This window comes from Pseudomonas sp. LBUM1676 (assembly GCF_059695605.1).
Genome location: NZ_CP166777.1, coordinates 2,526,046 through 2,640,440, shown reverse-complemented (window position 1 = coordinate 2,640,440; position 114,395 = coordinate 2,526,046). Strand labels below are relative to the sequence as shown.

Genomic DNA, 114,395 nt, shown 5'->3' with positions numbered 1-114,395 from the left:
AGCAATTTGGCCATGTGGCTGACGATGGCATGGCTGAAGTCCTTGACCTCATCCCAGCCGAGCTTGCGGGTCAGCGGCACCACCAGGTGAATGCCCTTGCCGCCGCTGGTCTTGAGGAATGCCTTGAGCCCCAGTTCATCGAGCACCGACAGGGTCAGTTGAGTCGCTTCGACCATGCTTTTCCAGGGCAGCGCCGGGTCCGGGTCGAGGTCGAGGACGAAGCGGTCGGGTTTGTCGAGGTTGTCGGACGTAGCGTTCCAGGTGTGCAGTTCGACGGTGCTCATCTGCACGGCGCCGATCAGGGCTTCGGCGTTGTTGATGATCATCACCGGTTGGCCGGTGAGGGCCTTGTCCAGGGTGGTGATACCCGGAATGGCCAGGCGCTCGGCGTTTTTCTGGAAGAACAGTTCGCCGGCAATCCCGTCCGGAGCGCGCACCAGTGCCACCGGGCGGTCCTTGAGCTCGGGCAAAATCCATTCGGCGACGCTGGCGTAATACTCGGCCAGTTGCACTTTGGTGGTGCCGCTGCTGGCGTCGATCACCCGGTCCGGGTGGGTGATGCGCACCTTGCCCTTGCCCAGGCCGATTTGCGACGGTGCAGGTTCGGCGGTTTTGCTTTTGCCGGTGGCTGGCTTTTCAGCGGCGTTTTTCTTGGGCGCGGGCGTTTTCGCAGCAGCAGTTTTCGAGGTTGAAGTCTTCACGGCTTTCGGACGCTCCTCGGTGATTTCTTCGGCAGGTTTGTCATCGCGCAGGCCATGGAACACCGCATGGCGCACCGAGCCGTCCTTGGTCATTTCGGCAAAGGCCACTTCCGCCAGCAACGTGGGTTTGAGCCAATGCACACCCTTGGCGTCAAAGCCGGTCGGTGGATTGACCACTGACGTCTTTTTCGTCTGCAAGGGTTTGAGCTGTTCGTGGATGTGCTTGAGCGTGGTCTCGTTGAACCCGGTGCCGACCTTGCCGGCGTAGCGCAGTTCACCGCTGTCACGGTCATGCAGCCCCAACAGCAAGGCGCCGAAGGCGTTGCGCGAGCCTTTTGGATCGGTGAAGCCGACGACCACGAATTCCTGGCGGTGCTTGCACTTGAGCTTGATCCAGTCGCTGCTGCGCCGGGACACGTAGGGCGACCCCAGACGCTTGCCGATCAGCCCTTCCATGCGCATCTGGCAGGCGCTGTTGAGCAAGGCTTCCGGTTCTTCGCCGAACGCGTCGGAGAACCGCAGCAGCGGGTCTTCATTGGGTTTGAGCACCGTCGCCAGCGCCGCACGGCGTTCCTCGACAGGCACCTCGCGCAAGTCCACGCCGTTGAGGTAGGGCATATCGAACAGGTAGTAAAGAATATTGCCGCTGCGGCCCGAAACGAACGCGTTCTGCAGGGCCTGGAAGTCCGGAACCCCCTGATCGTTGGCCACCACCATTTCGCCGTCGAGCCAGGCCGATTCGAGGCCCAGCGCTACCAACGCCTCGGCCTGTTTCGGTAATTTGTGGGTCCAGTCGTGGCCGTTGCGAGTAAAGAGCCTGACCTCGCCGTGGTCGATGCGCGCCATGATCCGATAGCCGTCGAACTTGATCTCGTAGCTCCACTCGCCGCCCGGCGCCTTCTCGACCAGGGTGGCCAGTTCCGGCTTAAGCAGTTCCGGCAGCTTGGCCTTGTGCGCACCGGTCAAGGGCGTCGGCTGTTCCTTACGCGCCGCAACGGCCGGTTTCTTGACGGGCTTGGGTTCGCTTGCGGTCTTCGATTTCTTGGGGAGAATGGTGCGGTCACTGAGCACGCTGTCAGGTTCGGCGGCGACCACGTCGTAATCGCTCTCGGGTTTGGCCGCGCTGTCCTGATGCTTGATCAGAAACCATTGCTCCTGCTTGCCCGGCATGTGCGTGCGCACCAGGTTCCACAGGCCGCCGAGCTTCTCGCCTTGCAGCTCGAACTTGAGCTTGCCCTTGGCGTAGGCCTGGGCCGGATCTTCCTGGGGAATCCACACCCCGCGGTCCCAGACGATCACGTCACCGGCGCCGTAATGCCCTTCGGGAATGCTGCCCTCGAAGGTGGCGTAGTCCAGCGGATGGTCTTCAACGTGCACGGCCAGGCGCTTGACCTTGGGGTCCAGTGAAGGCCCCTTGGGCACCGCCCAGCTTTTCAGCGCGCCATCGAGCTCAAGGCGAAAGTCATAATGCAGGCGCGAGGCGTCATGCTTCTGGATGCAGAACTGCAGGGCATGGTCTTGCGCTTTCTTTTTCCTCGAACGCTTGGCGGCCGGTTCAGAGGTCGCCGAAAAGTCGCGCATGCGGTTGTAGTCATCCAGGTTTTTGTTCATGACGCACCTGCAGGCGAGCTGACGATTCCCCCGATGCCGGGGCCGATACGCGAGACGGTCAACGCGACCACGGCAATCCGTTCCACGCGCTGATAGCCGGGGGTCAACAACTCTTCGCCAAAAACGTCGGGATCGAGTTCGCGGTAGGTCCAGGCGAACAGCGGCGATTCCAGGCGCGGGGTCAATGCGGCCAGAAACGGGTCGCAGCCATCGATCATCGCCACCCCGGTGTACAGCACCAGCGAGCCGCCGGGAGCCAGTCGATACAGGGCCTGCTCGACGATGCGCAGCGACAACTGTTCACCGTGCGCCCCGCCGCCATGACGATAAGCGCGCTCGGCGGGATCGGCCATGTAGGGCGGATTGGCAACGATCAGGTCGAAGTGGCCGTCGACATCCTGCAGCACATCGCTGGCTTCGACGCTGACGTTGGCCACCTCGGCGAGCGCGGCGTTAACCGCCGTCAGGCGCAGCGCCGCCGGATTGATATCGACGGCCAGCACCTCGGCCTCGCGGCGGGCGCGGGCGATCACAATCGCGCCGACGCCCGCACCGCAGCCGATGTCCACGGCGCGTCTGATGGGCGCGAAGTTCTGTTGCAGGTGAGCATGGATCAATTGGGCAAAGCGGTAGGTGTCGGGGCCGAAGAACACCGCATCAGCCGCTTCGGTGGGGAATCCCGAGTGCACGAACAACAGATCATCCAGGCTCGACCAGCGCACGTGACTTTTCAGCCGCCCGTTGCTTTCCTCGAGCACGCCTGCCTGTTGCAACTGCCGCTGCTCGTCCACTGATAACAGGCCGGGTTCGAACGACCGCGACCAGCCGAACACTTCGCGCAGGGTCCGGGCGCTCTGGCCGAAGGCGCGATCATTGACCCGCTGGTGGGTCAGCGGCGTCGGCGTGATAAAACGATAGCCGTCGGCCTGCAAGCGGCGTCCGAGTTGCAGCAGGGCCAGATCGGCAGCGCCCAGTTGCTCTTCCAGATTCATCAAAGGCTCCCTATCGAAGGCTGGATTTGAGTTCGATGAAGCGTCGGGTGGCCAGCAGGCCGGCAGGATGGGAATGTCGGTGGGCTGACAACCACGGGATCAGGACTTGCATCTGATCGTGGGCGCATACCCCCTCCAGCGCGCTTTGCAGGCTCTGAATGTCCGGGTCGTTGACCGGCACCGACGGTTCGGCCGCGACACTGGCGCCACGCCGCACTGGCGCGGTTGAACGCTCAGGCGTCCAGTCGCCGGCGATCCAGTCATGCAGCAACTGTTTTTCATAGGGGCTGAACACGCCGAACATCGCCGCGCCGTCCCCCTCGATCAACTGCCAGAAGCGGCTGGCTTGCGGGTCCTGCTGACGCTTGATCCAGCCCTTGGTTTCCAGGGCCGTGAGGAAGCCTGGCAACTGCTCTGGCGTCGACAACCATTGATTGACGGTCTTGCCTTCGAAGCGGCAGTAGTCCGAATGCATGTGCTGGCCGAACGGACGCTTGCGCTCGAGCATCTTCAGCACTTCTGTGTACAGGTCGAACGACTCGATGATCGCGCGACTGCCCTGCCCCAGATCGTTGAGCCGATAACCCAGCGCGACCCTACGCAGAAACGCCTCGCGATCGCCCTCCACCGGCAACAGCTGCAACACCGACTGCACCGCCTTGTGGGCGTGGCCGGTACTGGCGTTGTCGATGGTCACGTGCAGGGTGAAGTAGTACGGATCGATGCCCAACTCGCTGAGTTCATAGGCACTGATCAGCAAATGCAGCGGCAGTTGCTCATAACCGAGGTTGTAGCCGATGACCTCCGGCAAAAACTCATCGGCGCTTTCACCCAGTGCCAGTTGCACCGCGCCTTGCAGGTAATGCTCGTCGTCGATCACGCCGCTGTCCTGCAACCCATGTTCGGCCAGCAATTTGCGGTAGATCACCACGTGGTTCTGCGCCGGATTGCCATCGCCCAGTTCTTCCAGATAGGTGCAAATCAGGCCTTCGAAACGCGGGTCGCGCCAGTGCCGCAGCAGGCCATAAAGCCAGGCGCCGTCCACCAGTTTGGTCGGGGCAACGGCCTGCAGGAAAAACAGCGCGTGCGCCTTGTTGCTGAAGAACTGCCGCGACCCGCCAGCCTTGCGCTGTTGCAGGTAGTCGGCATATTGCCGAGCGACCTCGACGCTGTGTTGTTCGACAAAACCTTGCAGTGCCGACAGGTCTTGCGGCAACTCCTGCGGCAAGTCCGCGGCGCGCTGCAGCTGGGTCTGCAGAAAGCTTTGCGCGAGTGCATGCCGGTGCTGTGCATCGTCGCTCAGCAGCAACTGCTGATAGATCTGTTTGATACTGCCGACGCCGCAAATCGGATATTCGTGGGCAGGCCTGGATTCAAGTCGTGTCAGGGCAGTCATGGATGCATCTCTCGGGCTGAGGCCAGTGGCAGGACGCTGGATCAGTACGTCTCTACATCAGCAGAGCGACATCGACGGATAAAAATTCCATTGGTGTTTAAAGGGCCCGGACAGACGGCTGCCGACGCGGCACTTGGCTTGCACTGAAGTGAATATAATTAACCGGTGTGGGGACACTCCCCGGAGAACAATCATGCGCACGGTTCATGTCATCGAGTCGGATAAAGTTCCCAGGCCGGTGAAGGTCGTGGGTGAGGCGATCACCATCCTCGCCGGCGGGGATCTGTCCAAGCCTTTTGAAGTGCATATCCAGCAAGGCGTGCAAGGCGGAGGGCCACCGCCGCACTTTCATCCCTGGGACGAGGCCTTCTATGTCATCGACGGGGAGGTGGAGGTGACGGTCGAGGGCCAATCCAACAGGGTCTCGAGCGGTGGCTACGTGCATATCCCTGCCGGGACCGTGCATGCCTACAAGAACCTCAGCACCACGGCGAAAATCATTGGGGTGGTGTCCGATCCGCGGGGCGGGCAGTTCTTTGCGGCGATGGATCAACTCAAGGTGCCGGAGGATTTGCCGCGGATCTTTGAAGTTGCCAAGAGGTATGGCGTTACGTTTCTGGTGCCGAAAATGCCCGCAGCTGTTTAACAGGGCAGACCGCGTTATCGTTCTTCGCGAGCAGGCTCGCTCCCACATAAGACCAAACGCCGTTCAATGTGGGAGCGAGCCTGCTCGCGAAGGCGGTCTGACAGCCAACTTGAATTCAAGGATGTCAGGACACACCCCCCTTGGCCTTTTGCTCCAGCTGCACCTGCAAGTCCGGATCAATGCCCAGCGCCGCAGCCAGTTCATCCAGATAACTGCGCTCGGCGTCCTGCTGATCGTCCACCAGCATCACACTGGCCAGGTACATCTCCGCCGCCATGCCAGGATCGGTGGCCGACTGCGCCACATCGGCGGCGTCCAGCGGCCGCGCGACTTCATCGTCCAGCCATTGCTGCAACTGCGGATCGTCGGTGTGACGGCCGATCTCGGTGCTGATCATCTGCTTCTCGGACGCATCGATCCGGCCGTCGGCCTTGGCCGCCGCAATCAATGCCCGAAGGATCGCATTACTGTGGTCCTCGACTTCCGGGCCGGACAACAGGTCGACCGTGCGCGGCGCCTGTTGCGGTGCCGTCGCCTGGCTGCGCTGCCAAGCCTGATACGCCTGGAACGCCATCATCCCCAGCGAAGCCAGCGCCGCATAGTTGGCACCACCGCCAGACCGCCCCCGGGTCGCACCGCCCAAGGGTGAGCCGCCGCCCAACAGGCCACCGAGCAAGCCACCCAGCCCACCGCCGCCGGCGCTGGAACCGGCGCCACCGCCCAACAGGCCGCCAAGCAATCCGCCGAGGTCGCCAAGCCCGCCCTGGGCCGAAGCACCACGGCCGCCCTGTTGCGGCATCGAGCCCTGGCCGGCGCCGCGCAGAAGTTGTTCGAGCAGATCGCTGGTGTTCATGACGGCATCCTCTTGGAGTGGAGTGATCCAGTCAGGCAACGATAGTCCTCGCAGTCAAATGTGCCACCACCGTTTGGCTGACGTGGAAACCATTCTGTGCACCCGGCTTTCTGTGGGGCGCACTGAAATGGCGGTCCATCGGTGCTCTCGATTTATCCGGGGTATTTTCTGTGCGGCGCAGCTAAGATTCATGAGTGGTGAACCTTATTCCCGGATTTCCGGTCGATACCTGCAACCCGACGAGGTTTGCCGCCGCCCCCGACAGTGAGGGTGATGACCGGCTTGCTTCACTTTCTGGAGAACGCCCCCGTGATTTCAACTCTACACATCGCCAGGCTCAAAGCATGGGGCGCCCATGGTTTTACCGCCACTGGCGTGGTCACTGCTTTCCTCGCGACCCTTGCCCTGCTGGAAAACCAGCCCACCAATTGCCTGCTGTGGCTGGGCGTCGCGCTGATCGTCGACGGGCTGGACGGCGCGCTGGCGCGCAAGGTCAATGTGCAGTCGGTGCTGCCGAGTTTCGATGGCTCGGTGCTCGACCTGGTGATCGATTACCTGACGTATGTGTTTATCCCGGCGCTGTTCATCTATCGCTACATTCCGTTGCCGGACTACACGCTGCTCCTGACCGTGTCGCTGATTCTGGTTTCGTCGCTGTTCTGCTTCTGCAACGTCAACATGAAAAGCAAGGACAACTACTTCCAGGGCTTTCCCGCCGCCTGGAACGTGGTCGCCCTGTGTTTGTACATCATCGCGCCATCGCCGTGGATCACCCTGCTCACCGTCATCGGCCTTGCGCTGTTGACCGTGACGCGGATGAAATTCCTGCACCCGTTCCGCGTGCGCAAGTTCATGCCGATCAACATCGCCGTGACGGCCATCTGGCTGTTGTGCAGCTTGTCGCTGGTGGTCAATCATCCGGTGATCAACCCGCTGGTCATGGGCCTTTGGCTGCTGATGTCGGCTTATTTCCTGGGGATCTGCATCTGGCGCACGGCGCTGGAGTGGTTTGACACGTCGCGGCACAAGTAGGCCGCCATGCCCATTCATATCGTCCGGCTCGGCTCCCCGCGCCTGCCCGATGAAGGGCTGCGCATAGGCACGGTACGCCGCCCGCCCCGGGGCGTACCGAAGGCCGAGTTTGCCCGTCGTGATTTTTACGACGTGTGGCAGCCGCTGCTTTCGCCCAGTGCGGAACTGGTTGCGCAAGCCAAGGCCGCTGAGGATGAGAAAGCCTGGGATGCTTTCCGGCACAAATTCAAGGCCGAAATGAACCATCCCGCACCGAGCCAGTTGCTGGACCTGTTGGCCGCCCTCTCCCATCAAACGTCGCTGGCTGTGGGTTGTTACTGCGAGGAAGAGGCGCACTGTCATCGTTCGGTGTTGCGCGAATTGCTGAAGGCGCGTGGCGCGAAGATTATATAGGTAGCACGAACACTAAAATCCCCTGTGGGAGCGAGCCTGCTCGCTCCCACACTTGACCCAGTCAACCGCAACTTCAGGGCGTGATCGCCACCTTCATCACCCCATCCCGCTGATGCGCAAACAGCTCATACGCCGCTTCAATGTCCTCAAGCTTGAACCTGTGGGTCACCAACGGCGACAGATCGACCCCGCCGCTTTCCACCACCGCCATCAGCCGTCGCATCCGTTCCTTGCCACCGGGGCACAGGGTACTGACGATGCTCAAATCCCCCAGGCCCGCGGCAAAGGCATCCAGCGGGATACGCAGGTCGGTGGAGTAAACCCCCAGGCTGGATAAACGGCCACCGGGGCGCAGCACCCGCAGCGCGGACTCGAAAGTGCCCTGGGTGCCCAGCGCTTCGATGGACACGTCCACCCCGCGGCCATCGGTCAGGGCCATGATCTGCGCGACCACGTCGCCGTCCTTGAAGTTGATGACATGGGTCGCGCCCAACTGTCGCGCAACGCTCATCCGCTCAGGCACGGCGTCGACGCCAATGATGGTGGTCGCCCCTTTGAGGCGCGCGCCGGCCACGGCACAGAGGCCGATTGGCCCGAGGGCGAAGACCGCGACGGTATCGCCGATGTTGACCTCGCCCCGCTCCGCCCCGGAAAACCCGGTGGACATGATGTCCGGGCACATCAGCACCTGTTCGTCGCTCAGGCCGTCGGGAATCGGGCAAAGGTTGGCCAGCGCATCCGGCACCAGCACGTATTCGGCCTGGCAGCCGTCGATGGTATTGCCGAACTTCCAGCCGCCGGCAGCCTTGAAACCGTGACGGGTGTCCGCGCCATCCTGTGAGCCGCAGCCACAGAGGCACGCGTAGCTTTGTCCGCTGGGGGTGATGGCGCCGGCAATCACCCTTTGCCCTTCGACAAAGCCGTGCACCTGCGAACCGAGCCGCTCGATGATGCCCACCGGTTCGTGACCGATGGTCAGCCCCTTGTCCACGGGGTACTCGCCGCGCAGGATGTGCACGTCGGTGCCGCAGATCGTGGTGGTGGTGATGCGGATCAGCGCGTCCAGCGGCCCGACTTCGGGGATGGGTTTGTCGTCGAGCACGATGCGGTTTTTCTCGACGAATATCGCGGCTTTCATGGTTGCCATGGCAGTTCTCCGGGGGGTGCGTGCACATGAGTTCAGCACGAACCGCAGCCTGCGCCGGACTGACGGACGGAAGGTTGATCATGGTCAATACTTAGGGGATTGAATGGCTATGGAATGACCGCACGTCGGGCGGCGAAGTCGGTGCCTTCTGGCTGTTGCAGCGCTGCCGCCACCTGCTCGTTAACCCACGGGAGGTTCGTCATGTCTGAGCAATCACGATTCATGCTGGTCGCCTCGCCCCTGATGGAGCACAGCCCCGCCTTCGACAGGGCCGCGGCGTTGGCCAAGGCCGAAGACGCGGCGTTGCACATCGTTGCCTTCGATTACCTGGAGGGCCTGGCGACGGCCAGCCTGGTCAACGAAAAAGCCCTGGAGCAGATGCGCCTGGGCTACGTCGAGCGCCATCGCCAGTGGCTGGAGGAGCAGGCCCGTCCCTTGCGCAAGATCGGTGTGCACGTCACCACCGAGGTGGCCTGGGTCGAACAGCCGCTGGAGGAAATCCTGCTGCACCTCAAGGAACAGCCCATGGATGTGCTGATCAAGGCGCTGGAGCACGAATCACTGTGGTCACGGCTGATGTTCACCCCGCTCGATGTGCATTTGCTGCGCGAATGCCCGGTGCCACTGCACTTCGTCAGCCACGCGGTGCATGCCTTGCCGCGCAAGATCGTCGCCGCGGTCGACCCTTTCCATCGCGACGATCACTACAAGACTTTCAACGACCGGATCCTTCACGAAGCGGCGAAACTGGCCAGCGCCTGCAATGCCGAGCTCGATGTGGTGTATGCCTACGACCTGTCCTCCATCAGCGCGGACGAGTTCGGCTTCGATAACGGTTCGGCGTTTTTCTCCTCGGGCAAGGCCAAGACCCTGTTCGACTATCAGGAAGACGCCTTCCATGAACTGGCCGAGCGCAACGGCATCGCGCCGGAACAGCGGCACATGATCATGGGCCATCCGTCCAAGGTCCTGACTCGCTATGTCGAAGCCTGCAACGTCGATGTGATTGTCATGGGCCGGGTCGGCCATCGCGGCCTGGGGCGGCTGATCGGCAGCACGGTGGAGCATCTGCTGTACAAGATGCCGTGCAGCGTGTGGGTGGTGTATACCGAGCGGCTGGATGAGTGATGGTCGCGTTTACACACTTAGCCCCTGTGGGAGCGAGCCTGCTCGCGAAGACGGTCGTTCAGTCGAAAGAGATGCCGTCTGACGAATTGCTTTCGCGAGCAGGCTCGCTCCCACAGGGAGAGTGTGAGTTGCTTCAACGCCTTGTGATGACTACCTCGAGGTATTCACTCGGCACCACCAGCGACTTGTCTCCCGCCCGGTTCAAGCTATTGAGCAGCTCGGTCAGGTCATCTTCAAAGGCCTTGGCACCTTCGGCAGGCAACGCCGCGAACGCCTTGTGCACCGGGCCGTACCAGGTGCGGAAGGTGTCGATGAAATGCGCGGCCGAGCGGTAGCGGAAGTTGAAGTTCTTGCGCGTCACCTGCAGCAGGAAGTCGCGCTCATCGAAGTGCGAGTGCAGCCAGGCCTCGGTGCCCCAGTTCGAAGGCGGTTGGGCGCCCGGCGGTGGTGGCAGATGCCGGCCCAGGGTCTTGAACATCTGCCCGACAAAGCCTTCGGGTGTCCAGTTGGCCAGGCCTATCCGGCCTCCGGGACGACAGACTCGCGCAAGCTCCGCGGCGGCCTTGGGCTGGTCCGGGGTAAACATCACACCGAAGGTCGAAAGCACAGCATCGAAGCTGGCATCCTCGAAAGGCAGCGCCTCGGCGTCGGCCACCTGGAACGTCACTTCCAGGCGTTCTGCCCTGGATCGGTCTTCGCCACGCTCCAGCAGCGCAGCCACGTAATCGGTGGAGGTGACAAGGCATCCGCGGCGTGCGGCGGCCAGCGTCGCATTGCCGTTGCCGGCCGCCACGTCGAGCACGCGCTCATCGCAGAGCAGGTCGCAGGCTTCGGCAAGCTCCTCGCCGACGATCTGCAACCTGGTACCGATCACGGCATAGTCGCCACTGGCCCAGGCGGCCATCTGGCGGTTTTTCAGGGCAGTAAGATCAATGGGTGTACTCATGGATTCTGTCTCTGGCGGGTTGGAACACGGACCATTGTTGTTATTGATGACAGGGCCGGCAGACCCTGTGTGCCACACTATCGCGCCAGGAAACGTTGGCGTCCTGCCCGATCGTCGGCCAACCCTGTCCGATCGTCCGGAGGTTTCACTTAATCGGTTTACGCAGCAGGAGCGGCTTGGGTATCTGCCTTGGCTTCTTCCAGCAACTGCTGGATCATTTTCTCCTGGGTCTCATAGCGACCTTCACCGAAGTGGGTGAAACGCACCTGGCCCTTGGCGTCGATCAGGTAGTGAGCGGGCCAGTACTGGTTGTCGAAGTTGCGCCAGATCGCATAGTTGTTGTCGATGGCCACCGGGTAGGTGATGCCGAGCTTTTTCACCTGATCCTTGACGTTGGCGATGATGCGTTCGAAGCCGTACTCAGGGGTGTGGACGCCGATCACGACCAGGCCATCCTTCTCGTACTTCTGCGCCCAGTCCTTCACATACGGCAGGGTGCGCTGGCAGTTGATGCAGTCGTAGGTCCAGAAGTCCACCAGCACCACTTTGCCTTTCAAGGATTCGTTGCTCAGTGCTGGCGAGTTGATCCACTCGACCGCGCCGGAGATGGAAGGCATGGGGCCTGTGGCATTGTCCAGGGTCGAGTCCGCCTTGACCTTGCTGACGAAGTAATCGACGACTTTCGGTACGGTTTCCAACACACCTTTCTCAATGCTGCTGACACCTTCGGACGAAGCGCCGGCGAGCAGTGTCTTGTCGGCACCGGTGGAGATCACCGCGGCGGCAGCCAGCACTGCCACGCCGGTACCACGACGCAGCCATCCGGTGACCGGGATCGACGCTTTCAAGCGATTGACCAGGCCGCGACCGGCGAAGATCAGGGTGCCCAGGGACAAGGCACTGCCCAGGCCGTACGCCACCAGCAACAGACTGGTCTGGGCGTTCGCGCCATTCAGCATGGCACTGGTAAGAATGACGCCGAGGATTGGCCCCGCGCACGGCGCCCACAACAGGCCGGTGGCGACGCCGACCATGACCGAACCCAGCGGGCCGGACATTTTGCGGGTGTCGGGGTCGAGGCGGTTGCCGAGCTGGACGAATGGACGCGCCAGCCAGCCACCGACCCGGGCGGAAATCAGCGACAGGGCGAACAGCACCATCACGATCAGGGCCACGTGCCGCCCGGTGTTGTTGGCTTGTACCACCCACTCGCTGCTGACCACGGCCAGGCTGGAGATCAGGGCAAAAGTCAGGACCATGCCGCCGAGGGTGAGCAGGATCGAGGACCGGGTGCGGTCGACACCGGCGAACAGGAACGGTACGACCGGGAGGATGCAGGGGCTGAGGACGGTCAATATGCCGCCCAGGAACGCGATTAATAGCATGGGGATCACCTTGAAAAAATTAAGGGGGTGATACACCGCCGCCCCCACATTGAAACGGTGGTGTTTACAAAACTGTGTCCTGGCTTCAGGCCGTCTGGTTATCCAGCAACTGGCCCTGCGGAGTCCGGCTGCCGCCGTTCTCTGCAATCATCTGCCCCTGCGGCGTACGGCCGGAACCGTCCTGCGCCAGTAAGGCATCGGCGCCCTGCTTGGCCACCGGGGTCAGCTGGAAGCAGGTGCTGCTGCCACAGCTGCCCTGTTCCAGGGCGGCATTGGCGTGGGCGGCGGCGCCGGCCAGGGAGAAGGCAGCGGCGGTCAGAAAGCGCGATAGGTTGTTCATGATGTTCTTCCTGTTTCAAAGGGGATCGGCAATCGGTCAGCGAAGGACTCAGTTGTCGTCGTTGCAGCCGTCAGCAAACTTGCGGTAGTCCAGGACCTGGGTCTTGTCATGGGAATCCAGGTAGGTCAGCTGGGCGTCCACGATCCCGCAGGAAGGCGTAGCGTCCTGTTTCATCGAGATCACCTTCTTGATGTCCAGGTGCGTGCCGTAGGTGTAGCTTTCAGGGGTAAGATCGGCTTCGGCGCGGGCCGACAGGGTGCAGATGTTCAGTGCGGCAAACAGGCAGGCGGCGACGACGGCTTTGGTGTTCATGGTGGTTTCCTCAAGGCTTCAATGGATCAATCGTTGATTGGGCCGAGGCGTCTTGGCTTGCCCCGATGGAACCCATTAGAAGCTCGCGAGGTATCTCGTCTGTGTCAAAAACAGGCGCGTGTAAATCGGTACGTATCAGAGCGCGCCCCTGATACACAGCGATACAAAACCGCAGGAAAAGAATGTTTTTGCGTCTGCATGTATCCACCGATACGCCGGATACACTGCAATACAAAGGGCTGCGGGCAGGCGCGCCCAGGCTCGATAGACTGCGCGACATTCCCCATCTGCAGAGGCTTGGCCCAATGGAACACGTCGATCACATTCTCATCGTGGACGATGACCGCGAGATTCGAGAGCTGGTAGGCAACTACTTGAAAAAGAACGGCCTGCGCACCACGGTCGTGGCGGACGGGCGGCAAATGCGCACGTTCCTCGAGTCCACGCCGGTGGACCTGATCGTGCTCGACATCATGATGCCCGGCGACGATGGCTTGATGCTCTGCCGCGAGTTGCGCGCCGGCAAACACAAGGCCACCCCGGTATTGATGCTCACCGCCCGCAACGATGAAACCGACCGCATCATCGGTCTGGAGATGGGCGCCGACGATTACCTGGTCAAGCCGTTCGCCGCCCGTGAGCTGCTCGCCCGGATCAACGCCGTACTGCGCCGCACGCGGATGCTGCCGCCGAACCTGGTGGTCACCGAAAGCGGGCGTTTACTGGCCTTCGGCCGCTGGCGCCTGGACACCTCCGCCCGGCACCTGCTCGATGACGATGGCACCATGGTCGCGCTCAGTGGCGCCGAATATCGGCTGCTGCGGGTGTTCCTCGATCATCCGCAGCGGGTGCTCAACCGCGATCAGTTGCTGAACCTGACCCAGGGCCGCGACGCCGACCTGTTCGACCGTTCCATCGACTTGCTGGTCAGTCGCCTGCGCCAGCGCTTGCTCGACGACGCCCGCGAGCCGGCGTACATCAAGACCGTACGCAGTGAAGGCTATGTGTTTTCCCTGCCGGTGGAAGTGCTGGGGGCGCCATCATGAACTTCGCGATACGTTGGCCCCGCACCCTCGCCTCGCGCCTGTCGCTGATTTTCCTGATCGGCCTGATCCTGGCGCAGGCCTTGTCCTTTGGCGCGCAGTATTACGAGCGTTACGAAAGCGCGAAAAACACCATGCTGGGCAATCTGGAAACCGACGTATCGACCTCCATCGCCATCCTCGACCGCTTGCCCGCCGAAGAACGTGCAAGCTGGCTCAAACAACTGGATCGGCGCAATTACCGCTACCTGCTGGACGAGGGCTCACCGGGCATGCCCATGAGCGACACCCCCATCGCGGTCACCTCGATCAAGGACGCCATCGGCATGGACTACCCGATGACCGTTACCGACATTCCCGGCCCGACAAAACACTTCCAGGTCCACCTGAAACTGACCGACGGCAGTCCGGTGACCATCGATGTGCGACCGTCGATGCTGCCGTTGTCGCCGTGGTTGCCCGTGGTATTGCTGGGCCAATTGGCGCTGATGATCGCCTGCACCTGGCTGGCCGTGAGAATTGCTATCCGTCCCCTCACCCGCCTCGCCCAGGCGGTGGATACCCTGGACCCGAATGTCCACGCGGTGCACCTGGACGAGAAAGGTCCGACTGAAGTCGCCCATGCCGCCAGGGCGTTCAATGCCATGCAGGCGCGCATCGCGGCCTACCTCAAGGAGCGCATGCAGCTGCTGGCGGCGATTTCCCACGACCTGCAAACCCCGATCACCCGCATGAAACTGCGCGCCGAATTCATGGACGATTCCAGCGAAAAAGACAAACTGTGGAACGACCTCGGCGAAATGGAACACCTGGTGCGCGAAGGCGTGGCCTACGCCCGCAGCGTTCACGGTTCCACCGAGGAGAGTCGCCGCACCGATCTGGATTCGTTCCTCGACAGCTTGGTGTTCGACTATCAGGACATGGGCAAGGACGTGCAGCTGGGCGGTAAAAGCGCATCGGTGATCAACACCCGGCCCCATGCCCTGCGCCGGGTGTTGGTGAACCTGACGGACAACGCGCTGAAGTTCGCCGGCGCCGCCGAGTTGTGGGTGGAATCGAAGGCAGACGGCAGTTTGTCGGTGAAGGTGATGGACCGTGGCCCAGGCATTGCCGAAGAGGAACTGGTCCATGTGATGGAGCCGTTCTACCGCGTGGAAAACTCGCGCAACCGCAGCACTGGCGGCACCGGGCTGGGCTTGGCGATTGCCCAGCAATTGGCGTTGGCGCTCGGGGGGTCGTTGACGTTGAGTCATCGCGAAGGCGGTGGTTTGTGTGCGGAGCTCAGGTTGCCGGGCAGTAAAGCCGGCCGGTGAAGGGCCGGCAGTTCGCTGGCTCCTGAGTGGAATAAACTGTGGGAGCGAGCCTGCTCGCGAATGCGGAGTGTCAGTCGACATAGTCTTTGACTGTTACTCCGCATTCGCGAGCAGGCTCGCTCCCACATTGGTCTTGTCCCACATTAGTCTTGTGGTGCTTTGGCGATTGCGCCCTATGCGACGACGCCCACCACCCCTTCCCCATGCATCTGCCGCAACAGCGCCAGCCCGCTGTCGATGAACTCCGGCGACCCGCTGGTCCCCGCTTCCACCGCCAGCCCTTCCAGCTGCTCACGCCCGTCCAGTTCAGGAAACTCCCCGATCCGCTGCAACAACCGCCACGCCAACGGGCTCAGTTCGGAAAACTTCACACTCCAGTCTTCAGCGCGTCGCACCAACAGCAACGTCGGCTGAGCCGGTGGCGCTTCAGGTCGATAATCCGGGCCGACCCGTTGCACGGGCCAGGCATAGGCAAGGGGCCAGGCCAAAGGCGATACCTGCAACGCTCGCTGCAGCAGCAACCCGCTATCGCTGGCCGGCAACGGCTCGGCCTCGGACTGTTGCAGCGCCATCTCGATCCACTCGTAATGCGCCAGTTCGACCATGAACGGCGGCCACGGCCCTTCGTTCAAGGCTGGCGGCGCAGAGGCCAGGTACTCGACGAACTCCTGGGCGATTTCGCCGAATTTCGGCGTACGCGCGCGGTAGTCCCGCAGGAAGATCCGCACCAGGGAACGCCAATGTTCATCGCCAAGCACCTTGATCAGGACGGGAAAGGTGCCGCCAAGCAACGATGACAGGTTGGCGAAAACCAGGTCGCGGTACACCTGGGCCCGCGCCACGTCCATCCCGGCGGGCGGTGCGCAATGCTCGGGATCGCGCAGGTACAGACCCATTGTCGTTTGCTGCTGATGCAGCGAAAGCTTATCCACGGTTCACCCCCTCGGCTTGCAGGCGGCGGATCGTCTGCAATTCGGCGACCAGCTCGGAGAACGCCGGAAAATTGAAATCCCGTTCCAGCAAGGTCGGCTGCGCGCCGAACCGGGCGTAAGCCTGGGCCAACAACGACCAGACCACCGGTTTCACCGAAGCGCCGTGGGTGTCGATTTTCAAGGTGTCGGACTCATCGAAGTGCCCTGCCACATGCATCGCCACTACCCGGTCCGAGTCGAGACAGGCAAGAAAGGCCTGCGGATCGAAATCGTGATTGATCGAGTTGACGTACACATTGTTGACGTCCAGCAACAGGTCGCAGTCGGCTTCGCGCAGCACTGCGTTGGTGAAGGTCAACTCGTCCATGTCCTGCTGTGGCGCGGCGTAATAAGAGACGTTTTCCACCGCCAGGCGCCGACCGAGAATGTCCTGGGCCTGGCGGATTCGCGCCGCGACGTGACGCACCGCTTCTTCGGTAAACGGTAGCGGCAGCAGGTCGTAAAGGTGACCGTCGTCGCTGCAGTAGCTGAGGTGTTCGCTGTACAGCGGCACCTTGTACTGATCGAGAAAAACCCGGACCTCCTGCAAAAACCCGACGTCCAGCGGGGCCGGCCCACCGAGGGACAGGGACAAGCCGTGACAGGACAGAGGATAACGTTCAGCCAACGACCGCAATGCCGCGCCATGGGCGCCGCCGATGCCGATCCAGTTCTCCGGCGCGACTTCCAGAAAGTCGAAATCGCCCACCGGGGCGGCCTGGAGGTCTTTCATTAAACCGCGACGCAGGCCAAGCCCGACGCTGGCCTTCACGGATGTGAGGGGAGTCTGCATGGTGTCGATCTCAAGGGTTGCCAGAACGGAATCACAGTTGATCGCGGGGGTGTATCGGGCCTGTGTTCCGTTGTGGCAGAAAAACGCAAGACGTGTATCGCCAACGGGTCTGTACACAGTTCGATACAGACCCGCCGGTGGGCATTACGACAAGTCGTACTTCTCGCGCACCAAATGGCCGAGACCGATGCGATCGAGCACGGGCATCGGGCACAGGAACGTCACGCGGACGGTGCCCGGCAAACGGCTGATGTCGATCGAGCCGGTGATGGTGGCGCGGTTGAGCACTTCGTCGTATGGCAGGCCGGTGACCGAAGCGGCGCGTTTCAAGCCGTTCTCCACCGCCAGGTTGAGGTTCTCGCCGCTGCCGATAAAGGTGATCGGGCCGCTCTGTTCGATCTCGACCTGGCCCCAGCGCTCACCCAGCTCGCGAACCTTCTGCCGTTGTTCGGCATTCATCGGCCGGGCCATCGGCGGCAAATCGTCGAGGTTTTGCAGGAGGATCGGGCCTTCCAGGGTCAGGTTCTTGATGACTTCCACCACCACTTCGGTTTCCCCGGAGCAATCGGTGGCATGCCCGGCGATCTCGCCGTTGCCCTGTTGGGCGTGCATGTCGCCCATGTACACCCCGGCGCCGGGGACCTTGACCGGGCAGATCAGGACACAGCCTTCGCGGATCGAGTTGGTGTCCATGTGCCCGTCGGTCTTGGCCGCATGCAGTTCTTCGCGGCTCATGCCGAAGCGATGGGGAGCATTGATCAGGTACTGGCCGAAATCGGCGCAGTTGTGCGAGTCGGGCAAATCACGGGACGGCGTGGTGCCGATGTTGCCAAGGAACGGCCGCATGTGTGCCGCGACACCGGGCATGTCGGCGCGGGCCAGGGACAGGATCGAATGCTGGGCCGCGAGCTCCGGCAGCGCCGACATTTCGGGTGCCTTGCCGGCCAGCTGATTGGCGATGTCCTGATTGACGGTCAGGCTGACCTGGTTCTGCGCATCGAACACGATCACATAACCGTGGCTGAAGCGGAACGCGCTGACTTCGGCGCCGCAATTGTTGCAGCGAATCGAATCCTCGCCGATGCCTTCGACATGGCTGGCCGGGTGCTCGGTGCCGCACTTGGCGCAGAACTTGGAGACGAACGGATCGCCGTGATAGCGCCCTTCCACGAAGCTCATCACCCCTGACGAAGTGGCCAGCGAGGTGACGCGTATGCTTTTGATCTTGATCGCAACGGCGTCGCCGATCTCGGCACCGGCAATCGCGACCGGTTGCGTCACTTCATGGCCTCCTTCGAAGGCCGGCGTGATCATCGGCCCCCAGCAACCCGGCGGCGTGCCGGTGATCAGGGTGCCGCCGTCGGCCAGCGGGCCCAGCATCGGCTGGCTCGGACCGATGAGGCCGCTGGTGTATTGGTCGACGCGCAACCGGTTCACGGGAGAGGGTTTCAGGGCTGGGCCTGACAGGAGCGTGGTCATTGTGTCCCCTTGTCCGCAGAGGGTGCGGAACGGTACCAGGAGCGAAACGGCCGCCTGCTGCGACGACCATGGAGTTCGTCGGCGGCCCCGGTTTCGGGGCGCCTGACGGTTTCACAGTTCATCGCAGGTTTGTATCTGGTGTGTGTTCGGCAGTACCGGAAATAGGCGGTACTGTATCGAGAACGGGGTTGGATACAGTGGGATACATGCGGAGCCACGGGGATGCAGCGCCGGTTGCTACCGGTCCTTGTGGGAGCGAGCCTGCTCGCTCCCACAGTAGGGTGGGTGTGGGTCAGGGAGATCTGGATCGCAGGCGCTTTCGTCGCTCCAGCCAGCGCTGCCCTGCCCCCGGACTAAACTTACTGCACGCAGGACGTACTCGACGTCCTGATCATTCCCACGACCACCGCCCAGGGCTGATCACCTCGAAAAACCGCGCCTCTGGACCGTGATCCTGCCAAAGGAGCACACGTGATGGACGAGGCCAGACTCAATGACTTCATGGGTAAACTGGTGAGCGACATGGGCGGCGCGGCGATGCTGGCCAATGTCATCCTCGGCGAAGAGCTCGGGCTGTACCGGGCCATGGCCGACAGTCAGCCGATCACCCCTGAAACACTCGCCGAAAAGACCGGCTGCAACACCCGCCTGCTGCGCGAATGGCTCAGCGCCCACGCCGCCTCCGGTTACATGGAACACCGTGATGGCCAGTTCCGCCTGCCCGAAGAGCAGGCCATGGCGCTGGCGAACGAAGACTCGCCGGTCTACGTGGCGGGCGGCATCGGGGTGGTCGCGTCGTTTTTCCATGACAAGGACAAACTGGTCAACGCCATGCGCGGCAACGGTGCCCTCGCCTGGGGCGATCACCATCCGTGCATGTTTAACGGCACGGAGCGGTTCTTCCGACCAGGCTATAAAGCGCATCTGATCGCCGAATGGCTGCCGGCACTCGAAGGCGTGGTCGCCAAACTGGAGGCTGGCGCCAAGGTGGCGGACATCGGCTGCGGTCATGGCGCATCGACAGTGATCATGGCCCAGGCGTTCCCGGATTCGCGGTTCGTCGGTTTCGACTACCACGCGCCCTCTGTCACCGTGGCCACCCAGCGCGCCGAAGAAGGTGGCGTGTCCGCACGCGCGCGATTCTTCCAGGGCACGGCAAAAAGCTACCCCGGCAATGACTATGACCTGGTCTGCTATTTCGACTGCCTGCATGACATGGGCGACCCGGTGGGCGCAGCACGGCACGCCTATGAATCGCTGAAACCGGACGGCACGGTGCTGCTGGTGGAACCCTTCGCCAACGACTCCCTCGACGACAACATCACCCCGGTTGGCCGCCTGTTCTACGCCGCTTCAACCTTCATTTGCACCCCGAACTCGCTGTCCCAGGAAGTCGGCCTCGGGCTCGGCGCCCAGGCGGGCGAGGCGCGGTTGCGCAAGGTCTTCACCGAAGCGGGCTTCAAGACGTTCCGGCGGGCGACGGAAACGCCGTTCAACCTGATTCTGGAGGCGCGTAAATAAATCCGGTCGTTTCCCTGTAGGAGCGAGATTGCTCGCGAAAAACCTGAGAACGCCGCGGGGTGTCATGCTTGCATGCGTTATCGTTGACCACCCTCGTCGCAACGCCGCCCGGAGCAAGCTTGCTCCTACAGGTCCTCAGGAGTGCTGAACATGTTCGAAAGCCGCATCCGCGAACAACTCGACCGGCTCCAGCAGTTGATGGCCGATCAACCGTACGTGGTCCTGACCGGTGCCGGCATCAGCACCCCGTCGGGCATTCCGGACTACCGCGACAACCAGGGCGTGCGGCGGGGCCGGCAACCGATGATGTATCAGGAGTTCCTCTCGGCCCCCGAATCCCGGCGCCGCTATTGGGCGCGGGCGATGCTTGGCTGGCCGCGGGTGCGCCAGGCTCGACCGAATGTGGCCCACGAAGCCCTGGCCGGTTTGCAGAGTTCCCGACGGATCAGCGGGCTGATCACACAAAACGTCGACACCTTGCACGACCAGGCCGGCAGCCATGACGTGATCGAACTCCACGGCAGCCTGCATCGGGTGCTATGCCTGGATTGCGGCCAGCGCAGCGAGCGGGATTCGATCCAGCGCCTGATGGAATCGCAGAACCCCTACCTGGCCGGGGTTGACGCGGTGCAGGCCCCCGATGGCGATACCTTGCTCGACGCGGCATTCGAAGCACGCTTTCAGGTGCCACATTGCCCTCACTGCGCAGGCGAGCGGATGAAGCCGGACGTTGTGTTTTTTGGCGAGAACGTGGCGCAGCAGACGGCAGCCAGGGCCATGGCAGCGGTCGAAAAGGCCGCGGGATTGCTGGTGGTCGGGTCGTCGTTGATGGCGTATTCGGCGTTTCGGCTGTGCCGGGCGGTGGCGGATCAGGGCAAGCCGTTGATTGCGATCAACCTGGGCAAGACCCGGGCCGATGACCTGCTTGATTTGAAGATAGAAGCGTCGTGCGAGCGGTTGCTGCCCTTGCTGGCTCAACAACTGACCACTTAACAACTGAAGAAACCCAACCCATGTGGGAGCGAGCCTGCTCGCGAAAGCTCGGTATCAGGCGATAAAGATGTCGGATGTGCCGGCCTCTTCGCGAGCAGGCTCGCTCCCACAGGTGACTGTGATCAGTTCATGGAAACCTGCTGGCCCAAGTTTTCCTCTTTAAGAATATCAAACAACGCCTGCGCCGCTGCCGACAACTCCACCCCCGGCTTCGTCAGCACCCCGATCGCCCGCTCCACCACCGGGTCGCGCAAGGTAACGCAGCGTGCGCCCAGTTCCCGCATCTGCCCGGCGCACAACGCCGGCACTGCACTGACGCCCAACCCGCTGGCGACCATCCTGCCGACCGTCGCCAACTGATGGCTTTCAAACTCCACTGGCAATTTCATGCCCCGGGCCTGCAAATGTTCTTCGAGCATCACCCGTACTGTCGAGGGTCGCTGCAAAGTAATGAACGGCTCCTTGAGCAAGCTCTGCCAGTCGACATCGGCCAGTTCCGCTAACGCGGAATCATGCGGCACCACCGCCACAAACCGGTCGATGTACAGTGGGGTAAAGGCCAGCGACGAACTCTGGCTCGGTTCGAACGCCACGCCCAGTTCAACCTGCCGGTCGCGCACCATTTCCAGCACTTGCTCGTTGATCACGTCATTCACTGTGACGTTGACCTTTGGGTATCGGGCACGGAAAGTCTTGAGAATCGGCGGCAGCAGGTTGCCGGCAAACGACGGCATCGCCGCCAGGGTCACGCGGCCGCGCTGCAGGGTGAAGCGCTGGCGCAGTTCATCCTCGGCATTGTCCCAATCGGCGATCAGTCGACGCGCCAATGGCACCAGCGACTCGCCCTCGGCCGTCAATGCCACGTTACGCGTGTTGCGGGTGAACAATCGCCCGCCCAGGCCCTCCTCCAGCGCCTTGATGGTCAGGCTCAGCGCCGACTGGGACAGGTGCAACCGCTCACAGGCCACGGCGAAACTCAGGCTCTGGGCCACGGCCAGGAATGCGCGGATCTGCTTGACTGTCATGACCGGTGTCTCCAACGTTACCCGCATTCATTGTAGGAGCTGGCTTGTCGGATCGCCGCACCGCAGCGAAGGCGGTCTTGAGCCTTGCTCGGCCCATGTCGCCGCGTTCGCCCCCCAGCCGACTCCTGCTCATTGGTGAGTTTTATCTATCAATCAACCTTAAAAATCAACTTAACAAATTAATCTTGCAGCGAGACACTCAACCCCATACGGCTAGCCAGCCGCCCACAAAGAATAAAAGAGGTGCATATGGCAGGTTTCGACAAGCGCGTGAGTTCCTACGAGGAAGCTCTGGCAGGTCTTGAAGACGGCATGACCGTGATCGCCGGCGGTTTCGGCCTGTGCGGGATTCCGGAAAACCTCATCGCCGAAATCAAGCGCAAGGGTACACGCGACCTCACCGTGGTCTCCAACAACTGCGGCGTCGACGGTTTTGGCCTCGGCGTGCTGCTGACCGACCGCCAGATCAGCAAAGTGGTCGCCTCCTACGTCGGCGAAAACAAGCTGTTCGAAGAGCAACTGCTCAAAGGCGAAATCGAAGTCATCCTGACCCCGCAAGGCACCCTCGCTGAAAAAATGCGCGCAGGCGGCGCCGGCATCCCGGCCTTCTTCACCGCCACCGGCGTCGGCACACCGGTCGCCGAAGGCAAGGAAGTGCGCGAATTCCACGGTCGCAAGTACCTGATGGAAGAGTCCATCACCGGCGACTTCGCCATCGTCAAAGGCTGGAAAGCCGACCATTTCGGCAACGTGATCTACCGCCACACCGCTCAGAACTTCAACCCGCTGGCCGCCACCGCCGGCAAGATCACCGTGGTCGAAGTCGAAGAAATCGTCGAACCCGGCGAGCTGGACCCGGCGCAGATACACACCCCTGGCATCTACGTCGACCGGGTCATCTGCGGCACGTTCGAGAAGCGCATCGAACAGCGCACCGTGCGTAAGTGATCCCCTGCCCCCGGACCGAATGAAGGAATAACAACAATGGCACTTTCCCGCGAACAAATGGCTCAACGCGTCGCCCGTGAAATGCAGGACGGCTTCTACGTGAACCTGGGCATCGGCATTCCGACCCTGGTCGCCAACTACATCCCTGAAGGCATGGAAGTGATGCTGCAGTCGGAAAACGGCCTGCTTGGCATGGGTCCCTTCCCGACTGAAGAAACCATCGATGCCGACATGATCAACGCCGGCAAACAAACCGTCACCGCGCGTATCGGCGCTTCGATCTTTTCCTCGGCCGAGTCCTTCGCGATGATTCGCGGGGGTCATGTCGACCTGACCGTGCTGGGCGCCTTTGAAGTCGACGTGCAAGGCAACATCGCCTCGTGGATGATCCCCGGCAAGCTGGTCAAGGGCATGGGCGGCGCCATGGACCTGGTGGCCGGCGCAGACAACATCATCGTCATCATGACCCACGCGTCCAAGGACGGTGAGTCCAAGCTCTTGTCCCAATGCAGCCTGCCGCTGACCGGCGCCGGTTGCATCAAGCGTGTCCTGACCGACCTGGCCTATCTCGAAATTGAAAACGGTGCGTTCATTCTCAAGGAACGTGCACCGGGCGTCAGCGTCGAGGAAATCGTCGCCAAGACCGCTGGTAAACTGATCGTGCCTGATCACGTACCGGAAATGCAGTTCGCTGCCCAGTGAGGAATCATTCCATGCAAGAAGTCGTCATTGTCGCCGCCACCCGCACCGCCATCGGCAGCTTCCAGGGGGCCCTGGCCAATGTGTCCGCGGTTGACCTCGGGGCTGCGGTGATCCGTCAGTTGCTGGCGCAAACCGGCCTGGATGTGGCTGAAGTCGATGAAGTAATCATGGGCCAGGTGTTGACCGCCGGTGCCGGGCAGAACCCGGCGCGCCAGTCAGCGATCAAGGCCGGCCTGCCGTTTACCGTGCCGGCGATGACGCTGAACAAAGTCTGCGGCTCGGGCCTCAAAGCCCTGCACCTGGCCACCCAGGCCATTCGCTGCGGCGATGCCGAGGTGATCATTGCCGGCGGCCAGGAAAACATGAGCCTGTCCAACTACGTCATGCCCGGTGCCCGCACCGGTCTGCGCATGGGTCACGCACAAGTCGTCGACACCATGATCAGCGACGGCCTGTGGGATGCGTTCAATGATTACCACATGGGCATCACCGCCGAGAACCTGGCGCAAAAATACAACCTGACCCGCGAGCAGCAGGACGCCTTCGCCGCGGCCTCGCAGCAGAAAGCCACGGCCGCCATCGAAGCCGGGCGTTTTGCCGATGAGATCACGCCGATCCTGATTCCTCAGCGCAAAGGCGATCCGTTGTCCTTCGCCACCGATGAACAGCCACGGGCCGGCACCACTGCCGAATCCCTGGGCAAGCTCAAGGCCGCCTTCAAGAAGGACGGTTCGGTGACCGCCGGCAATGCATCCTCCCTCAACGACGGCGCCGCCGCCGTGATCCTGATGAGCGCGGCAAAAGCCAAGGCCCTGGGCCTGCCGGTGCTGGCGAAAATCGCCGCCTACGCCAACGCCGGCGTCGACCCGGCCATCATGGGCATCGGCCCGGTCTCGGCTACCCGCCGTTGCCTGGACAAGGCGGGTTGGTCGATCGATCAACTGGACCTGATCGAAGCCAACGAAGCCTTCGCCGCGCAGTCCCTGGCGGTGGCCAAGGACCTGGAATGGGACCTGGACAAAGTCAACGTCAACGGTGGCGCCATCGCCCTGGGTCACCCGATCGGTGCCTCGGGTTGCCGGGTGCTGGTGACCCTGCTGCATGAAATGATCAAGCGAGACGCCAAAAAAGGCCTCGCCACCCTGTGTATCGGTGGTGGTCAGGGCGTGGCATTGGCGATCGAACGGGCATAAAGCGTTCAACAGACTGCGCGGGGAACCACGAAGAACCGCCGCAGCCTGGCAATACCCCGGTGCGACTCACGTCGCACCGGGCCATACAGTGATTGAAACATTAAGCCGCACCGTGGCGAGTTCATCGGCATCGAATCTCCAGCCTTGTATACAATTTATCCTCATATATAGAGCAATCCTTCCCCCGCAATGCTAACGTTGCCTCCCACTCAGGTCGGAGACATGTGCGTGTTGATGCTCAAACTGCTGGTGATTCCAGGATTTCTACTGCTGATATCGCTGGCCGGTAAACGCTGGGGGCCTAGCGTCGCCGGTTGGCTGTCGGGGTTGCCGGTGGTGGTCGGGCCGATTCTATTCTTCCTCGCCATCGAACAAGGTGAGGTATTTGCCGCCCAGTCCGCGACCGCGGCGTTATCGGCCATGTTCGCGATGATTGCCTTCTGCGTGACCTATGCCCAAGTCGCACAACGGACAGGATGGCCGTGGGCACTGGTGATCTCGCTGCTGGTCTGGGCCAGCGCGGCCGTGGTGCTGTCATGGATCCCGCCGTCGTTGACGTTCTCGGTGATCGCCGCCGCAAGCGCTTTACTGGCGGCGCCTTATCTATTCCCCAAGGTGCAGCCTATCGTTGCAGGCCCGGCGCCAAAGTCCGACAAATTGCTGTTGCGCATGATTGCCGGGGCCCTGCTCACCCTCGCCGTCACCTTGCTGGCCAGCACCGTCGGCGAACGCTGGAGCGGCCTGCTCGCGGTGTTCCCGGTATTGGGCAGCGTGATGGCGGTGTTCTCCCAGCAAACCCGCGGACCGGCATTCACGGCAGCCTTGCTGCGGGCCACCGCGACCGGGATGTATTCCTTTGCCGCGTTCTGCCTGGTCCTGGCATTGACCTTGCCCGGCATGGGCCTGAGCGCGTTCGGCCTCGGCGTCGCGGTGTCCGTGGCCATGCTGGGGGTGACCAAACGCCTGATGGCAAAACCGGCGGACGCAGTGCCCGAGGCTGGAGGACCGGCGCTTAATGCCGAACGCAGGGTGCAACGATGAAACCCGCTGTAATCGGCTTGCGCAGAACCAGTGGTCGTAATCCATTCCCGACAACGCACAGCAACGTGTGAGTGCACCGGACTCTATGGGATGATCGCCCGCCAAAGCGCGACCATCCCTGGAGATTCGAATGTCATTGTTGAGTAGAAAAGCCGTTGTCCTGATGCTGATGGCGGTTGCCGGTCTCGGAGCGTTGAATGCACAGGCCGCCAAGGCGACCGCCAGCGACAAGACGCCGGTCCAGAAGGTGTCGATGCTGGGCGGCAAGTTCACGTTCACCTTGCCCAAGGGCTTTATCGCCACCCCGTTGCCCGCCGGCGACGCGGCAACCGGGACCGCCGGGGCGACCGGCACCATGTACACCAACCAGACCACCAAAACCGTGGTGATCGCCGCTGAAAACACCATTCCTGGCGGCGTCAACGTCAAGGACAACGACGGCCAGTTCCTTGACTCCGCCGTGTCCAACTTCGCCACCGAACAAGCCGCCGCGCTGCCGGACTTCACCAAACTCAGCGAGAAAAGCCTGACCCAGAAAGGCACGGGCCTGGGGTTGCGGCAGATCGACAGCACCGCCACCCAGGGCGGCGGAAAAACCCTCGACACCACGCTGATGGCCGCGTCCAGCAAGCGCATGGCGATCGTTCAGGTGATTTCCCGCCTCAGCGACAATGCCGGCCACGAGGCGCTGGTCAAACAGATCGTCACCGGCAAGTAGGGTCAGGGATTGAGGCGCTGCAACCAGGCGCTCAAGTCCTGCATCTCGTTGGCGCTGATGCTGTGCCCGACGCCCGGGTAAGCATGAAACTCAGGCTTGAGTGACAGCTTCTGCAACAGGCTGTTCGCGTCCGTGCCGTCGTTGTACGGCAGGCGTTTGTCCGCCGTGCCATGGCCGATGAAAATCGCCAGCGCCTGGCGTTTTTCATCCGGCTTGAGTTCGGATTCGAGCACCGGCAGAATCCGCCCGCTCAACGCCGCGATGCCGCCCACCGCCGCGGGCCGGCGCAGCGCCACCTCGTACGACATGATCGCGCCCTGGCTGAAGCCCACCAGGAACACCTTGTTCGGTTGGGTGTGATACTTCTTTGCCGCCTGTGCGACGAAATCCAGCAGCACCTGGCCGCTGGCTTTCAGGTCATCCGTTTCGCCGTTGTAGGCTGCGCTGCCCTTCTCGCGAAACCATTTGTAGCTACCCTCCTCCATCACCATCGGTGCCCGCACCGACAGGTAGTTGTACTGCGCGGGCAACTCGTCCTTGATGTCGAACAGGTCATGCTCGTTACTGCCATAACCGTGGAGGAAGATCACCAGGGGTTGATCGCGGGATTCGGCGTGGGTCTGCTCCAGATACTTGAGCGGCAGATCGGTTTGCAGCGGGGTTTGAGCGTGGACGGTGGCAGACGCCAGCAGCGTCAACAGAGCGAAAAACTTCAACATAAACCTTCCTTCACACGTGCAGGATTCGGGGGAGAGCCTAACACTGTGAAACGGGATGTCGATGCTGGCCTGGGTATCGGCATCGCGGCGAAGACCGTATTCGCGAGCAGGCTCGCTCCCACAGTTGACCGCGATCCAATGTGGGAGCGAGACCGGCTTGCCGGCGAAGAGGCCCTGAAGTTCGCTAAATATTGTGCAGTAAAAAGCTTCAACAAAGGGCACTGAGATCCCTTGTGGGATTCAGGCCTGATTGGAGGCATAAAAAAAGTGGCCACCGCGTCAACATTGGCCACTTTTCAACGGCGTGATTAATGGCCGTAAACGTCGAAGTCAAAGTACTTGTCCTGCACTTGCTTGTACTTGCCGTTGGCGCGGATTTCGCTGATGGCTGTGTTGAACTTGTCCGCCAGCTCTTTATCGCCCTTGCGCACCGCGATACCGGCGCCGCCGCCGAAGTACTTGGCGTCTTCGTAGGTCGGGCCGACGAAAGCGAAGCCCTTGCCCGCGTCGGTTTTCAGGAAACCGTCGTCGAGGTTGACCGAGTCGGCCAGCATCGCGTCGAGGCGGCCGGAGACCATGTCCAGGTTGGCTTCCTGCTGGGAGGCGTAACGTACCAGGACGATGCCGGCTGGTTGCAGCACTTCAGTGGCGAAGCGGTCGTGGGTACTGGCACGCAGCACGCCGACTTTCTTGCCCTTGAGCTCGGTCAGCGGGTCCTTGACGTCGGTGCCTTCCTTCATCACGAAGCGCGCCGGGGTGTGATAGTACTTGATGGTGAAATCGACGTTCTTCTTACGGTCGTCGGTGATGGTCATGGACGACAGGATGGCGTCGATTTTCTTGACCTTCAGGGCCGGGATCAGGCCGTCAAACTCTTGCTCGACCCAGGTGCATTTCATTTTCATCTGTTCGCACAACGCGTCGCCGATGTCCACGTCGAAACCGGTGAGTTTGCCGTCAGAGGTTTTCATCGAGAATGGCGGGTACCCGGCTTCGATACCGATGCGGATCGGCTTGGCGTCAGCGGCCACGGCGGTCAGGGACAACATCGACAGTGCCAGGGCACCGAACATCACTAGCTTCTTCATTTATAACTCCTGTGTGCGGAGGTTTTTATTGGCAGCTTTCGATTGGCGTTCGGTTGCTGCTTCCGGTTGGAGAGCCACCGAAGTGGCCGGCAGTCTAGAGGGGGTTTCGCAGGGCAAATTGTGTTAAAGCGACAAATACTTATAAAAAAGTGGAGACAGGATTAGAGACACTTGAAGCGTGCGCCAAGGCGGTGCAACGACTGCAGGACAAGTCTTGTTTCGGAAAAAACCTACAAGGTTTGTGTGCTTATCCGATTGAATGATCCGACTGGCGACAGGTTATTTTTTGCGGCACATTGAGCGTCCGTCGTTCAATCCGAGAAGCGTGATGCCCACGTTGAACCTGATCCAGCATCACCCCGCCGAAGGTCCCGGCGCCATTGCCGAATGGGCCGCCTCCCGAGGCTTGACCCTGAATATCTTTCGCGCGGACCTCGGCCAGTTGCCGCCGGTGGGTGCGGCGCCGGTAATCCTGTTGGGCGGGCCCTATGAATCAAACGCCGGACCGGCGTGGCTGAAAGCCGAACGCCAATGGCTGGCGGGCAGTCTGGATCAGGGTGCGGCGGTGTTTGCGATTTGTCTTGGGGCGCAGTTGCTGGTACTGGGTCTGGGCGGGAATGTTCGGCGGATGGCCCGCAGCGAAACCGGCTGGACCCCTGTGACTTTTGCCAATGGCCAGACGCTGAAGGTGCTGGAGTGGCATGAAGACGCGATTGAGCTGCCGCCTGACGCGCAGTTGCTGGCCAGCAGCGAGCAGTGTCGCCAGCAGATGTATCGGGTGGGGCCGACGCGGGTGGGACTGCAGTTTCATCCGGAGTGGAATGCCGAATCGGTGGCGTCCCTCAATGCGCATTTTGCCGAAGAGTCGCCGTTGCCTCGGGCACCGCAAGACAACGCCGCCCACGCAGCCGTGTTTGACTGGTTGCAGGTGACGCTGGATGGGTGGTGGTCAGCGTCGTCGTGAGACACACAGGGATCCTGTGGTGAGGGAGCTTGTTCCCTCACCAAAATTGTTCCGCAATGTCTGAACGTCGTGTGGTGGGGGTGCCGCCGTCGGTGTATCGAGAGCGATTTGGGCGGGTGGTCAAGGCTGCTTTTTGAGGTGTGTTTGAGGGCCCCTTCGCGAGCAGGCTCGCTCCCACAGTAGATCTCCAATGTTCACAAGATCCCTGTGGGAGCGAGCCTGCTCGCGAAGAGGCCAGACCTGTCATTCAAATCCTCAAGGCTTACGCAGTAAATAGGTATCCATGATCCACCCATTGCTCAATCGGGCCGCCTTGCGCACCCGTTCGATCTCGTCCGCCACATCCTCGAGCTTGCCGCTGATGAGGATCTCATCCGGCGTCCCCAGGTAGGCTCCCCAGTAAATCTGCGTCTCCCGATCCGCCACCTGATGGTAGGAATCTTCTGCATCGAGCATCACCACCAGGCTGTCGGCATCGCTCACCTGCCCCGCCGCCAGCCGCCGGCCGGTGGTGATTTCAATCGAGCGGCCGATGCGATTCAACGGCACCTTGTGCTGTGCCGCGAGGGCCTGGATGCTGGTGATGCCGGGAATGACTTCAAACTCGAACACACAGCGACCCGAAGCCAGAATCGCCTGCAGGATCCTGATGGTGCTGTCGTACAACGCCGGATCGCCCCACACCAGGAAACCGGCGCACTGCTCGTCAGACATTTGCTCATTGATCAGCCGTTCGAAGGTCATTTGCTTGGCCAGGTTCAGCTCTTCGACACTGGTCTTGTAGTCCACCTCTCCCCGCTCGCGCTCCGGGCTGTGGGCTTCGACGAAGCGGTACGTGCGATCGGTGATGTAGCGTTCGCAGATTTCCCGGCGCAGGTCGATCAATTTGTCTTTGCTCTGGCCCTTGTCCATGAGGAAAAACACGTCGACCCGGTTCAGCGCTTTCACCGCCTGCATCGTGATGTAGTCAGGGTTGCCGGCACCGATGCCGATGACCAGAAGTTTTTTCATCACTGTGTTTCCTCAAGGTCAGTACCCATTAGACGCAAGCGCCAGCAGCCATTGAACCGTAACTCGATGGCGGACAGCGGCTCGACGTCGATCAGATTGAACGCCGTGGCACTCAGGGCCCGAGTCAGCGCGGCGCGAATGACAAAGGGATGGGTGATGGCAACGATGTGTCCCGGCGTCGCCTCCAGCGTCGTCAACCAGGCGGCTACCCGTTCACCGAGTTGCACCACCGACTCGCCGCCATGGGGCGCCGAATTCGGGTCATCGAGCCAGGCCTTGAGCGTTTGCGGTTCGGATTTTTGCAAATCGTCGATCCGCACACCCTTCCAGCGCCCGAAATCGCAGTCCCTCAACGCCGGGACCACCTCCACCTCGCTGCCGAACAACCCTGCGGTCTGCCGGGTCCGCAGTTCGGGGCCGCAGAGCAGGCGCGGGGTTCCCTTGAACCCGGTGCGTCGGGAATCCAGCGTCGATTGCCCAACCCTCTCCAGTGGCTCGTCTGTAGGAAAACGCGCAAGTTTCTGTGCGACGGTTCGAGCGTGGCACATCAGCGTCAAACGGGTCGACTGCACGAAGGATCACTCTGTTTAAAGGATGAAAGACGGCTTGCACCGCCATTAACCGGGTAATTGTGCCGCAAGTGGCGCGATCGGTGGCGTTTCGTTTCAGCCAATCGCACAGGTCTGCAGGCCTGTGCCGGCTTGAAAATCGGCTATCTCCGATACCTTTATAGGCGATGGCCTACAGGATCAGTCGATATCCCCGTAGCCCCCGGCATACGGGCATTTGGCCCCGTTTCCGGGGCTGCAAACACCGCGAAAAAATTAACTAGACAGGGAGCAGGTGATAAATAAATACTGCTTTCTCGGATCAGGAATTCAAACCGTCCACCCATCCAGCAGGAGCCCGGATGCCCTCTTTCAGCGATCAGCGCCACCGCCTCGGTTCTCCCTGTACTCATTTGCAACCTCGACCGGCATTTCAACAAAAAATAGTCGCCAGCACGCTGCTGCGCCTCCCGGTTAACGGCTGAAAACAATAAGAGCGGCGTCTGACACGTATCAGGCGATCGCCCGTTCAATGCGTGGAAACCGACAGTGATAGTCAGGTTCGGTAACGATCACCGAACCCATTGATACAGGAGTGCATCCATGCTGGTCTTACGCCCAGTGGAGTTAACTGACCTGCCCCAGTTACAGCGACTCGCTCGCGAAAGCCTGGTGGGCGTCACGTCCTTGCCGGACGACACGGACCGTTTGCGCGAGAAGATCCTCGACTCGAATGCCTCATTCGAAAAAGACGTTCAGGGCAATGGCCCGGAGAATTACTTCTTCGTGCTGGAGGACCTGACGACCCGACACCTGGCGGGCTGTTCGGAAATCCTCGCCACCGCGGGCTTCAGCGAACCGTTCTACAGCCTGCGCAACCGGCACTTCACCAGCGCCTCGCGGGAGCTGAACATCGAACACGGCGTGCCAGCACTGTCGCTGTGTCACGACCTCAGTGGCCACACCTTGCTGCGTGGTTTTCATATCGATGCAGCCTGGGTGGGTACCTCGGCTTCCGAGTTGCTGTCGCGGGCGCGGTTGCTGTTCATTGCGGCCCATTCGCGACGTTTCGCCGAAGCGGTGATTACCGAAATCGTCGGTTTCAGCGACGATGAGGGCGGGTCGCCATTCTGGGATGCGCTGGGCAAGCATTTCTTCGACCTGTCCTACGCCGAGGCCGAGCGTCTGTGCGGCCTGGAGAGCCGGACCTTCCTCGCCGACCTGATGCCGCAATACCCGATCTACGTGCCGATGCTGCCTCAGGCCGCGCAGGATTGCATCGGCCGCATCCACCCCGATGGCCAGGAGGCCTTCGATATCCTCGAGCGCGAAGGATTCGAGACCAACAGCTACATCGATCTGTTCGATGGCGGCCCGACGCTCTATGCACGGACCGCGAACATCCGCTCCATCGCACAGAGCCGGACCGAGGTGACGACACCGGGTGGGCCCATCGATGCCCGTGGCCGCTACCTGGTGAGCAACGATTCACTGCACGACTATCGCGCGATCGTTGCCGAACTGGACTACAGGCCCGGACACCCCGTGACCTTGAGTGCCGAGATATACGCGGCCCTGAACGTGACGCCAGGCAGCCCGATCCGGCTGATCGCCCTGTGAGCCGCTTGCGGCACAGTGCCCAACGACAACGCCCGATCAGGCGCGAACAAGGAACCGCATCATGATTGTCCGTCCGGTCAGTGTCACCGACCTGCCCGCCTTGCTGGCGCTGGTGCGGCAGGCCGGCCCCGGGTTCACCACCCTGCCGGCCAGCGAAGAACGCCTGGCCCACCGGGTGCGCTGGGCCCAACGCACCTTCGCCGAACAGGTCGAGCGCGCCGATGCCGATTACCTGTTCGTGCTCGAGGATGACGATCAGCAAGTGTTGGGGGTCAGCGCCCTGACGGGGGCCGTCGGCCTGCGTGAGCCCTGGTACAACTATCGGGTCGGGCTCACGGTCAGTTCATCACCGAACCTGGGTATCCAGCGGCAGATCCCGACCTTGTTCCTCAACAACGAAATGACCGGGCAATCGGAAATCTGCTCGCTGTTCCTGCGCCCCGACCAACGCCAGGGCACCAATGGTCGATTGCTGTCATTGGCGCGTCTGTTATTCGTTGCCGAGTTTGCCCACCTGTTCGGCGACAAACTCATCGCCGAACTGCGTGGCAGCGCTGACGAGCAAGGCTGCTCGCCGTTCTGGGACAGCCTGGGCCGGCACTTTTTCAAGATGGATTTCAGCCATGCCGATCACTTGTCCGGGCTGGGCAACAAATCATTCATCGCCGAACTGATGCCACGCCAGCCGCTCTACACCTGCCTGCTGACCGAACAGGCCCGGGCGGTCATCGGCAAAGCCCATCCAAACACTGAGCCGGCGCTGAAAATCCTCACCGCCGAAGGCTTTGCCCACAAGGGCTATATCGACATCTTCGACGCCGGTCCGGTCATCGAAGCACCGGTGTCGAAAATCCGCACCGTGCGCGACAGCCAATCACTGCTCCTGGCCATTGGCACGCCGGACGACGACGCACCCGTATGGCTCATTCACAACCGCCGCCTGGAAAACTGTCGCATCACCACCGCCCGCGCACGGCTGGTGGGCAACAGCCTGTTCGTCGACCGCCTCACCGCCAAACGCCTGCAACTGCAACCTGGCAACTCGGTGCGCGCGGTGCCGCTGCTCAATCAACAACCGCAGGCGGTGGCCGCGTGATCACGCGCCTTGCGAATTCGTCATCATTACACCCCCTCGCACGTGATAGCCTTTTCTTTCTTCGGCGTTGACACTTTTGCTCAAGCCCTTCCATTCCATTGGTGGAACTCATATGTCCAGGCTTTCTCATCAAGATTTGCGCCGTAACTTTCGCCAGCTGTTCGCTTCCAATGCCTGTTATCACACGGCGTCGGTCTTCGACCCGATGTCGGCACGCATTGCCGCTGACCTGGGTTTTGAAGTGGGGATCCTCGGCGGTTCGGTGGCGTCGTTGCAAGTGCTGGGCGCCCCCGATTTTGCCTTGATCACCCTCAGCGAGTTCGCCGAGCAGGCCACCCGCATCGGCCGCGTGGCCCAATTGCCGGTGATCGCCGACGCCGACCACGGCTACGGCAACGCGCTTAATGTGATGCGCACCATCGTCGAACTGGAGCGCGCCGGCGTGGCCGCCCTGACCATTGAAGATACTCTGCTGCCGGCGCAATTCGGCCGCAAATCCACCGACCTGATCACGGTGGCCGAAGGTGTCGGCAAGATCCGCGCGGCACTTGAAGCGCGGGTCGACGCGGAGATGGCGATCATCGCCCGCACCAATGCGGGGATCCTGCCGATCCAGGAAATCATCAGCCGCACCCAGCATTACCAGCAGGCCGGCGCGGACGGGATTTGCATGGTGGGGGTGAAGGATTTCGACCAACTGGAGCAGATCGCCGAGCACCTGCGCGTGCCGCTGATGCTGGTCACCTACGGCAACCCGTTGCTGCGTGACGACAAACGCCTGGCCGAACTGGGGGTGCGGGTGACCATCGACGGGCATGGCGCGTACTTCGCCGCAATCAAGGCCACCTACGACAGTTTGCGCGAGCAACGGCAGATCTTCACCCAGGCCTCGGACCTGAGCGCGACCGAACTGACGCACACCTATACGCAACCTGAGGAATATATCCGTTGGGCGCAGGAGTTCATGAGCGTCAAGGAGTGACAGTGCGGCAGGTGTAGTTGTGTCGCCTGACAGGCCGCCTTCGCCGGCAAGCCGGTCTCGCTCCCACATTGAATCTCCTGCGTATACACATGTTGTGTACGACAAAGATCCAATGTGGGAGCGAGCTTGCTCGCGAAGGCGTCAGTCGCTACATCACTAAACCGCGGCCTTGCCCCACACCTCGCTTACTTCCTGGCCAACTCCATGATCATCCGCGACAACAGATAAATCCGCGGCGCCACGCTCTCCACTTCCGCGTATTCCTCCGGCGTATGAATATTGCCGCCAACAATCCCGAACCCATCCAAAGTCGGCGTTCCCACACCGGCCGACAGACTCGCATCCGCCGCCCCGCCGCTGCCTTCCTCCGTCAACTTGCGCCCGATTTCGCCGTAGATGCCTTGGGCCATGGCCATCAACCGATCCGATTCCGCCGTCTGCGGCATCGGCGGCAACCCGCGCTGGAGCGTGGTCGTGACTTCGGTCTCTGCAATCAGTTTGTCCTTGGACACCCGCGCCAGGTCCTTCTCGATGCGGTCGAACTCCTCCGGCACGGCCGCCCGCACATCGGCCTTGGCCGTGGCCTGGTCCGGGATCACGTTGGTGCGGTCGCCGGCCTTGATCACGGTGAAGTTGATCGTGGTTTTCTTCTCTGCATCCCCCAGTTTGCCCAGTTGCAGGATCTGGTGCGCCGCTTCCATCGCGGCGTTGCGACCCAGTTCCGGCGCGACCCCGGCGTGGGCAGCCTTGCCCTTGACCTCGACCACGGCGGTGGCACTGCCTTTGCGCCACACCACCAGGCCATCCGCCGGACGACCCGGCTCAAGGTTGAGGGTCACGTCGTGGGCCTTGGCGGTTTTCTTGATCAGGTCTGTGGCGATGTCCGAGCCGGTCTCTTCGCTGGCATCGAGCAGGAAGGTGATCTGGGCGTAGTCCTTGAAGTCCAGGTTTTTCAGGACTTTCAGCGCATAGATGCCGGCGACGATGCCACCCTTGTCGTCCATCACGCCCGGCCCGTAGGCGCGCCCGTCCTTGATGTGGAAAGGCCGCGCGGCCGCGGAGCCTTCCTTGAAGACGGTGTCCATGTGCGCCATCAACAGGATTTTTGCCTTGCCGGTGCCCTTCAGGGTCGCGAGCACATGGTTGCTCTTGTCCGGGGTATTCGGCACGAGCTCGATGGTGGCGCCGAGTTTTTTCAGCTCGTCGATGGCGATGTCGCTGACCTGGGTCAGGCCCGGTTCATAACCGGAACCGGAGTCGATGTTCACCAGCCGTTCCAGCAGTTTCAAGGCTTCGCCCTTGTACTGTTCGGAATCGGCGAGGATCTGTTTGTGCGGTTCGGCGAACGCCACCGGGGCACAAGCGCCAAAGGCGAGGGTCAAGCCGAGACTGGTGGCGAGCAGGGAGCGAGAGAGATTGAGCGTCATGAATCGATCCTTGTTTCGTGTCGGGGGGAACTCAAACCCTACCTGACTACGCTGCACGGCTCTACACCGAATGCGACGTCTACAGAACTGATCCACTGAAAATCCCTGTGGGAGCAAGCTTGCTCCTACAGAAAAAATCCAGCTCAGTACCTATCGAAGTTCGCCCCTGAGCGGAACGGACCTACACTGAAATGGTTGATTCCTGCCGATCACATCCTGTTCTGATCAGATAGAAGGAAGACGCTGATGCTTTTGTTGGTTGTCGCAATCGCGGTTTTCGTGGCCTGGAGCTGGTTGAGCTACCCGGCCATCGGGCATTGGCTGTATGACCTGAACATGGCGGCGGAAGCCAAACTGTATCGCCTGCACAAGATCGTCGTGCCGATTACGGAGATGACCGTCTCGACCTGGCAAGGCGGGCCGTACGAAGCGTCCAGCAGCGTGCTGATGCTCCACGGTTTCAGCGCCGACAAGAACATCTGGCTGCGCTTTGCCCGGCACTTCGTCGGCAGCTATCGGGTGATCATTCCCGACATCGCCGGCCATGGCGAAACCGGCTTCAAGGCGGGCGGCGGTTACGACATTGCGTTGCAGGCCAAGCGGATGATCCAGTTGCTCGACGTTTGCGGCGTCGAAAAGGTCCATGTGATCGGCAACTCCATGGGCGGCTACATGGCGGCGTGGCTGGCAGCCACTTATCCGGATCGCATTGTCTCGGTCGCCCTGATCGACCCGTCCGGTGTCACCGCCCCCGAAGTCAGCGACCTGGAGCGGCATCTGGCCAAGGGGCACAACCCGTTCCTGATCCACTCGAAGGAAGAATTCCAGCGTTTCCATGCCATGACCATGACCCAGCCGCCGTGGGTTCCCGGCGTGGTGTTGGACGCCATTGCCCAGCGCTACCAACAGGCGTGCGATGAACTGGAAGAAATCTTCCGGGATATTCGCGCCAGTGCGCCGATGGAACCGCGGCTCCCCGACATCAAGTGCCCGGCGCTGTTGGTGTGGGGGCGCAAGGACCGCTTGATCGATGTCAGCAGCGTGGCCATCTGGAGCAAAGGCATCGACGATCTGCGGGTGGAGATCCTGGAAGGCATCGGCCATCTGCCGATGGTCGAAGACCCTTCGGGCACGGCTCAGGTGTATCGGGAGTTTTTGGCATCCCAGCGCTCGGAAAGCCCTCAGGACCAGCGGCTGCACTGAACAAGCAGTCCTTTGCAGAATGAAGTCCGTAAGATTCTTCGTTTGTCGGCGCCGCTGAAGGCTGCGATCTTTTGCCTCATCCTTCACGTCACCGCGCCAGGAATACTTTTGCATGAGCCACCTGAACTTCGTCAGTCCTGACCTGATCCGCCAACGCTTCTCCAAAGCGATGTCCGACATGTACCGCGAAGAGGTGCCGTTGTATGGCGCGCTAATGGAATTGGTGGAACAGACCAACCGCCAGGTGCTGGACAGCGATCCGCAGATCGTCCGCCAGCTGAACGGCACAGGCGAAATTGAACGGCTGGATCTGGAGCGCCATGGCGCGATCCGTGTCGGCACCGCCGATGAACTGGCTACCCTCGCCCGCCTGTTCGCGGTCATGGGCATGCAGCCGGTGGGTTATTACGACCTGACCCCGGCTGGCGTACCGGTCCATTCCACGGCGTTCCGTGCCGTGCATGAAGCGGCCTTGCAGATCAGCCCGTTTCGCGTGTTCACTTCGTTGCTGCGCCTGGAACTGATCGAAGACCCGCAACTGCGAGCTTTCGCCCAGTCGGTCCTGGACCAGCGCTCGATTTTCACCCCGGCGGCGTTGATTCTGATCGAACGCGCCGAAAGCCAGGGCGGCCTGACCGAACAGGAAGCCCAGGACTTCGTCGAGCAGGCCCTGGAAACCTTCCGCTGGCACCACAGCGCCACCGTCACCGCCGAACAGTACCGCCAACTCAGCGCCCAGCATCGCCTGATCGCCGACGTGGTGGCCTTCAAGGGGCCGCACATCAATCACCTGACACCGCGGACCCTGGACATCGACATCGTCCAGGCGCAAATGCCCGTCCACGGCATCACACCCAAAGCAGTGATCGAAGGTCCGCCCCGTCGCCGCTGCCCGATCCTGTTGCGCCAGACCAGTTTCAAGGCCCTGGACGAACCCGTCGCCTTCACCGATCAAGCCGCACCTGGCGGCAGCCATAGCGCCCGCTTCGGTGAAATCGAACAGCGCGGCGCCGCGCTCACCCCCAAGGGCCGGGCGCTTTACGATCGTTTGCTCAATGCCGCCCGGGACGAACTCGGGGACTTCCCCAACGAGGCTAATGCTGCCCGCTACAACCAGTTGATGGCGCAGCACTTCGGCGAATTCCCGGACACCCATGAAGGATTGCGCCAACAGGAACTGGCGTACTTTCGTTACTTCGTCACCGAAAAAGGCCTGGGGGCGGACGAACTGAAATCCGCGACCCTGGAGGATCTGCTGAGCGGGGGTTATCTGCGGGTGGAACCGCTGGTGTACGAAGATTTCCTGCCGGTCAGCGCGGCGGGGATTTTTCAGTCGAATCTGGGAGATGCGGCGCAAACCCACTACGGCGAGCATTCGAACCGGCAGGCGTTTGAAAAGGCGCTGGGGCGATCGACCATCGATGAGTTGGGGTTGTACGCCGAAACGCAGCGGCGTTCGATCGAGCAGTGCTTTGCAACACTGACCGAGCGCTGATCAACACCGAACTGCAGGAGCACGGCTTGCCGGCGATGACGTATTTGAAATCGCCTTCGCCGGCAAGCGGTGTTCCTGCAAGGGCCGTGTTTATTTCAGCTTCGCCAGCAGCGCTTCGGCCACCGCCTCGGATGACGCCGGATTCTGCCCCGTCAGCAACAGGCCATCGGTGACCACGTAACTGGCCCAATCAGCGCCCTTGGAATAAACACCACCCTTTTCCTTGAGCATATCCTCCACCAGAAACGGCACGACATCCGTCAGTTGCACCGCCTCTTCCTCGGAGTTGGTGAATCCCGTCACCCGCTTGCCCTTGACCAGTGGCTGGCCGTCCGCACCTTTGACGTGACGTAGAACTCCCGGCGCGTGGCAGACTGCCGCCACCGGTTTACCGGCCTGGTGCAACGTCTCGATCAGCGCGATCGAATTCTGGTCTTCGGCCAGATCCCACAGTGGACCGTGGCCTCCCGGATAGAAAACCGCGTCGTAATCATCGGCCCTGACACTGCTCAACAACGCAGTAGACGCCAAGGCGGACTGGGCGGCTGAGTCTTTGCGAAAGCGCTCGGTGGCCGCGGTTTGCGCATCCGGTTCGTCGCTTTTCGGGTCCAGAGGGGGCTGACCACCCCTGGGCGAGGCCAACGTCAACTGCGCGCCAGCATCCTTGAACACGTAATACGGTGCGGCGAACTCTTCCAGCCAGAAGCCGGTTTTCTTGCCGGTGTCACCCAATTGATCGTGGGACGTCAGCACCATCAGGATTTTCATGTCGTTTTCACTCCATTCCAGGGTTTTTTCGCAAGCGCAACCGCGCAGAGGGACCTGTGTGATGGACCCTTCGCCATGGCAGTTTGTTTCACCGGTTATCCCGAAGATCTGAATGATGGCGCATGGCCTTGATGCGCACCCGGTGGCGTCATTGCCTGGCTGAAAAAGAACGTCTCTGCTGCTACGCAATAAGGTCTCTCGTCGAGTGCTGCCGATTGCGCAATACCGCGCAACTTCTAGCGTACTTGCGCAAAACCCTTCGGAGTAAACTTTGAATACAGTTGAATTTCAGCTGTATATTTTGCAGTGCATTATTCATCTGGATTTGCATGCCTGACAGCGGCAATCTTCTATATAACCAGAAGAATCGATCTATTCAAATAAAAATGGGCAACTCTACGGTCGCCCATTTTTTATGCCTGGCACTTTGAACATTGCGTCAGGGAAGGTGTTCGCCCAGTGTAATGGCCTCGGCAATCCATGCACTGGTAAAGAACCCTGACACTGGGCGAACGGGAAACATTTTAATGCAACTTTTCAAATATGTCCGGTAAATAAACATGAAATTTAACTGACACCTTTTAAATGTTGGTTTAAATATCATTTACCTGCGCAGCTTAAACTCACCGGTTCGATCATAAAACCGTTTTTTTTATACAGAAAACTTGTACCTGAACAATCCGCGTAAAGCCCTACTTCCAAGTCCTTCAGCTACTTCTGAAGTTCAAGTCTTTGCGGGTTGCGTCTTCGCCGTTTCCTGTGCGGTGGATTCGCCGCTGGCGGTGCCTTTACCGCTGTCTTTGCGTCGAGTCGGATCGGTGGGGCGCAGGGCGTCGTTGTCGCGTTCGACCTCACCGGGTGGCCGCGGTTCGTCGGGGTGTTCCGGGGTGGCTGGTGGTTTGCGATTCATGATGGTCTCCTCAGGCTTCAGGATCGTCGACTTCGTGGGCGACGTTCACGGCTGGCGAGTCTTGGTGGGATTGATCGGCTTTGGCCTTCAGCACTTGCCACTGTTCAAGGTCGATAGCGCCCTGCCCCAGCAAATCGTCGGCCACCCGCAGCAGGTCGGCGTAATGGGCATCGGGTGATTGCTGCCAGTAAGCCTTGTCTTCGTACAGGCGCTGCCATGACGCGAGGTCCGGTGGTTTGAGGTCGTCGCTCATGAGGGGCTCCAGTTAACGGGACTTGTTAACTTAGGAGGCTGCGTCTTCGCCGAGAGTTCCGACTCAATACCCGGTCATTTCCAGATACCCCTGCCCCCCGTGACTGCCACTCAACTGCACCGGCCCCTCCCAATAGGGAATGCGCAAATCCATCCAGGCATTGCGGTTGAGGGCATTGAGGGTGATGTCGAGTTGCTTGCCGGGAATCCTGATCGCCCAGCGGATGGGCATTGCCCGGCCGGCGACTTGCGCGGTGTCCTGCGGCGTGAGGCGGATGTCGGCAGCGTGCAGCAGCTGCGTCCGTCCCTGGGCGTCGATCCAGGTGCCGGTGAGGTACGGCTCGCCGTCCTTGTGCCGCATGCGGTACAGCATGACCTGTTCGCCGCTGTCCAGGTGCAGGGAAAACCAGTCCCAGCCGGTTTGATTGGCGGTCAACGGCTGGCTGCTCCACTCGCGATCGAGCCAGGCCGGGCCGCTGACCTGATACACCTGGCCATCGATTTCGAGAGTGCCACTGGCCTGGAAAAACGGCTGGCTGTAATAGTAAGACGCCTGACCCTGTTCGGATTTCTGGCTGAAACCCTGGTCGCCCTGCAGCACCAACGGACGGGAAGACGTCAACCGCAGTTGATAGTTGAACGCCTTGTCCCGGGCGCTGAGTTGCAGCTCGGCCAAAGGATTGTCAGCGCTGGCCTGGCTGCTGAAATGCCAGTCATCGATCCACGCGGTGAACGGCGTCAGACTCACCCCGGCTTGCCCGACGCCGCCCCGGGCGTAACGTTCGGCGGCGTGATGCACGGTTGCCGACGTCACCGCGGCATGCCCCAGCCAAATGACCTGGTTACCCCAGCCGGCTTGCTCGGGCGCCGCGTTCAAGGCACTGCGAAACAGCGTCCATTGCGCGCCGAATTCGTTGCCCTGTGCATCCTTGAGGTTGGCGGTGACGTACCACCATTCGATGCGAAAACCATCGTGGGGCCCGTGATCCGCCGGGAAACTGAAGGCTCTGCCCGGCACCACCGGCGTGAACCCGGTCGCTTGATTGCCCATTCCCGCAAAGCCTTGCTCGACAGGCTCCGGGTGATCGCACCCGGCAAGCAACGCCAGTAACAACACACCGACCTTAATCCTCATGGGCAAAGGTCCTCAGCAGATCCGCCGGTTGCGTGCGATACAGCGAGTACAGCGGCCACGCCGACGCCAGCAAGGTGGCCAGCAGCGCCAACCCCATCAACTGCAACAGCTGCAGCGGAAACACCCGTAGCGGCAGACGCCAGCCGAAGGCCTGGACGTTGATCACCGCGTCCAGGCACCAGGCCAGCGCGATGCCCAACGGCAACGCCAGCACCAGCGTCAGGACAGCCAGCAACCAGGTTTGCCCGAGGTTGAGCAGCATCAATTGCCGCCGCGTAACCCCCAGCGCCCACAGCGGCGCCAGTTGCCCCAAGCGACTCTGGCTCTGGGTCAACAGGCTGATGAACAACGCCACACCCGCGACGCAGAGGGTCAGGCTGTTGAGCGCGGCGGTCGCGGCGAAGGTGCGTTCGAAAACCTGTGTGGACCAGCCCTTGAGCCGCGCCTGATCGACGATGCGGCTGTCGTCCAGGTTGAAGCGCGCTTGCAGCGTCGTCAGGAACGCCGGGATCGCCGGCGGATCGATGCGCAGGTTGAAGCGGTTGGGAGTCAGTTGCGGCCAGCCGCGCAACAGGTGGTCGGCGTTGACCAGAAGATGCCCCTTGGGGTTGCCGTAGTCGGCGTAGATCCCGGTGATTTGTGGCGACCAGGGGCCGGCCGGTGTCGCAATCGTCAGGTGATCGCCCAGGCGCACCTTCAAGCGCCGGGCCAGTTGCTCGCTGAGCATCAGCGCTTCGTCGCTGGCGAGGCGATCCCAAGGCTTGTCGCCCAAGGCCTCCAGCAGCGGCCAGTGCTGGCGATAGGTCGGGTGATCGATCACGCCAAAGACCTCCGCCGGCCAACCTTGCAACTGCACGGACACCTGCCAGTTGGGCAGCACCGCGGTCAGCTGCGGTTGCTGTTTGAGCCAGCTGTGCAGTTCCCTGGCCTGGGCCGGGTTTTGCGGGGTCAGGTAGAGCTCGGCGGTCAGCCGTTGCTCGAGCCAGTCGTTGAAGGTCTGGCGGAAACCGGCGGTCATGCTGCCGGCACCGATGTTGGCCGCCAGGGCCAACAGCAGCGCCATCAACGCCAGGCTCAGGGCCGGCAATTGCTGTCGGCAATCGGCGAGAAACCATTGGCCGAGCACCGAACGACTGCGCTGCAACACCAGGTTCAGCACCGTGTTGAGCACCACCGGCAGCGCCAGCGCGGCGCCGAGCAACAGCGCGGCCATCAGCACGAACCCGCTGGCCAGGCTATCGCCCCGCAGCAACGCCAGCAGCGCAATCACCGCGGCAATCGCGGCCACCCAAGCCTGACGGCGCAGCCAGCGCGCGTGGGCCTGGTGCCAGGCCTGGGGGTCGGCCAGGGCCAGCAACGGCAGACGCGCCGCCCGCCACAGACTGTTGACGCCGGCCAGCAAGGCGCCGAGCAGGCTGAGGCCGACGCCGCTGAGCCACCACCACGGACTGAGACTCAACTGCCCGGCCACTTCAGCGCCGTACAATCCGCGCAGACTGGCGGCGACATCCGGCAACAGCACGCTGGCCAACAGATAACCACTGGCCACTCCGGCGAGGCCGCCGAGCAGTGCCAGAGCACCGAGTTCAACGGTGAGGCAGGCAATCAACATCCGCGCGCTGACCCCACAGGCGCGCAGGGTTCGCAACAGTCCCCGGCGTTGCTCCAACGCCAGGCCGATGGCGGCGTGCACGATGAACAGGCCAACCACGAACGACAGAAACCCCAGGGCATCGAGGTTCAGATGAAAGCTCTCGGTCAGGCGCGCGAGATTGTTCTCTTCGCCGCTGCGCTTGAGCTGCAGCTGACCCTTGAATTGATCCGGCAGCGTCGCACTGAAGTCCTTGGGCAACAGCAGGCGCGACAGTTGATCAGGCAGACCCAGGACCTGCTGGGCGAAGCCGATGTCCACCAGCAACAGACCGGGGGCCATATCGGGTTCAGCACGCAGTGGCGGCAATGCCACGCCGCTCAGGCTCGACGGCTGCTCGCCCTCGTGCAGACCCAGGGCCTGCAGGGTCTGCGGCGAAATCCAGGTCCTGCCCGGCGGACTGAAGAATTCGACGATCTGCTCGATTGCCAAGGCCTGCCCTGCCACCGCGGAACCGGCCGGCAGCGACACCGGCTCGATGCCCATCAGCTGCAGGCGCTGGTTTTCATGGCCCTCGAGTGTCAACCGGCCCTGCAGCACCGGCGACACCGGCCAGCCCGCGCGCCGCAGATCGATAAACACTTGCTGGGGAAAGGTCGCACCACTGGGGGTACCGAGGCTGGCCTGGGGTTCGCCGCCGATCAACTGGCTGGCCCGGGCGTAACTGTCCCGCGCCTGGCTGTTCAGGGCCTGCACCCCGGACAGCAGGCTGGTGGCGAGCCAGAGCCCGGTCAACACGCTGAAAAATTGCACCGGATGCTGCCGCCAATGGCTGAGCAGCGCCCGCAAGGTTTCGCCGAAGACCCGCACTTCAGCGCTCGTCCGCGCCGGCCAGACGGCCACCCTGCAGCAGCACTTTTTCCGCCAGTCGCGCCGCGACCCGTGGGCTGTGGGTGACCATCAACAAAGTCGTCGAACTGTCGTCGAGCAGTTCGAGCAACAACTTCAACACCTCGTCACTGGTGGCTTCATCGAGGCTGCCGGTGGGCTCGTCGGCCAGCAGCAGTTTCGGTTGCGACGCCAGCGCCCGGCCCAACGCAACCCGCTGCTGCTGCCCGCCGGACAACTGCTCCGGATAACGTCGCAGCACATCAGCCAACCCAAGCCGCTGCACCAGATGCGCCTGCCAACGCGGATCATGGCGCCCCGCCAGCCGCGCCTGGAACGCCAGGTTATCCTCCACGCGCAAGCTGCCAATCAGGTTGAACTGCTGGAACACCAGGCCGATCTCGGTCCGCCGCCAGTTCGCCAGCTGCCCTTCGCTCATCTGTTCCAGCCGATGCGCGCCGCTGATGATGCTGCCACGATCGACCTTGTCCAGCCCGGCGATCAAGTGCAGCAAGGTGCTTTTGCCACTGCCCGACTCGCCCATCAGCGCCAGGCTGCTGCCGGGTTTCAAAGTCAGGTCGACACCCTGCAGCACCGGTAAGGGACCCTGGGGAGTGGCGTAGCTTTTGAAGACGCCTTGAACCGAAAGCATGGGGGCGGGCTCGTTGAAGTCAGTGAGCCTAGGATAGCGGACGGCCACGGCACCGCGTTATCGTTCTTCGCGGGCACATTCAACATCAATGCCAGGCTGAACCATCGCTTTCGCGAGCAAGCTCGCTCCCCCACTGAATCTGCAGCGCACACAGAGTTTGTGTTCGACGAAGATCAAATGTGGGAGCGAGCCTGCTCGCGAAGGCGTCAGCAGGAGCAACACACTTCTCAGCTCAGCTCAGAAACTCAACTGTGAATTTCTCCTTATCCAGGCAACACAAACGCGTGCCCGTATGACAGCTATAGTTAATGGCCTTGGGGAAATGCGGGAATACCGATTTCGCAGGTGCTGCCATGAACAAAACCGATCTGACGCTAGCGTTTGCCCTCTGCCTGACCACCACCGCCACTGCCCACGCGGATGACCTGACCCCCACCACCGACTACAGCAGCGACTTCAACTATTACGGCGAAAACCAACCCTTCGCCCACCCCGCTCCGCCGTCCCTGAGCACAGTGCCGCCGCGGTCGTACATCCCGACAGCCCCCAGGGAGTTCATTCCGATTGCGAGCCAGCACGTGTTCTACGACTCAAGATTGCCGACAGTCGCGGACGCCACCGTAAGGGTGTTCATCCGCTCCTACGACGCCGAACGCGGCGTCTACATCAACGAAGAAGTACTCGACCCGACCTGCCTGCTCGCCTGTCTCAGCCGCCCGGAACAGGCAACCGAGGTCTACCATTGACGTTTGTCCGGGCGTGCGAGGCCGAGTTTTTCGATCCGGTAACGCAGCATGTCGCGGCTCAGGCCCAGCAGTCGTGCCGACTTGGTGACGTTCCAGTCGGTCTTGTCTAGCATCTTGCGCACCATGTCGCGTTCCACCTCCGGCAGGTTCATCGACTCGGTGCCGTTGTAGGCCGGACGCGGTTCGCTGTGTTGGGGTTCCTGCTGGAACGCGAGTGGCTCATCCACCAGGCTCAGGCACACGTTCAACTGGTGGGTGGCAATGGTGTCGCTCTGGGCCAGCAGCACCGTTTGCTCGAGCATGTTGCGTAACTCGCGCACGTTGCCCGGCCAACTGTAGTTGAGCAGCAATTCTTCGGCCTGGTCGCTGAAATGCAGGTTCGGCTTGCCATAGCGTTTGCCATGGGCTGCCAGGAAATGCCGGGCCAGCAACAGGATGTCTTCGCCACGGGCGAACAGGCGCGGCACCTTGATCGAGATGATGCGCAGGCGGAAGAACAGGTCGCGGCGGAACTTGCCCTGCTGGACCATTTGTTCGAGGTTGCAGTTGGTGGCGCTGATCACTCGCAAATCGACTTTACGCTCCTTCACCGAACCGACCCGGCGAATGGTCCGGTCTTCCAGCAACTTCAGCAATTTGGCTTGCAGCAGCAGGTCCATTTCCCCGACTTCATCGAGAAACAGCGTGCCGCCATCGGCCGCTTCCACCAGCCCGACGCGACGGTCCTTGGCGTCGGTGAAGGCGCCCTTCTCGTGACCGAACAGTTCCGACTCCACCAGGTTGGAAGGAATCGACGCGCAGTTGAACTCAATGAACGGTCCCTTGCTGCGCGGACCGTCGAAGTGCAGCGCCCGGGCCACCAGTTCCTTGCCGGTACCGGTCTCGCCTTCGACCAGTACCGGCGGCAAATCAGTGTTGGCCATGCGCCGCTCGGCGTCGAGCAACTGGCCGATGGTGTTTTTCAGATACTGCATGGGCGCCGAGTCGCCGATCAATGCCTGCACCCCGGACTTCTGCGCTTCGCGCTCTTGATAGAACGACAGCGTGCGCTCCAACCGCTCAGTGGCCAGGGCCTTGTCCAGCAGCAGCTTGAGCTCTGGCAGGGCCACCGGTTTGGTGACGTAATGGAAGGCGCCCTCTTTCATCGCCGTCACGGCATCTTCGACGTTGCCGTAGCCGGTCATCATGATCACTTTCAGGTCCGGCGCGCTGATGCGCAGCTTCTGGATCAGGTCGTGACCGCTCATGCCCGGCAGCGAGTTATCCGTCAGCACCACGTCAGGAACGAAAGTGCTCAATTGCTCCAGTGCATCCTCAGCCGAGTGGCAGACTGTCACCTCGAAGTCTTTGCGCTCCAGGTAGGTCTGAATATTCTCGGCGAGGAGTTCATCATCCTCGACCAGCAATATGCTGCGCTCCATATTCCCCTCCCGTTGCCACTTTGAAATTTAGACGTACGCGAGTTCCTTCCTGCTCTTGGCTGGTCAGTTCGACCGAGCCTTCGAAACGCTCCATGATTCTTTTGACCAGGGCCAGGCCTACGCCCAACCCGCCTTGTTTGGTGGTGAAAAACGGCTTGAACACCAATTGTTGCTGCTGCTGGCTCATGCCCTTGCCGGTGTCGCCCAGGATCATGCAAACCTGCCCGGGCTGCGGCGATTCGATATCGATACTGAGCACGCCGCCCTTGGGCATGGCTTCCAGGGCATTGGCGAACAGGCTGTTGAGAATCTGCGTGAGCAAGACCTGTTGGCTGACCACCGGCGGACAGCCCTGTGGCGCGAAACGCACCTGGACATCGCAACGTTTGATCAGCGCGTCGAAGGCACTCAGGGTGTCGTCGATCACCAGCACCAGTTCCACTGCTTCACCCTCGTCATTCACCGGCCGCAATGACACCAGCAACTCGCGCACCCAGCGCGACATGCGATCGACCTGGTTGATAATGTCGCCGATGTTTTTCTGCGCGGACTGGCTGGCAATTTCCTGGGCCAGTTCGGCGCTGGAGCGAATGTTGGCCAGCGGATTGCGCAAGCTGTGGGCCACCGCCGAGGACATTTCCCCCAGGGCAACAAAGGTCTCGTTGGTGACCAACTGTTGCTGCTGGCTCTGCAGCTGCTTGGCCGCACGCCGCACAATCCAGAACAGCGCCAGGTAAATCGCCGCGCCACCGAGCACGGTCGCCAACCAGATGGCCTTGAAACCACGCTGGATGCGTGCCACCAGATCCACCGGTTCCTTGTAGATCTCCACCATGGCGATCACTTTGCTTTTATCGGCATTGAACATCGGGATGTAATTCTCGATGAACAGATATTCGGGCTCGCGCAACATTCGCTGCTCGGGTCGTTCTTCGACAATTTCGTGGTAGCTGGTGGACACCGATTCCTTCATGGCAAAGGACTCGTCCAGCTCGGCATCGTCTTCGATGCGCACCCCGATCAACTCCGGGTTGGTCGACCAGACGATGGTACGGTCCAGGGCATACACGGTGGCCAGCAGAAGGTCCGGCAGGTGCTCCACATGATCGAGAAACTCGACGCGGGCGGCGGCTCGGGTCGCCGGGTCGACGTCGGGATAAGCATGGTCTTCGCGCGGGTCGAGCATTTCGCCCATGGTTCGGTTCGGGTTGATCGCAGCATGGCGGATCTCGGCCTCACCCATGGCCTGGATGAACTGCGCGGTCAGCATGGAATCGCGTTCGATGCTCTCGGTGACCACGAATCGCGTGGAGATATAGCCCAGTCCCAGCGCCACGGCAGCGATGATGAAAAAGCTGCCGAAGGAGAACCAGCGCAGCAAATTGAACGGCCCGCGCCGGCCCTTGCGTTCGGCTGCCGGCGTCTGCAGCGTTGCCGCTGTTTTTTGTTGTTCCAGTGTCTGCATGGGTGGGTCCTGGGTGCTTGCATCAAGCCTTTTCAGCCATGTTTCGAATCAGTGTAGGTGGCATTGTTCGAGACTGATGGCCCCTTTGATAGTATTTAGCCGCTATTGCGATTGCACCGCCAGCAACGGGCGTGGGCGGTTTTTTCAGCGGGTTCGTCGTCATGGGAAGGGGCGGTGGGTTTGGGCTGTCGTTCGTCATCGATGGGGCTGGCATGAAGACTCGCTGTTCCCAGCGTCATCGTCACAAGGACACTCAAAGGCGTCAGGAAGCCGAACCGTCTGAGGGGAAACCGCTTTTTACTGTCCATCACCCGCCGCCTCGAAGTTTGAAGAGGTAGTGGTGATGTGCAAGTAGCTCGCCAGATCTGTAACAGGTTTTTACAAAGTCTTAACAGCTGACAAAACAGTGGCTTATCAACATCAATGTGCCATGATCGGGAAACGATTGGGGAATGGCACCCGCTAACGGGGAAAGTTCACACCCGTTTTCAGGTGAGCCGTTTGAATGAAAGACGGACAGTGGTGCCCTCGCCCTCGAGGCTTTCCAACGTTACCGCGCCGCCGAAACGATCCATGATCCGCTTGACCAGCACCAGTCCAACACCCAGGCCACCGCGCTTGGTGGTAAAAAACGGCCGGAAGGCCATGTTGCGTTGTTCTTCATTCATGCCTTTGCCCGTGTCGCTCACTACCACGCAAACGCCCTGGGAATCGGTCGACTCCAGGGTGATGGTGAGCGTGCCGCCCTTCTCCATCGCCTCCAGGGCATTGGCCAGCAAACTGTTGAGGATCTGCGTCAACTGCACCTGCTGGCTCAGGACCATGGGCGTTTCCCTGGGCTCGAACACTACCTCAACCTTGGCCTTGGCGATCTGCTGCTCGAAGGCCATGAGGCTGTCATGCAACGCCGCCACCAGATTGACCGCCTCCGCCTCGTCGTTGAGCGGGCGCAAGGATTGCAACAGCTCCCTGACCCATTTCGACATGCGATCGACCTGGCCGATGATGTCGTTGATGTTCTTGTGGGCTGCGCCGCTGTCGAATTCCAGCGCCAGTTCAGCGCTGGAGCGAATGGTCGCCAATGGATTGCGCAGACTGTGGGCGACCGCCGACGACATCTCGCCCAGGGCGACAAAAGTTTCATTGGTGATCAGTTGCTTTTGTTGCGCCGCCAGCAGAATCGCCGCCCGACGCACGATCCAGTACAGCCCCAGGTAAATCAGCCCGCCACCCAGCGCGGTGGCCAGCCAGATCAAGACCAGGCCGCGCTTGATGCGGCTGATCAGGTCCTTGGGCTCCTTGTAGATCTCGACCATCGCGGTGACTTTGTCGCCCTCGGCATCGAACAGCGGAATGTAATTCTCGATGAAGATGTATTCCGGGGGGGTGACAAACTTTTGCTCCATGCGATTGTGGTCGACGTCGTGATAGCTGGCCGACACCGGGGTCTTGGTGGCAAAGGCTCGATCCAGATCGCCATCGGCATGGATCGTGGTGCCCATCAATGCCGGATTGGTCGACCAGATCACCATGCGGTCGGGGGCGTAGATATTGGCGAGGATCACATCCGGCAAGTGTTCGATATGGTCGAGGAATTCGCCCCGGGCGTTGGCCCGGGCCATGGGGTCGACGTCTGGAAAGTCCCGGTCGTTGCGGGGGTCGAGCAACTCGCCCATGGTACGAACGTTGGGAATCGACACATGGCGCACCTCGGCGGAGGCAATCGCCTGAATGAACTGCGACGTCAACAAGGCATCGCGCTGCACGCTCTCGGTAATCACGAACCGCGTGGACACCGCACCCAGCGCCACGGCGACCGTGCCGATCACCGCCAGGCTGATCAGCGAAAACCAGCGCAACAGATTGAACGGCTGCTTGCGCGAACTCAGGCGCGTATCGCCCTCCTCCGACTGGAGCGCTTTAGTTGACATGTTCATGGACCTTTCCCGACGTTTCCCCTATAGGGTTATAGCCCACTAATGGCCGTTTGCCCGGCGGCGGGTTTTACACCCTGCAGAGGCTGTAGCGGCGATCACCCAGGTCCGTGCTTACGATGATCGTTCACACGCTCTGGCATCATGGTGCTGATTTTTCGCGCCTGGCATCACCCGCCCCTTATTCCCGACACTCCCACCCCTCCCCTCTATCCCCACCTGCCCCCAATCCTGGGGACAATGGCCCGCCCACTCGAGCGAAGGCCTGACGTCGTTTGTCCGCCGCATGCCCGTGTCCCGGACCTCTCAGGAACGTTTTCGCCGGTTGGTATGGAAGTTGCCGCAACCCTCTCAACTGACCCATTCCCACGGGACAGGTACTCTGATAGAGGGATTAACTCATGCACCCTTTACTGTCCAAAACTGCGACCGCCCTGGTCGTGAGTGCTCTGGCCCAAGGCATCGCTCAAGCGGCGCTGTATGCCGTCGACCCCGGACCTTATCTGCCCGCCAACGGCTCGTTTGCCGCCTGGTATCAGGACACCCACGGTCGAACCCTCGACCTGTGCCTGTCCAAGGCGACCAGTTCCAGGTCTCCCGGAGCACCCGGCGCGCCGTCGTACATGTGTACGTTGCTGCCGACCCCGGGCGTATTCGACGACGCTCAACCGATCGTCTTCCCGACCAACTTCCCTGACGAAGCCTTCTGGTTCACCGCCGACGCGGAAATCGTCGACGCCGCCCGGGGCATCGACCTGTCGTTTGGTACCGCCATCGAAGCCGCCTTCGCCGCCGAAGAACCGGTCGAAGGTGACCAGATGAGTTTTGCCCGGGTCCGTATCCGCGTCGATGTCCCCACCGCCGGCACGTACACCATCACCCACCCTTACGGGGTCGACATATTCGACGTGCCTGCCGGGGGCACCCGGGCGATCAACATGACCCGGGACATCGGCATCGGCTCGCCGAAAACCTACGACGGCGCCCTGCGCGGTGACGTCGGACCCTTCCTGCGCAGCGTCAATGGTCCCTACACCGAGACCAATCCGCTGACCGGTGCGGCCGAGCAATTCATCGGCGACCCGAACCTCGAAGAGGCCATCACCGGCAGCCCGTTCAACACCAACTTCCTTCGCATCGAGGGGCCTAATGGCCTGGATCTGCGTACCACGCTGTTTTCCATCTCCGGCAAATTGTCGACCGTGATGCGGCCGACGCCGATGATCGCCCAGCGCAGCACTTACTCGCGTAAAGCCGGTGAAAGCGCGCCAATCGCTCAGCAGGACGTGTTCGTCATGGCGCCCCCACCACCGGCGACTGTCGGCGTCACCAGCAGCACCCCGGTGCTGAACATGAGCGAAGCCAACACCACCGGCAACTGGTACGCGCAGTCCGCGGCCAACCCGACCTTGCCCAGCACGGTGCAGGTGACCGCCGACAACCACCTGGCGATTCCCACCAGCACACCGACCACCTTGTCCATGGCGCTGACCGACCTGGTGGTGATCCAGCGTGCGGAATACAGCCTCAGCACCGGACAACTGACCCTCGTGGCCTCGACCAGCGACGAAACCTCGCCGCCGGTGCTCACCGCCACCTCCGCCAGCGGTGCCGCCATCGGCGCCCTCAGTGGCGAAGGCGCGGTGAAAACCCTGGCCACCGGGATCTCGCCGATTCCACCGGCTAGGGTTCGCGTGACGTCATCCAATGGCGGCAGCGACACCGAAGAAGTGGTCATCGTGCAATGAACGCTCACATGCCCAGATCCTCATCAGGAGGCATCATGAACAATTGGCCACGCCTGGCGCTCAACGCCCTGGGACTGACTCTATCGCTGTCCGGCAGCGCGTTCGCGCAACTCGCCGCCGTCGACCCCGGCCCCTACACCTATGCCACGGGGAAATTCCCCATGTGGTATCAGGACAACAATCAATTGAAGCTGGAGCTGTGCCAGTCCCGGGCCGCGAGCTCGCGGGTGCCGGTTACCAACCCACCGTCGTACATGTGCATCCTCGCGGCGGAACCGGGGGTCTACGACGACGCCCAGCCGATGATCTTCCCTGACAACTGGCCTGGAGAAGCCTTCTGGTTCGCAGCGGAGACCGCTATCCCGCAAGTCGGCAACAGCGGGTATGAACTGGAAGTGTACGTGGCCGCGATCGAGGCGGCATTCGGCGCCGAAACTCCGGTGGATGGCGATCAGGTCTCCTTCGCGCGGATTCGCCTGCGCGCCTCGGTGCCGACGCCCGGGGTCTATACCATCACCCACCCTTACGGGGTGGAAACGATCAACGTCACCACCACGGGTCGGCGCGCCATCAACATGACCCGGGACATCGGCATCGGTGCGCCGGGGAATTTCAGCGGTGTGCTCAATGGCAACGTCGGCCCGTTCCTGCGCAGCGTCAATGGCCCTTACACCGAGGTCAACCCGGACACCGGCACCGTCGAAACCTTCGTCGGCGACCCGAACCTCACCGAGCAGGTCACCGGCAGCCCCAACAACACCAACTTCGTGCGCATCCAGGGACCGGCCGGGATCATCCAGACCAACCTGTTCACGGTGTCCGGCAAAGTCCTCGACAACCGCGCGCAAACCCCGGTGGAGATTGACCGCGCCACCTACCGCCGCACCCCGTCGGGTCCAGGCACCAGCAGCACCCGGGTCGAAGTCTTTGGCAAATCGGGCAACAGCTCGAGCCTGTGCTTCCGCGAAACCCTCGCCCTGGTGCCCGGCCCACCGCTGTCGCCATGCCTGATCAACATGACGGGCGACAACAATGGCCTGTTCTTCGCTCAGCATCTGGTCACCGGCAATGTGCCTCCGGTCGTGGTGGTCACGGCCAGCAGCCCGACGGGCACCACCCGGCCGACGGCGGTGTCGAGCAAGGTCACGGACGTGGTGAAAATCCAGACCGCTCGCTACAACTGGAGCAATCACAGCCTGCTGATCGAGGCCACCTCCACTGACGAAGTGGCGGTACCGGACATGGTTGCCCAGGGCTTTGGACGTCTGTCGAAGTCCGGCACCCTGCAACGCCTGACCGTCGCCGACCTGCAACAGCCACCCGCCACCATCACGGTCAAATCTGCCGCGGGCGGCAGCGATACCGAGCCGGTCGTGGTGGTCGGTTCGGCACCGGATACCGGTGAGAACCAGGCGCCGCTGGCCGTGGCCGACACCGGCAGCACCAGCTTCGGGGTGCCGATCACCCTCAACCTGCTGGGCAACGACAGCGACCCGGACGGCAACACGCCTCTGAGCATCACCGCACTGACCCAACCGGCAGCAGGCCAGGGCACCGTAGCCTTGAGCGGTACGGCAGCGGTGGTCTACACCCCGCCGGCCGTCGTCAATGCGCCGCTGACCACGACCTTCACCTACAAGGCTCAAGACGTCAAAGGCCTGGCCTCGACCGCTGCGGCGACCGTGACCATCACCGTGGCGCCTAACCAGTCTCCGGTGGCCGTCGTCGACAGCATCGCGACCCAGGGCGTGGCAGTACCGATCAACGTGCTGGCCAACGACACCGATCCGGAAGGCAACGTGCCGCTAGCCGTCGCCAGCCTGACCCAACCAGCGGCCGGTCGCGGCACCGTCAGCACTGACGGCACCGTGATCACCTACACCCCACCGGCTACGGTCACCACGGCCTTCACCACGACCTTCACCTACATCGCCAGGGACAGCTTCGGCGCCCAGTCGGCGCCGGCCACGGTCACGGTGCAAGTCTCGCCAAGACCCGCAGCGGAAACCTTCGCGGTGACCGCGGCCACGGTGACGGCCCGTTCCAACAACCGCTTCAACTGGGACTTCACGGGCACCTCGTCGGTGACCGCCGGCAACACCATCACCGTCCAGGTGACCACCCCGACCGGGCTGGTGACCTTGGGTACCACCACGGTACCGGTGACCGGACGCTGGCGGCTGACGGTGAGCAACAGCACCACGGTGATCCCGTCGGCCAACCCGACAGCGACCATCCGCTCCTCCCAAGGCACCGTGCGCACGGTCACCGTCGCCGTGCAATAAGCCCTCGCCCCACCGATCTGGCCGATCGGTGGGGCAGGCCTCTTCCCAAAGGACACCGCCATGAAAAAGTCGACCGCCACCCTGCTCTGCCTGCTTCTGCTTTGCAGCAGCGCGGGCGTGCGCGCCGATGATTTGATGGAGAACGACGACCTGGCCCAAGGCGCCGACCTCGGCGAGATGCCAGCGCCGATTGGCCAGCAAGCGCTGATCGACCAGAACGGCCAGGCCAACGTCGCGCTGCTGCAACAGAACGGCCAGTCGCTGCTCGGTCGCATCGTCCAGTCGGGCAGCAATCAGGAAGCGTACATCCTGCAACAAGGCAGCGACCTGATGGCGCTGATCACCCAGCAAGGTTCTGGCAACAACGCCCAGATCACGCAAAACGGCAGCCACAACCGCGCGCAGATTTCCCAGAACGGCAACAACAACGACGCCAGCATCGACCAGGCCGGCACGGGGCTCTCGAGCGCCGTGACCCAGTCGGGGAATGGCATGAGCGTTTCGGTCAAACAGTATCGCTAAAGCACTGCACCACTTGGAGGTTTCATCATGTTCAAACTGACGCCACTCACCGCCGCCATCCTGGTCATTGTCAGTGCCCAGGCGATGGCGGATGACAGCCTTTCCACCCAGAACCAGGTCGGGACATCGAACGTCGCCGACGTGAAACAGATGTCGGCCCCTTTAAGTACCGCCACCCAGACACAGCTCGGCGAAGGCAACGACGCGGCCGCCAAGCAAGAAGCCGCCACCGGCACCATTACCCAGGATCAAGTCGGGGACTTCAACGCCGGCTACGCCGAGCAGCTGTTCGAAAACGGCAGCACCATTACCCAGCAACAGGTCGGCGCCTTGAACACTAGCCATGCCAGCCAGTCGGTGGGTACTCTGGGCGGCAACCAGGCGCTGCAACAACAGCAAGGTACCGGCAACTTCTCCCTCATCTACCAGGAATACCAGGACGGCAATACCGCCACCACCTTCCAGCTCGGTGATGGCAACGAAGCCAACATCGAGCAACTGCAGTTCGGTACCGCCAACAACGCGACCGTCATCCAGTACGGCACCACCAACTACGGCACCGCCGAACACGTCGGGCACCTGGCCGGTCAGATCAATATCAACCAGGCCGGCGAAAGCAACTACGCCTACGGCCACCAGACCAATGGTGACGGTGGCACCGTGACTATCAACCAGCTGGGCGCCATGAACGGCTCCGAAGTCTGGCAGGATTCCCAGCTCGCCAGCCAGGCCACCGTCGACCAGATCGGTTCGGCCAACGAAACCATCGTCGACCAGAGCTTCGGCGACAACAACGTCGCCCAGGTCCTGCAAGTTGGCGACGCCAACGCGATCTACGCCGACCAGTTCGAGTCCTTCGGCTCGACCCTGGCGCTGTACCAGCAGGGCACCGGCAACATGCACCTCACCTACCAGAGCGGCACCAACCAAGTGCTGACCGCCAACTCGGTGGGTAACGACAACAAGGTCTACGCCAGCAACTGGAAAGGCCCGCAAGCCGGTGGCCAGTTCGGCAGCAACCAGCGTGCAACCATCAACCAGACCGGCAGCGGCAACATCGCCAACTTCACCCAGGCTGGCGTCGGCCAAATCATGACCACCAACCAGACCGGCACCGGCAACCAGACCAGCGTCAGCCAGGCCGACACCTACAACGAGCTGTACTTCGACCAGAACGGCAGCGACAACATCCTCATCGCCTCGCAACGCGGCCTCACCAACCTGGCCCAGGGCACCAGCACCGGTACCGGCAACAGCACCGAGTACGACCAGTCGGGCACGAGCAACCAGGCGTTCACTACCCAATATGGGGATGATAACCAGATCGTTGTGAAACAGACCGACAGCATGAACGTGGCGTATGTGACCCAGGGCGGGACGGGGAACATTGCCAATGTTGATCAGAGTGGGGTGACGCAGATGGCGACTGTTCAGCAGTATGGGACGGGGAACCAGGCGACTGTTTTGCAGCAGTAATTTCGCTGAAAAAAGAACCGCGACCCCTTTGGGGTCGCGGTTTTTTCTCGCCTGACGCATCCCGTAGGACCGAGCTTGTTCGAGATGACGATAACGCGGTCCACCTGACGATCTCTTGTGGTTGAGGATTTAACCTTGGGGATCGAGGTTATCCAGTGCCCGGTTTACTGCCAGATCAGCCAGCATGATGACCTGCTGGATACCCAACACCATGCTGCGCTGCGGCCCATCCACAAATGTCGCGAAATCACTGGCCATGACACTGGCGGAAGCCAACGACTCACATTCGTGGGCCAGCAGGCTTTCGGTGTCGATGTCCGGGGCGATGACGAACATTGTGCTGGGTTTGTGGGGTGAGAAGACTTTGAGTATGGCGGGTTTGAGGTGAAGGTTGGAGGCGCGGCTGGTGCTAGTGCATTCGGCTTGCGATTCTGGGGGATTCGGTGTCGGTTTGGGCATGGTGAAGATCCTGTAGAAAATGAAACCACCATGACCTGTCGCTAAACAAGTAAGGGTGGCGGCTGTACGAAGGTTAGCGAACCGGGGGTACAGGAGAACCCGGCAGACCCGAAAGTCTCCGACGCACAGCCGCCATGATCAAATTGCAGTCATAAAAAACCTGCAATGAAGATTGGAGTGCTGTTGCTCCCTGTACCTGTTCGGATCGCTAAACCCGATCGCTGAATTTGCAGCGATCCGGCAACGATAGAGTCAGGGTCCAAGGTGCACAAGCCGGCGGATTCTGGCGTAGTTGTGGGCAATGGCGCAAGGCGATGTAGCCCTCAAGTCAGTCCTACAGAAACTTCAGACACCCATAAAAAAATCTGGTTGGCTGTCAGCCGCCTTTGCGGGCAAGCCAGCTCCCACAAGGTCCGGGTAGATCCGCAGAATCAGGTCGGCTTTCAGGCCGCCTTCGCGAGCAGGCTCGCTCCCACATTTTGATCCGGGTACATCCGTAGAATCAGGTCGGCTTTCAGGCCGCCTTCGCGAGCAGGCTCGCTCCCACATTTTGATCCGGGTACAGCCGCAGAATCAGGTCGGCTGTCAGGCCGCCTTCGCGAGCAGGCTCGCTCCCACATTTTGATCCGGGTACAGCCGCAGAATCAGGTCGGCTGGCAGGCCGCCTTCGCGAGCAGGCTCGCTCCCACATTTTGATCCGGGTACAGCCACAGAATCAGGTCGGCTGGCAGGCCGCCTTCGCGAGCAACCTCGCTCCCACATTTTGATCCGGGTACAGCCACAGAATCAGGTCGGCTGGCAGGCCGCCTTCGCGAGCAAGCTCGCTCCCACAGAAGAGCAGATCGGCGCACACTCGCTCGTCACCACTCAACAGGCCGAGCGTTAGCTCGCCTGCAGCTCTTGATCTTGATCCACCCGCCCCTTCGGGAGGCTGAGTGGAGGTGTGCATCCGGGGAGTGGCGCGCAGCGCCGTTCGACGCAGTCGAACACGCTGCATGTAGGTCGTCGCGAAGCAGACCGGAGGGCAGTGTCCCCGGATGGATACCGGAGCGAAGGAACGCCGAGCCTTAGCGAGGGGCCGGACGCCGGGGCGAGCCTTTTTGGGTACTTTTTTGGCGTTTGAAAAAAGTGCCTCGCCGTAAGGGCGAAACCATAAGCGGCCGTTACCGCAACAATGGATATGTCCCCGGCCGCCAAGAACCTGGTCGGCCCGAAGGCCGCCACGTTCACTCATCCTCACCCTCAGGCACCACCTTGGCCTGAGTCAAATACCGATCCAGCGTCTCATCCTGCACCGGCGCAGTCTTGTCCCCCGCCACCTGCCACATCTTGCGATCAATCCCCTGAGCCAGAAGATGCCCCACCGCCGCCTCGATCGCCGACAACACACATAACTGCGCCGGTTCGTTCGTGGTGTAGCCCACCTCAGCCTCAAGCAACTTCTTGAACTCGATAAACTTGAACACCCCGGCGCTACGGGCCACGGAGTAGATGGTCTTGCTGGTCATCACGTTGGCCAGGATCTGCCCGCTGCGCACATCCACCGCCCGCAGGTTCACCGTGACCTGATCCACCCGGTACTCGCGGGAAATGTCGATGCCCAGGTAACGCGCCCCTTCCCCGCCGCTGCGCACGTTGGTGTCGTAGGCGATGATCCCGCCTTCGAGCATCATGTTCGCGGCTTGCAGCGGTGGCAGCTCACCCTGGATATTCATCGGCGTATTAGGCTTTTTCTGCGAGGCGCGGATGATCTTGCGTTCGGTCAGCAGGTTCTGCAGCCCCTCACGCTCCAGCACCACGAACCAGCCACTGGCCTGCATCGCATCCATCAACATGCTCGCCGCACCCTGGGTCACGCTGGTGGAAAAGGAGCTGGCCGGGGTCGGTTTGTACTGCCCGGTCTGATCCCGGAAGCCGTACACCACCGCCATCAACCGGCCCTTGGGTCGTGGCATCTTCAGTAAATCGTAATACGTCGACGCCCGAGGTGTCAGGGTCGGGGTTTCGGTGTCCTGCTCCGCCGACATCGGCTCGCGCAGACTGCACCCTTGTAATGCCGCCAACATCAGCCCTAGCGCAATTATTTTTTTCATGTCCTTAACTCCCCATCGACCGAATCCCCTCAAGGGGCCAGTCCATTCACCAGGATTTCCGAAACTTCACCGGTCACTCGGTCAGTCACTTCAATAGTCAGTGCGCCGGAGTCGTCGATGACGTTGACGATAAAAGCGTCGGTGGACAGGCTCCCCGCGTTGCCGGTGGAGATGTTGTCCAGCAACTGCCCCAGCAACCGCGACTGCAATTGACTGCTGAAGCGTTCGAGGGCTGAAGTACCGGCCAGCGAGGCCCGGTCTTTCAAGTCCGGATCGTCGTAGTCGTTTTGCGCCTGGGCATTGTTGAGCAGCCAGGTCCCGTTCAACGGGTTGCCGCCGAACGACGGGTTGATCGGCGTGTAGACCAGCTCCGTGGCCTGGACCAGGCCGCCACTGGCCAACCCGAGCAAGCAGATGGCGGCCAGTGAAAGTCCGGGGCGGCGCAACAAGATTTTCGTTTTCATAGTTCGTCCCTCTCAAGGTCCGTGGTGTCCTGCAACAAGGCTTCCAGCTTGCGTTTGACGATCTGCCCGCGCACCCAGTCGGCGGCGTCGGACGCCTCCTCCTTGAGCTCCACGGTGTTCGGCGGCAGGAAGCGCCGATAAACCAAACGCTGTTGAAACTCCACCGTCACCAGGCTGCCCCAGCGTGCGGAAGGTCGTTCGCGTACCACCAGGTTGAAATCCATCGGGCTGGTGGCACGCAGGCGTTCGCTGAACGCGTAATAAAATTCGTGGCCGATGTGCGAGATGGTGTCATCGACGATAAAACCCATCATTTCGTCCTCTTCGGTGGCCGCGGCAAAAGGCGTCACCAGCAGCAGGATCAAGGCCAGGCAGAGCTTGTTCATGGCATCACCCCTTGCGGCGTCCGTGACGGACTTTTTGGCCCGGACGCGCCCTCGATGAACGCCTTCTCGGCGACGAACTGCCAGTCCTTGTAGCTGGCCATCCCGGTGAAGTCCGACCATTGACTGGGGAAATCCGCCTGTTTGAGCGGCGTCTCCGTGGCGGCGCTGAACAGGCCGGTGATGCGCCCGTCGAAACCGCGCATCAGGGTCCATTCGCCGCCCCCCATCGGGTCCGGGTACAGCTGGCGGATATGGTGCCTGGCGTTGGGAAAACGTTCGTCCTGCAACAGGTCCGCCAGCTCTTTGGGGTACTGCGCCAGGCCTGGCGAACTGCGGTAATAGCTGCGCAAGGCCTGGGCATACTGGGTACCGACCCAGAGCAACTGGCGTTCACGATCACGGCGCGAGGCGGTCGACCATAATTCGCCGGCACTGGCCAGGCCCATGCCCATCACCATGATCAGGAACAGCACCCCCAGGTAGGTGAAACCCGCCTGGTTCGAAGGCCTACCACTCGGCATAAAGGCTGCCATCACGCGCCCTCCCTGTTGCACCGCTCTTGATATCGGCAACCCCGCCCGCTACACCGTCCGGCGGCGCCACCAGAACCCACAGGTCCTTGCGCTCGGCGATCGGGTCCATCGGCGCGTTGCGCAAGTAGCGTTGTTCCACCAGCTGTTCGAGGGAATCGGGGTAGCGCCCGGTGTCGCCGTAGTAATGGTCCAGTGCCTCGCGCATCGCCGACAGGCTCTGGCGCAGGGTGGTCTCCTTCGAGGCCTCGAGGCTGTTGAAGTAGCGTGGCAAGGCGATGGTCATCAGGGTCGCGATGATTGCCATGACCACCATCAGTTCCAGCAGGGTAAAACCCTTTTCCCGACGCATGATTCACCACTCCCGGTAGGCGATGCCGTTAAGACCCTTGCCGCGCGCCTGGGAGTAAACGTCAAACACGTCTTCGCCCTCCCGCGGGTTTTGAGCCGTACTGTCATAGGAACGCAAGCCCCAGCCGCCTTCGTCGTCACGCTTGACCGGTGCCAGCGGATCACGGGGCACGCGGCGCAGGAAATAGAACTTGGCGCCCTTGGCGCTGCGCACATCGCGCACGCCCTCCACCAGCACTTGCAGGTTCGGTGGATAGCCGCTGTTGTTCAGCGACTTCTCGATGTACCCGGCGTCGAAGGCGCGTTTGTAGGCGTCGATGGCGTCGCGAATCTGGTACAGGGCGGTGCGCAGTTCCTGCTCCTTGCCCCGGCGTACCACCGTCTCGGTCAGGGGCGCGGCCATGCCGGCCAGCAGGCCGATCAGGGCCAGCGTCACCACGACTTCGATCAGGGTAAAACCGCGTTGGGAGGCGTTCATGATCAAGGCTTCTCGATAACGACTTGGGTGGTGGCCGCCATCGGCCGATCCATCGCCTGAGGCACCGCGGAAGTCTCCAGCCGACGGTCCGGCGCCTGGATGTGCATGCTGGTTTCGGTGCCGGTGGGGAATTCCATGTCCGACGGGCTCTGGTACGGCAGGTTGCGCACGATCCGCGGGGTGATCGACAGCACCAGTTCCGACTTGCCGACGGTGTCCTTGTTGCTGCCGAACAAGCGGCCCAGGCCCGGAATGTCGCCAAGGCCCGGAATCTTGTTGCCGGTTGCGCCATGGTCGTTGCGCATCAGGCCGGCGAGGATCTGGGTCTCGCCGTCATGCAGACGCAAGGTGGTCTGGGCGTTGCGGGTGTCGACCTGGACCGGAATCGTGCCTTGGCGAGTCGGCTCCAGCGGGGTGGCGTTACTCACTTCCAGGGCGATCTTGATCGCCACTTCGTTGTTCAAATGCACCGTGGGCTGTACTTCAAGTTTAAGACCGACATCAAGGTAGGTGACGCTTTCGGTGATCACCGGGCCCTGGGTCGACGGCACCGAGGTAGCGCTGATGATCGGCACGCGCTGCCCGATGTGGATGCGTGCCTGTTCGCGGTTGCTGACGCGAATCACCGGGCTGGCCAGGGTGTTGATGTCGTTGTCCTGGGCGTTGATCTTGGCCTGGGGCGATGGCGAAATGCTGATCCGGCTGGAGTTGATGCCTTTGAGCTGATCGAGCAAGGTCACTGCCGAACCGTCGCTGTTGACCACGCCGAAGGTGTTCGGCCACTGCAGGCCGAGGTCGAGAATGCGCTGGGTGGCGACTTCCATCACCTCCACTTCCAGCACCACTTCGGGGTTGGACTGGTCCTGGGATTGCAGCAGCTTTTCCGCCATGCGCACCGCGTCTTCGCTGTCGCGCATGGTCAGGGTGTTGAGGCGTTCATCGACGAACACGTCGCGGGTCTTGAGCATGGTCTTGATCATGTTCAGCGCGGTGTTGGCATCGATGCTGGTCAGGTAGAAGGTGCGCATCACCAGCTCTTGGTAGTCCTTGACCTTCTGCGGCGAGTCCGGGTAGATCAGCAGGGTGTTTTCGTTCACCACTTTCTGGTGCAGCTGGTTCTGTTGCAGCAGCAGTTCCACGGCGTCTTCGATGCGCACGTCGCGCACGAAAATGGTGGCTTTCATGTCCGGGCGCAGGTCTTTGTCGAAGATGAAATTCAACCCGGCGACCTGGGACAGCACTTCGAAAATCACCTTCAGGTTGGCATCGCGAAATTCCAGGGTTACCGGCCGGTCCAGGCGAGTACGCAGCTGTGGATACGCGATCACGTTGCGGCTCTGCACCAGGCGGATGTTGCCTTGCAGTTCCAGCGCGCCTTCATTCTTCGGGTCGAGTTCGAGGATCTGTTTCACCTGGCGGTCGGCGCCGTAGATGTCGCCGCGGCGCAGGTCGCCGCGGGCCAGTTCGAGCTTGTCATCCATGCTGCGCAGGTAGTCGAGCTGGCGTATGCCGTCCTGGGCGCGGCGGTTGTTGGGCTCAATGGTCAGCACCCGGCTGTAGGCCATGCGTGCCGAGCTGAAATCCCGGCGGGCGCGATCGGTGTCGGCCTGGGTCAACAGCGCCGTGATCGCCTTGGCGCGGCCGCTGTTGAGCAGCAGGTGCAGCTCGGTGTCGCGAGGGTTCTCCCGCAGCCCTTCCTCGACCCGGGCCAGGCCCGCTTCGTACTGGCCCTGTTCGATCAGCTCGGACGCTTCCTTGTTGGCCACTTGCGCCGAACTGCACGCGGCCAGCGCTGCGCACAGGCAAAGGCTCATCAGTGCTCCTTTGGTATTACGGCATGATCTGTTCATTGCGCGCTCCCCACAGACAAGGTCTGGGACAAATGCAGAGGCAGGTAGACAAAGCTCAGTTCCACATCGGAAATGCCCTCGATCCGCCAGGTTTCGTCGATCACATCCCCTTTGCGCACGACGTATATTTTTTCGCCGTTCTGCAAAAACACTTGCAGGTCGGAACGGTCATCCAGCTTGCCGATGAACTGGAATGGCATCGGCGGTGCGCTGGGGGCTGGCACCACCGGGGTGACGTTGACGGGTTGTTCGGTGACCGTGGCAAGGGTCGGTGCCGCCTTCCAGCTGCGGGCGGCGAACAGGTCGCCAGCCGGGGTCAGGTCCTTGACCACCGCCGGTTTTTTAGCGACCGACGCTGCAGGCAGTGCACCTCGGGTTTTGCTTGTGCCCGGGGTGGCCACGGTGGCGACCTCCTCCGACGGCATGAAATAGTCGGGCAACCAGGTCAGCGCCGCCGCCACGCCGAAGAACGCCACCCAACCCACTACGCGCTTGGTATTCATCATGACCTCGACAGGTAAAGGGTCATGCGGATCCGCCCGGTCAGGTCGGTGTCGGCGATTTTCTTGCGCTGGAACTCCACGTCCTCCACCACCACCGCCGGCAACTGGCCGAGCAAGGCATGCAGGAAGCGCCGCAGTTGCGGGTAGCTGCCGCGCACCGGCAACAGGATCTGGTAACGGGCCAGGTGGGTCTTGGGGTCGATGCCCAGGGAATATTCACCGCGGGCCAGGGTGATGTGTTCCTGGGCCGCCAACGCGTAGATCTTGTCGATGGCGACGGTGGCCTGCGGCTGGGACGGCAACTTGCTGCGGAAGTCGTCGAGCTGACGCTGCGGCACCACCGGAGCGGCGACACTGCCGTCTTCGACCCGGGCCAGGTACTCGCCGGCTTCGCGGGTCTGCTGGCTGAGGGATTGCAGCGCCTGCCAGTCCGGCATCATCCCGCCCAGGCCATACAGCAGCGCCAGCACCAGCATTGCCAACCCGGCCAGACCGGGCACGCCCAGGCCTTGTAAGTATTCGTGGACGATCAATCTAGGGATTTGCATCACCGATCTCCCAGCTGGCCGACAGGTTGAATTGCACCGGTTGCTCCGGCGATTTGACGACGATTTCGTGGCTGAGCAGCGACACGTCGGACAGCTCGTCGCTGGCCTCGAGGCGCTGGTGGAACTTGAGCATGGCTTCCAGATCCCGTGCCTCGGCGCTGATCCGCACCTGGCCCTTGCGCGCATCCGGGGTCAGGGTCAGCAAGGCGATGTCATCGCGGGGCATGGCTTCGAGCATGGCGAACAGACGTTCCCAGGGCCGACGCAGTTGCTGCGAGACCTTGCGCATCTCGGCCAGGTTCTGCGCCTGTTCGCGGGTCTCGGCCGGCGTCAGGCTGGTCTTGCTGCCGGCGTCGCCGGTGAGGACGCGCTGGGCGGTCTGCAAGTGGCCTTGTTGTTGCGCGGCCTGTTCACTGAGGTGCTGCTGGATGAACACGCAGCTCAGCGTCAGCACCAGGCCACCGGCCAGCAGGCTCCAGCCCAAGGGGCCCGAGCGGCGGCGCGGCTGGAAGTCGAGCATCAGGGCACGCATGTCAGGCCACCGCCCGGGACATGACGTACAAGGCATCGCGTACGCCGGTCCGGTCTTCTTCAAGGGTGCGCAGGTGCACACCGGGTACGTCGGGCTGTGCCTCGATACGCGCTGGCGCATGCAGGTAGACGCTCAATGGCCGTTCGCTGGTGGAAGCCTGCAAGTGGCTTTCGCGACCGATCAGTGCGGTCAGTGCGGCGTCGCTGTCGCCGGTGCCGACCGAGCGCACCGCCGCCCAGCGCCCTTCCCGGGCCAGCAGCAACACACTGCGCACCGGCTCGGCGACCACGAACAGGAAGTCGCCGGCATCGAAGCTTTTATCGAAGTGGTTGAACGCGGCCATCAGGTACGGCTGCACCGAGCGCAACCGCAGGCCGCGCTCGCTGACCAGGCTGCGCAGGCGCAACAGCAGGTCGTGCGGCAGGGCGCTGGCGATGCGGTCGTAGCCAGCGGGTTCGGCCGACAGCACCAGGCTCCAGGGTTGAGTCGGTACGCCGAAGAGGTCTTCGAAGCACAGTTGGGCGAACCCCTGCAGTTCATCCGGGCTACTGATCTGGTCGCTCCAGGGCACCAGGCAAAAACGACTGAAGTGCCCGGAAATCACCACGCTCAATTCGGCACCGGCACGGGTATGTTCAGCCAGCAGGCAGTCGAGGGTGTCCAGGGCCACGGCCCAGGCATGGAAACCTTCGTCGATAAAACCGACGCTGCCCAGCCACAGGGTTTCGTTGCCCTTGCGCTGACCCAGGCCGACACTGCTGGCGCCGAGCACGGCGACATAACGATCACGAGACAAAAGTGACACGATTGATCTCCTCGAGCGTGGTCCGCCCATCTGCAACCAGTTCCAGAGCCGACTCGCGCAACAGGCGCAAGCCACGTTTGCAAGCGTGTGCCTTGATTTTCGAAACAGGTTGGCGCTCCACGATCATCTGCCGCAGTTCGTCATCGAGGTGCAGCAGCTCGGCGATCGCGGTACGCCCGCGGTAACCGGTGCCCCGGCAATGGCCGCAGCCTTTGCCGTGGACGAAGTGATAATGATCGACCTGCTGTGGGTCGAGCCCGCTGAGGCGCAGTTCTTCATCGGTCGGATTGCTCGGCGCGCTGCAACTGGCGCAGACCAGGCGGATCAGCCGTTGGGCCAGCACCGCGTTGAGCGCCGAGACCAGGCTGTAAGGGTCGATTTCCATCTGGGTGAACCGGCCGATCACGTCGAATACGTTGTTGGCGTGGATGGTGGTGAACACCAGGTGCCCGGTGAGTGCCGACTGGACGGCGATCTGCGCGGTGTCGGGGTCGCGGATCTCACCGACCATGATCTTGTCCGGGTCATGGCGCAGGATCGAGCGCAGGCCGCGGGCGAAGGTCAGGCCCTTCTTTTCGTTGACCGGGATCTGCAGCACGCCAGGCAGTTGGTATTCCACCGGGTCTTCGATGGTGATGATCTTGTCCACGCCGTGGTTGATCTCGGTGATCATCGCGTAGAGGGTGGTGGTCTTGCCGCTGCCGGTGGGGCCGGTGACCAGCACCATGCCGTAGGGTTCGGCGGCCAGCCGGCGCAGTTGGCGCAGGGTGTGTTCTTCAAAACCCAGCGCCTGCAACTGCACACCGCTGACCTTGTCCGCCAAGTCCTGTTTGTCCAGCACCCGCAGCACCGCGTCCTCGCCGAAAATGCTTGGCATGATCGACACCCGGAAGTCGATCTGCCGGCCGCTGATGCCGATCTTGAAGCGACCGTCCTGGGGCACGCGTTTTTCGCCGATGTCCAGTTCGGCCATGACCTTGACCCGGGAAATCACCTGCTCGGCGAACTCGCTGCCCTGGATCTTGCTGATGTTGTTCAGCACGCCGTCGATGCGGTACTTGATCACCAGGCCGCTGCCCGTGGTGCCCAGGTGGATGTCGCTGGCGTGCATTTTCAATGCGTCGTACAGGGTCGAGTTGACCAGCTTGACCACCACGCTGGCGTCTTCGCTGATGCTGGTCAGGGACAGGCTTTGCAGGGTGTCGATTTCGATGTTGGCATCGGCCTGGGCGTTGAGCGATTCCACCGCGTGGAAGCTCTCTTCGTGGCGCGCCAGGTAGGCTTTGAGGTCGTCGGCGTGCACCAGGTACAGCGGCGCGCCGTGCAGGCAGTCGTCGATCCAGGCCAGCCGTGCGGAATCGAAGGGGTCGGCAAACACACCGATGACCGCGTCCTCGTGACGCAGCAGGATGAATTCGCGCTTGAGGCATTGGGCCAGGGTGACCCGGTCGAACACTGGAGTGGATTGAAACAGGCTGTCGGTGTCGAGCACCGGATAATGCAGGGTCGCGCCGAGGCAGTGGATGAAGGGCATCGGGGCCAGTTCGCACAGCACCCCGAGGGCTTCCAGTACCCGTTCGCCGGAACTGGTGGCCCGGGCCCGGGCCTGGGCCAGTTGCTCACTGGAAAAACGTGGCGGTACACAGTCCAACAGCGCCGGTTCGACGGCAAGGGATAGACGGTCCATGGCATGCTCTCCAACGCCGGGGGCTTTGAGCCCTGTCGACGCGGCGAGCCGCTACGGCTTGTCGCGCCACTAATCCCCGGTGAGCAATTGTTCGTCGTCCGGTGCCTTGGAGGTCGATGAGGTTCTTCGACGATCTGCCAGCACCCAACTGCCGTCGTACAACTGCAGCGGGAAACTTTCGGTCCTGCTCTGGCGTCGTTCGACAAAACCTTCGGAAGTGCTCATGCCTGTTTTGGGTTCGCGCTCCATGCCCAGAAGATCGCAGACTGCTCGGGCCAATTCCGCCAATGGAAAGGGTTTGAACAGGATATGACTGACTCCAAGTTGCCGGGCCCGCTCACAGACTTCAGCGGTCGGGTGTCCAGTGATCAGTACAAAATGACAATTCCTGTTCCGGCGGACAGCATCGAGCACCTCAAAGCCTTCCATATCGGGCAAGCGATAATCGAACACCATCACATCGGGTGCAAACTGTTCGGCTTCACCGATACCCGTCGCACCGTCATGTGCAATCCGGACGTCCAGCGCTTGCGCCTGAAGGTAATCCTTGAGGTTTTCGGCAAGGAGCTGTTCGTCTTCGACAACCAGTACTTTGTTTAACAAGGTCGACTCCTTGAAACCGCAGGTCCGATGTTCCAGCCCTGGGAGTGCGTGCCTTGAGAGGACTAACGCACACTTCATGCCAGGCCGGGCGCCGGTATTTTTATCTCTTCATGTCCTTGAATTTGAAGACAATGCCATATCGTCCAATTGCCCTTCCCCCCAAAACCGGGGAAGCGCATGGATTGGCACTGAAGCTTTTACCCACTATTGGGGGGGAACCTTCAATCATCGTCAATCCGCTCGATTTTATTACTGGAACGCAGCTGCGCCAGAACGTCTCGACGAGCCTGAGCCTGTTGTTGTCGGGCAAGGTACACCCGGACCATCTCAAGCCCTTGCTCCTCTGAGACATCGGTCGCCTCCCGGTGGTTCTGCAAATAGATCAAATGCCAGCCGACCGCGGTCCGCACAGGCGTACTGACAGCCCCCGGTGCCAGGGCGAACGCCGCCGCCTCGAACTCCGGCAACATGCGCCCCCGTGGAAAATAGCCCAGATCCCCGCCTTCGCTGGCGGACGTATCTTCAGAACCGGCCCGGGCCACGCTGGCAAAGTCCTCGCCCTGAGTGATTTTCAGGCGCATCTGCTCCAAGCGTAGCCGCGCGGCTTCAACTGTGGAAGCGTCGGCATCCTGCGCCACCTTGATCAGGATATGCCGGGCCTGGATTTCCTCCGGCCGGCTCATACGGTCGCGATGCTCGTCATAGAAGGCGCGGACCTGCTTTTCGTCCGGCCCGGCCACCCTGGTCAGGTCAGCGTAGACCTGACGGGCGGCGAGTTCACGGCGGGTGTACTCCAGATAACCGGCTTCGTCGAAGCCGGCGTCTTCCAGGCGCCGGGCGAACTTGTCGGCATCACCCATGGCCTGCCGGGTCTGGTCGACCTGGCTTTGCACCATGGCGTCGCTGATCACCACCCCGCGCTTGAGCGCTTCCTGCCACAGCAACTCACGGTCGATCAGCGCGTCGAGGGCGGCCTGACGCAATTGCTTGTAGGCCTTGGGATTGCGAATATTGCCCACCGCTCGGCCCTGATCCTCCAGGTATTCGGCGAAATAACGCTCCAGGCGCCATTCGGAAATTTCCTCGCCGTTGACCCGGGCGGCGGCCGGTCCGTTGCCGCAATAGGCCGCGGGCACCCACATCGCCAGCAATATCAGCACAGTGTTGAGTTTCATGATCGACCTCCGGTCAGGGTATGGCGGCAATGGGTTTGTAGGGGGCTACCAGGTAGAAGCGCTGGTCGGGCAGTTCCACGGTGACGATGTGCGCACCGCTCAAGCCCAGGCGACGACCCGGACCGAAGCTGATCCGCGGGGTCAGCCCGGTATCGAAGTCATGCAGGCCTTCCAGGGCATTGACCAGCTTCTCGCGGCTGGCGTCGCGCCCGGCCTGCTTCATGCCCTCGCTGAACAGCAGCATCGAACTGAACGCGCCGACTTGCAGCACCGCATGTTGCCCGCCGAGCCCCTGATGTTCGCGCATCCGCGTCAACGCCAGGCGTCCGGCCAGCGTCCAGTCACTGGGCACGAAGGGATAGGCCAGGAACACCCGCCGGGAAAAACCACTGGGCACCTGCAGCAGATCGCCGGCCACCTGGTTCGACGCGGCGAACAGGTAAGGCACCTGCCCTGCGGTCTGCAAGCGGGCGGCGAGGCGACTGAACCCGCCGCCGCTGCCCAGGTAGAACACCGAACGCGAGCCCAGCGGCAACTCGTCACGTTCCGGGTCATAGGCTTGCAGGGTCACTTTTTGCCAGGCGCGACCCTGCAGATACTGACCGAGGTTCTGCGCCGCCAGCCGTTGCCCGGGCTCGTCGGGGTAGGTGATCAGCGTCGGTCCCTGAAGCACCCGCAAACTGTTGGTGGCGTAATCGGCCAAGGCGATCAGTTGTTCGCGCAACCCCGGCAGCGGCTCGAAAATCTGCCGACTGGCCTGGTTGGTCCCCAGCAGCGACAGCGGTCCGATCAGCGGGATACCGGCCCGGTCCAGGCGCGCAGCCAGGTCGGAGTCCAGTGCTGGCACCAGCGGTGCGATCAGGGCGAACACCCGTTCCTGCTCGATCAAGCGGTCCAGCGCCTGCTCGGCACTGGCGCGGTCCGGGCCCGGATCGACAATCGTCAGGTACAACTGCCGACCATGAATCCCGCCCGCTTCATTGATGCGCGCCACGCTGCCCTTGAGGACTGCGGCCACCGTGGCGCCCTCCTCGCCCAACGGCCCCTGGCTGGGCAACAAGGTCCCCAGGTGCAGCGTCTCGGCGGTCAGGCCCGGATCGCGGTCGTCGGCCAGGCGCTTGAGATAGGCCGTGAGGTTGCGCTGATCATTCATCGACAGCACGAACCGCGGCATCGCCGGATCCAGCCGATTGTTACCCGGGTCGCGTCCTTCCTGAATCGCCCGCGCCAGCAGGCCTTCGGTATACGCCGGGTAGTCACGGCCATTGATCTGCTGCTGGCCATAGCTGCTGGTGAGTCGCGACCAGCTGATATCCGGCGGCCGCACGCCCCCTTCCGGTCGCCCCCGGCCGTCGGCGCCATGGCAGTTGGCGCACGGCAGGCTACTGGCCGGCAACAGCATGTTCGCCGCACCGACCCGGGCCATGATCGGCTCACCGCTGCCCGACACCCCCTCGCGATACAAGCGTTTACCGGCGGTTTCGCTGGGGCTCAGGGGCAGGCCATGGGCGGCGAGGCTGATGCCGCCGAGCAGTAGCAGGCCGAGGACGATTGAGCGCTTCATGGTGCGGGCTCAACGACCGGCCACGGGCATTGTCAGCAACTGCAGGCGCTGGGCAATGGCGGCGGCCGGGGCATCGGGACGAATCTTGCTCCAGCGTTTGTTGGCCACGTCACCGACGATCAACTGGGTGGAATGCTGCTCGGGGCTCGGCAGGATCTGGCCGATGCGACTCAACACAAGGTCGATTTGCGCCTTGTCACCAGTAAGAAAAAGCCAGTGGGGCCCATCGACGCCCTGCTTCAAGGTGTAAGCCTTGAGTACCGCCGGGGTGTCCCGCAGCGGATCACTGGTAAGGGAGATAAAGGTAATGCCATCGGCCTTGTCACCCAGCACCTCGCGAACCTCCTTGAGTTTGCGGGTAATCAGCGGGCAGGCATCGTTGCAACTGGTGAAGATCACGTTCAACAGCACCACGCGGTTCTGCAACGCGTCACTGTAGAAACGCAGGGTGTTGCCGTTCTGGTCTTGCAGCGGCGTGTCGGTGAACCAGGTTTGCGCATCCCGGGTGCCGCCCGCCGGTTGTGCAACCGCCACCTCAGGCGCGGCGCTCGCGTGCCCTTCGTGGGAGAACGCCCTGTCGCTGCTCGCGAAAAAGCCCATCGTCAGGATAATCAAGGCGAGCGCTTTCATGGGTGATGCTCCATGGCAATGGCGGTGTGCTTGGTGTGGACGTTGCGCTGGCCGCTGAGTTTTTCCACTTCACGGGTCAGCACGGCCGGGTCGGTGAAGCCGTAGTAACGGGTCCAGTTGCGGCTATTGCCGTCGCCCACCAGGATCAATGGCTGATGGCTTTTGAAGTCGCCGCTGAAGCTGCCGAGGCCCTTGAGGGTTTCATTGACCGATTGCGGGCTGCCGGTGAGCCAGCTCCAGCCCGGACCGCGCTGGAAGTCGCGGGCATAATCATTGAGGCGTTTGGCGTCATCGCGCTGCGGGTCGATGCTGATCGATACCAGCTGCACCTCGGTGCCGACCCGGGCGCCCAGCTGTTTCTGCACCTTGCCCATGATCGAGGACACCACCGGGCAGATCGTGGTGCAACTGGTGTAGATGAAGCTCATGACCACGATCTTGTCGGTCACCAGGTCCTTTTCCAGACGCACCGATTTACCGTCCTGGTCCACCAGGGCGACGTCGGCGAACTTGACCTCGGCGCTTTGCGAACTGGCGCTGTTGGCCGGCATTTCATGGCCGGCGTGTTCATCCGCCGAGTGGGCCTGGGCCTGGGCGATGCCGGCGGCCAACAGGCAGAACGTCAACAGTCCACGGTGTGCGAATCGGTTCATGTCAGTTTCCTCTTAGTGGGCATCGCCGGGCAGCACCCGAACGCTGGCAAACGTCTTGTCGTCGAAACTCGCGCCCAGGGACGCGGCGCGCACATGCAGGTACCAGGCACCGTTCTGGTCGAGGGTCACCGGGGCTTCGTACACCCCGTCGCCCACCTCCAGGGCAGCGACTTCCTGAGCGCGTGACGTCGGGGCGCGGAAGTAGCGCACCTGAACGTCCTTCACGCCGCTGCGCTGGGCCTTCTGTTTGCCCTGGACGATGCGAAAGCGCACGACGTAAGGGCTGCCCAGGGCCGCTGTGGCCTTGTCGAGCATGAACTCCACCTTCGGCATGCCCAGGTGCTGGTTGAGGTTCTTGTCTGGCTCGACCAGGGCCGTGAAGCAATGAATGATGTTCGGCTGGTTGAGCAGGAAGGCCACGTCAAAACGCCCGGCGCCTGGCAGCTTGATCCGGGAGCTGTACAGCCCCGGCTCGACTTCGCGCAGGCTGCGGTCGATGACCAGTGCCGCACGGGCCACCTGGCCGCGATTGGGGTAACCGGACATCGGCGCGTTCATGCCTTCAGCGTAGAAGTAAGTGGTGTTGTCCGTCGGGTTGACCACAAACACCGCGTTGTCGTCCCGCGAGACCGCCAGGCTCGACGCCAGCGGCAAGTCGCCAGCCAGGCGCGGCGCCTGCGGCCCCGCTTCGAAACCCTGGCTGATCGGCTTGCGGCCTTCACCCAGGGACGACAGGTTGATCATCGTGACCTTGGCCGAGGCCAGTCCGCGTATGTAGGCGTAGGCCTTGGTGAACACCACTTGATAGGGTTCGGCGGACACGTCCAGTTCATGGATCAACGAATCGGTGGCCGCGTCCACGACAGCGGCCTGGTTTTCCAGGGTATTGAGCACAATGCCGAAACGCCCGTCGGCGCTGAAGCCCATCGGGCCGAGCCCCTGCTTGAGCTTGATCACCCGGCGCACCGCCAGGCTGGTGCCATCGACCACGGTCACCGTGCCGTCCTGGCCGTCGGCGACATACACCGCCTGGGACAGCGACGAGTAAGCGGCCGATAACGGGTGCGAACCGGTCTTCAATTGTTTACTGATGGTCAGGCTGGCGATGTCGATGATGCTCAGCGTGCCGTCGTCGCGGTTGGTGACGAAGGCATGACGGCTGTCCTTGCTGAAGGCGATTTCGTGATGCCCGGCACCGGTAGGCAGGTGTTTGAGGACCTTGAGGCTTTGCGTGTCGATTACCGTGACCCCGGACTCCTCGGCGGTCTTGGCGTTGTTGCCGACCCACAGCAGGCGTTCGTCCGGCTGCAACGCCAACCGCACCGGATTGCTGCCGGCGGCGACCGAGTCGATCACCTTGAACTGCTCGCTGTCGATCACCGCCACTTCACCGGCGGTGGGCATCGATACAAACACGCGCTTGTTGTCCCGGGGTGTCACCCAGTCCATCGGCGGCTGCTTGATATCGATCCGGGCCATGGTGCTGGTGATCCCGCCCACCGACACCGAAGGGTCGACCACCGAAACGCTGGCATCGCGGTTCATCACCAGCAGGAAGTAACTGTTGAGGTCGAGCAGTGGCCGTGCGCCGATGCTCGACTTCAGAAACACCCCGACCCGGGATTTGCAACTTTGCTCGCGACCCTGGGCCTGGTCGGCGGCGACGGCTTCCGGGTCGACCCAGGCACCGGGGGAGACGCCTGACAGTGGCTGACCCGATGTGCTGTCAGTGACCCGAAAGCGCACATCGGCGAACTCACCCTCGCGCAGCACTCCGTCGGCGGCCAGCGGCTTCACCTCAAACGCCACCGACACCCCGTCACGCATCAGCGTGTTTTGGTTCCAGGCCTTCGGCACTGCGGCCTCGCTGAGCATGACCGGCTGCCACGCCCGCCAGACCCCCAGCCAGATCAGCCCCAACCCTACAACCAGCGCCCAAGCGGCCACCATGATGGTCCTGTTCATGTCGTTTCTCCCATTACAGATCTGTGCCTGCCTTCGAACGCTGATCCTGTGGCGAGGGAGCTTGCTCCCGCTGGACTGCGCAGCAGTCCCTTTTTCAGGGCCGCTTCGCGTCCCAGCGGGAGCAAGCTCCCTCGCCACAGATGACTCATCGCTCGTTTTTCTCTGCACTGCCTGGCATCAGGCCAGTCGTGTTCCTACGGTGCAGGCGCCGGTTCAGGTTCGTTGGTCACCCGCAGCAACCCCCAAAGCCCGGCGGTGTTGCCGTAGGCGCCGTAGTCACGGAACAGGTAATCGCCCGGTATCGCATTGCTGCCCCCGGCGCTCGGGTGCATGAAGCTGAAGTGCGCCGCCGGCAGGATGCTTTCGCGGGCGCCGATGTACATCGACATCGGGTTGTAGCCGAACCGCACCGATCCCACCCCTGGTGTACTCATCGGATAACCACCGGTATCGCTCTTCTCCGACTGGAACGGGTTGACCGACCAGACGTGACCGTCAAGCTGGAAGGTCGTACCGCGGCTGCCACCGGTGGGCAACATGATGTGGGTGCGGAACGGTTGCCCCGGTTTCACATACAGGACCGGCGTTTGCGGATCGCCTCCCACCAACGCGTTGCTGTAGGCCATGTGCGCATTGGGCACGTCACCGTAGCCATGGCCATCGGCATGACCGAATGGCGCATCCGGTGCCAGCCCGAAGCGGAACCACAGCGGCTCGGCCTTGTAGTTGATGGCCATGCTCGAGTTGTCCTGCGGGTCGGTCGGCACACCCAGGCCTTCGGCGGCAATGCCTTCCACCGGCCGACCGTTGGCCCAGCGGATGTTCAGGGCTTTTTGCCAGACCATCGCAAAGTCGCGGTAGGTGGTCTGCCCCGGCGCGGTGACGGTCGCCGTCACTTTGCGCGCATCGTCAACCCAGGTCGCCCCGATCGGCAGGATGCTCATCGCCCCGCCCAAGCCTTTTTGCGGTTGTTTGATGACGTCCGCCGGGGTGAAATTCAACCCGCCGAACTCCACCGCCGTGGCGTTGATGTTGTCGACGTTGCGGCCCAGTTGCGTGATCGGCTTGCCTTCACGCTCCAGGTGCCCGGCGTAGTACTGATAGGTACGCGACGGATACGCTCCGACGTTGCCGACCCGTGGTGGCACGGTCTGGATCGGGTTGGCGCCGACGTTGGTGCCGTCGGACTTGGTGATGTCGTACGCCAGCAGTTGCGCGTGCAGACCCACGTGGCTGGACGGCCGCATCAGGTTGTTGCTGAAGGTGGTCGCGCCCAGGCCGCTGTTGCGGTCACGTTTGACCATGCCTTGCATCACCGCGGTCTGGGTCAGGTCCGGCATGACCATGGGCAGACGGTTTTCCAGGGTGATGTTGATGCAATCACCGGCCGCCGCGCGCAGTACCAGCGGTTCTACAGGCACACCGGGTTTGAGCTTGCCGGTGATCGGATCGAGATCGCCTTTGCGCACATAAAGGATCGCCGTCGGGTCATGCAGCGGTCCGCTTTGTCCGCCGATGGTGAAGGTCTCACCGTCTTCGGGATCGGTCACGGTGACCTGCGGAATGCTCACGGTCCGAGAGTTGAATACCAGGGTGCCGCCCGCCGGATTCAACGGCCCGCCGACATGCTGCCCAAGCCCGGCCGGATCGCCGATGGACAGGTTCAGCGGGTTGCGAAGAATGTCGTTGGCCAGCGCCGCGACCACTTCATAGTTGCGTTGTACGGTCGGCCGGGTACCGATGCCATTCGGGTTGGCGCCATACCGTGGGCAGATGCCATCGAACGCCACGGTGTTACGCATGCCAGCCGGTTTCGGGTTGTTCGGCAGCGCGAACAGATCGCTGCGCTGGGCCGTGTAGTTGCGCATCACGCCCCAGATTCCGCTCCAGTAACCTTCCAGGGAGGCGTCCATCGAGTACAGGTAGTCACCCGTGGTCGCGGCCGAGCTGGACATCATCGACACCGGCGCATTGAAGCCCAATTGCTCGGAGATCCCGACCATCTGTGACGAGCGCCAGCCGGAGTTGGAACTGTTGCCGAACCCGGAACCGCTTTGCAGCCATTTCACGCCGTGCAAGGTCACGTTGTGCTCCTCTTCGTGACCACCGGCATGCACCCGCAGCCGCACGTTGTCACCGGTATAGGTGCGCAGCATTGGGGTGAACGGGTCACCCGGCTCTGCACCGCCACGGTTGATGTGCGGTGGGAACAGCGTGGTGCCGCCGGTAGGGCCGGTGGCCGCGGTGACCAGGTTCGGCGCCAGGTTCATTGCCGGGATCGCACGGTCGGTACGGCTTTGCATGGCGTACGCGAGGTCGCCGCCGAGGCCGTCGGCCTGCATGCCGCGCTTGCCGTCCGGGCCGACCTTGTTCGGGTCGTATACCCGCAGGGCCAGCGGTTCGTTACGGTAATTGACCACGAACATTCCCGGGTCATCGACCGAGATCGCCTGTGGGCATGGCCGGCTTGGGCAACCGGGAACCTGCCCGCCTTGCACTTCGACGATCCCTTCCAGCAGGTTGCTGGCGTTATTGCGCACCGGCGGGTTGATCGCGTAGCGGAAGCTGTCCGCGGTGGCCGGGAAGGCTTGCGGATTGGGCACGCCATTGGGGCCGGCACCGACATACACACCGGCTTCATAGGCGTGTTGGAAGTCACTGTACTCAAGGAAGAACTCACGGAAGCTGTCGTTCTTGCCGTCGCCGTCCACGTCGCCGGTGGAGATCACCGCTTGCCACGAAGTCGGTCCGCCGTCCTGCCGCGCGCCGCTGTACAAGGGTTCGCCGGTTTCGGCGTGGAACCAGGTGGAGCCGGCAGGTTCGGCCAGTACCGTGGCGTACAGACCAATCTGTTGGTGAGTCGATGGGCCCAGGTGGTCGTGGGTGAAAATGGTCCCCAGGCCACGGTCGACACCTTTGGTGTTCACCACCGGATCGACAAACCAGCGCTGCATCGCCGTACGCGCGCCGACCCAGTCGGCCCGGCCGTATTGGCCGAAGAACGGGTGAGCCTTGGCTTTCGGACAGGTCGGTGTGCCGTCACGCGGATCGGTGCCCTCGCACTGGTTGAACTCGCGAATGGCATGGATGCGTTCTTGCACCGCACCTGGGGAGAGCACGCCGTCTTCGTAGTTCCAGCCGTTGGCCGAACCGTCGGCCGCTGTCAGGTCCCATTTTGGCAGGTGAATGTGCTGGCCGATCACGTCGGTCGGCGTGCGTACCTGATAGTCGTCCATCTCATAGGTGGCCGGCACCAGGTTGGTTTGCTGGTACTGCACGCAGTCGAAGGTGTTCATGCGCATCACCAGCGGCTCTGGTGGGCGCTGCTTGGTGATCACCGGCCAGGCGTCTTCCCACAGGGCGAGGATACGTGCTTGCGGGAAGTGGTAACCGACCTTGTTGTAGACCGCGTCGAACTGGATGTTGGCGGCTTTATAGACCCGTGGACGGTCGGCAGTGAACGTCGAGGCCCCCCTGTAAGACATGCCGTCGACCCGTTCGCCGCTGGCAAACTCGCCGGTGCCGGCGCTGCTGGTGAGGCGTTTTTGCCGGTCATCCATGCAGGGTTCGTAATACGGCGCACCGGCAATCGGCAAAGCGCCATTGGTGCGGAAGTTGCGCGCCACCACCTGATTGCCGGGCAGCAAGGCAAAGCTTGGGTGGTCCTTTTTGGCGTGGAAGGCCATGGCCGCCTGTTCGACTTCGGTGCCTTCTTCCGGCATGTAAATAGGCTTGGCGCGGGTCACTTCCTTGGAGAAATCCAGGGAGGTGGTAATGGTATGCGCCTCGCCACCGGCGGAGAAACCGTCCAGGGAATGCCGGCCCAGGCCGCCGTCCCAGCCTCCGGACTGAGCCGGATCGAGGTTGGCCCACAAGGCGTTGCCGCTGGTCTTCAAGGACTGGGCCTTGGCTGCGTCGAGCATGTCCAGCGGTGGAGTCGGTGGGCGTTGGCCGACCGATGTTTCCATGCCGCCGATCCAGAACGGATAGCCAGGGTTTTTCAGGGTGCCGTCGGCATTGCGGTTTGCTTCGCTGCGATCCACCAGCGCCAACGAACCGATCGCCTGGGCGCCACCGTTACCGCCGTGGTGTTCGCCGTCGTCATCTTCCTCATCATCGTCGTCGCCACCTGCCACCAGGGTTTCGCCGATTTTCGGCACCACCGCGACCTTGCCCGGCATCGGCGCCATGGCTTTACCCGGCAGCGGTACGACAGCGGGAATCGGTGTGCCGGCAACGATCTCGCCATCGGGCAAGGCCCGAGCGCCAGCTGCCGGTTTACCACTGCGCAGCGCATAAGGTTCGCTGTGATAACCGTCTGAGCCCTGCTGGGAGACTTCGAGTCTGGTGCCTTCTTCGAACACATCGTGCACCCGCCACATGGCCCACATGCCCTGGGCGAAGTGCGGGTAGAAGTGGCAGTGGTAGATCGCATCGCCGGCGACACGGTTGCGGTTGCCCGAACCACCGTTGGCGATTTCATAGGTGTAGCCAGCACCCGGACCGATGCCCTGGGCGTCCACATAGTCGGAGTTGTCGTCGTTGGGGTTGAACAACCATTGGTGCCCGTGCAGGTGGAAAATATGCTGCTCGTGGCCGTTGTGGGTGTTGCGGAATTTGACGAAGTCACCGATGTAGCTGTGGTTGACGTTGGAGGGCTCGGACGGATACAGCGCCATGGTCGCCTTGACCCCGATCTGATCGGCCCGCGGAGTTTGACCGGGAAGAATGCCTTCCAGACCGGCGTTGGCCGGCACATCCACCAGCATCGCCACGTCGCCGACGGTGTGGGAGCTGAGGAAGAACTCTTCATAGGCGCAGGACAGGCAGTCGTGCATCGGCCCGACACCCAAACGGTTGGCCACCACTTCGGCCCCCATGCCGCCGGAGCCGTAGTTGATCATGAACGAATCGCGGGTCGGCTCCAGCACGTGGGCCATCACCGGGTCCGCCCAGTAAGCGGGGAATGCCTGGGTCGCGGCGGTTTCATCCTGGAACTGCGAAGCGAAATCGCGGAACGGCTCCAGACGGTTGGGAATCGCCGGGTTGCGTTTGCCGATGGCTTCCAGCGGATAGGTCGAAGGCGGGAAACTGCCATCGGCGTTGCTGCCCATCACGATCGCGTCGCTCTCGCTGGAAATGATTTCATTACCGTCGACCATATTGATGATCGGCGTGCCGGCCTTGCCTTCACGGATCCACGGCTCGCGCTGTGGGTACCGCGCCTGGTAGTCGACGATCGGCTGACCGGCCGGGGTGCGGCCGGTGCTGGCCAGGCGCATTTCTTCTTCGGTCACGGTATTGCGATAAGTGCGACCGCCCTTGGGCACCACGACCACCTGGCCGAACAGGCCGTTGGCAACGTTGCCCGCATCCCCTTCACCACCGAAGGTCGCACCGCGGCTGCTGGCGGCGAATGCCCCTTCGCGCTCGGCGTACAAGGTGTAGGAACGGCTGGCGCCTGGAGGGATCAAGGTGTTGGCGTTGCGCCCGGTATAGGAAGCAATGTCGTCGATACTGTTGACTGCCTGCATGCCGTTGACCTGGAAGCCGACGTGACGGTCCTTGACCTGCTCGTCGACCTTGAAGTTGTCTTCGTTGCCGATTTCAACTTCCCCTTCCTCGCCCTCTTCTTCCTCGCCGTCATCGTGCGAACCGGGGTTGGCCTGATAGGCCAGCAGGTTCTGCAGGTTGATGGTCAGGCAGTCACCCGCGGCGACGCGCAGCACCAGTGGCCGCGGACGCTTGTCCGGCCGCAGCGAGACCTTGCCCGGAACCGCCGCGCCGCCCTGGGCCAGGGACCTGTCGTGGTCGTCGACCACATCGCGGCGCAAGGCGAACATCATGCCGTTGACGTTCTGCGCGCCGAGGCGGTTGAACATCAGGGGCTGATCCAGTGCCACGACGTTGGCCACCAGATTGCGTTCGCAGCGCAGCGCCGCCTCGGCCACCCCGATGCCGAGCATCGATGCCACCAACAGCAGTAATTTGAAAAGGGATTGAGCCTGGGGTATGCCGGTCATGATCACGGGCCTCGCTGTGGGTGCTCACAGGAATAATTCTCGACAAATCCCTTGGAGCAATCCGCATGCCATAAAAGTTATTGTTATTTATCAGTCAGTTATGATTAGCAATTGATAATCCGGGGGATATTCCCCACCCATTCCCCCTTTCCGGGCCGGGACGGTTTGCCCCACAGTTGGGGAAACCTGCCCCACCGTCGCCGATCACAACGGCGCATCCACGTCCAGGCCCTGCAAGCGTCGGTATTGGCGCAACACACTGGGTACATAACGCTGGGTTTCGGCGAACGGCGGGATCACCCCGCCGCGGCTGAGCACCGCTTGCGGCCCGGCGTTATAGGCCGCCACGGCGAGGCTGATGTCGTTGTCGAAAAGGGTCATCAGGCGCTTGAGATAACGGGCGCCCCCCTGGATGTTGGCCTTGGGGTCGTAGACGTCGGTCACGCCCATTTCCCGGGCAGTGTCGGGCATCAGCTGCATCAGCCCGCCGGCCCCCTTGGGTGAGGTCGCGCCGGAGTTGTAGCTGGACTCGGTCTGGATCACGGCATGCAACAGCGCCGCCGGTAGCTGATTGGCCGTGGCCGCCGCCGAGACCAGCTCGGCGTAGGGTTGCCGGGCAATCATCTGTGGTTGCCGGTCAATGCTGACCTGGGCTGATTCAGGCTCATGAATCACCCGTTCATAGGTGCGACCGGGACGGTGGACATTGGACAAAACGTAGCTGCCCTTGGCGTCCACTGACACGAACACATCGGCCTGTACGGCATCGGTCAGCATGAGCAGCCCGAGCAGTCCCGCGGTGAGTGTTTTCATTGTTCTGTCTCCCCTGACCGGCCCCGAAAAATGGGGGTAATGCCCCAATGGCCGGTCGTACATCTGCCATACGCAAGCACTGTGCCGGATGCGCGAAGGCCTTTGTTTCGGGGGTTGCAGAACGATGTTGGGGCATGAGCATGGCAATTGCATAAGCCGTCATGGCGACCCTTCCGCCGACTGTGTGAGGTCATCATGAATCAGCGTCTGTGTAGTACCCCGCGAACTCAACGCGGGTTTACCCTGCTCGAACTGTTGGTGGTGCTGGTGGTGCTCGGGCTGTTGGCCGGCATCGTCGCACCGAAGTATTTCGCCCAGCTGGGGCGTTCCGAAGTGAAGGTGGCCAAGGCGCAAATCGAAGGCCTGGGCAAGGCCCTGGATCTGTACCGCCTGGAGGTCGGCCATTACCCGTCGACCGAACAGGGTTTGCAGGCGCTGGTCACCGCGCCGAGCGACGAGACCCGCTGGACCGGTCCCTATTTGCAGAAAAAGCTGCCGCAGGATCCATGGGGGCGCAACTACACCTATCGCCACCCGGGCGAGAATGGCGAGTACGACCTGTTGTCCATGGGCAAGGATGGCCAACCCGGCGGCGAAGGCGAAAACGCCGAAGTCACCAGCTGGCAGTGACGGGAGTGGCGATATGCGTTTTCATCTCAAAGCCGTTGGCAAGGCCGGTGTAGTCTCGATGACCGTCGAGGCGCTCGGCCACAGCGAAGCCCGTCGCATCGTCGAAGACCAGGGTTATCGAGTGGTCAGCATGAGCGCCGAGCGTCACTGGCGCTCGTTGCGATTGCGCCAGCGCGAGACCTTCAACCTGGTGCTGTTCAGCCAGGAACTGACGACGCTGCTCAACGCAGGCCTGCCGTTGATCGATGCGCTGGAAAGCCTGGCGGAAAAAGAGAGCGCGCCACAGGCCCGCAAGACCTTGAGCGAACTGGTGCGCCTGCTTTACGAAGGAAAATCGTTCTCCCAGGCATTGGGGCAGTTGTCGGCGGTGTTCCCGCCGCTCTACGTCGCGTTGGTGCAGTCCAGCGAGAAGACCGGCGCCGTGGGCGATGCCCTGGGCCGCTATGTCAGCTATCGCCAGCGCATGGACGAGGTTCGGCAAAAAATCGTCAGCGCGTCGATCTACCCCCTGTTGTTGCTGGTGGTGGGCAGTGGCGTGGTGCTGTTTCTGATGGGCTACGTGGTACCGCGCTTCAGCCTGGTGTTCGAGGGCCTGGGCTCGAACCTGCCGTGGCTGTCGCAGATCCTGATGAGCGGCGGGATGTTCCTGCACGCCCACCAGGGTGAATTCTTCGGCACCCTGGTGGCGATCATCGTCGCCCTCGGTTTCCTCCAACGCCAGCCGGCCTTTCGCCGGGGCCTGGACCGGGTGATCGAAAAACTCCCGGCGGTCCATCAACGCATCTTCATGTACGAACTGGCGCGTTTCTACCGCTCCCTGGGCATCCTGCTGCAAGGCGGCATCCCCCTCGTCACCGCCATGGGCATGGTCCGCGGCCTGCTGACCGTCCCCTCGCGCGTGCGCCTGGACCAGGCCTGCGAACGGGTGCGCGAAGGGCAATCGCTGTCGGCCGCGCTGGAGCTTAATCACTTGGTGACACCGGTATCCCTGCGCCTGCTGCGCGCCGGCGAACAGTCCGGCAACCTCGGGCAAATGATGGAGCGCAGCGCCGATTTCTATGACGAGGAAATCAGCCGCTGGATCGAATGGTTCGTGCGGTTGTTCGAACCCTTGCTCATGACCTTCATCGGCCTGCTGATCGGGGTCATCGTGATCCTGATGTACATCCCGATTTTCGAATTGGCTTCGAGCATTCACTGACACACCCGGGCACATCGCGCGGACGAAACAGTCGCTGACAAAGGACCTGACAGACGCCAATGGTACAAGCCCGACAAAAACCTGTGGGAGCAAGCCGGTCTTGCGCCCACATTGCAAAGTGCTTTGTTCTATAAAATTTCGTCCGCCCGATCAAGCCGCTCGCGCAGGAACTCGATCAACGCCTGCACCGGCCTCGACCCCTGGCGATGCTGCGGATACACCGCCGACAACGTCAGCGGCTCCGGGCGAAAATCATCCAGCACCGGCACCAGCCGGCCATCCTTCAACGCCGAACCGACAATGAACGTCGGCAAGTAGGTAATCCCCATCCCGGCAATCGCCGCATCCCTGAGCAACTCCCCGTTGTTGACCCGCATCCGCCCGGTGACGTTGACCGCCAGCGGCTTGCCCTGCCCTGCGAAACGCCACTGCACCTGGCGACCATGGCCATAGGGCAGGCAGTCATGGTCGTGCAGGTCTTCGGGCTTGCGCGGCGTGCCGCGTTCGGCCAGATACGCAGGGCTGGCGCAATACACGCGCTGGATGGAAGCGATGCGCCGGGCGATCAGCGTCGAGTCTTCCAGAATGCCGATGCGCAGGGCCAGGTCGTAGCCCTCACCGAGCAAATCCACTGGCCTGTCGCTCAAATCCACTTCCACCGTAACGTCACGGTAACGCTGCAAGAACAGCGGCAGCAGACAGCCCAGATGCGCCAGCGCAAACGACAACGGCGCACTCACGCGAATGGTGCCCCGCGGCTCAGTGGTCTGGCCGGCGATGCCCTGCTCGACTTGCTCCACTTCACCGAGCAGGCGCAAGGCCGACTCGTAGTAACTCTGTCCCAGGGGGGTGACGTCCAGGCGCCGGGTAGACCGGTTGAGCAAGCGCACGCCCAGGCGTTCTTCGAGCTGCATCAGCCGCCGGCTGACGAATTGCTTGGACAGGCCCAATTGATCGGCGGCCGCAGTAAAGCTGCCGGAGTCCATGACCTGGCAAAAAATGCGCATATCTTCGAACGGATTCATTGTCACGCCCTGGTTGACAGTCAAACACTTTATAGCCGCTTTTTCCCTCTTCATCACCCTATTAATCTGTGCGCTGGCCGATAAAGATTTTTGAGTGCTGCGCACTCAAGCGGGCGCAAGCTCCCTCGCCACGAAAGCGCTTCCACCTGATAAGTCGCCACATTACCGTCGGAGTTTGCCATGCCCTTCCTCCTTGCTCACCTGCTGTCCTGGAGCGCCCTGCTGTTGGTGATCGACGCCCTGCTCTGGCACCTCGCGCCGTTCAAGCATCGCGTCGTGCGCGTCGGCGTGCGTCTGGCGCTGTTCCTGATCTTCAGTGCGCTGATCATCAACGCCGGCGTCAGCCCGTTGCAGGCGCCGCTGGTTGCCGACGATCCCGTGGCGCAGCTGGGCGCCACGGCGTTGGGGATTCTCTGGTGGCTGTACGCTGCGCGGGTGTTCACCGAAGTCATCGGCCTGGTGCTGATGCGCCGTATCGGTCATAGCGGCCGGCTGCTTCAGGACGTGATAGGCGCACTGGTGTTTCTGATCGCCATTGTCGCGGCCGCCGGCTACGTACTTGAGTTGCCGGTGAAAGGTTTACTGGCGACGTCCGGGGTCGTGGCGATCGTGGTCGGCCTGGCGCTGCAGAGCACGTTGAGCGACGTGTTTTCCGGCATCGTGCTCAACACCACCAAGCCCTATCAGGTGGATGACTGGATCATGATCGACGGCGTGGAAGGCAAGGTACTGGACATCGACTGGCGCGCCACTCACCTGCTGACCAGCGCCGGCAGCACGGCCGTGGTGCCGAACTCGGTGGCGGCCAAGGCGAAGATCGTCAACTTGAGCCGGCCAAGCAATATGCACGGCGTGTCGATCAGCATTCAGGTACCCAACCACATTCGTCCACGTCGGGTGCTGGATGCGCTGGATCGCACGCTGCAGGGCAGCAGCAGTTTGCTGCTCAACCCGGCACCCAAAGCGGTATTGAAAGAGGCCGGCGAAAGCATGTCCGAATACGTGGCCAGCGGGTTTATCGCCGAGTTGGGCAGGAAAAGCGAAGTGCGCAATCAACTGTTTGACCTGGCCCATCGGCATCTGGAAGCGGCGGGCATTTCCCGACAGCTCGATGGCGTGATCGAGCCTTCGACTCGCGCACGGGCATTGCTGGATGAAGTGAAAGTCTTCCGTTCCCTGAGCGAAGATGAACGCGATCAAATGGCCCGGTCCATGGTCGCGCAGCAGTACGCGGCCGGTCAGGTGGTGCTGGAACTGGGTGAAGTGCCGGACAGCCTGATGGTCATCGCCACCGGTGTGGTCAGCGCGACCGTGCCCGATGGCAGCGGGCACATTGAAGCCGGTCGCATGGGGCCGAGCGAGGTCATGGGCGAACAGAGCATCCTGGCCGATACACCGTCGCAGGCGACGTTCACGACGTTGACCTCGTGCATCATTTACCGGATTGATAAATCCCTGGCTCGCAGCTGCATGGAACAGCGCGCTGAAGTAGGCCGCGCATTGAACAAGTTGCAGGCGGTTCGACAACAGAACAGTCAGTTGGCGTTGTTGGCCAAACCGGTGCCGATCAAGAAAGGTGGGTTTCTGGGATGGTTGCACAAGCGGGTGTAGGAGCGAGCTTGCTCGCGAAAAACCACCTGACGCCCTGGTCTCCCAGGTACAGCGCGTTATCGTTGGCGATTTTCGCGAGCAAGCTCGCTCCTACAGGGGATGTATCGTCTCTTACCTGGAGGTCAGCACCGAATAGCTGTTCATCAAATTGCGGTAGTTGGGAATACGCGGCGACAGCAGATTCGCCAGGCCTTCCATGTCGTTGCGCCAGTCGCCCTGCAGCTCGCAGGCCACCGAGAACCAGTTCACCAGTTGAGCACCGGCGGCCGACATGCGCGCCCAGGCCGCCTGCTGCACGGTTTCGTTGAAGGTGCCGGAAGCGTCGGTGACCACGAACACTTCAAAACCTTCGGCCAGCGCCGACAGGGTCGGGAAGGTCACGCAAACATCAGTCACCACACCGGCGATGATCAGCTGCTTGCGGCCGGTGGCTTTTACAGCCTTGACGAAATCTTCATTGTCCCAGGCATTGATCTGGCCTGGACGCGGAATGTACGGCGCATCCGGGAACTGCTCTTTCAACTCCGGCACGATCGGGCCGTTCGGGCCGTTTTCGAAGCTGGTGGTCAGGATGGTCGGCAGCTTGAAGAACTTGGCCACGTCGCCCAGGGCCAGTACGTTGTTCTTGAATTCATTCGGCGAGAAATCCTGGACCAGCGAAATCAGGCCGGTCTGGTGGTCGACCAGCAACACAACGGCGTCATCTTTGTTCAGGCGTTTGTAAGGTACGTTGCTCATGGGTAACTCCTCGGTGGATGGTTATCGCTAGGAGCGCCGGCCCAGTCGACCGACGCTTTGTTGTAATCGTCAGAAGGCAAAACACGAGCAGCCAAAGGCGCCCCAGAAACCGGCGAAATCGCCGACCGGCGCGTTGGACAACCGCGCCCGTTCATGACTGTGGGAATGCACCCCGCACGGTCCGCTGCAATGGTGAACCTGGGCCTGCATCGGCGAAGCCGGGCGCCAGTGACCCGGCACCTTGACCACCGGCGACCAGTCCGGCAGCACCGGCACGCTGGCCGGCCCGAGCTTTTCGAAGTCACCGGCGGCGTACACCACCTTGCCACCGACCACGGTCAACACCGACTCGATCCACTTGATCGCTTCTTCGTCGACACTGAAAAAGTCCGCGCTCAGCGCCGCCAGGTCAGCCAGTTGGCCGACCTTGATCATGCCTTTCTTGCCCTGTTCGGAAGAAAACCAGGCGCTGCCGTGGGTGAACAACTCCAGCGCGGTCTGCCGGGAAAGGCCCTCGCTGTGCAATTGCAGGCCACCGACGGTGCGGCCGCTGACCATCCAGTACAACGAGGTCCATGGATTGTAGCTGGACACCCGCGTGGCATCGGTGCCGGCGCCAACCGGTACGCCTTCGGCCAGCATGCGCTGGATCGGCGGCGTGGCTTCGGCGGCCTTGCTGCCGTAGCGCTCGACGAAATATTCGCCCTGGAATGCCATGCGGTCCTGGATCGCAATCCCGCCACCCAGCGCCCTCACCCGCTCGATGTTCTGCGGGGTGATGGTTTCGGCGTGGTCGAAAAACCAGGGCAAGCCATTGAACGGAATATCGCGGTTGACCTTCTCGAACACGTCGAGCATGCGGCTGATGGACTCGTCATACGTCGCATGCAGACGGAATGGCCAGCGCTGCTCGACCAAATGGCGAACCACCGGCTCCAGCTCGTCTTCCATGGATTGTGGCAAGTCCGGGCGCGGCTCGAGGAAGTCTTCGAAGTCCGCTGCCGAGAACACCAGCATTTCCCCGGCGCCGTTGTGCCGCAGGTAATCGTCACCCTGGTGCAGCGCCACGCTGCTGGTCCAGTTCTTGAAGTCGGTCAGCTCTTCCTTGGGCTTCTGGGTGAACAGGTTGTAGGCGATGCGAACGGTCAATTGCTGGTCCTTGGCCAGCTGCTCGATCACCTGGTAATCGTCCGGATAGTTCTGGAAACCACCGCCGGCATCGATGGCGCTGGTCAGGCCGAGCCGGTTGAGCTCGCGCATGAACTGGCGGGTCGAGTTGACCTGATACTCCAGCGGCAACTTCGGCCCCTTGGCCAGGGTCGAGTACAGAATCATCGCGTTGGGCCGCGCCACCAGCATGCCGGTCGGTTCGCCGTTGGCATCGCGCACAATCTCGCCGCCCGGCGGGTTTGGCGTGTTGCGGGTGTACCCAGCAACCCGCAGCGCCGCACGGTTGAGCAAGGCGCGGTCGTACAAATGCAGCACGAACACCGGCGTGTCGGGCGCCGCCTGGTTGAGTTCTTCCAGGCTCGGCATGCGTTTTTCGGCGAACTGGAATTCGTTCCAGCCACCCACCACCCGCACCCACTGCGGTGTCGGCGTGCGGTCGGCCTGATCCTTGAGCATGCGCAGGGCATCGGCCAGGGAAGGCACACCTTCCCAACGCAGTTCGAGGTTGTAGTTCAAACCGCCCCGGATCAGGTGCAGGTGCGAGTCATTGAGACCGGGGATGACGCAGCGGCCCTTGAGGTCGACAACCTGAGTGCCCGAACCGCGCAGGGCCATGGCTTCGGCATCGGTGCCGACCGCGGCGAAGCGACCGTCGCTGATCGCTACGGCGCTGGCTCGCGGGTTTTCCCGGTCAACGGTATGAAATTGGCCATTGAATAAAATCAGATCGGCGCTCATCGCGTTTCCTTAGGCTGAGTGGAAGAGGAAAGCCAGGGCGCGAACAAGCGCGTCGCCATCGGCATGAACAGGTACACCACCGAGACAACGATGGTCAGCGTGATCAGGAACGTGGCAACCACGTAATTGGACAGCAAGGCGTTGAGCTGCAGCAGCGGGCCCCAGATCAGCGGCACCAGCAAGGTGTGCGGCAAAATCACCAGCAGCGTCACCACAGCCTGCTTCCAGCGCGGCGGGGGCGTGTTGGTTTCAGCCTGCGGCGCGAACCAGAATTCGTTGACCGGATTGACCTCGGTCTGGTCGCCGTCGGCGAGCATCGGCGTGGCTTCGTTGACCAACTCAAGCCGCTGCGGCGAGTCCAGCCAGCGCTGCATCGCCTCGGTGGAGCAAAAGCGCAGCACACAGGTGTACAAGTCGAGCCCGGCGCTTTTGCCACGAATCACATCGACGCCCAAGTGCCCGTTTTGCTGCCCGGCGATACTGACGATGTTGCGCAACCAGGCTTCGTAGGGCACTTCAAAACCGGCCTTGATCCGGTGTTTGATGACCAGGGTCACGACTTCATCAAAGCCCCGTGCAGGCGAGTCCAGCGAATTGGCTTCAGGCATAACGAAAGACTCCGACAAAACGAATAATGAACGCCAGCCGGCCTGGTCGGCCCGGCGATGGGGATGCTGGTGAACAGAATCCATCAATCAGAAACTACCGGCGCCGACGCGCCGGGAACAGGTTTGATAGTGCCGGGGTGGAGGCGGGGAAAATTGGATGTACGTGCTCTTTTTCTGGTTGGGATGGATCCTTGACCCAACGCAAATCCCTGTAGGGGCCGGCTTGCTGGCGAAGGCGGATCAAGGGGCGCTGCAACACTCGAGGCCGCCTTCGCGGGCAAGCCTCGCTCCTACAGGGGGTCCGGATACAGCCGGGAGATCAGGTCGGCTGTCAGGCCGCCTTCGCGAGCAGGCTCGCTCCCACATTTTGATCCGGGTACAGCCGCAAAATCAGGTCGGCTGTCAGGCCGCCTTCGCGAGCAAGCTCGCTCCCACAGAAGAGCAAATCGGCGCGCATTCGCTCGTCACCACTCATCAGGCCGAGCGTTAGCTCGCCTGCAGCTCTTGATCTTGATCCACCCGCCCCTTCGGTAGGCTGAGTGGAGGTGTGCATCCGGGGAGTGGCGCGCAGCGCCGTTCGACGCAGTCGAACACGCTGCATGTAGGTCGTCGCGAAGCAGACCGGAGGGCAGTGTCCCCGGATGGATACCGGAGCGAAGGAACGCCGAGCCTTAGCGAGGGGCCGGACGCCGGGGCGAGCCTTTTTGGGTACTTTTATGGCGCTTGAAAAAAGTGCCTCGCCGTAAGGGCGAAACCCTAAGCGGCCATTACCGCAGCAACGGATATGTACACAACAAACAAGAACCTGGTCGGCCCAAAGGCCGCCAAGTTCAAAAAAAAGCGCCTAAGAAACATGAAGCGGCCCAGACATGAACTGACCGATCCGCCCCCGCAACCACCGCTCCGCCGGATCATTATCCTGCACCCCGCTCCAGGCCATCGACAACTGCGCCGCCTCAATCGGAAACGGCGGATCCTCGGCGCGCAAAGCACACCCCTCGACCAACGCGCACGCCGCATAATCGGGCACCGTCGCAATCATCTCGGTCCCCGCCAGCAACGCCCGCAACCCACTGAACTGCGGAACCCCAAGCACCACCCGGCGACAACGCCCGATCTTGGCCAGGTCCAGATCGATGTTGCCACTCAGATCGCCGGAAAACGACACCATCGCATGGGGCCGCTCACAGTACTCATCGAGCGTCAGCGTGCCCGGCCGTTTGTCCCCGCGCAGCACCTTGCAGGGGATATCCCGCAACTTCTTGCACTTGGCATTCGCCGGCAACTCCGTGGTGTAACTCACCCCCACGGAAATCTCTCCCGAGGCCAGCAACGCCGGCATCAGCAGATAGTTGGCGCGACGCACCACCACCACGATCCCCGGCGCCTCTTCCTGCAATTGCCGCAGCAACGGCGGAAACAACCCAAACTCGGCATCGTCCGACAGGCCGATACGAAACACATCGCGGCTCGTCGTCGGATCGAATTCTTTCGCCCGGCTGACCGCCCCGGAAATAACATCCATCGCCGGTTGCAGCTCTTTGAGAATCGCCAGCGCGCGCCCCGTCGGCTCCATCCCGCGGCCATTACGCAACAGCAGCTGATCATCGAACAGATCCCGGAGCCGCCCCAGCGCAGCACTCACCGCCGGTTGGCCCATGAACAGTTTTTCGGCAACGCGGGTCAGGTTCTTTTCGAACATCAACGCCTCGAAAATCACCAACAGGTTCATGTCGACGCGGCGCAGATCGTTACGGTTCACAGGCACGGCTCCCTTATTTGTGCGGCGGACTTTACCCGCTCAGCGGGACGTTGGCCGTTCGTTTGCAAGGAGCGTTTCAAAGTCGCCCACAGGTAATGTCGATTGTGCCCCCTTACCAGCCTTGAAAATTGCAGCAATGTGCTGAATTGACGCCTTCGCACAGGGATGCGCAGCCAAACAATTAACAACGTTTAACTCGCCTGGCGGAACCCCGCGACCAAGAATGAAGCTCATCGACACGGACATTTGCCATGGTCTACTTTCAGCAAAACGCCGCTCGCGCGCCAGTCACTGAAACCAGGAAAAACACCGGCGGCCTGACCCCGTGGCGCGAGAATCTGGTCAAGCAGTTGATTCTCGAACGCCTCGGTGAAACCCTGGAAGTCACCGAACTGGCACAGGCCTGCGCGCTCTCGCGCAGCCACTTTTCCCGTGCGTTCAAGTGCAGCACCGGGCTTTCGCCCCAGGACTGGATTCGTCATCAACGCATTGCACGGGCCAAGCAACTGATCCAGAACACCGACCTGACGCTGACGCAAATCAGCCTGGAATGCGGCTTCTGCGATCAGGCGCACTTCTGCCATATCTTCACCCGCAGCGAGGGCATCAATCCGTTTGCCTGGCGCTGCCAGACCCTGCGCGGCCTCCCGCGCACCCACCTGTAGGAGCCAGGCTTGCCGGCGAAGGCGGCCACGAGTCCTGCAGTGGCCATGAAGACGCCTTCGCCGGCAAGCCTGGCCCCAACGGATCGTGGGACTTCTGCCTTGATGGCACCACCGTCCTCAGGCGCAAAACGGCGCGGATCAACCCTCGAGAAACGCCAACAGATCCGCGTTGAGCTGATCCTTGTGGGTATCAGTCAAGCCGTGGGGCGCGCCGGGGTAGACTTTCAAAGTAGAACCTTTCACCAGTTTGGCTGAAGCAATGCCGGCGGCTTCGATCGGTACGACCTGGTCCGCATCGCCGTGCACCACCAGGGTCGGAATGTCGAACTTCTGCAGGTCTTCGGTGAAGTCGGTTTCGGAGAACGCCTTGATGCAGTCATAGGCATTCTTGTGCCCGGACGTCATGCCCTGCAGCCAGAACCAGTCGATCATGCCTTGGGACGGCTTGGCGCCCGGTTTGTTGAAGCCGAAGAACGGACCGCTGGCGAGGTCGATGTACAGCTGCGACCGATCCGCCAGGGAGGCCTGGCGAATGCCGTCGAACACTTCGATCGGCAAGCCGCCGGGGTTGGCTTCAGTCTTGAGCATCAGCGGCGGCACCGAGGAAATCAGCCCGGCCTTGGCCACGCGGCCTGTGCCGTGGCGACCGATGTAACGCGCCACTTCGCCGCCGCCGGTGGAGAACCCGAACAACACGGCGTCCTTGAGGTCCAGCAACTCGATCAACTGCGCCAGGTCGTCGGCATAGGTGTCCATGTCATTGCCGGCCCACGGCTGGCTGGAGCGGCCATGACCACGGCGATCGTGGGCAATGACCCGGTAGCCTTTGGAGGCCAGGAAAATCATCTGCGATTCCCAGCTGTCGGCATTCAACGGCCAGCCGTGGCTGAAGACGACGGGCTGACCGGTGCCCCAGTCCTTGTAGTAAATCTCGGTGCCGTCGCGGGTGGTGAAAGTACTCATGGTGATATCTCCTTGGCGAGTGTCGGTGGGATTGAAATCGGTGAATGGCTCAGACGCTCCACGCGCGCTTGGACATGCGCTTGACGCATCAGTCCTTTATAAGAGAGTTTTGGCCGCAGACCTGACGCAGTACGAGTTAATCGTTGTTAATTTCCCCGGAGTGACCCGTTGACCCTTTCCCCCGCACAGGCCATCCATTTCGGCCCCTACCGGATCTATCCCGGACAACGCCGGGTGATGGAGGCCGACCAGCCTCTGCGCCTGGGCCGGCGAGCCCTGGACATTCTGTTGATCCTGCTGGAGCACGCCGGAAACGTGGTCAGCAAACAGCAACTGATCGCCAGGGTCTGGCCCAAAAGCGTAGTCGAAGACATCAACTTGCGCGTGCACATGGCAGCGCTGCGCAAAGCCCTGGGCGACGGCCAGGCTGGCCAGCGCTATATCGTCACCGTCGCCCAGCGCGGCTACAGTTTTGTCGCGCCGTTCTCGCTGCAACCGATCGGGCAATCGCTCGCGAGCGAAAGCATCGAGCCGAGCGCCCATAACCTGCCCATCCGTCGAACGCGCATGATCGGTCGTCAATTGCTGGTCGAAAGCCTGGTCACGCAACTGCCACGCCAGCGCTTCATCACCCTCGTCGGCCCCGGCGGCATCGGCAAGACGACGGTGGCGCTGCGCATCGGCGAACTGTTGATCGGTCGTTATCGGGACGGCATTCGCCTGCTGGACCTGGCGCCAATCAGTGACCCGACGCTGATCACTGCACATCTGGCTACGCTGCTGGATTTGTCCCTGCACGGCGCCGAACCGATGAGCAGCCTTGCAGCGTGCCTGCGGGAGCGGCAGATGCTGCTGGTGATCGACAACTGCGAGCACCTGCTCGACGCCGTCGCGCTGCTCTGCGAAAGCATCCTGCGCGCCGCACCGCACGTGCACATCCTGACCACCAGCCGCGAAAGCCTGCGGGCCGAAGGTGAGTTCGTCCAGCGTCTCGAATCGCTCGATTGCCCACCGCCCATCGCGGTGCTGGACCGCGCCCAGGCACTGACCTTTTCCGCGTTGCAACTGTTCGTCGAGCGGGCCATGGCCAGCCACGACAGTTTCGAGCTGAGCGATGACGACCTGCCGCTGTTGATTGAAATCTGCCATCGTCTGGACGGCATTCCGCTGGCCATTGAACTGGCGGCAGCGCAGGTCGGCAACTTCGGTCTGAGCGGATTGCTGGCGCAGCTGCAAGGCAGTTTTCGCCTGCTGACCCAAGGCTGTCCGTCGACGCTGGGCCGACACCAGACCCTGCGCGCCACGCTCGACTGGAGTTTCGAACTGCTGAACGCCTGCGAGCAAACCTGCCTGCGCCGGTTGGGGGTGTTCAGGGGTGGCTTCACCCTGGAGTCGGCCGCAGCGGTGATCGTCGGCGACCACATCGAACCCGGCGAAGTGTTCGGCTCGATCACGCAACTGGTGGCCAAGTCGCTGCTGAACGTCGAGGTCGGCGACGAAGAAGTGTTCTACCGCTTGCTCGACACCACCCGCAGCTACGCCCTGGAAAAACTCGACCAGACCGTGGATCTGCCGGACACGCGAAAGCGCCACGCTGAACGTTGCCTGGCCTTGATGCATCAAGCCCAAACCGACTGGGAGCTGATTTCCACGGGCCTGTGGATCGAGCGTTACGCCCGCGGCCTGGATGACATTCGTTCGGCCCTCGACTGGGGCTTGAACGCTCATGGACCACAGGCACTGGCGATCCGCTTGACCGCGACCTCGACGCCACTCTGGCAGGAACTGTCGCGGCTCAAGGAGCACGGCGTTTACGTACGCAAGGCGCTGACCTTGCTTGAGGCGGCGCCTGAGCCCTGCCCTCATCTGGAAATGACCCTCAAGCTGGCCCTCGGCAGCGCCTGCTACCACACTCAGGTCTGCGCGACGGAAACCGTCGAGGCGTTCGTCAGCGCCGGAAACCTGGCCAGAGATTGCAACGATTTAACCGGTCAGTTGCGGGCGGTGTCCGGGCACATGGCCGTCAACCTCTGTGGCGCCAATTATCAGATGGCCCTGGAACAGAGCCGGCAATTCGATCGCTTGGGCCTGCACGGCAATGCGGCCTTGTCCCTCAGCACGCATCGCTTGCGGGTGCTGGCGTTGCACTTTGCCGGGGACCAGCAGCAGGCGCGAATGAATGCCGAACAGGTCCTTCAGCGCATGGCCCAGAGCGGCCATCTCAACCGCTTCACCTACGGTTTTGGCGTGCACTACGATCAGAGCGTTGCCGCCCTGACGACGCTGGCGCGCATCCTCTGGTTGCAGGGGCAACCGGAACAAGCCTGGCGCACCGCCCGGCAAGCGCTGGACATTGCCACGCAGATCAACCACGGCACATCCATTTGCTACACCCTGGCGCTGGCCGGCTGCCTGATCGCCCATTACAACGGCGATACCCGCACGGCTCGCGAACTCTTGCGCCTGCTGCTGGAGCAAGCGCAGAAACATTCGGTGCTGCTGTTCTACACCTGGGCCCGGCACTATGCGCAGGTGATCGACCGCGCCGAGGCGCACTTGCCTCTACAGCCAGGCGTGGGGCTGATCAAGGACATCATGGTCACGCTCGATAGCGGTTTCGTCGATGACGCCCTGTTGCAACGGGCCGACTCCGGTACGGCTGGCTGGTGCACGGCGGAAGTTCTGCGAGCCCGGGCGGACGCGCTGCTGGCCGAGGATTGCCCACTGAAAACCGAAGCGGCCGAGGCTATGTTGATCAGGGCTTTAGACGTGGCACAACATCAGGGTGCACTGGCCTGGGAACTGCGCAGCGCCACCTCGCTGGCGCAACTGTGGCAGCGCCAGGGTCGGCATCGGCAGGCACTTGAACTGCTGACACCGGTCTACAACCGGTTCACCGAAGGTTTTGCCACGCCGGACTTGAGCAGAGTCAGACGGCTACTCGACGAGCTCCATGGGCAACTGCACGCCTGAGACCCGGCGCGCACGGCTGATGTAATGCGAGTAGCGCCGCTCGAACGTGCGCAGGTGGCCGCTGTGTTCAAGCTTCTCCAGGGCATAGGTGCGCGTGGTATTGAGAAAGCGATAACGGGTAGCACCGTTGACCTGATCCATCGAAAGCAAGGACTTGGCGACCAGGCGCTGCACCAGCGCCGCCAGTTGATTGGGCTTGAGCACCTGGCAACGGCTCACGCCAATCGCGGCATCCAGGGTGAAAGACATTTTGAATACCGAGAGGCGCTGCAACAGGGTTTGCTCCAGCTGGCTCAGCCGCTCATAGCTCCAGTCCAGCGCGGCCTTGAGCGTCTGATGCCGGGGCACGGCCGTGCGCCGGCCTTGGGTCAGCAACTGAACACAGTTATCCAGCTGAGCCTGCAAACCGACTAACGCCAGCGCATCGATCTGCGCCGCCGCCAGTTCAATGGCCAGGGGCAAACCGTCGAGCCGCCGACAGATCTCGCGTACCGCCTTGAGGTCCTGTTCGCGCAGGGAAAAACCTTGCTGACGGGCCCGGGCACGACTGACAAACAACTGCACCGCCGAATAGCCCATGGTCTCGGTCACGCTGTGCAACGCCGAAACCGGCGGCACCGCCAGGGGCGGTAAGCGCTGGACCGTCTCCCCCAGCGCTTGCAGCGGTTCGCGACTGGTCACCAGGATCGACAACCGGGGCGCTGCCATCAACAGGTCCTCGACCAGCGTCCGGCAGCGTTCGAGCAGGTGTTCGCAGTTATCGAGCACCAACAACGTATGCCGTTGCGCCAAAACCTCCAGGGTGCTGCCGATCTCCAGTTCAAGGGCGCGGGTCAAATGATCGACCACTCGCGCCGGGTCATCGATCACCGTCATATCGATCAGCCAGACGCCATCCTGGTAGTGCTGCAACAGCAACTCGGCCACGCGCAAGGCCACGGTGGTCTTGCCGATGCCGGCGGGACCGACCAGGGTCATCAGCCGGCGAACCGGCAACTGCCGCACCAGGCTGCCGACGATCGAGTCCCGGCCGGTCACCGGCGAGAGCCGCGCAGGCAGGTTGTGCCGGGTTCTCTGCAGCGTCTCGATCGGGACTGGCGCAGCTTGCGGTTCATGCCCCACCGGGGCGATAAAGCTGTAGCCGCGTTGCGGAATATTGACGATATAGCGCTGCCCGTCCTGGCCGTCGGCCAACGCCCGGCGCAACGCGGCAATGTGCACCCGCAGGTTGATTTCCTCGACCACCGACGTCGGCCAGACCCGCGCAATCAGCTCATCCTTGCTGACCACCGTGCCGGCACGCTCCACCAACACCTGCAAAATATCCAGGGCCCGCCCGCCCATGCGTAGCGGCCGATCACCGTGCAGGATCAGGCGCTGGCGCAGGTAAAACGCATAGGGGCCGAATCGCAGCAGCGCTTCGCTGTTCAAATGTCTGAGGCTGGTCATGCACGTTTGCGTGCTGAAAACCTGGTCCGGTTCACAGTGCAAAAATCCATCGCACCGGCCATCCAGGTTCCCGCACCTCCATAGCTAAGAGTCCAGCGCTATCTTGGCAGGCCTCGGTGACGGTACAAAGGCCAAGATGGGAGCGCCACGGCCATCAGGGTGCGCACAACGGACACGAAGGCTCTAGCTGAACTGTTCGCGGTACTGGCTCGGGGTCAGGCCGAGCTTTTCACTGAACAGGAAACGCATGTGCCGGACACTGCCGAAGCCACTTTTGAAGGCCACGGTCTTGAGTGGCAGGTCGCTGGTTTCCAGCAGGTTCCTGGCGCAATCGATTCGCGCACTTTGCAAAAACTCCATGGGCGTCATGTTCACTTCCCGGGCGAACACCCGGGCGAAATGGCGCGGGCTCATGGTGGCGAGGCCAGCCATGCGCTCGATGCTGAAGGCTTCATCCAGATGCTCGAGCATATAGTTCTGCACCCGGGTCACCGGTGTTTCCTGGGGGGCGACGGCGGCCGTCAACGGACTGAACTGCGCCTGCCCGCCCTGGCGTTTCATCACCACCAGCAACACCTTCGCCACGTCCTGGGCGACTTTCTTGCCATGGTCTTCGGCGACCACCGCCAGTGCCAGGTCGATGCCGGCTGTGACGCCGCCGGAGGTGATGAGGTTGCGGTCCAGCAAGTAAATCCGGTCGGTCTCCACCGTCGCCTTGGGAAAGCCCTTGGTCAGCCGTTCGGTGTAGTGCCAGTGGGTGGTGACGCGATAGCCGTCGAGCAGGCCGGCATGGCCCAGCACGAAGGCGCCGGTGCAGATTGAACCGTAACGGCCTGCCCTATTCACAGCGTCTTTGAGCCAGCACAGCAACGGCGGATGTTTTTCGTTGTAGGCACCCGGGCCGCCCGGCACGAGCAACAGGTCATAGGCGTGATCGGCCTGATCGATGTGCAGATCGGTCTGCACGCTGACGCCATTGGAGGCCCGCAGCGCGCCATGCTCGGTGCCGATGGTCGACAGCTCATAGCGCTCGGCCGGGGGCAGATAACGGTTGGCGATGGAAAACACTTCCATAGGCCCGGCCATGTCGAGCAGCAGAAAGTCCGGAAACAACACCATAGCCACGGTTTTCATGGGTTCAAAATCACTGAGGTCAAAAAAAGACAGTCTGCGGGTACATGACACTGTGGGAGCGAGACCGGCTTGCCGGCGAAAGCGGTCTGACAGTCACCAGTATCGTTGAATGTGAATCCGCTTTCGCGAGCAGGCTCGCTTCCACAAGGAATGCAGAGGATAAGAATACCCGATTACCTGTTCATTACTGTCAACCTAAACGCGACAGTATTTCAATTTTAACCTACTTATTGCACTCACAAGTAACCATTAACCTTCTCCTCACTCGGACGAATCAACGTCCCCCCAGGAGAATTTCAACATGCTGACCCTACGCAAAGCTTCTGATCGCGGCGCCGCCAATCACGGTTGGTTGAAGTCGTTCCATACCTTTTCCTTCGCCAACTACCGCAACCCCAAAGAGCAGGGATTTTCCGACCTGCTGGTGATCAACGATGACCGCGTGGCGGCCGGTAAAGGCTTTGGCCAGCACCCGCACCGCGACATGGAGATATTCTCCTATGTGCTCGAAGGTGCCCTGGAACACAAGGACACCCTAGGCACCGGTTCGGTGATCCGCCCCGGCGATGTGCAACTGATGAGCGCCGGCAGCGGCGTGGCCCACAGCGAATACAACCATTCGGCTACGCGGCCGGTGCATTTTCTGCAGATCTGGATCGTGCCGGAAGTAAGCGGCGCCAAACCGCGTTATCAGCAAGAGCATTTCAGCACCCAGAAAAAGCGTGGGCGTCTGCAACTGATCATCTCCCCCGACGGGACAAATGGTTCGCTGAAGGTGCGCCAGGACGCGCGGGTGTATGCCGGCCTGATCGACGGCAAGGAAAGCGCCACCCTGGAGCTGGCAGCCAACCGTTATGCTTATGTGCATGTCGCTCGCGGCAGTGTCGAACTCAATGGTGTGTTGTTGCAGGAAGGCGATGGCGTGCGGGTCCGCGATGAGCAGGTGCTGAACTTGAGCAATGGCGTGGATGCCGAAGTGCTGGTGTTTGACCTGCGTCCGCAGGAACTGCCGCAAATGCCATAAGATCAAAAGATCAAAAGATCGCCACCTCGCTTCGCTCGACAGCGCCTACAGGGAGCGAGGTGGCGATCTTTACTCGCCAGTCCCCGAAAACACCGCCGCCAAGCCGGTCTCGCTCCCACACTGAATGATTGTACATTCAGGTGATCCCATCTACAGATCACCTTCCAGACAGGTATGCGACATGACTCTGCCCCAAACCATGACCCAGATCGAAATCACCCAACCCGGCGGCCCCGAAGTCCTGCAACCCAACCAGGTGCCCGTCCCCACCCCAGGCCTCGGCGAAATCCTGATCCGCGTCCACGCCGCCGGCGTCAACCGCCCCGACGTGATCCAGCGCGCCGGCAAGTACCCGATGAAACCCGGCATGAGCCCGATCCCCGGTCTGGAAGTGGCCGGTGAAGTGGTGGCGATCGGTCAGGGCGTCAGTGAATTCATCTTGGGCGACCGCGTGTGTGCGCTGACCAATGGCGGCGGTTATGCGCAATATTGCGTCGCCCCGGCCAGCCAGGCGCTGCCGATTCCCGATGGCATGGACTGGGTGCAAGCCGCGGCGGTCCCGGAAACCTTCTTCACCGTGTGGGCCAACCTGTTCGACATCGGTGGCGCCAGCAAGGGCCAGCGCGCATTGATTCATGGCGGCACCAGCGGCATTGGCACCACCGCGTTGATGCTGTGTCGCGAATTCGGCATCAAGGCCTTCGCCACGGCGGGCAGTGCAGAAAAGTGTGCGGCGATTGGCAAGCTGGGGGCCGAGGCGGTCAACTATCGCGAGCAGGATTTCGTCCAGGTCATCCAGGAGAAAACCGCCGGCAAAGGCGTCAATGTCATCCTCGACATCATGGGCGGCTCTTACCTCAATCAGAATATCGCGGCGTTGGGCATGGACGGCCGCCTGGTGATGCTGGGCTTTCTCGGCGGCGCCAAGGCCAAAGAGGTCGACCTGATGGCGATCCTGGGCAAACGCGCGACGATCACCGGCTCACTGATGCGCTCGCGCACCCGCGAAGAAAAGGCCTCGATTGCCGAGCAATTGCGCGAGTACGTCTGGCCAGTGCTCGCCGCCGGGCGTTGCCTGCCGATGATCGACAAGGTGTATCCGCTGGAACAGGCCGCGCAGGCGCATGCGCGGATGGAAGCGGGCGAGCACATCGGCAAGATTGTGTTGCAGGTGGATTGAGCCACGAATATCGAGCGACGTCGTCCCCCTGTAGGAGCGAGCTTGCTCGCGAAAAACGTCAACGATAATGCGCGGCATCAGACTGCCCGGGTCGTCCCTGCGTTCTTCGCGAGCAAGCTCGCTCCTACAGGGGGCAGGTGAACGGCTGTCGAAATTTTCCCCACCCTGCGCACGCTTCTGCTAAAACCCGAACTTCAGTTTTTTTTACCGTGGACCGCCCGATGCCCACTTCCCTCCTCGCTCGCCTACGCCGACGCTGGCTGCCGCTGCTGTGCATGGCTGCGCTGATCATCGGCCTGCCCGTGGGTTGCGCGGTGCTGGAGCATAAGGAACGGGAGCTGTTGTTCCGCATCGAACCGGGGAATGCCAGTTGGTACCGCGGCTTGCCGAGCAGCGTCCAGGAGATCGAGCTGCAGCCCAAAAGCTTCAAGGCCGGGCAAAGTATCCATGGCTGGTGGTGGCCGGCGGAACGGGCGAATGCGCCGGCGATCCTCTATCTGCATGGCGTGCGCTGGAACCTCACCGGGCAACTGTTCCGCATCCAACAACTGCAGGCACTGGGCTACTCGGTGCTGGCCATCGACTACCGCGGTTTCGGCCAGAGTCACGGCGACCTGCCATCGGAAACCACGGTCTATGAAGACGCACGGGTGGCCTGGGACCGCTTCAAGCTGCTGCAACCGGATGCCCACAAACGGCTGATCTACGGCCATTCACTGGGCGGCGCCGTGGCCATCGACCTGGCGGCCGAGCTGGGCCAGACAGCCGCAAAAGAGCAGGCCCCGGTGCCGGCTCGCGGGCTGGTCATCGAGTCGACCTTCACGTCCCTGGCCGACGTCGCCACGGCGATGGCCAACACGTCCCTGCCGGTGCGCTGGCTGCTGTCGCAGAAATTCGATTCCATCGACAAGATCGCCGAGATCAACATGCCGCTGCTGGTGGTCCACGGCCTGGAAGACCGCTACGTGCCGCCGCGCTTCAGCGAGCAACTATTCAATGCGGCCCTTGAACCCAAGCGTCTGCTGCTGGTGCCCGGTGCGACCCACAACAACAGCATGAGCCTGGGTGGGCAGACCTATCGCAAGGCCCTGGACAGCTTGATGCAGTCGACGCCGCCGGCACAGGTCGCGGGGCCGACCACGACCCGGCGCGCTCAGGATTCCTGACACCTAGCGATAACCCCTGGCCTGCAAGTTGAACAACTGCGCATAGCGCCCGCCCGCCGCCACAAGACTGTGGTGATCCCCCCGCTCCAGGATCGAGCCCTGATCCAGCACGATGATGTGATCGGCATTGCGCACGCTGGAAAAGCGATGGGAAATCAGCAACGTCATGCGGCCTTCGGTGTGCTCGCTGAAATGCTCGAACACCGCCGCTTCCGCCGCCGGGTCGAGCGCCGAGGTCGGCTCGTCGAGAATCAGGATGTCGGCATCGCGGCGCATGTAGGCGCGGGACAAGGCGATCTTCTGCCATTGTCCGCCGGACAGTTCCTGCCCACCGGCGAACCAGCGGCCCAACTGCGTGGCATACCCGCGATCCAGGCGCTCGATAAAAGGCGCAGCCATGCCCTCGGCGGCCGCCTCCTGCCAACGCTGTTCATCGCTAAAGGCCAGGGTATCGCCGACGCCGATGTTCTCGCCGACAGAGAACTGGTAACGGATGTAATCCTGGAAAATCACGCCGATGCGGCGACGCAGCGCGTCTTCTTCCCAGGCCTGCAGATCGCTGCCGTCCAGCAGGATGCGGCCCTGGTCAGGACGGTACAGACGCGCCAGCAGTTTGATCAACGTGGTCTTGCCTGAACCGTTCTCCCCCACCAGCGCCACACTGTGGCCGGGCACAAGGTGCAGGTCGATGCCTTCCAGCGCGGCGCGGCTGGCTCCCGGATAACGAAAACCGACATTCTCGAAACGCAAACCATCGCCGGGCAGCGCCCCCACCGTCAGGCTGCCGGTATCGACCACCACCGGTTCGGCCAGGTATTCATAGAGACTCGACAGGTACAGGCCATCTTCATAAAGCCCACTGATGGCGCTGAGGCTGTTGCTCACCGCCGTCTGCCCCTGCTTGAACAACACCAGGTACATGGTCATCTGCCCAAGGCTGATGCTGCCGTGGACGGTATCCACCACCACCCAGGCATACGCCAGGTAAAACGCAGCGGTGCCCAGCAGGCCCAGGGCAAATCCCCAGCCGTCCCGGCGCAGGGTCAACCGTCGGTCTTCGGCATACAGACGGGCGAACGTGTCGCGATAACGCTTCAACAGCAGCGGCGCAAACCCGAACAGCTTGACCTCTTTGATGTAGCCTTCGTGGGACAGCAGCGTCTCGATGTAATTTTGCTGGCGACTCTCCGGCGCTCGGCGGGTGAACAGGCGGAAGGCATCCCCGGAGAAATGCGCTTCGGCAAAGAACACCGGCAACGCGCCGACCACCAGCAGCACCAGGGCCCAGGGCGAAAAATGCACCAGCAACACGCCGAAGCTGATCAACACGATCAGGTTCTGGATCAGCCCCAACGACTTCATCACCAGCGCCAACGGCCGGGTCGATGCCTCGCGCCGGACCCGCACCAGCTTGTCGTAGAACTCGGAATTCTCGAACTGCACCAGCGACAAGGTCTGGGCTTTCTCCAGGATCATCGTATTGACCTTCTGCCCCAGCTGCACCCGCAACAGCGACTGCTGCACCGACAACGCCCGCTGGGTGGCGGACAGCAGCGCCAGCACACCGGCTTCAAGCAGCACATAACGCACCACCGGCCACAAGGGTGCACTGCCCTGCTGCGCGTGCAACTGCATGGCGCCGACCACCGCATCGACGATGCGCTGGCCCAGCCAGGCGGCCAGCGCAGGCAGGACGCCGGCGATCAGGGTGGCCAGCACCAGGCCGAGGAATAATCCGCGGGAGGTGCCCCAGACCAGAAGCAAGGCGCGCCTGGCCTGGTCGAGCAGCGAGGTGACGCGGCCAAGGGCAGGACTCATTCAGTGCGGTCCCCCTGAAACCGCGCCCTATACCGTCCCGGACTTTCCCCCGTCCACTTCTTGAACGCCCGATGAAACGCGCTCGGCTCCTGAAACCCCAGCCGCTCGGCAATATCGCCGATGCTCGCCTTGCTCTGGCGCAATTGCTCGAACGCCACCCCGCGTCGCACTTCATCCTTGATCTCCTGGTACGAACAGCCTTCGCGCTCCAGTTTGCGGCGGAAGGTGCTGGGACTCAGGTGCTGTTCCAGGGCGAAGGCCTGCAAGGTCGGCCACTCGCTGTAATGGCTGTGGCGCAGGCGGTGATGAACCTGGGAGGCCAGGCCATGCTGGTTGCGGAAGCGGATCACCAGCCATTGCGGTGCGGTGCGCAGGAATATTTTCAACGAAGCCAGGTCCTGGACCACCGGCAAGCGCAGGTAGTGGCTGGCAAATTCGATCTCGGTGCGTTCGGCGCCAAAGGTCAGGTTGGGGCCCCAGAGCAAACGGTCATCGCTGAGGGGGACGCGTTGATGGCGAAAGTCCGCGCGATCGATGGGGATGCGTCGACCGCCCAGCCAGCACAACAGGCTGATCATCAATATCAGGAAGGTTTCTTCGCCCAAACGCGCGCGATCGTCGTTTTGCGCCCGGGTTTCCAGGCTGATGACCGCCCGTTTGCCGCGTACGGTCAGCGTGCCGCGAAAGTCGCGCAGGAACAGGGCGAAGTTGGCCAGGCACTGGCGCATGGCTTTGTGCAGGTCGGGCTCCTGGATCAGCGCCCGGCAGATCAGGGCGAAGCTGCCCGGCAGCATGCCATGGGAGTCGAGGCCGAAGAATTCGTCGTCGAGTTCGCGGATCTGGATCAGCCACAGCGCGGCGAACGCACTGGCCGGGACCCGTGCAGCGGGTTGTTGCAACAACATCGGGTCGATGCCCGCCTGTTCCAGCGCCGCCATCAAGCGTTGCGGATCGTCCCCCATCCCTTGGACCATGGCCTGCATGAAGTAAGCGGCCACCGAGTCTTTTTCCCGCATTTGAACGCTTCACTCCCCATCACCCGAATGGCAAAAAACACCAGTGCCGTTGAACAGTTTCGGCATAGGACAACCGCCCTGCCGGCTCTAGACTCGGGGCCAATAGTACGCCTTCGGCCGATGCGACGGCCAAGGTATCGCAAGGTTTGAGCAAGGACAGGAACATGAATCTGCAAAACATTGGCGTGATCGGCGCAGGCACCATGGGCAACGGCATTGCGCAGGTCTGCGCCCTGGCCGGCTTCAACGTGACGCTGATCGATATTTGCGACAGCGCCCTGCAAATGGCCATCGCGACGGTCGACAAGAATCTCGATCGGCAGATCGCCAAGGACACCCTGACCCAAGAGCAAAAGCTCGCCGCCCTCGACCGGATCCGCACCAGCACCGATTACAGCAGTCTGCAGTCTGTGCAACTGGTGATCGAAGCCGCTACTGAAAACCTCGACCTGAAACTGCGGGTGCTGCAACAGATCGCCGCGCAGGTCAGCGCCGAATGCGTGATCGCCTCCAACACCTCCTCGCTGTCCATCACCCAACTCGCCGCCAGCGTCAGCCAGCCTGAACGCTTCATCGGCCTGCATTTCTTCAATCCGGTGCCGGTGATGGGGCTGATCGAAGTGATCCGCGGCCTGCAAACCAGCGACGCGACCCACGCCGTGGCGCTGGACATGGCCACCACCCTGGGCAAGACCGCGATCACCGCCGGCAACCGTCCGGGTTTCGTGGTCAACCGGATTCTGGTGCCGATGATCAACGAAGCGATCCTGGTGCTCCAGGAAGGCCTGGCCAGCAGCGACGACATCGACGCCGGCATGCGCCTGGGCTGCAACCAGCCCATCGGCCCGCTGGCGTTGGCGGACCTGATCGGCCTGGACACCGTACTGGCAATTCTCGAAGCCTTCTACGAAGGGTTCAACGACAGCAAATACCGACCCGCGCCACTGCTCAAGGAAATGGTCGCCGCCGGCTATCTGGGACGCAAAACGGGGCGCGGCTTCCATGCCTATGCCTGAGCGTTGTTCGCGTTTCGCCGAATACCGGGACAAGGTGCTGGAGCTGTTCGCCAGCAAGGGGTTCGGCCAAGTGGGCATGCGTGAACTCGCGACCTGCCTGGGGCTCGCCCCGGGCTCGTTGTATCACCATTACCCCAGCAAGCAGCACTTGCTGCTCGACTTGATCGAGGAGTTCTACGAAGAACTGTTGGCCACCCTGGGCCGCATCGCCCAACAGGCGCCGGCCAAACGCGACAAACTGCAGACGCTGATCCGCGCCCATGTGACTCTGCACCAGGAGATGCCCTGGCATTTTCGCCTGGTGGAGCGCGACAGCGGCTGCCTGAACGAAGAGCAGCAGCTACGGGTGCGGCAACTGCGCGAGCAATACGAACACAAGTTGCTGCTGATGCTCGGCGTCCGGTCGCGGTTCAGTGAACAGGGCCGGCTGGCCGCCGGGCATGCCATTGCCACCTTGCTCAACAGCGCGCCCTGCTGGCTGGCGCAGCAGCCGCTGGATGAAGCAGAGCACAATGAACTGCTGGAAAGTCTGGTGAGCGGCGCCATCGAGCGTGTGTTGGCACCGCGGCGCGCGCCTGAAGCAATAAGCCTGGCCTCGTCCATAGAAAAAACATCTAAAAAAACCCACCCGCCCGCAGCGTTTTAGGGCTTTGCTACCCGAGTCGAAGCGCATCGGAATTCGCTGACGAGCAATCGTCCAACCGATATGTCCCCCTTCAATGACCGGGAGCTGAAAGATGAGAATCCATCCCTACCTTATTTTCAACGGCGACTGCAAAGCCGCCTTCACCTTCTATGCCCAGGCCCTGCAAGGCCAGATCGAAATGATGATGACCTTCGGTGAAAGCCCGGCGCGCGAACACTTTCCGGCTGACCTGCACAACCTGATCATCCACACCCGCCTGGCAGTGGGCGATCAGGCCATCATGGGTTCGGACACCACACCGGATCGCCCCACGGATGAAATGGCCGGTTGTTCGGTTTCGCTGAATGTCGACAGCATTGCCGAGGCAGAACGGGTGTTCACCGCGCTGGTTGAAGACGGCAAGGTGCAAATGCCGCTGGAAGCCACATTCTGGGCGGCGCGCTTCGGGATGCTGGTCGACCGCTTTGGTGTGTCGTGGATGATCAACTGCGAAAAGGATCAGTGACCACACGAACAAGGGCCCAATCCGAAAGGTTGGGCCCGGTCAAAACACCACCTGTTGCGGCGGCGTCACATTATCCAGCACCCGATTCACCGCCAGTTCACCCAGCATGATGACCTGCTGGACCGCCAGCATCGTGTTGCGCTGAGTCCCGTCCATCAACCCGGCCATATCACTGACCATGGCGTTGGCCGACGCCAGCAATTCGCAAACCTGGGCCAGAAGCGTTTCGTTATCGACCTCGGGGGCCACGATAAAAATCATCGCCGGTTTGCTCGATCTGTTGGCGTCCTCGACCGCGGCGGGTTTGAGGTAATGGTCCAGGGCCCGGTCGGCGGCCTGGTGAAATTTTCTCGAATCGCCAGAGAGGTACGGGGTGGTACTTTGGGCCGTTGATGGCTCGTGGGGCTTGAGTGTGTCGTCGGGCATGGTGACTCTCTGCTGAGTGATGAGAGCTACCACGCTAACCGCCGCACTTCCGACAGCCAACCCTAAAAATACGTCGGACATTTCCGGTGTTTTCGGCGTGTTTTAATCGGCTGTGGGACGCGCAGGTCGGATAAATCAACGGTGTTGTAAGAGCTTGTTTAAATACCAACTGAATGGCTTCCCTGAGGCTACAAAATCTTGCGCAATTGCCTACAGTTGCGCCAGAATCCGCCGGCTTGTGCGCCTTGTCCATGCCTTCTATTGTTTCCCTGCCACTGCCTATCAGTGGTCGGGTTTAGTAGCCTGAGGTGTTATCGGCAAAGGTGCAAAAGCTCTATCAGTCATGTGTCTGCGACCTGAACTTGATGGCGGCTGTGCGCAGGGCGCTTCGGCGCGCCGGTAAATGCTGATCTCCCCGGTCTACTAACCTGCGTTACAGCCGCCACCCTTCTTTTAGGGCCACGCCGCGCTTACCCAGCACGATGTTCACCATAAACCCGCAACTCGATACCGAAACGCTATTAGTCCATGCGTGCGAATCTCTGGCATCGGCCAATGTGATGGCCACGGATCTCGCGGGGCTTGTAGAAGGGTCGCATCGCAATACCCTGTTGGGCATCGCGCAAGTCATCATGCTCGGCGAGCTGGCGGTAAACCGGGCGCTGGATCAACTAGACCCACCTTAGTCACCACCGCCCCTGTGGCGAGCACCAAAAAGGCCGCCCCAATCTGGAAAGCGGCCCTTTCCCTTCCCCATTACTTCGCCGTAATCACCGACAACTTGGTAATCCCCGCCCGTTCGATCGAAGCCATCGCCCGCGCCACTTCGCCATAATTCACCCCGTTATCCGCCTGCAGTTGCACCCGCACGTCAGGATTTTTCGCCTTGGCCGCCTGCAGGTTGAACTCCAGCAGGTCCGCCTGGATTTCGTCCTTGTTGATGAACACCTTGCCCTTGTCGTCGATGCTCACAACCAGCGGATCTTTCTGTTCCACCGGCGCTACCGCTTCGGTCTTCGGCAGGTTGATCGGGATCGCATTGGTCAGCAGCGGCGCGGTAACAATGAACACCACCAGCAGCACCAACATGACATCCACCAGGGGTGTGACGTTGATCTCGCTGAGCACTTCATCGCTGTCTTGTGTGGAGAAGGCCATTTCAGGACGCCTCCTTGACTTTCTGCCCGGCGACAGTCGCGCCGGATTTGCTCAATACAGGGTGCAACAGCACGCGGAATGAATGTTTTTGCGCCAGGCTGTAGAAGTCGTGGGCGAAGTCGTCGAGGTCGGCGGCGGTCAGCTTCAGGCGCCGCAGAAAATAGTTGTACACCAGCACCGCCGGCACCGCGACGGCGATGCCGACACCGGTGGCAACCAGCGCCGCGCCGATCGGCCCGGCCACGGTTTCCAGGCTCGCCGAGCCCGCTGCGCTGATGCCTTTCAAGGCCGACATGATGCCCCAGACGGTGCCGAACAGGCCGATGAAGGGCGAGGTGCTGCCGATGCTGGCGAGGATTGCCAAGCCGCTTTCCAGCGAGCGTCGTTCACGCACGATCTGCTGGCGCAGGGCGCGTTCGAGACGGTCCTGGTAGTTGATCGACTGACTGAGGTCAGTGCCCGGCTGATCGCTGACCTGGATCGCGGCGTAACCGGCCAGTGCGACGCGAGCGGCGGCGCCAGGTTGGCTATGGGCCAATTCAGCGGCGGAATCGAGACTGGAGGCGGCCCAGAAGTGTTTATGAAATTTGCGGTCCTGGGTCTTGAGGCGGGTGAACTGCACGCCCTTGAGCAAGGCCAGGCCCCATGTCGCGACAGAGAAGATAATCAACAGCCAGATGACGGCGTGTTCGATGGATTCGAAGGGGGATGCAATCAGGTTCATGGTCAGGCTCTCCAACAAGGCAATGGATCGGTTGTAGCGATGCGCCTTTTGTCAGGTGGCCCGCGGTGCTGTTTATGGTGGTTATTTGATTTTGAAGTCGATGGGCACGCTGACCCAGCCGTCCTGGGCGACATCACCCTGCTTGGCCGGGACGAAACTCCAGCGTTTGACTGCAGCCAGGGCGGCGTCGTCGAGTTGATCGCGGCCACTGCTTTTCTGGATCTGGATGTCGCCGGGTTTGCCGCTGGCCAGGACATGCACCCGCAACAGCACTGTGCCTTCCCAGCCGCGACGCATCGCTAGCGAGGGGTATTCCGGCGCCGGGTTTTTCAGGTAACCGGCACTGGCCGACGCCGGGGTCACCGGTTTCGGTGCGGGGGGTGCGGGGGGTGCCGGGGCGGCGACCGGTTGTGGCGGCGCGGGCGGTGCCGGTGGCTGCTCTACCGGTTTAGCCACGGGCTTGGGGACCGGCTTGACCACGGGCTTGGGTTTGGGGATGGGTTTAGGTGGCGGGGGTTTCACCGCCAACTCATCTTCGATCGGCGGTGGCGGTTCAACCACGGGTTGCGGTATCGGCTCGGGCGGTGGCGGCACCACCACCGGCGATGCCGGCTGCGAAAACTCGATGGTCATCGGCGGAATTTCCGGTGGCACCACTGGCAATGCCGGCGGTGGTGTCTGGTTGACCCAGACAATCACCGCGCCATGCAGCACCAGCGCGAACACCCCCAGCAAGACCGCTTCGCGGCGACTCAACACCCGCTTGGGTGTGCTGTGCAGCCGCGACAGCGCCAGGGGTTCCCGGAAGACCCGGCCAAGGTCGAGCAGTTCGCCACCGGGTGCCGGGTGTCGAAACACCTCGAAGGCACGGGTGGCGCTCTGGACATTGCCCATTCATTTACTCCTGTAAGCCTTTGGATTTGATCTGGCTACAGGCATCATCAACGAAAGCTTTTATCTCTTAAAAGAATATTTAATTATCCGGATATGCAATTCCTGCATAAGTAGATCGGAGCTTTGATCAGGTTGCAGCGGCGAATCCCCGCTGCAAATCCTCAATCAACGCTTCATCCTCGAGCCCGATATGCAGCCGCAGCAGCGGATTCAATGCCCGATCTTCAGCACTGTTTCGATCCATCGTGTCGGCAACCTAATCAGACTCTCATAGCCACCGGGAAACGCCACGGAACGAGTCCGTGGCGCTGGTCTTTTTTCAAGTAAAAACCGGGTCAACCTTCAGAGTGAGCAGCTGCTGGCGCCGTGCTTTTCCAGGTAACGCTGCTGTTCTTCATCCGCTCGTTGAAATTCCCCCAGCGGCACGATCACGGTGGCGATCGGCTTGCCTAACTGACCCGACGCATCCAGCCGCTGCTTGGCGACAAGCGCCAACTGGGCCTGCTGCGCCGAGCTGAAAAATAACGCAGAACGGTATTTCACCCCGACATCCTCGCCCTGGCGATCGACTGATGTCGGGTCATGCAAGGTCCAGAAGTGCTCGATCAGGCGACTGTAGGAAATCACTTTGGGATCGAAGTCGACCTGCACCACTTCGATCAACGCCGACTCACCCCTGGCCGACCGGGCGAAACCGACCCGACTGTCGAGCACGCCCGGCAACGCCCGGAAGGACGCTTCAGCGCCCCAAAAACAACCGGCGCCAAACGTCGCCTGCTCAACCAATACGTGTTGTTGAAGATCACTCATGTTTCAGCAACCTCTCTGTTCGGCACTAGATGCCGGTGTAATTGCGCGATGTGTTCTGGTCCGATGCCGCAGCATCCGCCAACAATACTAGCTCCTGCCGCGACCCAGGTTCGCGACCAGTGCAAATATGACTCGGGGCCCAGATCGCGACGAATTTCCAGCAAGGTGCTGTTGGCCTTGGCTTCGGTACTGACGGGGGGAAACGCGTTGGCGTACACCCCCAGCTCAATGGTTTGATCGAGGCTTTGGATGACAGCTCGGGCCTCGGCCAGTGCCGCCGCCATCACTTCCGGCTGACTGCAATTGAACAGCACCGCCCTCGCCCCCAACTCGACCGCCACCCGTACCGCGTCGGCGACTGGCTCGGATGACCGCAGTCGCGGTGGCTCGGCGACTTCATCAAGCAGCGTAAAGGACACCCACAGTGGCTTGGCTTGCGTGCCCAGCGCCTCGACCACCGCTCGAACTTCAGCGGTGGAGCTCTGGGTTTCTGCCAACCAGATATCGACGTGCTCCTGTAAACCGGCGATCAACGTGCGATGGATAGCGACAGAGCGCTGATGATCGAACAGGTCCGGACGATAGGACCCGAGCGCCGGCGGCAACGAACCGGCCACCGTGACCGGTTCGACGCTATCGCGAGCAGCCTGACGAGCCAGGCGCCCCGCCCGCTCGGCCAGCGAACGCCCCTGCCCGGCAAAGCGCTCATCGCCGATATGAAACGGCACCACCGCATAGCTGTTGGTGGTGATGACCCGGGCTCCGGCATCAATGAACGCCCGATGCGCTTGAAGCACGAACTGCGGCGCTTCGATCAGCGCCAGCGCGGACCATTCAGGCTGGCGAAATGGCGCGCCGATGCGCTGCAACTCGCGCCCCATGCCGCCATCGAGCAAGCGCAAGGAGGTTCGACTCATTGGCTGGAACTCACTTTCGGCGCCGAGGCGGCGAGCCATTGATCGACGGTGGCGCTGTTCGCCTGGACCCACGCCTTGGCGGCCACGTCAGCCGGCAGTTTTTCCTTTTCGATCTTCAGGATCAGCTCATTGAGCTGCGCCGGTTCGATCGCGACATTGCGCAAGAACTCGGCAATTTTCGGCGCGCGTTTCTCCAAGGCCGCCGAGGCCAGGACATGGACTTTGGCATCCGGGAAGGCGCAGGTAATCCGGCTCTTGTTCAACCAGTCCGGGTCGACCGTCGGGCTGATGAATTTCCAGCAGCCATCGGCCTTGTACAACGGGTCATCTTTTTTGTTGTCCTGGGCATAACCGTCGAACGCGGGCTCTTCCAGGCGACGCAGGTCAAAGGCCGAGAAGATCCAGTCCGGGGTGTAGGCATAGAACACCACACCGCGCTGCGCCTTGTAAGCCGCGGCCAATTTGGCATAGGTGACGGAGGCCTCGGTTGAAACCGCCTCGAATTTATCGGCGAATCCGTAATCCTTGGCCTTTATCTGGCCAATGTAGGTCGACTCCCAGCCCGCCGGCCCGACCAGCAGCTGCGCCTTGCCACCTCCCAGCGGTTCGAACAGCTTGGCCACTTCCGGCTTTTTCAGGTCGTAGATGGATTTGACGCCGTACTTGTCCTGCAAATACCCCGGGATATAAAACCCTTGCTCGCCCGCATAGGGGTGAGTGTTGGCAACCAATGACCGGGTGCCGCCCGTCACGTACTTGGCCCAGGCGGCCGACTGATTGGGCAACCAGATGTCGGTCAGCACATCGACCGAGCCATCGCCTTTCGCGGCGGCACTGAACAGCACCGGGACGTCCCCTGCCAGATAGGACACATCGCCATCCAGACGGGTTTTGATCACTTCGCCGAGGATGTGCTGGATGGCGATCGCCCCCGTCCAGTTCTGCTCGCCAATGACGATTTTGTCCTTGGCCATCACCGTTGCAGGAAGAATCAGGGAGGCCAGCAGCGCGGCTGCGCCCAGAGTGCGCGACAAGTGGGTTTTCACGATAAATATCTCTGTTTAGTTAGGCAGATGATCTTGCTTGCGCAAGCTCGATTGAATGATTCGATCCGGAATCAGCGCGCACAGGACGATCGCCGCACCGGCCAGCATGCCCTCGCCGCCCTTGATGTTGCGCAGCGCGGTCATGACGTCGTATCCAAGGCCACCAGCGCCAATCAGGGCGGCCACGACCACCATCGACAGGCTCATGACGATGGTTTGGTTGATCCCCAGCAACAGCGAGCGACGAGCCAGCGGCAACTGCACCTTGATCAGGGTTTGCCAAGGGCTGGCACCGTGCGCGACCGCCGCCTCGACGGCATCCTTGGGCACTTCCTGGATACCCAGCGACGTCAAACGGATCATCGGCGCCAGGGCGAAAATCACCGTCGCGATCACGGCCGGGGTCTTGCCGACGGAGAAGAACGTCACGGCAGGAATCAGGTACACAAAGGTGGGCAGGGTCTGCATCACATCCAGCAAGGGCGTGATCAGCCGCCGTACCAGCGGTCGCTTCGCCAGCAAAATGCCGGTTGGCACTCCGATGACCAGAGCGATCAGTACCGACGAACCGACCAGTGCCAGGGTCGCGATGGTTCGCTCCCAAAAACCGAACAGGCCGATGTACAGCAGGGCCGCGCTGCTGGTCAGGGCCAGCGCCAGGCCTGCCGAACGCCAGGCCAGAAACACCAGCGCCAGCGCCGAAACCGGCCATGGCAACCAGCCCAGCAGGTTTTCGATGCCTTCGATGACCGTGCGCACGGCGACAATCACGCCGACAAATGCTCCCTCGAACGTCACTTGCGACCAGCCGATGAACTGGTCGATGCTCTCTGCTGCAAGCAGCAGCGCCTGGCGGTTGGCCGGGAACTGCAGCAACGCGTTCGTGGTGTCAGGGGTAATCACTCGCCAGATCACCAAGGCCTGGCTGATCAGCAGTACCGCCAACGGCAGCGCCCAACCCGAAGCGTTACGCCGCACGGGCTGGCTGCTCAGCGAGACCGCCGTGAAGCGGCTGGCCGCGAACACGGCCAGTGCAGCCAGCACCGCCAGCCACGACGAGGCGACAATGCCCTGGCTGAAGACCGCCAGGGCGGCGAGCTCACTGGCGAAAGTGATCCAGAACAATCCGCCCTTGCCCCGGGCCGCCAGTGCCGCTGGCCCCAGCAACAACGCCTGCCACCCGGGCAAGCGTGGGGTGTGAGGCGGCTCGCGCGGTTCGGTTTGCGATGCCTGGAGGCTAACGTCGTCCACGCTGCGCGGTGCGGATGACGTTGCGCCACAGTCACGGAAAAAATCCGCCACTTCGGCATCGGCGGGATGTTCCAGCAATTGTTCCGGGGTGCCCAGCTGCACCAGTTGACCATGGCGCAGCACGGCAATCCGATCAGCCAGGCGTATGGCTTCAGCCGGGTCGTGCGTGACCAGCAAGGTGCTGATCCCGCGCTCACGGGCCAAGGCCAGGAAGTGAGTCTGCAGGTCCCGCCGAATGGTCGGATCGAGCGCGCTGAAGGGCTCGTCCATCAGCAGGATGTCGGGGTCTGTGACCAAGGCTCGCGCCAGGCCGACGCGTTGCTGCATGCCACCGGACAGTTCATGGGGATAGTGCTCGCCCCAGCCCTGCAGCCCCACCGCCTGCAACTGCACAGCGGCCGCCGCATGACGGATCGGTTCAGGTTCGCCGCGTAACTCCAGCGGCAGCGCCACGTTGTCCAGCACCGTGCGATGGGGCAACAAGCCGAAATGCTGAAACACCATGCCGATACGCCGCGACCTCAACTCACGCAAGGCCTTGTGGCTCAATCCGCTGATCGCCTGGCCCTCGATCAGGACTTCGCCACTCGTGGGTTCGATCAGGCGGTTGATATGGCGCAATAGCGTTGACTTGCCGCTTCCGGAAGTCCCCATCAGGCACAGGACCTCGCCCCGACGCACCTTCAAGCTGACATTGCTCACTGCCGGCAACACGGACGCGCCTTTTTGACGCCGGTACGTTTTGGTGACGGCACGCAACTCAAGCACGACATCCCCTACATTCGCCGGCTCGGCGGACGGTGGCGCGAGCCTTTGGGAAGACTCGATCCAAGGCGTGGCCAAAGAGGTTTGAATGATTGTCACAGGAGCTCCCGGCAAACAGCACTCGGGCACGTCGCTCGCACCCAAGGTCAGAAAAATTGAATGAGCCTCAGGCGATGACGGAGACCGGATGCCTGACGCAAAAAAAAACGCCACGCCAAGGGCGTAGCACTTTCCAGGCGGATAAAGCTAAACGATCTTAAAAATCATCTATAAATACTTTTTTGGAATTAGCTTAGTTGATCCCATGCCCTCCGGCGCCCGCGCTTTTGGGTGCAGGATCGCTCCTCCTGATAAATAACCAAAAAGAATTAACAAATACAAAACAAGTATTTATCGTTATAAAAATATCCGCGTACTCTCAGCTCAACCCGTCATTCATCACACAGTGAAGTGCCCCATGAATCCGACTGACAACCTCATCGACTTCGTCAGCTACCGCAAACGCAGACAGGCTCAGCAACGGGCACGGGCGATGTGGGACATGTACGCACGCAACGCAGGCCTGGCCTTTCAGTGGGTGCAAGGGAGCAAGGCGACCGAGACGCGTCACGCGTGAACGTGCAGCAACCCTCGCGCTTTCTGGCGAGCGCCGACGAACCGGTCGTGGATTTGAATAACCTGGAATC

General features: G+C 61.9%; 105 protein-coding genes (2 of these 105 only partly in view). 38 read left to right on the top strand and 67 right to left on the bottom strand.

What is annotated here, in order from left to right; genetic code table 11:
* The 3 genes in view from ligD to ACA041_RS12400 are tightly spaced (at most 10 nt apart) and all read right to left on the bottom strand, a layout consistent with a single transcriptional unit that may run on beyond the window.
* Positions 1-2,312 carry the 5' portion of a DNA ligase D gene (gene ligD / locus ACA041_RS12410; RefSeq protein WP_497441363.1) on the bottom strand. 307 nt of this gene lie to the left of the window's left edge, so only the first 2,312 of its 2,619 coding nucleotides appear in the window; its start codon is at positions 2,310-2,312; the stop codon falls past the left edge of the window.
* The gene (locus ACA041_RS12405) at positions 2,309-3,304 is read right to left on the bottom strand and encodes a methyltransferase (RefSeq protein ID WP_497441362.1); all 996 of its coding nucleotides are present in this window, start codon (positions 3,302-3,304) and stop codon (positions 2,309-2,311) included. Before ACA041_RS12405 ends, ligD begins: the two co-directional genes overlap by 4 nt.
* Positions 3,305-3,314: 10 nt before the next feature.
* Positions 3,315-4,700 (bottom strand): iron-containing redox enzyme family protein, encoded by a 1,386-nt coding sequence (locus ACA041_RS12400; protein ID WP_497441361.1) that lies wholly within the window; start codon positions 4,698-4,700, stop codon positions 3,315-3,317.
* 193 nt (positions 4,701-4,893) lie between these two features.
* On the opposite strand from ACA041_RS12400, the gene ACA041_RS12395 reads away from it, so the two are divergent.
* Positions 4,894-5,346: a cupin domain-containing protein gene (locus ACA041_RS12395; protein WP_497441360.1), complete on the top strand. Its 453-nt coding sequence runs from the start codon at positions 4,894-4,896 to the stop codon at positions 5,344-5,346.
* 124 nt (positions 5,347-5,470) lie between these two features.
* Here the strand turns inward: ACA041_RS12395 and ACA041_RS12390 are convergent, their stop codons facing one another.
* On the bottom strand, positions 5,471-6,199 hold the full coding sequence (locus ACA041_RS12390; protein ID WP_497441359.1) for a tellurite resistance TerB family protein: 729 nt from the start codon (positions 6,197-6,199) through the stop codon (positions 5,471-5,473).
* 309 nt (positions 6,200-6,508) lie between these two features.
* Between ACA041_RS12390 and pcsA the strand changes: the two genes are divergently transcribed.
* Together pcsA and ACA041_RS12380 are read left to right on the top strand one after the other, a co-directional pair.
* Positions 6,509-7,231 (top strand): phosphatidylcholine synthase, encoded by a 723-nt coding sequence (gene pcsA / locus ACA041_RS12385; RefSeq protein WP_497441358.1) that lies wholly within the window; start codon positions 6,509-6,511, stop codon positions 7,229-7,231.
* Between the two features lie 6 nt (positions 7,232-7,237).
* Positions 7,238-7,624, top strand: coding sequence for a DUF488 domain-containing protein (locus ACA041_RS12380; RefSeq protein ID WP_497441357.1), 387 nt, complete (start codon positions 7,238-7,240; stop codon positions 7,622-7,624).
* A gap of 73 nt (positions 7,625-7,697) precedes the next feature.
* Here ACA041_RS12380 and ACA041_RS12375 read toward each other — a convergent pair whose 3' ends face one another.
* Positions 7,698-8,771 carry an NAD(P)-dependent alcohol dehydrogenase gene (locus ACA041_RS12375; protein ID WP_497441356.1) on the bottom strand — a complete coding sequence of 358 codons (1,074 nt, stop codon included), beginning with the start codon at positions 8,769-8,771 and terminating at the stop codon, positions 7,698-7,700.
* Positions 8,772-8,972: 201 nt separating this feature from the next.
* Here ACA041_RS12375 and ACA041_RS12370 point away from each other — a divergent pair, with 201 nt between their 5' ends.
* The gene (locus ACA041_RS12370; RefSeq protein ID WP_497441355.1) at positions 8,973-9,899 is read left to right on the top strand and encodes a universal stress protein; all 927 of its coding nucleotides are present in this window, start codon (positions 8,973-8,975) and stop codon (positions 9,897-9,899) included.
* 133 nt (positions 9,900-10,032) lie between these two features.
* On the opposite strand, the gene ACA041_RS12365 is transcribed toward ACA041_RS12370, so the two are convergent.
* The 4 genes from ACA041_RS12365 to ACA041_RS12350 all read right to left on the bottom strand — a co-directional run bounded on the left by ACA041_RS12365 (position 10,033) and on the right by ACA041_RS12350 (position 12,882).
* Positions 10,033-10,845, bottom strand: a complete 813-nt coding sequence (locus ACA041_RS12365) for a class I SAM-dependent methyltransferase (RefSeq protein ID WP_497441354.1) — start codon at positions 10,843-10,845, stop codon at positions 10,033-10,035.
* A gap of 158 nt (positions 10,846-11,003) precedes the next feature.
* Entirely contained in the window at positions 11,004-12,230 is a 1,227-nt protein-coding gene (locus ACA041_RS12360; RefSeq protein ID WP_497441353.1) for a cytochrome c biogenesis protein DipZ, read from the bottom strand.
* An 85-nt stretch (positions 12,231-12,315) separates the two neighbouring features.
* Positions 12,316-12,570 (bottom strand): hypothetical protein, encoded by a 255-nt coding sequence (locus ACA041_RS12355; protein WP_497441352.1) that lies wholly within the window; start codon positions 12,568-12,570, stop codon positions 12,316-12,318.
* Between the two features lie 48 nt (positions 12,571-12,618).
* Entirely contained in the window at positions 12,619-12,882 is a 264-nt protein-coding gene (locus tag ACA041_RS12350; RefSeq protein ID WP_497441351.1) for a DUF2790 domain-containing protein, read from the bottom strand.
* A gap of 305 nt (positions 12,883-13,187) precedes the next feature.
* On the opposite strand from ACA041_RS12350, the gene ACA041_RS12345 reads away from it, so the two are divergent.
* Positions 13,188-13,928 carry a response regulator gene (locus tag ACA041_RS12345; protein ID WP_154993650.1) on the top strand — a complete coding sequence of 247 codons (741 nt, stop codon included), beginning with the start codon at positions 13,188-13,190 and terminating at the stop codon, positions 13,926-13,928.
* Entirely contained in the window at positions 13,925-15,238 is a 1,314-nt protein-coding gene (locus ACA041_RS12340; protein ID WP_497441350.1) for an ATP-binding protein, read from the top strand. The genes ACA041_RS12345 and ACA041_RS12340 overlap by 4 nt, the downstream gene beginning before the upstream one ends.
* Positions 15,239-15,411: 173 nt before the next feature.
* On the opposite strand, the gene ACA041_RS12335 is transcribed toward ACA041_RS12340, so the two are convergent.
* The 3 genes from ACA041_RS12335 to ACA041_RS12325 all read right to left on the bottom strand — a co-directional run bounded on the left by ACA041_RS12335 (position 15,412) and on the right by ACA041_RS12325 (position 18,481).
* A complete protein-coding gene (locus ACA041_RS12335) occupies positions 15,412-16,170 on the bottom strand; it encodes an HvfC family RiPP maturation protein (RefSeq protein WP_497441349.1) in 759 nt (252 codons plus the stop codon).
* Complete coding sequence (locus ACA041_RS12330; RefSeq protein ID WP_497441348.1) at positions 16,163-17,002, bottom strand: HvfB family MNIO-type RiPP peptide maturase; 840 nt, start codon at positions 17,000-17,002, stop codon at positions 16,163-16,165. Before ACA041_RS12330 ends, ACA041_RS12335 begins: the two co-directional genes overlap by 8 nt.
* 144 nt (positions 17,003-17,146) lie before the next feature.
* Positions 17,147-18,481: an acetamidase/formamidase family protein gene (locus ACA041_RS12325; RefSeq protein WP_497441347.1), complete on the bottom strand. Its 1,335-nt coding sequence runs from the start codon at positions 18,479-18,481 to the stop codon at positions 17,147-17,149.
* Positions 18,482-18,955: 474 nt separating this feature from the next.
* Here ACA041_RS12325 and ACA041_RS12320 point away from each other — a divergent pair, with 474 nt between their 5' ends.
* Positions 18,956-20,002, top strand: coding sequence for a class I SAM-dependent methyltransferase (locus ACA041_RS12320; protein WP_497441346.1), 1,047 nt, complete (start codon positions 18,956-18,958; stop codon positions 20,000-20,002).
* Between the two features lie 150 nt (positions 20,003-20,152).
* Positions 20,153-20,995: an NAD-dependent protein deacetylase gene (locus ACA041_RS12315; protein ID WP_497441345.1), complete on the top strand. Its 843-nt coding sequence runs from the start codon at positions 20,153-20,155 to the stop codon at positions 20,993-20,995.
* A 122-nt stretch (positions 20,996-21,117) separates the two neighbouring features.
* Here ACA041_RS12315 and ACA041_RS12310 read toward each other — a convergent pair whose 3' ends face one another.
* Entirely contained in the window at positions 21,118-22,020 is a 903-nt protein-coding gene (locus ACA041_RS12310) for a LysR family transcriptional regulator (RefSeq protein WP_497441344.1), read from the bottom strand.
* A 249-nt stretch (positions 22,021-22,269) separates the two neighbouring features.
* Between ACA041_RS12310 and ACA041_RS12305 the strand changes: the two genes are divergently transcribed.
* From ACA041_RS12305 to ACA041_RS12285, 5 genes are all read left to right on the top strand, one after another.
* Entirely contained in the window at positions 22,270-22,968 is a 699-nt protein-coding gene (locus tag ACA041_RS12305) for a CoA transferase subunit A (protein WP_218436408.1), read from the top strand.
* Positions 22,969-23,004: 36 nt separating this feature from the next.
* Complete coding sequence (locus ACA041_RS12300; protein WP_057399619.1) at positions 23,005-23,670, top strand: CoA transferase subunit B; 666 nt, start codon at positions 23,005-23,007, stop codon at positions 23,668-23,670.
* Between the two features lie 11 nt (positions 23,671-23,681).
* The gene (locus ACA041_RS12295; protein ID WP_497441343.1) at positions 23,682-24,863 is read left to right on the top strand and encodes an acetyl-CoA C-acetyltransferase; all 1,182 of its coding nucleotides are present in this window, start codon (positions 23,682-23,684) and stop codon (positions 24,861-24,863) included.
* Between the two features lie 228 nt (positions 24,864-25,091).
* Positions 25,092-25,904: a hypothetical protein gene (locus ACA041_RS12290; protein ID WP_497441342.1), complete on the top strand. Its 813-nt coding sequence runs from the start codon at positions 25,092-25,094 to the stop codon at positions 25,902-25,904.
* A 130-nt stretch (positions 25,905-26,034) separates the two neighbouring features.
* Positions 26,035-26,622 (top strand): DcrB/PsbP domain-containing protein, encoded by a 588-nt coding sequence (locus ACA041_RS12285; protein WP_497441341.1) that lies wholly within the window; start codon positions 26,035-26,037, stop codon positions 26,620-26,622.
* A 2-nt stretch (positions 26,623-26,624) separates the two neighbouring features.
* Here the strand turns inward: ACA041_RS12285 and ACA041_RS12280 are convergent, their stop codons facing one another.
* Complete coding sequence (locus ACA041_RS12280; RefSeq protein WP_497441340.1) at positions 26,625-27,341, bottom strand: alpha/beta hydrolase; 717 nt, start codon at positions 27,339-27,341, stop codon at positions 26,625-26,627.
* A gap of 308 nt (positions 27,342-27,649) precedes the next feature.
* Positions 27,650-28,429 carry an ABC transporter substrate-binding protein gene (locus ACA041_RS12275; RefSeq protein ID WP_497441339.1) on the bottom strand — a complete coding sequence of 260 codons (780 nt, stop codon included), beginning with the start codon at positions 28,427-28,429 and terminating at the stop codon, positions 27,650-27,652.
* Between the two features lie 328 nt (positions 28,430-28,757).
* Here ACA041_RS12275 and ACA041_RS12270 point away from each other — a divergent pair, with 328 nt between their 5' ends.
* Positions 28,758-29,393, top strand: coding sequence for a type 1 glutamine amidotransferase (locus ACA041_RS12270; protein ID WP_497441338.1), 636 nt, complete (start codon positions 28,758-28,760; stop codon positions 29,391-29,393).
* 255 nt (positions 29,394-29,648) lie between these two features.
* Here ACA041_RS12270 and cobF read toward each other — a convergent pair whose 3' ends face one another.
* On the bottom strand, positions 29,649-30,404 hold the full coding sequence (cobF, locus tag ACA041_RS12265) for a precorrin-6A synthase (deacetylating) (RefSeq protein ID WP_497441337.1): 756 nt from the start codon (positions 30,402-30,404) through the stop codon (positions 29,649-29,651).
* On the bottom strand, positions 30,404-30,976 hold the full coding sequence (locus ACA041_RS12260; protein WP_497441336.1) for a histidine phosphatase family protein: 573 nt from the start codon (positions 30,974-30,976) through the stop codon (positions 30,404-30,406). The genes cobF and ACA041_RS12260 overlap by 1 nt, the downstream gene beginning before the upstream one ends.
* Positions 30,977-31,555: 579 nt before the next feature.
* Between ACA041_RS12260 and ACA041_RS12255 the strand changes: the two genes are divergently transcribed.
* The 3 genes from ACA041_RS12255 (at position 31,556) to ACA041_RS12245 (ending at position 34,650) form a co-directional block, all read left to right on the top strand.
* Positions 31,556-32,572 carry an arginine N-succinyltransferase gene (locus ACA041_RS12255; protein WP_497441335.1) on the top strand — a complete coding sequence of 339 codons (1,017 nt, stop codon included), beginning with the start codon at positions 31,556-31,558 and terminating at the stop codon, positions 32,570-32,572.
* 61 nt (positions 32,573-32,633) lie between these two features.
* The gene (gene astA / locus ACA041_RS12250) at positions 32,634-33,668 is read left to right on the top strand and encodes an arginine N-succinyltransferase (protein ID WP_497441334.1); all 1,035 of its coding nucleotides are present in this window, start codon (positions 32,634-32,636) and stop codon (positions 33,666-33,668) included.
* A 112-nt stretch (positions 33,669-33,780) separates the two neighbouring features.
* Positions 33,781-34,650 (top strand): isocitrate lyase/PEP mutase family protein, encoded by an 870-nt coding sequence (locus ACA041_RS12245; RefSeq protein ID WP_497441333.1) that lies wholly within the window; start codon positions 33,781-33,783, stop codon positions 34,648-34,650.
* 185 nt (positions 34,651-34,835) lie between these two features.
* Here ACA041_RS12245 and ACA041_RS12240 read toward each other — a convergent pair whose 3' ends face one another.
* Entirely contained in the window at positions 34,836-36,077 is a 1,242-nt protein-coding gene (locus ACA041_RS12240; RefSeq protein WP_497441332.1) for a M20/M25/M40 family metallo-hydrolase, read from the bottom strand.
* A 246-nt stretch (positions 36,078-36,323) separates the two neighbouring features.
* On the opposite strand from ACA041_RS12240, the gene ACA041_RS12235 reads away from it, so the two are divergent.
* The gene (locus tag ACA041_RS12235) at positions 36,324-37,280 is read left to right on the top strand and encodes an alpha/beta fold hydrolase (RefSeq protein ID WP_497441331.1); all 957 of its coding nucleotides are present in this window, start codon (positions 36,324-36,326) and stop codon (positions 37,278-37,280) included.
* Positions 37,281-37,392: 112 nt separating this feature from the next.
* On the top strand, positions 37,393-38,775 hold the full coding sequence (gene hglS, locus ACA041_RS12230) for a 2-oxoadipate dioxygenase/decarboxylase HglS (protein WP_497441330.1): 1,383 nt from the start codon (positions 37,393-37,395) through the stop codon (positions 38,773-38,775).
* A 90-nt stretch (positions 38,776-38,865) separates the two neighbouring features.
* On the opposite strand, the gene ACA041_RS12225 is transcribed toward hglS, so the two are convergent.
* The 6 genes from ACA041_RS12225 to ACA041_RS12200 form a co-directional block, all read right to left on the bottom strand.
* Entirely contained in the window at positions 38,866-39,543 is a 678-nt protein-coding gene (locus tag ACA041_RS12225) for a type 1 glutamine amidotransferase domain-containing protein (RefSeq protein ID WP_497441329.1), read from the bottom strand.
* Positions 39,544-40,267: 724 nt separating this feature from the next.
* Positions 40,268-40,453, bottom strand: a complete 186-nt coding sequence (locus tag ACA041_RS12220) for a hypothetical protein (RefSeq protein WP_497441328.1) — start codon at positions 40,451-40,453, stop codon at positions 40,268-40,270.
* 10 nt (positions 40,454-40,463) lie between these two features.
* Entirely contained in the window at positions 40,464-40,706 is a 243-nt protein-coding gene (locus ACA041_RS12215) for a hypothetical protein (protein ID WP_497441327.1), read from the bottom strand.
* Positions 40,707-40,769: 63 nt separating this feature from the next.
* The gene (locus ACA041_RS12210) at positions 40,770-41,840 is read right to left on the bottom strand and encodes a lipocalin-like domain-containing protein (RefSeq protein ID WP_497441326.1); all 1,071 of its coding nucleotides are present in this window, start codon (positions 41,838-41,840) and stop codon (positions 40,770-40,772) included.
* Complete coding sequence (locus ACA041_RS12205) at positions 41,830-44,301, bottom strand: ABC transporter permease (RefSeq protein ID WP_497442061.1); 2,472 nt, start codon at positions 44,299-44,301, stop codon at positions 41,830-41,832. Before ACA041_RS12205 ends, ACA041_RS12210 begins: the two co-directional genes overlap by 11 nt.
* Position 44,302: 1 nt before the next feature.
* Positions 44,303-44,971: an ABC transporter ATP-binding protein gene (locus ACA041_RS12200; protein ID WP_497441325.1), complete on the bottom strand. Its 669-nt coding sequence runs from the start codon at positions 44,969-44,971 to the stop codon at positions 44,303-44,305.
* Between the two features lie 353 nt (positions 44,972-45,324).
* Here ACA041_RS12200 and ACA041_RS12195 point away from each other — a divergent pair, with 353 nt between their 5' ends.
* A complete protein-coding gene (locus ACA041_RS12195; RefSeq protein ID WP_497441324.1) occupies positions 45,325-45,717 on the top strand; it encodes a hypothetical protein in 393 nt (130 codons plus the stop codon).
* On the opposite strand, the gene ACA041_RS12190 is transcribed toward ACA041_RS12195, so the two are convergent.
* From ACA041_RS12190 to ACA041_RS12180, 3 genes are all read right to left on the bottom strand, one after another.
* Complete coding sequence (locus ACA041_RS12190) at positions 45,708-47,138, bottom strand: sigma-54-dependent transcriptional regulator (RefSeq protein WP_497441323.1); 1,431 nt, start codon at positions 47,136-47,138, stop codon at positions 45,708-45,710. The two genes, ACA041_RS12195 and ACA041_RS12190, sit on opposite strands and share 10 nt — an antisense overlap.
* Entirely contained in the window at positions 47,107-48,603 is a 1,497-nt protein-coding gene (locus ACA041_RS12185; protein WP_497441322.1) for a sensor histidine kinase, read from the bottom strand. The genes ACA041_RS12190 and ACA041_RS12185 overlap by 32 nt, the downstream gene beginning before the upstream one ends.
* Before the next feature lie 488 nt (positions 48,604-49,091).
* The gene (locus tag ACA041_RS12180) at positions 49,092-50,540 is read right to left on the bottom strand and encodes a sensor histidine kinase (protein ID WP_497441321.1); all 1,449 of its coding nucleotides are present in this window, start codon (positions 50,538-50,540) and stop codon (positions 49,092-49,094) included.
* A 398-nt stretch (positions 50,541-50,938) separates the two neighbouring features.
* Here ACA041_RS12180 and ACA041_RS12175 point away from each other — a divergent pair, with 398 nt between their 5' ends.
* The 4 genes from ACA041_RS12175 to ACA041_RS12160 are packed head-to-tail and all read left to right on the top strand — an operon-like array spanning position 50,939 to position 56,568.
* Entirely contained in the window at positions 50,939-52,285 is a 1,347-nt protein-coding gene (locus ACA041_RS12175; protein ID WP_497441320.1) for a hypothetical protein, read from the top strand.
* Positions 52,286-52,320: 35 nt separating this feature from the next.
* The gene (locus tag ACA041_RS12170) at positions 52,321-54,570 is read left to right on the top strand and encodes an Ig-like domain-containing protein (protein WP_497441319.1); all 2,250 of its coding nucleotides are present in this window, start codon (positions 52,321-52,323) and stop codon (positions 54,568-54,570) included.
* A 60-nt stretch (positions 54,571-54,630) separates the two neighbouring features.
* Positions 54,631-55,092, top strand: coding sequence for a curlin (locus tag ACA041_RS12165; RefSeq protein ID WP_497441318.1), 462 nt, complete (start codon positions 54,631-54,633; stop codon positions 55,090-55,092).
* A 27-nt stretch (positions 55,093-55,119) separates the two neighbouring features.
* Positions 55,120-56,568 (top strand): curlin, encoded by a 1,449-nt coding sequence (locus tag ACA041_RS12160; RefSeq protein WP_497441317.1) that lies wholly within the window; start codon positions 55,120-55,122, stop codon positions 56,566-56,568.
* A gap of 129 nt (positions 56,569-56,697) precedes the next feature.
* Here the strand turns inward: ACA041_RS12160 and ACA041_RS12155 are convergent, their stop codons facing one another.
* The 21 genes from ACA041_RS12155 to ACA041_RS12055 form a co-directional block, all read right to left on the bottom strand.
* The gene (locus ACA041_RS12155; RefSeq protein WP_497441316.1) at positions 56,698-57,027 is read right to left on the bottom strand and encodes a DUF6124 family protein; all 330 of its coding nucleotides are present in this window, start codon (positions 57,025-57,027) and stop codon (positions 56,698-56,700) included.
* Positions 57,028-58,253: 1,226 nt separating this feature from the next.
* Entirely contained in the window at positions 58,254-59,120 is an 867-nt protein-coding gene (locus ACA041_RS12150) for a CsgG/HfaB family protein (RefSeq protein WP_497441315.1), read from the bottom strand.
* A 29-nt stretch (positions 59,121-59,149) separates the two neighbouring features.
* Complete coding sequence (locus ACA041_RS12145; RefSeq protein ID WP_497441314.1) at positions 59,150-59,584, bottom strand: curli assembly protein CsgF; 435 nt, start codon at positions 59,582-59,584, stop codon at positions 59,150-59,152.
* Positions 59,581-59,970, bottom strand: a complete 390-nt coding sequence (gene csgE, locus ACA041_RS12140) for a curli production assembly/transport protein CsgE (RefSeq protein WP_497441313.1) — start codon at positions 59,968-59,970, stop codon at positions 59,581-59,583. The genes ACA041_RS12145 and csgE overlap by 4 nt, the downstream gene beginning before the upstream one ends.
* The gene (locus tag ACA041_RS12135; RefSeq protein WP_497441312.1) at positions 59,967-60,503 is read right to left on the bottom strand and encodes a type II secretion system protein; all 537 of its coding nucleotides are present in this window, start codon (positions 60,501-60,503) and stop codon (positions 59,967-59,969) included. Before ACA041_RS12135 ends, csgE begins: the two co-directional genes overlap by 4 nt.
* Positions 60,478-60,852: a type II secretion system protein gene (locus ACA041_RS12130; protein WP_497441311.1), complete on the bottom strand. Its 375-nt coding sequence runs from the start codon at positions 60,850-60,852 to the stop codon at positions 60,478-60,480. Before ACA041_RS12130 ends, ACA041_RS12135 begins: the two co-directional genes overlap by 26 nt.
* A 3-nt stretch (positions 60,853-60,855) precedes the next feature.
* The gene (locus ACA041_RS12125) at positions 60,856-61,329 is read right to left on the bottom strand and encodes a type II secretion system protein (RefSeq protein ID WP_497441310.1); all 474 of its coding nucleotides are present in this window, start codon (positions 61,327-61,329) and stop codon (positions 60,856-60,858) included.
* Between the two features lie 2 nt (positions 61,330-61,331).
* Positions 61,332-63,179 (bottom strand): secretin GspD/PilQ domain-containing protein, encoded by a 1,848-nt coding sequence (locus tag ACA041_RS12120; protein WP_497441309.1) that lies wholly within the window; start codon positions 63,177-63,179, stop codon positions 61,332-61,334.
* A complete protein-coding gene (locus tag ACA041_RS12115) occupies positions 63,176-63,682 on the bottom strand; it encodes a hypothetical protein (RefSeq protein ID WP_497442060.1) in 507 nt (168 codons plus the stop codon). Before ACA041_RS12115 ends, ACA041_RS12120 begins: the two co-directional genes overlap by 4 nt.
* On the bottom strand, positions 63,682-64,230 hold the full coding sequence (locus ACA041_RS12110; RefSeq protein WP_497441308.1) for a GspMb/PilO family protein: 549 nt from the start codon (positions 64,228-64,230) through the stop codon (positions 63,682-63,684). Before ACA041_RS12110 ends, ACA041_RS12115 begins: the two co-directional genes overlap by 1 nt.
* Positions 64,217-64,762 (bottom strand): PilN domain-containing protein, encoded by a 546-nt coding sequence (locus tag ACA041_RS12105; protein WP_497441307.1) that lies wholly within the window; start codon positions 64,760-64,762, stop codon positions 64,217-64,219. Before ACA041_RS12105 ends, ACA041_RS12110 begins: the two co-directional genes overlap by 14 nt.
* A gap of 1 nt (position 64,763) precedes the next feature.
* Positions 64,764-65,567 carry a hypothetical protein gene (locus tag ACA041_RS12100; protein WP_497441306.1) on the bottom strand — a complete coding sequence of 268 codons (804 nt, stop codon included), beginning with the start codon at positions 65,565-65,567 and terminating at the stop codon, positions 64,764-64,766.
* Positions 65,548-67,254 (bottom strand): GspE/PulE family protein, encoded by a 1,707-nt coding sequence (locus ACA041_RS12095; RefSeq protein WP_497441305.1) that lies wholly within the window; start codon positions 67,252-67,254, stop codon positions 65,548-65,550. The genes ACA041_RS12100 and ACA041_RS12095 overlap by 20 nt, the downstream gene beginning before the upstream one ends.
* Positions 67,255-67,323: 69 nt before the next feature.
* Entirely contained in the window at positions 67,324-67,857 is a 534-nt protein-coding gene (locus ACA041_RS12090) for a response regulator (protein ID WP_497441304.1), read from the bottom strand.
* A 221-nt stretch (positions 67,858-68,078) separates the two neighbouring features.
* Entirely contained in the window at positions 68,079-69,032 is a 954-nt protein-coding gene (locus ACA041_RS12085; protein WP_497441303.1) for a peptidylprolyl isomerase, read from the bottom strand.
* Between the two features lie 13 nt (positions 69,033-69,045).
* Complete coding sequence (locus tag ACA041_RS12080) at positions 69,046-70,596, bottom strand: cytochrome c/ABC transporter substrate-binding protein (protein WP_497441302.1); 1,551 nt, start codon at positions 70,594-70,596, stop codon at positions 69,046-69,048.
* Between the two features lie 9 nt (positions 70,597-70,605).
* Complete coding sequence (locus ACA041_RS12075) at positions 70,606-71,226, bottom strand: SCO family protein (protein WP_497441301.1); 621 nt, start codon at positions 71,224-71,226, stop codon at positions 70,606-70,608.
* Positions 71,223-71,879, bottom strand: a complete 657-nt coding sequence (locus ACA041_RS12070; protein WP_497441300.1) for an SCO family protein — start codon at positions 71,877-71,879, stop codon at positions 71,223-71,225. Before ACA041_RS12070 ends, ACA041_RS12075 begins: the two co-directional genes overlap by 4 nt.
* Positions 71,880-71,891: 12 nt before the next feature.
* Positions 71,892-73,844 (bottom strand): cytochrome D1 domain-containing protein, encoded by a 1,953-nt coding sequence (locus tag ACA041_RS12065; protein WP_497441299.1) that lies wholly within the window; start codon positions 73,842-73,844, stop codon positions 71,892-71,894.
* A gap of 194 nt (positions 73,845-74,038) precedes the next feature.
* Positions 74,039-79,867, bottom strand: coding sequence for a manganese-oxidizing multicopper oxidase MnxG (mnxG, locus tag ACA041_RS12060; RefSeq protein ID WP_497441298.1), 5,829 nt, complete (start codon positions 79,865-79,867; stop codon positions 74,039-74,041).
* 204 nt (positions 79,868-80,071) lie between these two features.
* Positions 80,072-80,680, bottom strand: a complete 609-nt coding sequence (locus tag ACA041_RS12055) for a lytic transglycosylase domain-containing protein (RefSeq protein ID WP_497441297.1) — start codon at positions 80,678-80,680, stop codon at positions 80,072-80,074.
* Positions 80,681-80,875: 195 nt separating this feature from the next.
* On the opposite strand from ACA041_RS12055, the gene gspG reads away from it, so the two are divergent.
* Both gspG and ACA041_RS12045 read left to right on the top strand, forming a co-directional pair.
* Entirely contained in the window at positions 80,876-81,310 is a 435-nt protein-coding gene (gene gspG / locus ACA041_RS12050; RefSeq protein ID WP_497441296.1) for a type II secretion system major pseudopilin GspG, read from the top strand.
* 13 nt (positions 81,311-81,323) lie between these two features.
* Entirely contained in the window at positions 81,324-82,511 is a 1,188-nt protein-coding gene (locus ACA041_RS12045) for a type II secretion system F family protein (protein ID WP_497441295.1), read from the top strand.
* A gap of 128 nt (positions 82,512-82,639) precedes the next feature.
* Here the strand turns inward: ACA041_RS12045 and ACA041_RS12040 are convergent, their stop codons facing one another.
* Positions 82,640-83,536, bottom strand: coding sequence for a LysR family transcriptional regulator (locus ACA041_RS12040; protein ID WP_497441294.1), 897 nt, complete (start codon positions 83,534-83,536; stop codon positions 82,640-82,642).
* A 180-nt stretch (positions 83,537-83,716) separates the two neighbouring features.
* Here ACA041_RS12040 and ACA041_RS12035 point away from each other — a divergent pair, with 180 nt between their 5' ends.
* The gene (locus ACA041_RS12035) at positions 83,717-85,147 is read left to right on the top strand and encodes a mechanosensitive ion channel domain-containing protein (RefSeq protein WP_497441293.1); all 1,431 of its coding nucleotides are present in this window, start codon (positions 83,717-83,719) and stop codon (positions 85,145-85,147) included.
* 111 nt (positions 85,148-85,258) lie between these two features.
* Here ACA041_RS12035 and ycaC read toward each other — a convergent pair whose 3' ends face one another.
* The 5 genes from ycaC to ACA041_RS12010 form a co-directional block, all read right to left on the bottom strand.
* Positions 85,259-85,885: an isochorismate family cysteine hydrolase YcaC gene (gene ycaC, locus ACA041_RS12030; RefSeq protein ID WP_497441292.1), complete on the bottom strand. Its 627-nt coding sequence runs from the start codon at positions 85,883-85,885 to the stop codon at positions 85,259-85,261.
* Positions 85,886-85,954: 69 nt separating this feature from the next.
* Positions 85,955-87,793, bottom strand: a complete 1,839-nt coding sequence (locus tag ACA041_RS12025) for an amidohydrolase (protein ID WP_497441291.1) — start codon at positions 87,791-87,793, stop codon at positions 85,955-85,957.
* Complete coding sequence (locus tag ACA041_RS12020; RefSeq protein WP_497441290.1) at positions 87,790-88,401, bottom strand: antibiotic biosynthesis monooxygenase; 612 nt, start codon at positions 88,399-88,401, stop codon at positions 87,790-87,792. Before ACA041_RS12020 ends, ACA041_RS12025 begins: the two co-directional genes overlap by 4 nt.
* A gap of 331 nt (positions 88,402-88,732) precedes the next feature.
* Positions 88,733-88,858: a hypothetical protein gene (locus ACA041_RS12015; RefSeq protein ID WP_497441289.1), complete on the bottom strand. Its 126-nt coding sequence runs from the start codon at positions 88,856-88,858 to the stop codon at positions 88,733-88,735.
* A 387-nt stretch (positions 88,859-89,245) separates the two neighbouring features.
* Positions 89,246-90,163 (bottom strand): LysR family transcriptional regulator, encoded by a 918-nt coding sequence (locus tag ACA041_RS12010; protein WP_497441288.1) that lies wholly within the window; start codon positions 90,161-90,163, stop codon positions 89,246-89,248.
* 251 nt (positions 90,164-90,414) lie between these two features.
* On the opposite strand from ACA041_RS12010, the gene ACA041_RS12005 reads away from it, so the two are divergent.
* Entirely contained in the window at positions 90,415-90,828 is a 414-nt protein-coding gene (locus ACA041_RS12005; RefSeq protein ID WP_497441287.1) for a helix-turn-helix domain-containing protein, read from the top strand.
* Positions 90,829-90,966: 138 nt separating this feature from the next.
* On the opposite strand, the gene ACA041_RS12000 is transcribed toward ACA041_RS12005, so the two are convergent.
* On the bottom strand, positions 90,967-91,791 hold the full coding sequence (locus tag ACA041_RS12000) for an alpha/beta fold hydrolase (RefSeq protein WP_497441286.1): 825 nt from the start codon (positions 91,789-91,791) through the stop codon (positions 90,967-90,969).
* Positions 91,792-91,959: 168 nt separating this feature from the next.
* Between ACA041_RS12000 and ACA041_RS11995 the strand changes: the two genes are divergently transcribed.
* Positions 91,960-94,764 (top strand): ATP-binding protein, encoded by a 2,805-nt coding sequence (locus tag ACA041_RS11995; RefSeq protein WP_497441285.1) that lies wholly within the window; start codon positions 91,960-91,962, stop codon positions 94,762-94,764.
* Here the strand turns inward: ACA041_RS11995 and ACA041_RS11990 are convergent.
* Together ACA041_RS11990 and ACA041_RS11985 are read right to left on the bottom strand one after the other, a co-directional pair.
* A complete protein-coding gene (locus tag ACA041_RS11990) occupies positions 94,729-96,213 on the bottom strand; it encodes an ATP-binding protein (RefSeq protein WP_497441284.1) in 1,485 nt (494 codons plus the stop codon). The two genes, ACA041_RS11995 and ACA041_RS11990, sit on opposite strands and share 36 nt — an antisense overlap.
* A gap of 183 nt (positions 96,214-96,396) precedes the next feature.
* Positions 96,397-97,347, bottom strand: coding sequence for a GlxA family transcriptional regulator (locus ACA041_RS11985; protein WP_497441283.1), 951 nt, complete (start codon positions 97,345-97,347; stop codon positions 96,397-96,399).
* Positions 97,348-97,648: 301 nt separating this feature from the next.
* Between ACA041_RS11985 and ACA041_RS11980 the strand changes: the two genes are divergently transcribed.
* The 3 genes from ACA041_RS11980 (at position 97,649) to ACA041_RS11970 (ending at position 100,717) form a co-directional block, all read left to right on the top strand.
* Positions 97,649-98,371: a pirin family protein gene (locus tag ACA041_RS11980; protein ID WP_497441282.1), complete on the top strand. Its 723-nt coding sequence runs from the start codon at positions 97,649-97,651 to the stop codon at positions 98,369-98,371.
* A 181-nt stretch (positions 98,372-98,552) separates the two neighbouring features.
* Complete coding sequence (locus ACA041_RS11975; protein ID WP_497441281.1) at positions 98,553-99,551, top strand: NAD(P)H-quinone oxidoreductase; 999 nt, start codon at positions 98,553-98,555, stop codon at positions 99,549-99,551.
* 221 nt (positions 99,552-99,772) lie between these two features.
* The gene (locus ACA041_RS11970; protein WP_497441280.1) at positions 99,773-100,717 is read left to right on the top strand and encodes an alpha/beta hydrolase; all 945 of its coding nucleotides are present in this window, start codon (positions 99,773-99,775) and stop codon (positions 100,715-100,717) included.
* Positions 100,718-100,720: 3 nt separating this feature from the next.
* Here the strand turns inward: ACA041_RS11970 and ACA041_RS11965 are convergent, their stop codons facing one another.
* Both ACA041_RS11965 and ACA041_RS11960 read right to left on the bottom strand, forming a co-directional pair.
* Positions 100,721-102,535 carry an ABC transporter ATP-binding protein gene (locus ACA041_RS11965; protein WP_497441279.1) on the bottom strand — a complete coding sequence of 605 codons (1,815 nt, stop codon included), beginning with the start codon at positions 102,533-102,535 and terminating at the stop codon, positions 100,721-100,723.
* Positions 102,532-103,551 carry an AraC family transcriptional regulator gene (locus ACA041_RS11960; RefSeq protein WP_497441278.1) on the bottom strand — a complete coding sequence of 340 codons (1,020 nt, stop codon included), beginning with the start codon at positions 103,549-103,551 and terminating at the stop codon, positions 102,532-102,534. The genes ACA041_RS11965 and ACA041_RS11960 overlap by 4 nt, the downstream gene beginning before the upstream one ends.
* A 164-nt stretch (positions 103,552-103,715) precedes the next feature.
* On the opposite strand from ACA041_RS11960, the gene ACA041_RS11955 reads away from it, so the two are divergent.
* From ACA041_RS11955 to ACA041_RS11945, 3 genes are all read left to right on the top strand, one after another.
* The gene (locus ACA041_RS11955) at positions 103,716-104,567 is read left to right on the top strand and encodes a 3-hydroxybutyryl-CoA dehydrogenase (RefSeq protein ID WP_497441277.1); all 852 of its coding nucleotides are present in this window, start codon (positions 103,716-103,718) and stop codon (positions 104,565-104,567) included.
* Positions 104,554-105,213, top strand: a complete 660-nt coding sequence (locus tag ACA041_RS11950) for a TetR/AcrR family transcriptional regulator (protein ID WP_497441276.1) — start codon at positions 104,554-104,556, stop codon at positions 105,211-105,213. The genes ACA041_RS11955 and ACA041_RS11950 overlap by 14 nt, the downstream gene beginning before the upstream one ends.
* A 91-nt stretch (positions 105,214-105,304) precedes the next feature.
* Positions 105,305-105,718, top strand: coding sequence for a VOC family protein (locus ACA041_RS11945; protein WP_497441275.1), 414 nt, complete (start codon positions 105,305-105,307; stop codon positions 105,716-105,718).
* A 39-nt stretch (positions 105,719-105,757) separates the two neighbouring features.
* On the opposite strand, the gene ACA041_RS11940 is transcribed toward ACA041_RS11945, so the two are convergent.
* Positions 105,758-106,144 (bottom strand): DUF6124 family protein, encoded by a 387-nt coding sequence (locus ACA041_RS11940; protein ID WP_497441274.1) that lies wholly within the window; start codon positions 106,142-106,144, stop codon positions 105,758-105,760.
* A 428-nt stretch (positions 106,145-106,572) separates the two neighbouring features.
* Here ACA041_RS11940 and ACA041_RS11935 point away from each other — a divergent pair, with 428 nt between their 5' ends.
* Complete coding sequence (locus tag ACA041_RS11935; RefSeq protein WP_497442059.1) at positions 106,573-106,830, top strand: DUF6124 family protein; 258 nt, start codon at positions 106,573-106,575, stop codon at positions 106,828-106,830.
* A gap of 70 nt (positions 106,831-106,900) precedes the next feature.
* On the opposite strand, the gene ACA041_RS11930 is transcribed toward ACA041_RS11935, so the two are convergent.
* From ACA041_RS11930 to ACA041_RS11900, 7 genes are all read right to left on the bottom strand, one after another.
* Positions 106,901-107,302 carry an ExbD/TolR family protein gene (locus tag ACA041_RS11930; RefSeq protein ID WP_128869506.1) on the bottom strand — a complete coding sequence of 134 codons (402 nt, stop codon included), beginning with the start codon at positions 107,300-107,302 and terminating at the stop codon, positions 106,901-106,903.
* Between the two features lies 1 nt (position 107,303).
* The gene (locus tag ACA041_RS11925) at positions 107,304-108,026 is read right to left on the bottom strand and encodes a MotA/TolQ/ExbB proton channel family protein (RefSeq protein WP_497441273.1); all 723 of its coding nucleotides are present in this window, start codon (positions 108,024-108,026) and stop codon (positions 107,304-107,306) included.
* Between the two features lie 81 nt (positions 108,027-108,107).
* Positions 108,108-108,920 (bottom strand): energy transducer TonB, encoded by an 813-nt coding sequence (locus tag ACA041_RS11920; RefSeq protein ID WP_497441272.1) that lies wholly within the window; start codon positions 108,918-108,920, stop codon positions 108,108-108,110.
* 342 nt (positions 108,921-109,262) lie between these two features.
* Positions 109,263-109,730 carry a peptide-methionine (S)-S-oxide reductase MsrA gene (gene msrA, locus ACA041_RS11915; RefSeq protein ID WP_497441271.1) on the bottom strand — a complete coding sequence of 156 codons (468 nt, stop codon included), beginning with the start codon at positions 109,728-109,730 and terminating at the stop codon, positions 109,263-109,265.
* Complete coding sequence (locus tag ACA041_RS11910; RefSeq protein ID WP_497441270.1) at positions 109,727-110,647, bottom strand: homocysteine S-methyltransferase family protein; 921 nt, start codon at positions 110,645-110,647, stop codon at positions 109,727-109,729. The genes msrA and ACA041_RS11910 overlap by 4 nt, the downstream gene beginning before the upstream one ends.
* Positions 110,644-111,621 carry an ABC transporter substrate-binding protein gene (locus ACA041_RS11905; RefSeq protein WP_497442058.1) on the bottom strand — a complete coding sequence of 326 codons (978 nt, stop codon included), beginning with the start codon at positions 111,619-111,621 and terminating at the stop codon, positions 110,644-110,646. The genes ACA041_RS11910 and ACA041_RS11905 overlap by 4 nt, the downstream gene beginning before the upstream one ends.
* An 87-nt stretch (positions 111,622-111,708) precedes the next feature.
* A complete protein-coding gene (locus ACA041_RS11900; RefSeq protein WP_497442057.1) occupies positions 111,709-113,772 on the bottom strand; it encodes an ATP-binding cassette domain-containing protein in 2,064 nt (687 codons plus the stop codon).
* A 394-nt stretch (positions 113,773-114,166) separates the two neighbouring features.
* On the opposite strand from ACA041_RS11900, the gene ACA041_RS11895 reads away from it, so the two are divergent.
* Both ACA041_RS11895 and ACA041_RS11890 read left to right on the top strand, forming a co-directional pair.
* Complete coding sequence (locus ACA041_RS11895) at positions 114,167-114,325, top strand: hypothetical protein (protein WP_497441269.1); 159 nt, start codon at positions 114,167-114,169, stop codon at positions 114,323-114,325.
* A 53-nt stretch (positions 114,326-114,378) separates the two neighbouring features.
* On the top strand, positions 114,379-114,395 hold the start of the coding sequence (locus ACA041_RS11890) for a helix-turn-helix domain-containing protein (RefSeq protein ID WP_412072219.1). It continues 574 nt past the right edge of the window; the window shows 17 of its 591 coding nt (coding positions 1-17); its start codon is at positions 114,379-114,381; its stop codon lies off the right edge, out of view.

Coding starts and splice junctions, on each gene's coding strand:
- ACA041_RS12405 (WP_497441362.1), bottom strand. CDS start 3,304: ATGAATCTGGAAGAGCAACTGGGCGCTGCCGATCTGGCCCTGCTGCAA.
- ACA041_RS12400 (WP_497441361.1), bottom strand. CDS start 4,700: ATGACTGCCCTGACACGACTTGAATCCAGGCCTGCCCACGAATATCCG.
- ACA041_RS12395 (WP_497441360.1), top strand. CDS start 4,894: ATGCGCACGGTTCATGTCATCGAGTCGGATAAAGTTCCCAGGCCGGTG.
- ACA041_RS12390 (WP_497441359.1), bottom strand. CDS start 6,199: ATGAACACCAGCGATCTGCTCGAACAACTTCTGCGCGGCGCCGGCCAG.
- ACA041_RS12380 (WP_497441357.1), top strand. CDS start 7,238: ATGCCCATTCATATCGTCCGGCTCGGCTCCCCGCGCCTGCCCGATGAA.
- ACA041_RS12375 (WP_497441356.1), bottom strand. CDS start 8,771: ATGGCAACCATGAAAGCCGCGATATTCGTCGAGAAAAACCGCATCGTG.
- ACA041_RS12370 (WP_497441355.1), top strand. CDS start 8,973: ATGTCTGAGCAATCACGATTCATGCTGGTCGCCTCGCCCCTGATGGAG.
- ACA041_RS12365 (WP_497441354.1), bottom strand. CDS start 10,845: ATGAGTACACCCATTGATCTTACTGCCCTGAAAAACCGCCAGATGGCC.
- ACA041_RS12360 (WP_497441353.1), bottom strand. CDS start 12,230: ATGCTATTAATCGCGTTCCTGGGCGGCATATTGACCGTCCTCAGCCCC.
- ACA041_RS12355 (WP_497441352.1), bottom strand. CDS start 12,570: ATGAACAACCTATCGCGCTTTCTGACCGCCGCTGCCTTCTCCCTGGCC.
- ACA041_RS12350 (WP_497441351.1), bottom strand. CDS start 12,882: ATGAACACCAAAGCCGTCGTCGCCGCCTGCCTGTTTGCCGCACTGAAC.
- ACA041_RS12345 (WP_154993650.1), top strand. CDS start 13,188: ATGGAACACGTCGATCACATTCTCATCGTGGACGATGACCGCGAGATT.
- ACA041_RS12340 (WP_497441350.1), top strand. CDS start 13,925: ATGAACTTCGCGATACGTTGGCCCCGCACCCTCGCCTCGCGCCTGTCG.
- ACA041_RS12330 (WP_497441348.1), bottom strand. CDS start 17,002: ATGCAGACTCCCCTCACATCCGTGAAGGCCAGCGTCGGGCTTGGCCTG.
- ACA041_RS12325 (WP_497441347.1), bottom strand. CDS start 18,481: ATGACCACGCTCCTGTCAGGCCCAGCCCTGAAACCCTCTCCCGTGAAC.
- ACA041_RS12320 (WP_497441346.1), top strand. CDS start 18,956: ATGGACGAGGCCAGACTCAATGACTTCATGGGTAAACTGGTGAGCGAC.
- ACA041_RS12315 (WP_497441345.1), top strand. CDS start 20,153: ATGTTCGAAAGCCGCATCCGCGAACAACTCGACCGGCTCCAGCAGTTG.
- ACA041_RS12310 (WP_497441344.1), bottom strand. CDS start 22,020: ATGACAGTCAAGCAGATCCGCGCATTCCTGGCCGTGGCCCAGAGCCTG.
- ACA041_RS12305 (WP_218436408.1), top strand. CDS start 22,270: ATGGCAGGTTTCGACAAGCGCGTGAGTTCCTACGAGGAAGCTCTGGCA.
- ACA041_RS12300 (WP_057399619.1), top strand. CDS start 23,005: ATGGCACTTTCCCGCGAACAAATGGCTCAACGCGTCGCCCGTGAAATG.
- ACA041_RS12295 (WP_497441343.1), top strand. CDS start 23,682: ATGCAAGAAGTCGTCATTGTCGCCGCCACCCGCACCGCCATCGGCAGC.
- ACA041_RS12285 (WP_497441341.1), top strand. CDS start 26,035: ATGTCATTGTTGAGTAGAAAAGCCGTTGTCCTGATGCTGATGGCGGTT.
- ACA041_RS12280 (WP_497441340.1), bottom strand. CDS start 27,341: ATGTTGAAGTTTTTCGCTCTGTTGACGCTGCTGGCGTCTGCCACCGTC.
- ACA041_RS12275 (WP_497441339.1), bottom strand. CDS start 28,429: ATGAAGAAGCTAGTGATGTTCGGTGCCCTGGCACTGTCGATGTTGTCC.
- ACA041_RS12270 (WP_497441338.1), top strand. CDS start 28,758: ATGCCCACGTTGAACCTGATCCAGCATCACCCCGCCGAAGGTCCCGGC.
- cobF (WP_497441337.1), bottom strand. CDS start 30,404: ATGAAAAAACTTCTGGTCATCGGCATCGGTGCCGGCAACCCTGACTAC.
- ACA041_RS12255 (WP_497441335.1), top strand. CDS start 31,556: ATGCTGGTCTTACGCCCAGTGGAGTTAACTGACCTGCCCCAGTTACAG.
- astA (WP_497441334.1), top strand. CDS start 32,634: ATGATTGTCCGTCCGGTCAGTGTCACCGACCTGCCCGCCTTGCTGGCG.
- ACA041_RS12245 (WP_497441333.1), top strand. CDS start 33,781: ATGTCCAGGCTTTCTCATCAAGATTTGCGCCGTAACTTTCGCCAGCTG.
- ACA041_RS12240 (WP_497441332.1), bottom strand. CDS start 36,077: ATGACGCTCAATCTCTCTCGCTCCCTGCTCGCCACCAGTCTCGGCTTG.
- ACA041_RS12235 (WP_497441331.1), top strand. CDS start 36,324: ATGCTTTTGTTGGTTGTCGCAATCGCGGTTTTCGTGGCCTGGAGCTGG.
- hglS (WP_497441330.1), top strand. CDS start 37,393: ATGAGCCACCTGAACTTCGTCAGTCCTGACCTGATCCGCCAACGCTTC.
- ACA041_RS12225 (WP_497441329.1), bottom strand. CDS start 39,543: ATGAAAATCCTGATGGTGCTGACGTCCCACGATCAATTGGGTGACACC.
- ACA041_RS12220 (WP_497441328.1), bottom strand. CDS start 40,453: ATGAATCGCAAACCACCAGCCACCCCGGAACACCCCGACGAACCGCGG.
- ACA041_RS12215 (WP_497441327.1), bottom strand. CDS start 40,706: ATGAGCGACGACCTCAAACCACCGGACCTCGCGTCATGGCAGCGCCTG.
- ACA041_RS12210 (WP_497441326.1), bottom strand. CDS start 41,840: ATGAGGATTAAGGTCGGTGTGTTGTTACTGGCGTTGCTTGCCGGGTGC.
- ACA041_RS12200 (WP_497441325.1), bottom strand. CDS start 44,971: ATGCTTTCGGTTCAAGGCGTCTTCAAAAGCTACGCCACTCCCCAGGGT.
- ACA041_RS12195 (WP_497441324.1), top strand. CDS start 45,325: ATGAACAAAACCGATCTGACGCTAGCGTTTGCCCTCTGCCTGACCACC.
- ACA041_RS12190 (WP_497441323.1), bottom strand. CDS start 47,138: ATGGAGCGCAGCATATTGCTGGTCGAGGATGATGAACTCCTCGCCGAG.
- ACA041_RS12185 (WP_497441322.1), bottom strand. CDS start 48,603: ATGCAGACACTGGAACAACAAAAAACAGCGGCAACGCTGCAGACGCCG.
- ACA041_RS12180 (WP_497441321.1), bottom strand. CDS start 50,540: ATGAACATGTCAACTAAAGCGCTCCAGTCGGAGGAGGGCGATACGCGC.
- ACA041_RS12175 (WP_497441320.1), top strand. CDS start 50,939: ATGCACCCTTTACTGTCCAAAACTGCGACCGCCCTGGTCGTGAGTGCT.
- ACA041_RS12170 (WP_497441319.1), top strand. CDS start 52,321: ATGAACAATTGGCCACGCCTGGCGCTCAACGCCCTGGGACTGACTCTA.
- ACA041_RS12165 (WP_497441318.1), top strand. CDS start 54,631: ATGAAAAAGTCGACCGCCACCCTGCTCTGCCTGCTTCTGCTTTGCAGC.
- ACA041_RS12160 (WP_497441317.1), top strand. CDS start 55,120: ATGTTCAAACTGACGCCACTCACCGCCGCCATCCTGGTCATTGTCAGT.
- ACA041_RS12155 (WP_497441316.1), bottom strand. CDS start 57,027: ATGCCCAAACCGACACCGAATCCCCCAGAATCGCAAGCCGAATGCACT.
- ACA041_RS12150 (WP_497441315.1), bottom strand. CDS start 59,120: ATGAAAAAAATAATTGCGCTAGGGCTGATGTTGGCGGCATTACAAGGG.
- ACA041_RS12145 (WP_497441314.1), bottom strand. CDS start 59,584: ATGAAAACGAAAATCTTGTTGCGCCGCCCCGGACTTTCACTGGCCGCC.
- csgE (WP_497441313.1), bottom strand. CDS start 59,970: ATGAACAAGCTCTGCCTGGCCTTGATCCTGCTGCTGGTGACGCCTTTT.
- ACA041_RS12135 (WP_497441312.1), bottom strand. CDS start 60,503: ATGGCAGCCTTTATGCCGAGTGGTAGGCCTTCGAACCAGGCGGGTTTC.
- ACA041_RS12130 (WP_497441311.1), bottom strand. CDS start 60,852: ATGCGTCGGGAAAAGGGTTTTACCCTGCTGGAACTGATGGTGGTCATG.
- ACA041_RS12125 (WP_497441310.1), bottom strand. CDS start 61,329: ATGAACGCCTCCCAACGCGGTTTTACCCTGATCGAAGTCGTGGTGACG.
- ACA041_RS12120 (WP_497441309.1), bottom strand. CDS start 63,179: ATGAACAGATCATGCCGTAATACCAAAGGAGCACTGATGAGCCTTTGC.
- ACA041_RS12115 (WP_497442060.1), bottom strand. CDS start 63,682: ATGAATACCAAGCGCGTAGTGGGTTGGGTGGCGTTCTTCGGCGTGGCG.
- ACA041_RS12110 (WP_497441308.1), bottom strand. CDS start 64,230: ATGCAAATCCCTAGATTGATCGTCCACGAATACTTACAAGGCCTGGGC.
- ACA041_RS12105 (WP_497441307.1), bottom strand. CDS start 64,762: ATGCGTGCCCTGATGCTCGACTTCCAGCCGCGCCGCCGCTCGGGCCCC.
- ACA041_RS12095 (WP_497441305.1), bottom strand. CDS start 67,254: ATGGACCGTCTATCCCTTGCCGTCGAACCGGCGCTGTTGGACTGTGTA.
- ACA041_RS12085 (WP_497441303.1), bottom strand. CDS start 69,032: ATGAAACTCAACACTGTGCTGATATTGCTGGCGATGTGGGTGCCCGCG.
- ACA041_RS12080 (WP_497441302.1), bottom strand. CDS start 70,596: ATGAAGCGCTCAATCGTCCTCGGCCTGCTACTGCTCGGCGGCATCAGC.
- ACA041_RS12075 (WP_497441301.1), bottom strand. CDS start 71,226: ATGAAAGCGCTCGCCTTGATTATCCTGACGATGGGCTTTTTCGCGAGC.
- ACA041_RS12070 (WP_497441300.1), bottom strand. CDS start 71,879: ATGAACCGATTCGCACACCGTGGACTGTTGACGTTCTGCCTGTTGGCC.
- ACA041_RS12065 (WP_497441299.1), bottom strand. CDS start 73,844: ATGAACAGGACCATCATGGTGGCCGCTTGGGCGCTGGTTGTAGGGTTG.
- mnxG (WP_497441298.1), bottom strand. CDS start 79,867: ATGACCGGCATACCCCAGGCTCAATCCCTTTTCAAATTACTGCTGTTG.
- ACA041_RS12055 (WP_497441297.1), bottom strand. CDS start 80,680: ATGAAAACACTCACCGCGGGACTGCTCGGGCTGCTCATGCTGACCGAT.
- gspG (WP_497441296.1), top strand. CDS start 80,876: ATGAATCAGCGTCTGTGTAGTACCCCGCGAACTCAACGCGGGTTTACC.
- ACA041_RS12045 (WP_497441295.1), top strand. CDS start 81,324: ATGCGTTTTCATCTCAAAGCCGTTGGCAAGGCCGGTGTAGTCTCGATG.
- ACA041_RS12040 (WP_497441294.1), bottom strand. CDS start 83,536: ATGAATCCGTTCGAAGATATGCGCATTTTTTGCCAGGTCATGGACTCC.
- ACA041_RS12035 (WP_497441293.1), top strand. CDS start 83,717: ATGCCCTTCCTCCTTGCTCACCTGCTGTCCTGGAGCGCCCTGCTGTTG.
- ycaC (WP_497441292.1), bottom strand. CDS start 85,885: ATGAGCAACGTACCTTACAAACGCCTGAACAAAGATGACGCCGTTGTG.
- ACA041_RS12025 (WP_497441291.1), bottom strand. CDS start 87,793: ATGAGCGCCGATCTGATTTTATTCAATGGCCAATTTCATACCGTTGAC.
- ACA041_RS12020 (WP_497441290.1), bottom strand. CDS start 88,401: ATGCCTGAAGCCAATTCGCTGGACTCGCCTGCACGGGGCTTTGATGAA.
- ACA041_RS12015 (WP_497441289.1), bottom strand. CDS start 88,858: ATGCGCGCCGATTTGCTCTTCTGTGGGAGCGAGCTTGCTCGCGAAGGC.
- ACA041_RS12005 (WP_497441287.1), top strand. CDS start 90,415: ATGGTCTACTTTCAGCAAAACGCCGCTCGCGCGCCAGTCACTGAAACC.
- ACA041_RS12000 (WP_497441286.1), bottom strand. CDS start 91,791: ATGAGTACTTTCACCACCCGCGACGGCACCGAGATTTACTACAAGGAC.
- ACA041_RS11990 (WP_497441284.1), bottom strand. CDS start 96,213: ATGACCAGCCTCAGACATTTGAACAGCGAAGCGCTGCTGCGATTCGGC.
- ACA041_RS11985 (WP_497441283.1), bottom strand. CDS start 97,347: ATGAAAACCGTGGCTATGGTGTTGTTTCCGGACTTTCTGCTGCTCGAC.
- ACA041_RS11980 (WP_497441282.1), top strand. CDS start 97,649: ATGCTGACCCTACGCAAAGCTTCTGATCGCGGCGCCGCCAATCACGGT.
- ACA041_RS11975 (WP_497441281.1), top strand. CDS start 98,553: ATGACTCTGCCCCAAACCATGACCCAGATCGAAATCACCCAACCCGGC.
- ACA041_RS11970 (WP_497441280.1), top strand. CDS start 99,773: ATGCCCACTTCCCTCCTCGCTCGCCTACGCCGACGCTGGCTGCCGCTG.
- ACA041_RS11965 (WP_497441279.1), bottom strand. CDS start 102,535: ATGAGTCCTGCCCTTGGCCGCGTCACCTCGCTGCTCGACCAGGCCAGG.
- ACA041_RS11960 (WP_497441278.1), bottom strand. CDS start 103,551: ATGCGGGAAAAAGACTCGGTGGCCGCTTACTTCATGCAGGCCATGGTC.
- ACA041_RS11955 (WP_497441277.1), top strand. CDS start 103,716: ATGAATCTGCAAAACATTGGCGTGATCGGCGCAGGCACCATGGGCAAC.
- ACA041_RS11950 (WP_497441276.1), top strand. CDS start 104,554: ATGCCTATGCCTGAGCGTTGTTCGCGTTTCGCCGAATACCGGGACAAG.
- ACA041_RS11945 (WP_497441275.1), top strand. CDS start 105,305: ATGAGAATCCATCCCTACCTTATTTTCAACGGCGACTGCAAAGCCGCC.
- ACA041_RS11940 (WP_497441274.1), bottom strand. CDS start 106,144: ATGCCCGACGACACACTCAAGCCCCACGAGCCATCAACGGCCCAAAGT.
- ACA041_RS11930 (WP_128869506.1), bottom strand. CDS start 107,302: ATGGCCTTCTCCACACAAGACAGCGATGAAGTGCTCAGCGAGATCAAC.
- ACA041_RS11925 (WP_497441273.1), bottom strand. CDS start 108,026: ATGAACCTGATTGCATCCCCCTTCGAATCCATCGAACACGCCGTCATC.
- ACA041_RS11920 (WP_497441272.1), bottom strand. CDS start 108,920: ATGGGCAATGTCCAGAGCGCCACCCGTGCCTTCGAGGTGTTTCGACAC.
- msrA (WP_497441271.1), bottom strand. CDS start 109,730: ATGAGTGATCTTCAACAACACGTATTGGTTGAGCAGGCGACGTTTGGC.
- ACA041_RS11910 (WP_497441270.1), bottom strand. CDS start 110,647: ATGAGTCGAACCTCCTTGCGCTTGCTCGATGGCGGCATGGGGCGCGAG.
- ACA041_RS11905 (WP_497442058.1), bottom strand. CDS start 111,621: ATGGCCAAGGACAAAATCGTCATTGGCGAGCAGAACTGGACGGGGGCG.
- ACA041_RS11895 (WP_497441269.1), top strand. CDS start 114,167: ATGAATCCGACTGACAACCTCATCGACTTCGTCAGCTACCGCAAACGC.